This window comes from Streptomyces sp. NPDC017246, assembly GCF_044331325.1.
GTDB lineage: Bacteria > Actinomycetota > Actinomycetes > Streptomycetales > Streptomycetaceae > Streptomyces.
The window spans coordinates 1-114,134 of the sequence record NZ_JBIRMW010000013.1 but is presented as its reverse complement, the minus strand read 5'-3'; the positions used below and the strand labels follow the sequence as shown (position 1 = coordinate 114,134).

Annotated in this window: 96 protein-coding genes and 3 pseudogenes (1 of these 99 running past the window's edge); 39 read left to right on the top strand and 60 right to left on the bottom strand. The window is 72.4% G+C overall.

The features are described 5' to 3' along the window. Window positions 1-640: the 3' portion of a carbohydrate ABC transporter permease gene (locus ACH4MY_RS27450; protein WP_398006411.1), read on the top strand. It extends 236 nt beyond the left edge of the window; the window shows 640 of its 876 coding nt (coding positions 237-876); its start codon lies beyond the left edge, outside the window; the stop codon is at window positions 638-640. Between the two features lie 140 nt (window positions 641-780). Then, on the top strand, window positions 781-2,385 hold the full coding sequence (locus tag ACH4MY_RS27445) for a glycoside hydrolase family 13 protein (RefSeq protein ID WP_398006410.1): 1,605 nt from the start codon (window positions 781-783) through the stop codon (window positions 2,383-2,385). A gap of 91 nt (window positions 2,386-2,476) precedes the next feature. Here the strand turns inward: ACH4MY_RS27445 and ACH4MY_RS27440 are convergent, their stop codons facing one another. The 12 genes from ACH4MY_RS27440 to ACH4MY_RS27385 all read right to left on the bottom strand — a co-directional run bounded on the left by ACH4MY_RS27440 (window position 2,477) and on the right by ACH4MY_RS27385 (window position 15,655). Next, window positions 2,477-3,310 (bottom strand): NUDIX domain-containing protein, encoded by an 834-nt coding sequence (locus ACH4MY_RS27440; protein ID WP_398006409.1) that lies wholly within the window; start codon window positions 3,308-3,310, stop codon window positions 2,477-2,479. A gap of 184 nt (window positions 3,311-3,494) precedes the next feature. Next, complete coding sequence (locus ACH4MY_RS27435) at window positions 3,495-4,538, bottom strand: phosphotransferase enzyme family protein (protein WP_398006408.1); 1,044 nt, start codon at window positions 4,536-4,538, stop codon at window positions 3,495-3,497. 253 nt (window positions 4,539-4,791) lie between these two features. After that, entirely contained in the window at window positions 4,792-5,538 is a 747-nt protein-coding gene (locus ACH4MY_RS27430; RefSeq protein ID WP_398006407.1) for a phosphotransferase family protein, read from the bottom strand. A 147-nt stretch (window positions 5,539-5,685) separates the two neighbouring features. Beyond that, on the bottom strand, window positions 5,686-7,179 hold the full coding sequence (locus ACH4MY_RS27425; RefSeq protein WP_398006406.1) for a hypothetical protein: 1,494 nt from the start codon (window positions 7,177-7,179) through the stop codon (window positions 5,686-5,688). Window positions 7,180-7,299: 120 nt separating this feature from the next. Then, on the bottom strand, window positions 7,300-8,628 hold the full coding sequence (locus ACH4MY_RS27420; RefSeq protein ID WP_398006405.1) for an NADase-type glycan-binding domain-containing protein: 1,329 nt from the start codon (window positions 8,626-8,628) through the stop codon (window positions 7,300-7,302). Between the two features lie 154 nt (window positions 8,629-8,782). After that, entirely contained in the window at window positions 8,783-9,343 is a 561-nt protein-coding gene (locus tag ACH4MY_RS27415) for a phage tail protein (RefSeq protein WP_398006404.1), read from the bottom strand. Next, the gene (locus ACH4MY_RS27410) at window positions 9,340-11,328 is read right to left on the bottom strand and encodes a putative baseplate assembly protein (RefSeq protein WP_398006403.1); all 1,989 of its coding nucleotides are present in this window, start codon (window positions 11,326-11,328) and stop codon (window positions 9,340-9,342) included. The genes ACH4MY_RS27415 and ACH4MY_RS27410 overlap by 4 nt, the downstream gene beginning before the upstream one ends. 10 nt (window positions 11,329-11,338) lie before the next feature. Further along, a complete protein-coding gene (locus ACH4MY_RS27405) occupies window positions 11,339-11,737 on the bottom strand; it encodes a GPW/gp25 family protein (protein ID WP_398006402.1) in 399 nt (132 codons plus the stop codon). A gap of 49 nt (window positions 11,738-11,786) precedes the next feature. Next, a complete protein-coding gene (locus ACH4MY_RS27400; protein ID WP_398006401.1) occupies window positions 11,787-13,601 on the bottom strand; it encodes a VgrG-related protein in 1,815 nt (604 codons plus the stop codon). Further along, window positions 13,598-14,338 carry a LysM peptidoglycan-binding domain-containing protein gene (locus ACH4MY_RS27395; protein ID WP_398006400.1) on the bottom strand — a complete coding sequence of 247 codons (741 nt, stop codon included), beginning with the start codon at window positions 14,336-14,338 and terminating at the stop codon, window positions 13,598-13,600. Before ACH4MY_RS27395 ends, ACH4MY_RS27400 begins: the two co-directional genes overlap by 4 nt. A gap of 1 nt (window position 14,339) precedes the next feature. Further along, the gene (locus ACH4MY_RS27390) at window positions 14,340-14,777 is read right to left on the bottom strand and encodes a phage tail protein (RefSeq protein ID WP_398006399.1); all 438 of its coding nucleotides are present in this window, start codon (window positions 14,775-14,777) and stop codon (window positions 14,340-14,342) included. A gap of 113 nt (window positions 14,778-14,890) precedes the next feature. Next, complete coding sequence (locus ACH4MY_RS27385) at window positions 14,891-15,655, bottom strand: hypothetical protein (RefSeq protein WP_398006398.1); 765 nt, start codon at window positions 15,653-15,655, stop codon at window positions 14,891-14,893. Between the two features lie 598 nt (window positions 15,656-16,253). On the opposite strand from ACH4MY_RS27385, the gene ACH4MY_RS27380 reads away from it, so the two are divergent. Beyond that, window positions 16,254-17,195 (top strand): hypothetical protein, encoded by a 942-nt coding sequence (locus ACH4MY_RS27380; protein ID WP_398006397.1) that lies wholly within the window; start codon window positions 16,254-16,256, stop codon window positions 17,193-17,195. A gap of 758 nt (window positions 17,196-17,953) precedes the next feature. Here the strand turns inward: ACH4MY_RS27380 and ACH4MY_RS27375 are convergent. The 4 genes from ACH4MY_RS27375 to ACH4MY_RS27360 form a co-directional block, all read right to left on the bottom strand. After that, entirely contained in the window at window positions 17,954-18,106 is a 153-nt protein-coding gene (locus ACH4MY_RS27375; protein ID WP_329286508.1) for a DUF6760 family protein, read from the bottom strand. Further along, complete coding sequence (locus ACH4MY_RS27370; protein ID WP_398006396.1) at window positions 18,103-18,522, bottom strand: hypothetical protein; 420 nt, start codon at window positions 18,520-18,522, stop codon at window positions 18,103-18,105. The genes ACH4MY_RS27375 and ACH4MY_RS27370 overlap by 4 nt, the downstream gene beginning before the upstream one ends. After that, on the bottom strand, window positions 18,522-18,965 hold the full coding sequence (locus ACH4MY_RS27365) for a phage tail protein (protein ID WP_398006395.1): 444 nt from the start codon (window positions 18,963-18,965) through the stop codon (window positions 18,522-18,524). The genes ACH4MY_RS27370 and ACH4MY_RS27365 overlap by 1 nt, the downstream gene beginning before the upstream one ends. A 93-nt stretch (window positions 18,966-19,058) precedes the next feature. After that, on the bottom strand, window positions 19,059-20,642 hold the full coding sequence (locus tag ACH4MY_RS27360; protein ID WP_398006394.1) for a phage tail sheath family protein: 1,584 nt from the start codon (window positions 20,640-20,642) through the stop codon (window positions 19,059-19,061). A 432-nt stretch (window positions 20,643-21,074) separates the two neighbouring features. Between ACH4MY_RS27360 and ACH4MY_RS27355 the strand changes: the two genes are divergently transcribed. Then, window positions 21,075-22,715, top strand: coding sequence for a hydrolase (locus ACH4MY_RS27355; RefSeq protein WP_398006393.1), 1,641 nt, complete (start codon window positions 21,075-21,077; stop codon window positions 22,713-22,715). An 80-nt stretch (window positions 22,716-22,795) separates the two neighbouring features. Here ACH4MY_RS27355 and ACH4MY_RS27350 read toward each other — a convergent pair whose 3' ends face one another. The 4 genes from ACH4MY_RS27350 to ACH4MY_RS27335 form a co-directional block, all read right to left on the bottom strand. Next, entirely contained in the window at window positions 22,796-24,790 is a 1,995-nt protein-coding gene (locus ACH4MY_RS27350; protein WP_398006392.1) for an ATP-binding protein, read from the bottom strand. Further along, window positions 24,787-25,443, bottom strand: coding sequence for a DUF4255 domain-containing protein (locus tag ACH4MY_RS27345; RefSeq protein ID WP_398006391.1), 657 nt, complete (start codon window positions 25,441-25,443; stop codon window positions 24,787-24,789). Before ACH4MY_RS27345 ends, ACH4MY_RS27350 begins: the two co-directional genes overlap by 4 nt. After that, entirely contained in the window at window positions 25,443-26,093 is a 651-nt protein-coding gene (locus ACH4MY_RS27340; RefSeq protein ID WP_398006519.1) for a LuxR C-terminal-related transcriptional regulator, read from the bottom strand. Before ACH4MY_RS27340 ends, ACH4MY_RS27345 begins: the two co-directional genes overlap by 1 nt. A 273-nt stretch (window positions 26,094-26,366) precedes the next feature. Further along, complete coding sequence (locus ACH4MY_RS27335; RefSeq protein ID WP_398006390.1) at window positions 26,367-28,535, bottom strand: FUSC family protein; 2,169 nt, start codon at window positions 28,533-28,535, stop codon at window positions 26,367-26,369. 208 nt (window positions 28,536-28,743) lie between these two features. On the opposite strand from ACH4MY_RS27335, the gene ACH4MY_RS27330 reads away from it, so the two are divergent. Next, complete coding sequence (locus ACH4MY_RS27330) at window positions 28,744-29,181, top strand: DUF6234 family protein (protein WP_398006389.1); 438 nt, start codon at window positions 28,744-28,746, stop codon at window positions 29,179-29,181. A gap of 79 nt (window positions 29,182-29,260) precedes the next feature. Here ACH4MY_RS27330 and ACH4MY_RS27325 read toward each other — a convergent pair whose 3' ends face one another. Next, a complete protein-coding gene (locus ACH4MY_RS27325; protein ID WP_398006387.1) occupies window positions 29,261-30,415 on the bottom strand; it encodes an ArsR/SmtB family transcription factor in 1,155 nt (384 codons plus the stop codon). Between the two features lie 83 nt (window positions 30,416-30,498). Here ACH4MY_RS27325 and ACH4MY_RS27320 point away from each other — a divergent pair, with 83 nt between their 5' ends. Beyond that, entirely contained in the window at window positions 30,499-31,497 is a 999-nt protein-coding gene (locus tag ACH4MY_RS27320; protein ID WP_398006386.1) for a hypothetical protein, read from the top strand. Between the two features lie 49 nt (window positions 31,498-31,546). Here ACH4MY_RS27320 and ACH4MY_RS27315 read toward each other — a convergent pair whose 3' ends face one another. Genes ACH4MY_RS27315 through ACH4MY_RS27295 form a run of 5 tightly spaced genes read right to left on the bottom strand, consistent with a single transcriptional unit; the run spans window position 31,547 to window position 37,684 of the window. After that, window positions 31,547-32,977: a cellulose binding domain-containing protein gene (locus ACH4MY_RS27315; RefSeq protein ID WP_398006385.1), complete on the bottom strand. Its 1,431-nt coding sequence runs from the start codon at window positions 32,975-32,977 to the stop codon at window positions 31,547-31,549. Between the two features lie 47 nt (window positions 32,978-33,024). Continuing rightward, window positions 33,025-34,536, bottom strand: coding sequence for a beta-N-acetylhexosaminidase (locus ACH4MY_RS27310; RefSeq protein WP_398006384.1), 1,512 nt, complete (start codon window positions 34,534-34,536; stop codon window positions 33,025-33,027). 9 nt (window positions 34,537-34,545) lie between these two features. Then, window positions 34,546-35,379 (bottom strand): carbohydrate ABC transporter permease, encoded by an 834-nt coding sequence (locus ACH4MY_RS27305; RefSeq protein ID WP_398006383.1) that lies wholly within the window; start codon window positions 35,377-35,379, stop codon window positions 34,546-34,548. Beyond that, complete coding sequence (locus ACH4MY_RS27300; RefSeq protein ID WP_398006382.1) at window positions 35,376-36,365, bottom strand: carbohydrate ABC transporter permease; 990 nt, start codon at window positions 36,363-36,365, stop codon at window positions 35,376-35,378. The genes ACH4MY_RS27305 and ACH4MY_RS27300 overlap by 4 nt, the downstream gene beginning before the upstream one ends. Before the next feature lie 59 nt (window positions 36,366-36,424). After that, a complete protein-coding gene (locus ACH4MY_RS27295) occupies window positions 36,425-37,684 on the bottom strand; it encodes an extracellular solute-binding protein (protein ID WP_398006381.1) in 1,260 nt (419 codons plus the stop codon). A gap of 297 nt (window positions 37,685-37,981) precedes the next feature. On the opposite strand from ACH4MY_RS27295, the gene ACH4MY_RS27290 reads away from it, so the two are divergent. After that, complete coding sequence (locus ACH4MY_RS27290) at window positions 37,982-38,761, top strand: GntR family transcriptional regulator (protein ID WP_398006379.1); 780 nt, start codon at window positions 37,982-37,984, stop codon at window positions 38,759-38,761. Between the two features lie 34 nt (window positions 38,762-38,795). Continuing rightward, a complete protein-coding gene (locus tag ACH4MY_RS27285) occupies window positions 38,796-39,560 on the top strand; it encodes a GntR family transcriptional regulator (protein ID WP_398006378.1) in 765 nt (254 codons plus the stop codon). 35 nt (window positions 39,561-39,595) lie between these two features. On the opposite strand, the gene ACH4MY_RS27280 is transcribed toward ACH4MY_RS27285, so the two are convergent. Next, complete coding sequence (locus tag ACH4MY_RS27280) at window positions 39,596-39,793, bottom strand: hypothetical protein (RefSeq protein WP_398006377.1); 198 nt, start codon at window positions 39,791-39,793, stop codon at window positions 39,596-39,598. Between the two features lie 159 nt (window positions 39,794-39,952). Further along, window positions 39,953-40,195, bottom strand: a complete 243-nt coding sequence (locus ACH4MY_RS27275; RefSeq protein ID WP_398006376.1) for a hypothetical protein — start codon at window positions 40,193-40,195, stop codon at window positions 39,953-39,955. 175 nt (window positions 40,196-40,370) lie between these two features. Here ACH4MY_RS27275 and ACH4MY_RS27270 point away from each other — a divergent pair, with 175 nt between their 5' ends. Continuing rightward, window positions 40,371-40,646 carry a hypothetical protein gene (locus ACH4MY_RS27270; protein WP_398006375.1) on the top strand — a complete coding sequence of 92 codons (276 nt, stop codon included), beginning with the start codon at window positions 40,371-40,373 and terminating at the stop codon, window positions 40,644-40,646. A 37-nt stretch (window positions 40,647-40,683) separates the two neighbouring features. Here the strand turns inward: ACH4MY_RS27270 and ACH4MY_RS27265 are convergent, their stop codons facing one another. The 4 genes from ACH4MY_RS27265 to ACH4MY_RS27250 all read right to left on the bottom strand — a co-directional run bounded on the left by ACH4MY_RS27265 (window position 40,684) and on the right by ACH4MY_RS27250 (window position 42,550). Continuing rightward, entirely contained in the window at window positions 40,684-40,992 is a 309-nt protein-coding gene (locus ACH4MY_RS27265; protein WP_398006374.1) for a hypothetical protein, read from the bottom strand. A 119-nt stretch (window positions 40,993-41,111) separates the two neighbouring features. Then, window positions 41,112-41,303, bottom strand: a complete 192-nt coding sequence (locus ACH4MY_RS27260) for a hypothetical protein (RefSeq protein ID WP_398006373.1) — start codon at window positions 41,301-41,303, stop codon at window positions 41,112-41,114. 138 nt (window positions 41,304-41,441) lie between these two features. Continuing rightward, window positions 41,442-41,666, bottom strand: a complete 225-nt coding sequence (locus ACH4MY_RS27255) for a DUF6479 family protein (protein WP_398006372.1) — start codon at window positions 41,664-41,666, stop codon at window positions 41,442-41,444. Between the two features lie 116 nt (window positions 41,667-41,782). Further along, window positions 41,783-42,550 (bottom strand): SDR family NAD(P)-dependent oxidoreductase, encoded by a 768-nt coding sequence (locus ACH4MY_RS27250; RefSeq protein WP_398006371.1) that lies wholly within the window; start codon window positions 42,548-42,550, stop codon window positions 41,783-41,785. A gap of 190 nt (window positions 42,551-42,740) precedes the next feature. On the opposite strand from ACH4MY_RS27250, the gene ACH4MY_RS27245 reads away from it, so the two are divergent. After that, a complete protein-coding gene (locus ACH4MY_RS27245) occupies window positions 42,741-43,970 on the top strand; it encodes a cation:proton antiporter (protein WP_398006370.1) in 1,230 nt (409 codons plus the stop codon). A 236-nt stretch (window positions 43,971-44,206) separates the two neighbouring features. Here ACH4MY_RS27245 and ACH4MY_RS27240 read toward each other — a convergent pair whose 3' ends face one another. After that, a complete protein-coding gene (locus ACH4MY_RS27240) occupies window positions 44,207-45,490 on the bottom strand; it encodes an MFS transporter (RefSeq protein ID WP_398006369.1) in 1,284 nt (427 codons plus the stop codon). A gap of 153 nt (window positions 45,491-45,643) precedes the next feature. On the opposite strand from ACH4MY_RS27240, the gene ACH4MY_RS27235 reads away from it, so the two are divergent. The 6 genes from ACH4MY_RS27235 to ACH4MY_RS27210 all read left to right on the top strand — a co-directional run bounded on the left by ACH4MY_RS27235 (window position 45,644) and on the right by ACH4MY_RS27210 (window position 51,756). After that, complete coding sequence (locus ACH4MY_RS27235; RefSeq protein WP_398006368.1) at window positions 45,644-46,717, top strand: ABC transporter substrate-binding protein; 1,074 nt, start codon at window positions 45,644-45,646, stop codon at window positions 46,715-46,717. Then, entirely contained in the window at window positions 46,707-47,873 is a 1,167-nt protein-coding gene (locus ACH4MY_RS27230; RefSeq protein WP_398006367.1) for a FecCD family ABC transporter permease, read from the top strand. The genes ACH4MY_RS27235 and ACH4MY_RS27230 overlap by 11 nt, the downstream gene beginning before the upstream one ends. After that, window positions 47,870-48,688, top strand: coding sequence for an ABC transporter ATP-binding protein (locus ACH4MY_RS27225; protein WP_398006366.1), 819 nt, complete (start codon window positions 47,870-47,872; stop codon window positions 48,686-48,688). The genes ACH4MY_RS27230 and ACH4MY_RS27225 overlap by 4 nt, the downstream gene beginning before the upstream one ends. 35 nt (window positions 48,689-48,723) lie before the next feature. Further along, window positions 48,724-49,599, top strand: a complete 876-nt coding sequence (locus ACH4MY_RS27220) for a Rossmann-like domain-containing protein (RefSeq protein ID WP_398006365.1) — start codon at window positions 48,724-48,726, stop codon at window positions 49,597-49,599. 299 nt (window positions 49,600-49,898) lie between these two features. Continuing rightward, complete coding sequence (locus tag ACH4MY_RS27215; RefSeq protein ID WP_398006363.1) at window positions 49,899-50,819, top strand: GHMP kinase; 921 nt, start codon at window positions 49,899-49,901, stop codon at window positions 50,817-50,819. After that, a complete protein-coding gene (locus tag ACH4MY_RS27210; protein WP_398006362.1) occupies window positions 50,740-51,756 on the top strand; it encodes a pyridoxal-phosphate dependent enzyme in 1,017 nt (338 codons plus the stop codon). Before ACH4MY_RS27215 ends, ACH4MY_RS27210 begins: the two co-directional genes overlap by 80 nt. A gap of 187 nt (window positions 51,757-51,943) precedes the next feature. Here the strand turns inward: ACH4MY_RS27210 and ACH4MY_RS27205 are convergent, their stop codons facing one another. From ACH4MY_RS27205 to ACH4MY_RS27180, 6 genes are all read right to left on the bottom strand, one after another. Then, on the bottom strand, window positions 51,944-53,890 hold the full coding sequence (locus ACH4MY_RS27205; RefSeq protein WP_398006360.1) for a hypothetical protein: 1,947 nt from the start codon (window positions 53,888-53,890) through the stop codon (window positions 51,944-51,946). Beyond that, a complete protein-coding gene (locus ACH4MY_RS27200) occupies window positions 53,887-57,756 on the bottom strand; it encodes a DUF5682 family protein (RefSeq protein WP_398006359.1) in 3,870 nt (1,289 codons plus the stop codon). Before ACH4MY_RS27200 ends, ACH4MY_RS27205 begins: the two co-directional genes overlap by 4 nt. Next, window positions 57,753-58,907: an AAA family ATPase gene (locus ACH4MY_RS27195; RefSeq protein WP_398006358.1), complete on the bottom strand. Its 1,155-nt coding sequence runs from the start codon at window positions 58,905-58,907 to the stop codon at window positions 57,753-57,755. Before ACH4MY_RS27195 ends, ACH4MY_RS27200 begins: the two co-directional genes overlap by 4 nt. 268 nt (window positions 58,908-59,175) lie before the next feature. Then, entirely contained in the window at window positions 59,176-64,089 is a 4,914-nt protein-coding gene (locus tag ACH4MY_RS27190) for a DNA-binding protein (protein ID WP_398006357.1), read from the bottom strand. After that, window positions 64,086-64,991, bottom strand: a complete 906-nt coding sequence (locus ACH4MY_RS27185) for a DUF4132 domain-containing protein (protein WP_398006356.1) — start codon at window positions 64,989-64,991, stop codon at window positions 64,086-64,088. The genes ACH4MY_RS27190 and ACH4MY_RS27185 overlap by 4 nt, the downstream gene beginning before the upstream one ends. 302 nt (window positions 64,992-65,293) lie before the next feature. Continuing rightward, window positions 65,294-66,046 carry a D-Ala-D-Ala carboxypeptidase family metallohydrolase gene (locus ACH4MY_RS27180; protein ID WP_398006355.1) on the bottom strand — a complete coding sequence of 251 codons (753 nt, stop codon included), beginning with the start codon at window positions 66,044-66,046 and terminating at the stop codon, window positions 65,294-65,296. Between the two features lie 403 nt (window positions 66,047-66,449). On the opposite strand from ACH4MY_RS27180, the gene ACH4MY_RS27175 reads away from it, so the two are divergent. Then, window positions 66,450-67,904 carry a hypothetical protein gene (locus tag ACH4MY_RS27175; RefSeq protein WP_398006354.1) on the top strand — a complete coding sequence of 485 codons (1,455 nt, stop codon included), beginning with the start codon at window positions 66,450-66,452 and terminating at the stop codon, window positions 67,902-67,904. Between the two features lie 82 nt (window positions 67,905-67,986). Here ACH4MY_RS27175 and ACH4MY_RS27170 read toward each other — a convergent pair whose 3' ends face one another. From ACH4MY_RS27170 to ACH4MY_RS27135, 8 genes are all read right to left on the bottom strand, one after another. Next, the gene (locus ACH4MY_RS27170; RefSeq protein WP_398006353.1) at window positions 67,987-69,957 is read right to left on the bottom strand and encodes an MFS transporter; all 1,971 of its coding nucleotides are present in this window, start codon (window positions 69,955-69,957) and stop codon (window positions 67,987-67,989) included. Window positions 69,958-70,180: 223 nt separating this feature from the next. Continuing rightward, window positions 70,181-70,354 (bottom strand): hypothetical protein, encoded by a 174-nt coding sequence (locus tag ACH4MY_RS27165; protein ID WP_398006352.1) that lies wholly within the window; start codon window positions 70,352-70,354, stop codon window positions 70,181-70,183. A 137-nt stretch (window positions 70,355-70,491) separates the two neighbouring features. Then, the gene (locus ACH4MY_RS27160; protein ID WP_398006351.1) at window positions 70,492-75,114 is read right to left on the bottom strand and encodes a tetratricopeptide repeat protein; all 4,623 of its coding nucleotides are present in this window, start codon (window positions 75,112-75,114) and stop codon (window positions 70,492-70,494) included. Window positions 75,115-75,366: 252 nt separating this feature from the next. Continuing rightward, entirely contained in the window at window positions 75,367-76,635 is a 1,269-nt protein-coding gene (locus ACH4MY_RS27155) for an aromatic acid exporter family protein (protein WP_398006349.1), read from the bottom strand. A 192-nt stretch (window positions 76,636-76,827) separates the two neighbouring features. Then, window positions 76,828-79,533: a LuxR C-terminal-related transcriptional regulator gene (locus ACH4MY_RS27150; protein ID WP_398006348.1), complete on the bottom strand. Its 2,706-nt coding sequence runs from the start codon at window positions 79,531-79,533 to the stop codon at window positions 76,828-76,830. 115 nt (window positions 79,534-79,648) lie between these two features. Continuing rightward, on the bottom strand, window positions 79,649-80,545 hold the full coding sequence (locus ACH4MY_RS27145) for an alpha/beta hydrolase family protein (RefSeq protein ID WP_398006347.1): 897 nt from the start codon (window positions 80,543-80,545) through the stop codon (window positions 79,649-79,651). Window positions 80,546-80,822: 277 nt separating this feature from the next. Beyond that, the gene (locus ACH4MY_RS27140) at window positions 80,823-81,359 is read right to left on the bottom strand and encodes an NUDIX hydrolase family protein (RefSeq protein ID WP_398006346.1); all 537 of its coding nucleotides are present in this window, start codon (window positions 81,357-81,359) and stop codon (window positions 80,823-80,825) included. 253 nt (window positions 81,360-81,612) lie between these two features. Beyond that, complete coding sequence (locus ACH4MY_RS27135) at window positions 81,613-81,822, bottom strand: hypothetical protein (protein WP_398006345.1); 210 nt, start codon at window positions 81,820-81,822, stop codon at window positions 81,613-81,615. Between the two features lie 170 nt (window positions 81,823-81,992). On the opposite strand from ACH4MY_RS27135, the gene ACH4MY_RS27130 reads away from it, so the two are divergent. Further along, window positions 81,993-86,489, top strand: a complete 4,497-nt coding sequence (locus ACH4MY_RS27130; protein ID WP_398006528.1) for a hypothetical protein — start codon at window positions 81,993-81,995, stop codon at window positions 86,487-86,489. On the opposite strand, the gene ACH4MY_RS27125 is transcribed toward ACH4MY_RS27130, so the two are convergent. From ACH4MY_RS27125 to ACH4MY_RS27105, 5 genes are all read right to left on the bottom strand, one after another. After that, window positions 86,479-87,309: a glycoside hydrolase domain-containing protein gene (locus ACH4MY_RS27125; RefSeq protein ID WP_398006344.1), complete on the bottom strand. Its 831-nt coding sequence runs from the start codon at window positions 87,307-87,309 to the stop codon at window positions 86,479-86,481. The genes ACH4MY_RS27130 and ACH4MY_RS27125 overlap by 11 nt on opposite strands. A gap of 114 nt (window positions 87,310-87,423) precedes the next feature. Then, on the bottom strand, window positions 87,424-87,930 hold the full coding sequence (locus ACH4MY_RS27120; protein WP_398006343.1) for a DinB family protein: 507 nt from the start codon (window positions 87,928-87,930) through the stop codon (window positions 87,424-87,426). 152 nt (window positions 87,931-88,082) lie between these two features. Then, the gene (locus ACH4MY_RS27115; RefSeq protein ID WP_398006342.1) at window positions 88,083-88,499 is read right to left on the bottom strand and encodes a DUF2185 domain-containing protein; all 417 of its coding nucleotides are present in this window, start codon (window positions 88,497-88,499) and stop codon (window positions 88,083-88,085) included. Window positions 88,500-88,913: 414 nt separating this feature from the next. After that, a complete protein-coding gene (locus tag ACH4MY_RS27110) occupies window positions 88,914-89,420 on the bottom strand; it encodes a hypothetical protein (protein WP_398006341.1) in 507 nt (168 codons plus the stop codon). A gap of 150 nt (window positions 89,421-89,570) precedes the next feature. Continuing rightward, entirely contained in the window at window positions 89,571-89,996 is a 426-nt protein-coding gene (locus tag ACH4MY_RS27105) for a DUF3291 domain-containing protein (RefSeq protein ID WP_398006340.1), read from the bottom strand. 94 nt (window positions 89,997-90,090) lie between these two features. Between ACH4MY_RS27105 and ACH4MY_RS27100 the strand changes: the two genes are divergently transcribed. Continuing rightward, window positions 90,091-90,759: a MerR family transcriptional regulator gene (locus ACH4MY_RS27100; protein ID WP_398006339.1), complete on the top strand. Its 669-nt coding sequence runs from the start codon at window positions 90,091-90,093 to the stop codon at window positions 90,757-90,759. Between the two features lie 229 nt (window positions 90,760-90,988). Then, a complete protein-coding gene (locus tag ACH4MY_RS27095; protein ID WP_398006338.1) occupies window positions 90,989-91,738 on the top strand; it encodes an ATP-grasp domain-containing protein in 750 nt (249 codons plus the stop codon). A 66-nt stretch (window positions 91,739-91,804) separates the two neighbouring features. Here ACH4MY_RS27095 and ACH4MY_RS27090 read toward each other — a convergent pair whose 3' ends face one another. Continuing rightward, the gene (locus ACH4MY_RS27090) at window positions 91,805-91,972 is read right to left on the bottom strand and encodes a hypothetical protein (protein WP_398006337.1); all 168 of its coding nucleotides are present in this window, start codon (window positions 91,970-91,972) and stop codon (window positions 91,805-91,807) included. A gap of 160 nt (window positions 91,973-92,132) precedes the next feature. Further along, window positions 92,133-93,632, bottom strand: coding sequence for a DHA2 family efflux MFS transporter permease subunit (locus tag ACH4MY_RS27085; RefSeq protein ID WP_398006336.1), 1,500 nt, complete (start codon window positions 93,630-93,632; stop codon window positions 92,133-92,135). Window positions 93,633-94,079: 447 nt separating this feature from the next. Between ACH4MY_RS27085 and ACH4MY_RS27080 the strand changes: the two genes are divergently transcribed. Genes ACH4MY_RS27080 through ACH4MY_RS27055 form a run of 6 tightly spaced genes read left to right on the top strand, consistent with a single transcriptional unit; the run spans window position 94,080 to window position 99,569 of the window. Next, a complete protein-coding gene (locus ACH4MY_RS27080; RefSeq protein ID WP_398006335.1) occupies window positions 94,080-95,744 on the top strand; it encodes an ATP-binding protein in 1,665 nt (554 codons plus the stop codon). After that, on the top strand, window positions 95,744-96,145 hold the full coding sequence (locus ACH4MY_RS27075; protein WP_017236514.1) for a roadblock/LC7 domain-containing protein: 402 nt from the start codon (window positions 95,744-95,746) through the stop codon (window positions 96,143-96,145). Before ACH4MY_RS27080 ends, ACH4MY_RS27075 begins: the two co-directional genes overlap by 1 nt. Continuing rightward, window positions 96,142-96,495: a DUF742 domain-containing protein gene (locus tag ACH4MY_RS27070; RefSeq protein WP_398006334.1), complete on the top strand. Its 354-nt coding sequence runs from the start codon at window positions 96,142-96,144 to the stop codon at window positions 96,493-96,495. The genes ACH4MY_RS27075 and ACH4MY_RS27070 overlap by 4 nt, the downstream gene beginning before the upstream one ends. Then, a complete protein-coding gene (locus ACH4MY_RS27065; RefSeq protein WP_398006333.1) occupies window positions 96,476-97,105 on the top strand; it encodes a GTP-binding protein in 630 nt (209 codons plus the stop codon). The genes ACH4MY_RS27070 and ACH4MY_RS27065 overlap by 20 nt, the downstream gene beginning before the upstream one ends. Continuing rightward, window positions 97,102-98,331 carry a cytochrome P450 gene (locus ACH4MY_RS27060; protein WP_398006332.1) on the top strand — a complete coding sequence of 410 codons (1,230 nt, stop codon included), beginning with the start codon at window positions 97,102-97,104 and terminating at the stop codon, window positions 98,329-98,331. Before ACH4MY_RS27065 ends, ACH4MY_RS27060 begins: the two co-directional genes overlap by 4 nt. Next, window positions 98,328-99,569, top strand: a complete 1,242-nt coding sequence (locus ACH4MY_RS27055) for a cytochrome P450 (RefSeq protein ID WP_398006331.1) — start codon at window positions 98,328-98,330, stop codon at window positions 99,567-99,569. Before ACH4MY_RS27060 ends, ACH4MY_RS27055 begins: the two co-directional genes overlap by 4 nt. A 123-nt stretch (window positions 99,570-99,692) precedes the next feature. On the opposite strand, the pseudogene ACH4MY_RS27050 reads toward ACH4MY_RS27055, so the two are convergent. Further along, a pseudogene (locus ACH4MY_RS27050) lies at window positions 99,693-100,224 on the bottom strand (M15 family metallopeptidase). A 211-nt stretch (window positions 100,225-100,435) separates the two neighbouring features. Here ACH4MY_RS27050 and ACH4MY_RS27045 point away from each other — a divergent pair. Next, window positions 100,436-101,008 carry a GNAT family N-acetyltransferase gene (locus ACH4MY_RS27045; RefSeq protein WP_398006330.1) on the top strand — a complete coding sequence of 191 codons (573 nt, stop codon included), beginning with the start codon at window positions 100,436-100,438 and terminating at the stop codon, window positions 101,006-101,008. A 139-nt stretch (window positions 101,009-101,147) separates the two neighbouring features. On the opposite strand, the gene ACH4MY_RS27040 is transcribed toward ACH4MY_RS27045, so the two are convergent. Continuing rightward, complete coding sequence (locus ACH4MY_RS27040) at window positions 101,148-102,263, bottom strand: serine hydrolase domain-containing protein (RefSeq protein WP_398006329.1); 1,116 nt, start codon at window positions 102,261-102,263, stop codon at window positions 101,148-101,150. A gap of 227 nt (window positions 102,264-102,490) precedes the next feature. Between ACH4MY_RS27040 and ACH4MY_RS27035 the strand changes: the two genes are divergently transcribed. Further along, window positions 102,491-103,432 (top strand): GyrI-like domain-containing protein, encoded by a 942-nt coding sequence (locus tag ACH4MY_RS27035; RefSeq protein ID WP_398006328.1) that lies wholly within the window; start codon window positions 102,491-102,493, stop codon window positions 103,430-103,432. A 54-nt stretch (window positions 103,433-103,486) separates the two neighbouring features. Here the strand turns inward: ACH4MY_RS27035 and ACH4MY_RS27030 are convergent, their stop codons facing one another. Continuing rightward, entirely contained in the window at window positions 103,487-104,098 is a 612-nt protein-coding gene (locus ACH4MY_RS27030) for a DUF4291 domain-containing protein (protein WP_398006518.1), read from the bottom strand. Between the two features lie 221 nt (window positions 104,099-104,319). On the opposite strand from ACH4MY_RS27030, the gene ACH4MY_RS27025 reads away from it, so the two are divergent. Together ACH4MY_RS27025 and ACH4MY_RS27020 are read left to right on the top strand one after the other, a co-directional pair. Then, window positions 104,320-104,526, top strand: a complete 207-nt coding sequence (locus ACH4MY_RS27025; protein ID WP_398006327.1) for a hypothetical protein — start codon at window positions 104,320-104,322, stop codon at window positions 104,524-104,526. Next, on the top strand, window positions 104,519-104,779 hold the full coding sequence (locus tag ACH4MY_RS27020) for a hypothetical protein (RefSeq protein ID WP_398006326.1): 261 nt from the start codon (window positions 104,519-104,521) through the stop codon (window positions 104,777-104,779). The genes ACH4MY_RS27025 and ACH4MY_RS27020 overlap by 8 nt, the downstream gene beginning before the upstream one ends. A gap of 212 nt (window positions 104,780-104,991) precedes the next feature. Here the strand turns inward: ACH4MY_RS27020 and ACH4MY_RS27015 are convergent, their stop codons facing one another. Next, window positions 104,992-106,155, bottom strand: coding sequence for a hypothetical protein (locus ACH4MY_RS27015; protein ID WP_398006325.1), 1,164 nt, complete (start codon window positions 106,153-106,155; stop codon window positions 104,992-104,994). 204 nt (window positions 106,156-106,359) lie between these two features. On the opposite strand from ACH4MY_RS27015, the gene ACH4MY_RS27010 reads away from it, so the two are divergent. Beyond that, window positions 106,360-107,007, top strand: coding sequence for a hypothetical protein (locus ACH4MY_RS27010; protein WP_398006324.1), 648 nt, complete (start codon window positions 106,360-106,362; stop codon window positions 107,005-107,007). Between the two features lie 337 nt (window positions 107,008-107,344). On the opposite strand, the gene ACH4MY_RS27005 is transcribed toward ACH4MY_RS27010, so the two are convergent. After that, complete coding sequence (locus ACH4MY_RS27005) at window positions 107,345-108,307, bottom strand: LysR family transcriptional regulator (RefSeq protein ID WP_398006323.1); 963 nt, start codon at window positions 108,305-108,307, stop codon at window positions 107,345-107,347. A 184-nt stretch (window positions 108,308-108,491) separates the two neighbouring features. On the opposite strand from ACH4MY_RS27005, the pseudogene ACH4MY_RS27000 reads away from it, so the two are divergent. The 6 genes and pseudogenes from ACH4MY_RS27000 to ACH4MY_RS26975 all read left to right on the top strand — a co-directional run. Further along, window positions 108,492-108,689: pseudogene (locus ACH4MY_RS27000) on the top strand (dihydrolipoyl dehydrogenase); the annotation flags it as partial. Window positions 108,690-108,706: 17 nt separating this feature from the next. Beyond that, complete coding sequence (nadC, locus tag ACH4MY_RS26995) at window positions 108,707-109,600, top strand: carboxylating nicotinate-nucleotide diphosphorylase (protein WP_398006322.1); 894 nt, start codon at window positions 108,707-108,709, stop codon at window positions 109,598-109,600. After that, the gene (locus ACH4MY_RS26990) at window positions 109,588-110,106 is read left to right on the top strand and encodes a PhzF family phenazine biosynthesis protein (protein WP_398006321.1); all 519 of its coding nucleotides are present in this window, start codon (window positions 109,588-109,590) and stop codon (window positions 110,104-110,106) included. The genes nadC and ACH4MY_RS26990 overlap by 13 nt, the downstream gene beginning before the upstream one ends. A gap of 107 nt (window positions 110,107-110,213) precedes the next feature. Then, on the top strand, window positions 110,214-110,507 hold the full coding sequence (locus ACH4MY_RS26985) for a DUF1330 domain-containing protein (protein WP_398006320.1): 294 nt from the start codon (window positions 110,214-110,216) through the stop codon (window positions 110,505-110,507). A gap of 285 nt (window positions 110,508-110,792) precedes the next feature. Continuing rightward, entirely contained in the window at window positions 110,793-111,251 is a 459-nt protein-coding gene (locus ACH4MY_RS26980; RefSeq protein WP_398006319.1) for a MarR family winged helix-turn-helix transcriptional regulator, read from the top strand. Between the two features lie 26 nt (window positions 111,252-111,277). Further along, entirely contained in the window at window positions 111,278-112,720 is a 1,443-nt protein-coding gene (locus tag ACH4MY_RS26975; protein WP_398006318.1) for an MFS transporter, read from the top strand. A gap of 167 nt (window positions 112,721-112,887) precedes the next feature. On the opposite strand, the gene ACH4MY_RS26970 is transcribed toward ACH4MY_RS26975, so the two are convergent. After that, window positions 112,888-113,304 carry a hypothetical protein gene (locus ACH4MY_RS26970; RefSeq protein WP_398006316.1) on the bottom strand — a complete coding sequence of 139 codons (417 nt, stop codon included), beginning with the start codon at window positions 113,302-113,304 and terminating at the stop codon, window positions 112,888-112,890. Between ACH4MY_RS26970 and ACH4MY_RS26965 the strand changes: the two are divergent. After that, window positions 113,267-113,654 (top strand): annotated as a pseudogene (locus ACH4MY_RS26965) (transposase); the annotation flags it as partial. The gene ACH4MY_RS26970 and the pseudogene ACH4MY_RS26965 overlap by 38 nt on opposite strands. Then, complete coding sequence (locus tag ACH4MY_RS26960; RefSeq protein WP_398006527.1) at window positions 113,632-113,928, top strand: hypothetical protein; 297 nt, start codon at window positions 113,632-113,634, stop codon at window positions 113,926-113,928. The pseudogene ACH4MY_RS26965 and the gene ACH4MY_RS26960, both read left to right, overlap by 23 nt. Window positions 113,929-114,134 lie beyond the last annotated feature (206 nt).

The window sequence follows — 114,134 nt, the reverse complement described above, 5'->3', positions numbered from 1 at the left end:
CCTCGCCACGCTGCTCTTCAACACCCTGTACTACGCGCTCGGCGCCCTCGCCTTCCAGCTCGTCCTCGACGTGGCGGCCGCCTACTCGCTCTCCAAGCTCCGGCCCGTCCTCGGCAAGGCGATCCTCGGCCTGATGCTCGCGACCCTGATGATCCCGGCGACCGTCCTCGTCGTACCCCAGTACCTCACGGTCCTCGATGTGCCGGTCATCGAGCGCAATCTGCTGAACACACCCTGGGCGATCTGGCTGCCCTCCGTCACCAACGCCTTCAACATCTTCCTGCTCAAGCGCTTCTTCGACTCCATTCCGAAGGAGCTGCTCGACGCCGCGTCGATGGACGGGGCCTCCCCGGTCCGGATCCTCCGGTCGATCGTGCTCCCCATCTCACGGCCGATCCTCGGCGTGGTCTCCATCTTCGCCGTCGTGGGGGTCTGGAAGGACTTCCTCTGGCCGATGCTCACGCTCCCCGACCCCGCGATGCAGACGCTCAACGTCGGCATCTACTCGCTGTCCAACGGAGTGCCCGTGAACGTGCTGATCGCCGCGCTCACCATCGCCTCCGTGCCGACCCTGCTCATCTTCCTGGTCTTCCAGCGCAACATCATGAGCGGCCTCACGGCGGGCGGACTCAAGGGCTGACCGGCCGGCCACCCCGGCCACGGCAGTCGCCCCGCAACCGCCCCCGCACCCCGAAGCCTTCGTCGCCGGTCTGCCTTCCCATGCCCCGCAGCATCCGGGCCGGCGACGAAGAACCCCGACCTGCCCGAAAGGACCGTCACGTGGCAGCCCCTCACTCGCATCGCACCGACGACTGGTGGCGCGACGCCGTCATCTACCAGGTGTATCCGCGCAGTTTCGCCGACGGCGACGGCGACGGCACCGGGGACCTCGCGGGCGTCCGGGCGAGACTGCCCTACCTCGCCGAACTCGGCGTCGACGCCGTCTGGTTCACGCCCTGGTACCTCTCGCCGCTGGTGGACGGCGGCTACGACGTCGCCGACTACCGCACCATCGACCCCGCCTTCGGCACCCTCGCCGAGGCCGAGAAACTGATCTCCGAGGCCCGCGAACTGGGCATCAGGGTGATCGTCGACATCGTCCCCAACCACGTCTCCGACCAGCACGCCTGGTTCCGCGCCGCCCTGGCCGCCGGCCCCGGCAGCCCCGAGCGCGAACTGTTCCACTTCCGGCCCGGCCGGGGCGAGAACGGCGAACTCCCGCCCAACACCTGGCCCTCCCAGTTCTCCGGACCTACCTGGACCCGGGTCGAGGACGGCGAGTGGTACCTCCACCTCTTCACCCCCGAACAGCCCGACCTCAACTGGGCCCACCCCGCGGTCCGCAGCGAACACGAGGACGTCCTGCGCTTCTGGTTCGAACGAGGAGTCGCCGGCGTACGGATCGACTCCGCGGCACTCCTCGCCAAGGACCCCGCGCTCGCCGACTTCGTCGAGGGCGTCGACCCCCACCCGTACATCGACCAGGACGAGCTCCACGACGTCTACCGGTCCTGGCGCGCGATAGCGGACGAGTACGGGGCGGTCTTCGTCGGCGAGGTCTGGCTCCCCGACTCCGAACGCTTCGCCCGCTACCTCCGCCCGGACGAACTGCACACCGCCTTCAACTTCAGCTTCCTCTCCTGCCCCTGGGAGACGGACCGGCTGCGCCGCACCATCGACGACACCCTCGCCGAGCACGCCCCCGTCGGCGCCCCCGCGACCTGGGTGCTCTGCAACCACGACGTGACCCGCACGGTGACCCGGTACGGCCGCGAGGACACCGGCTTCGACTTCGCCACCAAGACCTTCGGCACCCCGACCGACCTCGGCCTCGGCACCCGCAGGGCCCGCGCGGCGGCCCTGCTGACCCTGGCCCTGCCGGGTTCCGTCTACGTCTACCAGGGCGAGGAACTGGGCCTGCCCGAGGCCGAGATCCCGCTCGACCGGATCGAGGACCCCATGCACGCCCGCTCCGGCGGCACCGACCCGGGACGCGACGGCTGCCGCGTACCGCTGCCGTGGTCGGCCGACGCGCCCTGGTACGGATTCGGCCCGGACTCCGAACCGTGGCTTCCCCAGCCCCGCGACTGGGCCGGCTACGCGGTCGACCGACAGCAGACCGACACGGCATCGATGCTGGCGCTGTACCGCGAGGCGCTCCTCCTGCGCCGAACGGTGGAGGGCTTCGGCGACGGCCCCCTGACCTGGCTGCCCGCCGCGGAGGGAGTGCTCGCGTTCGCCAGGACGGAGAGCCTGGTGTGCGTGGTCAACCTCTCCACGGACCCGGCCGAACTCCCGCCCCACGAGCGGCTGCTCCTGGCGAGCGGCCCGCTGGCCGCCGACGGCCGTCTGCCCGCCGACACGGCGGTGTGGCTGCGCACCTGACCCGGGCGGGGGGATGACGTGGGCGCTCCCGGTGCCGGGACCGGGAGCGCCCACTCCGCGATCCGGCGGCTCGACACGCTGTCACGTGTGCCTACGGGGTCGGCCGACGGGCTCCACGGGGCTGACCGGCCGCACCGCTCGCGCTTCGACCGGAGGCGTAACGGTGGAGTACCTGACGCAGATAGTCCGCGCCCGGGCCGAGACGGTCCGCCTCTGCGGGTGAGGACACGAACGCGAGCTCGTCGAGCTCGGGCCCGGCGCCCTGCCCGGTCTCCGCGGCCACGAGCTCGGCATGCCGACGGAGCACGAGGGCCCGTGCCACCGGCGGGGCGAGAAAGTGGAACCCGAGGCTGCCGAACCGGCGCCCCCGGGTGACCGCGAACAACCGCACCTCCTCCTCGGTGATCCGGACCCCGACCTCTTCGGCCAGCTCACGCACCGCGTCCAGCCGCAGGGCCCCCGCATCGAGGGGCCGGCCCTCCGCCGGCGGTTCCACCGAGCCCCCGGGGAGCGTCCAGCTGCCGGCGGCGGCGGTGGCCGGGGAGCCCCGGCCGACCACGAGACCGGCCTCGGTCGGCATCAGAACGGTGACGAACACCGAACCGGGCACGTCCTCGGGAGGCCGGAGCCGTCGCAGGGCCCGGTAGCGGTAGGTGATCCGCGCCCACCGTGCCACCAGCGCACCGGGCGAGGGGAGATCGACGCCCAGACTCGCGACCAGGGGGCCGTCGAAGGTGTCGGGGTGACGGGCCCGCGTACCCACCCACATCCGGTCCATCTCCCTCCGCTCCCTCGGCGACAACTCGGGCGGGGGGTGCTCGACGAAGGTGATCCGGCGGGCATCGAGAAACTCGACGGGCTCGATGGGGCCGTGCCGCGTGGCGGCCGGCCTGCGGTTGCCGTCGTGGGAAGGAAGGGGTGACACGGGCAGCACCTCATACGGGTCGGAGAGCGGGTGGCGCGGGCTGGACGGAAGGCGTGACGAAGTCCCGCCCGGCGAGGAGGCCGGGCCGGGCCAGGTCCACGCCGGGCCGGCCGCGGCGGTGAAGCCGGCGAGGAGGCCGGGCCGGGGCAGGTCCTCCCCGCGTCGGCCGCGGCCGTGGAGCCGGCTATCCGAGGTGCTCGCGGAGGACCTCCTCCGCCTCGTCGAGCCGATCGCGCAGTGCGACCGCGGCCCGGGCGCGGTTCCGGGCGTACGCCTCCAGGGCCGGTGTGACGGGTCCCAGCCCGTCGGCGACGGTGTTCAAGGGGTAGACCGCGCCCCCCAGGTACGCCGCCGTCAGCCGCACCACACTCACCAGCTCCCGCACCGGCAGCGCCGGGTGCAGCTCGTGATAAGCGGCGGTGAGCCGGGCGAGGCCTTCCGGCCAGTCCGGGTGGGTCAGTACCGTGCGCGGGTCGAGCGCGAGGCGCCCCAGCTCCCACATCGGGTTGCGCCGGCCCGGAGCATGGAAGTCGATCACGGCGGCGACGCGGTCGCCACGCAGCAGTACGTTCGGCCCCGACAGGTCCCCGTGCACGATCTGCGAGGTCGTCTCAGGCGGCGCCTTCTCCAGCAGCCGTTCCACGAGCGGCAGCGCGGCCAGCCGCTCCCTCGCGCAGCGTGACGCCCACTGCTCGAATCCGCTGCGCGGCGGCTCCGCCTCGTACCGGCGCACCAGGTCCATGAGTCGCACGCGAGCGCGCGCCGGGTCGAAGGACCGGTCCCGCGCGCCGAGCGTGGGCGGCCCCAGCGGGTGGCGGGCCAGGCCCCGGTGGAGACGTCCGACCGCCGCGCCGACCGCCTCCCATCTCCGCCCCGTGAGGCGTCCGTCGGCCGTGACCGCCCCGGCGACGTACGCCGTCACGGAGAGGGTCGTCCCCTTGTACGAGGCGACCAGCCGCTCCTGGTCGACGACCGTGCGGGCCCGCGCCACGGGTACGCCGCAGAGCCGGGCGTACTCGCTGAGCCGCGCGGCGCCCTCGGCCAGTGCGAGATCCGTCCCGGCCGGGTACGTCTTCACGAACCAGCGGTCGCCCGCGGACGTCTCCGCCACGTAGTTGCGGGTCGCGGTCCCCGCCGGCCCCTCGGCGAGGGAGGACGGAACGATGCCGAACTCGCCGGCGAGCAGAAGGGTCACCCGGTCGAGCCGCGAGCGGGAGCTGATGGTCACGACACAGCCTTCCCATTGCGCACGGCGATATCCGCCTCCGACGTCACCGAACCAGATGTAACGGCTGCTACAAGCACGGACGGGCCTTCGGCAGCTACGGCTTCTACAAATCCATCGGCTACACCCTCGGCCCGCTGCTCGGCGGCATCCTCGTACGGGCCTGTGGCCTGCGGGTCCTGTTCACCGTCATGGCGGTCCTCGCGCCCACCGCCGCTCTCGCCGGCGCGACCGCGGCCCTTTCCGTCGGCGTCGGCTACCTGTGGGACTTCAGCACGTCGACCTCGCAACCCGGTGCGAAGGGGTCGAAGCCGTGCTCGATCAGCCAGCGCACTGCCAGCAGGCTTCGCAACGACCACCACGCGCGGATCACGTCGAGGTCGATGCCGGTGCCGTAGCCCGCGAGGACGTCGGCGAGGTGCTCCTCGTGTCCGAGCGTGAAGGTGGCGAGGTCGTACAGAGCATCGCCCTGGCCCGCCTCGGACCAGTCGATGATGCCCGTCACCTCGTCGCCTTCGACGAAGACATGCGCGATCTGCAGGTCGCCGTGCGTGAACGCCGGAGTCCACGGCCGAAGCGCGGCCTGGGCCACCCGGCGGTTGTGGGTGACGAGGTCGGCGGGCAGCAGGCCCGTCGTCACGAGCAACTCGCACTCGTCGTCGAGTTCGGCCGCCAGCACGGCGATGCTCCGCCCGGCCCGGCCGTGCCGGGGCGGCAGCGGCGCGTCGTGCAGCTTCCGGAGGGCGGCGCCCGCCGCGGCCCACGCTGCCGACGACCCGCTCGACGGCCCGCCGAGGCGCCCGAGCGTCGTCCCCGGGAGCGCGGCGAGCGCGAGCACGGACGGCTTTCGCCACAGGACCTTCGGGGTCGGGACCGGCGCGCGGGACATCGCCTCGACCTCGACGTCGATACGCGCCTGATCGGCGTCCACCTTCAGGAACACGTCGCCGACGCGCAGGGTCGCGCGCTCGGAATGGGCAACGACGACCTCGACCTCATCCATGAGTGACGAGTGTCCCGGAGGTGACAGCCGACGTCGCGGACTTTTCGCACGCGATGACGCAGCCGACCGCGTCCCACTGCCCGGCAGCCTCGTGCGCGCGACACCGGCCCTTGACCAGGACAGGCCCACTTCACTGGTGCGGAGTCCCTAGAGGCGCGCCCCGTCCATGTTCACTCCCGTGCCCCGCAGTACCTCCATCACCGCACCCGACACCGCGTGCGTCCTCGGCTTCCGGAGGTCGAGGACCGGGGTCGGGTTCGAGACGGAGTGGGTGACGAGCAGGTTCATCAGGGGCCAGAGGGCCTCGGAGCGTCTCGGCAGGGAGATGCGCCGGCCGTCGGGAGTGATCACCTGGGCCGTCGTCACTCCGGCGAGGAGGTTGGTGCGGGCCCAGTCGACGACCTGCGAGCGGCCGTTCACGCCGACGCGGAGGACCACGTCCCTCGAATGGTGGAGGACCGTCAGGTAGTTCATCGGGACCGTGAGGCGACGGGAGACGTCGAACGAGGGAGTGCCGTCAGCCGGTCGGACACGCATCAGCGTGTCCAGGACCGGGCCGTCGGCCTGGAAGGTGGTCCTGCCGCGCATCTCCAGGAACCGGGCACGCACCAGATGCCCACCGCGCCGCGACCACCGTCGTCCCACCGAGCCGAAAGCTCCCGTCTCACCCGGCAGATGGTCCGCCAGAAGGCGGGACTCCTCGCCCGGCTCGGCCGCCGGCGCCCGCTCCTCCCCGGCGAACGCGCGGGCCACCGCGGCATACCGGGCGGCCGTGTCCGCGTCCATGAGCCGGAGGTCGATCAGGTCGCCGGCCATCACGATGCCTCCGACCGACAGGGAGATCCGCATCTGCTCCAGCTGGCGCCCGGCGCGGCGGGTCACATCGGTGAGCTGTCCTTCGAGGTCGATCACCCGGCAGGTCCTCGTCCCGGCGAGGAGGAGGCTGCGCGGCCAGAGGACGGTGACCTTCCGTGAAGCCGACGTGCCGGAGGGATCGACGAGGACCGCCAGACGGCCCGCCGAGACCGCCGACAGGCACAGGGGCGGTACCCGTACCTCCTCCGCGATCTCGAACCCGGCGAACCCGGCGGACCCCACTGACCCGGTGGACTCGGCTGATGCACTCGATCCACCTGGCTCATTCGACCCCGTAGGATCCACGGACCCGTTCCGAGTCCCGGTGTCGGCCGTCCCGTGGACCCGTAGCCGCATCCTGATCAGCGGCTTCACCTCCGCCGGATCGTGGTTGCCCGTGTACGTCGTGAACGTCGCCTCCGTGTCGGGGTCGTACCGCACGAACGACGCCTCCAGGACGTCCGCCCGTACCAGCCGCGCGTTCGCCGGCCCCGCTGCGGACCGCGGTGCCCACACCACGAGGGTGTCGTCCCCGTGCACCGGGCTCAGGCCCTCCATGTGGTCCCGACGTGTGATCCGAGGGAAACCCTGCCGCGCGGCCTTGACGGCCGAAACGGGGATCATGACCGTCCCGACCACCCCGATGCCGGACGAGAGCGCCACCCAGAACCATTCGGCACCCTCGACCCAGGTGGTGTACCCCACGACAAGGAAGACCGGGCCGGCCAGACCGCAGAAGGCGGCGAAGACCAGATTGCCGATGAGCACGCCGGTGTAACTGCGCATGGACCCTCCTCCATTCAGGCACTGATCATCGTTCTTCCTGGATCCGTGCTTGAGAAGGGGTTCCGGCCGCTCCGTTTCCGGTGGAGTCCTCCAGTACTCCACCGGTGCCCGGACGGGGCGTCAGGAGACGGACCTGCCGAAGAACTCCAGTTCCGCGACGGCGACCTGCTTCTGGGGGTCGGCACGCCACGCCGTGCGCAGCACCAGCTGCACCGTCAGGGCGTCGCGCACCCGTACGTCGACCCGCTGCGTCCCTCCGTCGTTGATGCGGTGCTGGGACACATGGGCCTCGCCCGAGGAGTCCTTGACCACGAGTTCGAAGGTGCGCGGAGTCGCCTGGCCGTCCGCCTGGGTGGTGTTCTTCGAGCTGCCGGGGGTGATCAGGATGCTCAGGAGATCGGTCGGCTCCGCGAACCGGGCCTCCAGGTACTGGCCCGCCGAGTCACCCGCGTACCCCGTGCCCCACCAGGTGTTGGAGTACCCGTCGCCCGCCAGCTTCGGGTCCTGCCTCGGTGCGGAGTGGGTGGCCGCCCAGGCGACGGGGTGCACCGGGACCCGGGTGGCGAAGTGGTCCTGGACCGCGCGGGCCGCGGGCGGGCCGCCGATGATGCCGCCGACCACCACGGTCACCACGGCCGCGGCGACGAGGGCGCGCACGATCCAGCGGCTCCGGTCGCGGCCGATTCCGGGGCGCCGGCCCGCGTACGGACCCTCGGCCGTGGAGAGCTGCTCGGGGACCATGGGGGTCGCGCAGAATCGGCAGAAGTGACGCCCCGGGGTGTTGGCGAGCGAGCAGGCCGGGCACGGGGTGCCGCCCTGGACGGGGGCGGGCCCCTCGGCGGCCCGGACGGTCGGCCGCGCGGCGTCCGGTCGCGCCGGGAGCACGGGCGCGGCGACGGCGGGCTCCACGGGGCGATTCCCGGGGACCGGGACGAGCAGCGACCGTACGAGCGTGTCGGAAGGCCCCTGGGACGCGGGCCGCGCCTCCGGTGCGACGGCGGGCAGCGGGGCCGTCGAGGACGGGTCGACGGCGGGCAGCGGGGCGGTGACCTCCTCCGGGGCGACGGCGGAGCCGTCGGCCGCCTCACGCGAGGCCGAGGAGGCCGAGGATGCCGAGGCGTCCGTGGCGACCGAAGTCGCGGTGGACGCCGAGTCCGAAGCGGGCGCCAAGGTCGGCTCGGGCCGCGCAAGAGCGCCGGGCACGGACTCGGCCGCGGCGACGGGCGCCGACTCGTCCCGGTCGGCGGCCTCGTCGGCCGAGGGTGTCCTCCCGGACACCGAGGCGGCCCGATCGGCCGCGGGCCCGGCCGGCGTATCGGTCGAGGTCGCCGCTCCGGCCGGGCTGTCCCAACGCAGAAACGCTCCGCAACTGTCGCAGAACGACTGGTCCGCCGCACGCACCGGGCTCGCGCAGTCCGGGCAGGGACGGGACTGGGGCGCGTCACTCATGAGGGTCAAGCTCCTTCGGGTGTACGGGAAGAGGTCGCCGAGGACGAACCGGCAGCGGTCGCCCGGGACGTGTGGAACAGACCGCCCGGGACGTACGGATCAGGTCGCCCGGGGCGCGCGGAACAGGTCGCCCGGGACATGTGGAACAAGTCGCCTAGGGCGTCGGGGAGGCGGTCACCGACACCGTGAACGGCAGGTGCGCGGGGCGGGCCGCCGCCACGACCGCGCGCAGCCGGTGCGCGTCCACGGTGGTCGGGTCGGCGACCCGGAGAACGACCCGCAGCCCGGCCGCCGGCGTCCCGGGGAACGGGCCGAGCGGCGCGGCGGACCAGCTGGCGCCCCCGCTCTCGGTGATCTCCGGCGGGACGCCGAAGGCCAGCCGGACCGCCGCCGCGAGACCCTGCCGGGTGCCGCGCACGCGGTGCAGCGCCACGGCCGAGGCGACCGCGTGCCGGCGCAGCGCGAGCGACTCGCTGCCGTCCACCTCCGCACCGACCCAGGTCGCGAGGTAGTCCACGAAGTCGGCGGGGGCGAGCGCGGGTGAGAAGTACGCCTCCAGCGAGTCCAGGACGTTGAACAGGGGAGCGAGGACGACGTCCAGGCCGGACACGAAGCGCTGCCCGAAGTCGTCCTCCGCGTAGACGGCGGGCAGCGCCGCCCCCAGCGGGTGCGGGGTCGCGAGCCCGGGAACCGTACCCCGCGCCGACCCGCTCACCGCGCCTCGATCACACGGACGCGGTGGTCGAACGGGAAGAGCAGCGCGGACGGCGCCAGTTCGATCCGGTCCGTCGTGTCGCCCCTGCGGCCGGTCAGCGGGTCGGCCGGGTGCAGCAGGACCTCGTCCACCAGCTCCACGCCCGGCACCCGCTGGAGCGCCGCGAAGACCTCTCCGGCGCGCAGCGGGCGCCCGAACGGCCACCCCTCGCCGTGCGCCCCGCCGGTCAGCGGGTCCAGGTAGGCGTACAGGGCGTCCAGGGCGTCGGCGCGTACGCGCTCCGCCTCGGCCGCCCGGAAGGAGTGCAGCGTCGCCACCACGGTCACCCCCTGGTAGAACGGCGGCCCCACGGCCAGCCGGGTGCCCAGCGGACGGCGCTCGTCGAGGAAGCCGGTCACCCGCGACAGCAGCTCCTCGCCCGGGACGAGCTGTTCGAAGCGCAGTCGGCCGCCGCGGTCGGGCACCGCCTGCGGCACGACCAGGACCCGGACCGCGTTGTCGCCCGCCTCGGCCGCGTCCGCCGCGAGGCAGGAGATCCGGGCGGCCTCGGGCGCCGCCCTGCGCGCCAGCTCCTCGTAGTCCCGGGCGGTGACCGCCCGCTCCTGCGCCCGGAGGCTGATCGGCGCGCGGGACTTGGCCTCCTCGACGGTCTCCCCGTCCACTCCTCCCCGTGCGGCCTCGCGGTTCTCCACGCGCGCGATGTACGGGATGGAGCTGCGCAGGACGGTGATCGTGGAGCGTGCCACGTTGCCCGCCCGGCCGCCCCCGGTGCCGTAACGGACCGCGCGGATCGCGGCGCCCTTGGGCGGCACGGCCCCGAACTGCTTGAGGGTGCCGTCCGGTTGGCGTACGCACGGGCCGAAGGCGATCTCGCCGGTGGTCGCGTCGAGCGTGAAGTGCCGGTCGCCGGGGCGCGAGGAGGCGAAGTCGCGGACGACGCTCCACTCCTGCCAGCCGGCCTCCGGGTCCTCCTCGTCCATGCCGCTGTCCGCGCGCTCGGCGACCTGGAGAAGCAGCGGCGGCCGGTCGACGACCGGCGCGTGCGTGAGCCGTACCCGCTGCGCGGGGACGCCCTCGGACGCGCCCAGCTGCTCGTTCAGCACCGCCTCGGCGTGTGCCGCGCGCACCGTCCCGCCGATGGTGAACGCGCCGGCCGCCCGTACGGTCGGTGATTCGCTGTACGACGGCAGGCCCTCGGCGGGCTCCACGACCCGGCAGCGCACCCAGCCCGCCTCGTGCCCCCCGAGCCGCGAGACCGCGTGCCCCGACGGCATGTGCAGCACCACCTCGCCCGGGCGGTTCAGCCCGCCCGTGGTGTCCTCGTCGACCTCGCACCCGACCCAGCCCTCGGTCCCGGTCCACGCCTCCCACACCAGCGGCGGCCGGCGCGGATCCACGCCGACGCCGTCCACGCGGCTGTCCAGGTCGAGGACCAGGACGCAGTCCGGCACGGCGGCGGAAAGGCCGAGCAGCAGCAGATCGCCGACGCGCGGCAGGGGGGAGAACGCCGGGACGTCCTCGCCGCCGAGCAGGTCCTGGGAGCGGTCCTCGGGGGTGCCCCCGGCCTCCTGGCGCAGGATGTGGGTCAGCGAGCAGGGCACGACGGTCAGATCGGCGCCGGTCGCGAAGACGACCGCCTCCTCGGTCTCCGTCCGCCCGGTGGACACCTCCGTGCCGGTGGGCAGCACCACCGGCTCCGGCTGCGGCGCGGAGAGCCGGAAGGTGATGTCGGCGCGGGCGGCGGCGGGCGGGAACAGTGTCACACCGAGCAGGTCGAGAAAGGCCAGATGGTTCTTCTCCGGGACCCGGTTGAGGCGGTAGACGAGCTGGTCCGCCATGTGCGCGACCGCCTCGACCAGGGTGACGCCCGGGTCCGAGACGTTGTGGTCGGTCCACTCGGGGCACGCCTGCTGGATGTAGCGCTTGGCGTCGTCGACGAACTGCTGGAAGCGGCGGTCGTCGAGATGGGGTGCGGGCAGGGCCATGGCGGCTCTTTCAGTCCTCGGAGGGGATGACGTAGAAGGGGAAGACGAGGTTGCGCGGGTTGTTGGCGCCGCGCACCCGGTAGCTGATGTCGATGTGGAGGGTGGTCGGCTCCCCGGGCGCGGGGGTGACCGTGACCTCCTCGACGTCGATACGCGGCTCCCAGCGGTCGAGCGAGGACATCACCTCGTACCGGACCCGTCCCATCGTCGAGTCGTTGACCGGCGCGAACACCAACTCATGGACGGCGCAGCCGAATTCGGGACGCATCGGCCGCTCGCCCGGCGCCGTGGCGAGCACCAGGCGCATCGACTCCTCGATCTCGCGGTCGCGCCGGACGAGCGCGATGGAGCCGCTCGGGCCGGTGCGCAGGGGGAAGGCCCACCCCGCGCCGACGAAGTGCTCACTCAAGGGAAGGTCCTCCTCTGGATTCCACGGGACGGGGCGGCGGGGGCGGTCATCAGAACGGCAGGTTCGCCACGACGGGATTGGGCATCGGGACGGTCGAGGTGACGAAGGCCGGTGCGTTGACGACGGCCTGCGTCAGCGCCGAGACCTTGAACTTCGCCCCGGCCTTGATGTCCACGCCCAGCCCCGCGTCGAGCTTGATCCGCCCCTTGGCGGAGAGCGTCAGATCCATCCCCGACTCGACCGTGACCCCCCGCGCCCCCGAGATGGTCACGGTGCCGTCGCTGTCGATGGTCAGGGTGGTGCGGGCCTCGTTCAGCTCGACGCTCAGGCCGCCCTTCGCGGTACGCAGCCGGATGCCGTGCGAGGTGCGGGTGCGGCCGCCCTCCTCGCGCAGCTCCACCGTGTGGCCGGTGCGTGAGGTCAGCGCCCGCCACTGGACCCGGCCGCTGGTCGGGTCGACGGGCGGCACCCGGTCGGTGGCCGGGGTGTGCTTGTCGACGCCGTTGTAGAGCCCCGCCAGGACGTACGGGTGCTCCAGCGACCCCCGGTCGAAGGCGCACAGCACCTCGTCGTCGACCTCGGGGAGCATGAGCCCGCCGCCACCGCGTCCGCCGAGCTGGGCGACCCGGCACCAGCCGCTCTCGTAGGTCGCCGAGAGCCACGGGAAACGCAGTCTGACCCGGCCGAGCGAGAGCGGGTCCTTGGTGTTGGTGACCAGTGCGACCGCGACACCGGGCATCGGCGGCGCCGCCTCCCCGCCGCCCGACGCCGTCCCGTACAGCGAACGGAACTGCCGGCCCGACACGGTCAGCCAGGTCGCGAACTGCCGCCCCGAGGCGAAGACATGACGGACGCCCGTGGCGGTGTAACGGCCCTCGAAGGGAAAGCCCGCGCCCTTCACGGCCACCGGCTGCCCCGGCTTCAGCGCCGGATTGCCGGTGACGGCGACCTCCACCTCCGCGAACGACCCGGTGACGTCGTCGGCGAGTGCGGCGGCCGCCTGCGTCACCTCCGACTGCGTCGTGAACGGCGTGTCGGTGGCGGCCAGTTCGGCCGGACCGAAGGGGGCGGAGAGCTGCGCCGGGGTGATGTCGGAGACGATCTCCCTGCTCGCCACGGCGGGCGTCGGTGAGGACAGCGCCTGCTTGGTACGGGGATCCCAGCCCCGCACGTCGACCTTGCCGACCTGACCGGCGGCCGTCACGGACACCCGGCTCTGCAGGGTGTTGCTCCCGAAGTCCAGCACGTACGGGCTGACCGCGGCCGGCGTGGTGTCGGCGGGCGCGGTGGAGGCCGGGGGCAGCGCCGCGAAGACGAGCCGGCCCGCCGTGTCCAGGGAGAGCCGGACGTCGTTCTCCCGCGCGAGCCGGGACAGGAAGTCCCAGTCGGTGATGTTGGGCTGGGTGGCCAGCTCGTACACGGTCGGCGTCGCGTCGATCCTGCCGAGCGGGATGCGGTTGAGCGAGGCGAGCTTCCGGACGATGTCGGACGCCGTCATGTTCGGGTAGCCCTCGACGCGCCGGCTGCGCAGCAGGCGATGGCCCGGGTCGTAACCGCGCACGATCAGGTACCGGCCGTGGCCGGGTGTCGCGTCCACCTCGACGGCGGTGACCTCACCGGTGAGCATCGGCTCGCCGAGCCTGCCGTCGGTGAAGGGGGACAGCACCGCCATGGCGCCGACCTTGAGGAACGGGAACTTCGTGGTGAGGGTGCCGTCCTTGTCGCTGAATGTCAGCTGGAAGGCGGACGGGACATTGACGCTGGCGTCCACCCACCCCTCGGTGAGACGGACCGCGAGCGGGTCCGGCAGCGGCGTGCCGTCGAGCTGCACGTGGAGGACGGTGGTGAAGGTCTTCTCGCTCATGAGGCGCCCTCGGTATCCGGCGTTTCGGTGGTGGACGGGAGCAGCAGTTCGGTGCCGGGCCGCAGTCGCATCGGATCGTCGATGCGGTTGGCCTCGGCGATGACCCGCCAGCGGGTCGCGTCGCCGTACTCGCGCCAGGCGAGCGAGGCGAGGGAGTCCCCGGCGACCGTGCGGTGCACCCGGCGGGCCGAGAGCGCGCCGGAGGTCGGGTTCTGTTTCTTGGTCGCGCCGGCGATCTCGGTGAGCGAGAGCGAGCAGGTGGCACGGATCGGGATGCCGCTGGGGCTGAAGAGGGTGTACGTCGCCGACACGGACGTCACGTACGCGACGAACCGCACGGTGGAGAACGACCCCCAGGAGAACTGCACCCACGGCGGCGAGGGGGCCTTCGCGCTGATGCTCTGCTGGGTCACCTCGCAACAGGAGAGCAGCAGTTCCACCTGTTGCTGCACGTCGTTGGACGAGGGGTCGGCCGAGCGGTCGAGGAAGACCTCCAGCTGGAGCTGGGCGGGCTTGCTGCCGGTGAACTTCGGCGGCGCGCCCCGGTCGTAGGCGACGGCCTGCTCGGTGAACCAGTGCGCGGACCGGCTGAGCTGGAGCTGGTCCGGATTGAACTCGAACTTGACCTCGCCGAGCTTGCCCCCGTACGAGTTCGAGAGGTCGGTCGGTGGCTGGTGGATGGCGAGCGAGGCGCGGGAGAGCCCGCTGGCGGCGAGCCCGGCGAAGGACGGGGCCATCTCAGGAGCCTCCCGCGTCGGTGAAGCCGTGGTGCGCGATCTCCAGGGTCTCGGTCGCGACGGCCGGGCTGGCCGGGTCGAGGGTCGGCCCCGTCCAGCGGACCGGCAGCACCTCGACCAGGCCCCACTGGGCGACGATCGATCCGTCGGCACGCAGGGCCGCGATCTGCGCGGTCGGACGGGTGATGCCGGTGGCGAGCGAGGAGATCCAGGCGGCCACGCGCGCGGTCTCGGGGGTGAGGGGGCGGGTGAGGCGGATGGTGGAGAAGGTGACGCGGGTGGGGAGCTGCCAGACGAAGCCGTTGTTGCCGCCCTCCCTGCGCTGTTCCACCTCCACCTCGGAGGAGAGACCGTCACAGCTGTTGAACACGCCGAGGTCCTCGCCGTCGATGGTGAGCTTGAAGAAGACGGTGGATGCGGGGTCCAGCTGCTGGGTCATGGTGGCGGGTCTCTCGGATCGTCGGGCGGTGCCGGTGTGGAGGGCGGGATCGGTGTCGGTCGGGCTCTGTCGAGGCTGCGGCTCCGGCGGCGGGCGGGGACCGGGGAGCTCGCTCAGCGGCCGTGGTCGCGGAGGCGGCCCACCCGTTCGCGGTCGGCACGGAGTTCCGCGCGCAGGAGACGTGAGAGCGGGGTGACCAGACGGCGGGCCAACTCGTCCAGTTGGGTGGGCGACTCGGAGCCGGCGGAGGGTGGGGCGGCGGGGGCCTGACCGTCGGCGCGTTGTACGGAGGTCGCGGCGGGTGCGGTCCTGGTCACCGTCGCCGCGCGCGGGGCGTGGGCAATCGGAACAGGTGCGGCCGAGGAACGCTGGAGCGGGGTCGGGGTCACCACGGGGACGGCCGGTGCGGGGGTGGCCGCCGGGGCGGCCTCGGGAGCGCTCCGGCGCTGGACGGCCACCGGCCGGGCGACGGGGCGCGCCGTGGAGGGCGGGGCGATGGCCACGACGGGGACATCGGGCCGAGGGGAACCGAGGGGCGGGGCGGTGGCGCCGGTGACTGCGGCGGAGGCGCGCTGGACGGCGGGGGCGGGGGAAGGGGAAGGGGAGGGGGCGGCGGCGGTCGGCTTGAAGAGGGGAACGGCGGCGGGGACGGCCGGCGTGCCTGAGGTGGCGAGGGGAGCGGCCGGCCGGTGGCCACCGGCCGCGGAGTCCGGGGCGGGGCTGCCGGAGGTCCGAACGGTCTCGGACGCGCCGGCGGCGCCCGGCGGATTCGCGGCACCGGGCAGGCTCGGGGTGAGCGGTCGCCTGCCGGCGAGCGGGAGGGTGGCCCTTCGCTGCACGGTGGGTGCGGTGGCCCAGGGGAGGTCGGTGACGGTCACCGCGGCGGGAACGGCGGGCGAGGGGACACGTACGGGGGTCCGCGCGGGAGTACTTGAGGCGGGCGCGGGCGCGGCGGCTGAGCTCCGGGGGAGCGGCGCGGCCGTGGCGCGCTGGACGACAGGTGGAGGCGTGACGGACGGCGAGGAGGACGTGGGTACGGATGTGGGTGAGAGCGACGAAGAGGGCGGACTGGTGGGGGCGGCGGGTGCACTCGCGGTGGGCATTCCGGGGACGCCCGGAACCTCGGGCCCGGAGGGGGTCCGAGGTGCTGCCGCTCGCTGGACGGGCGCCGCCCCGGCCGGGCTGGGGACCACCGCGGACCGCGGGGCGGCGGGTGTCACCGGAGGAGTGCTCGGGGCGGGTCCGCTCGGCCGGGCAGCGGGCGCCACGGGGCTGCCCGGGGCGGTCGCTGCCTGACGCGGGGCGGATGCCTCCGGGGGCGCGGACGGGCGGGTGAGGGGCGCCCCGATCGGGGACCGTCGGGGGGAGGGGCCCACATGCGGCGCGGGCGTTGCGGCCGTGGCGCGCTGGACGGGGGCACCGAGTCCCGGCCGGGCCGGGGGAGTCGAGGAGCTTGAGCTCGGCGGATCCGGCCGAGTGGGCGGGGCCGGGGGGACCACGGGCGAGGCGGCGGCCGCCGGGGCCGTCCGGGCCGCCGTCGTCGAAGGGGTCGCCGGTCGCGCGGGAGTCGTCGGCGTCGCCGGAGGTGTGGGCGCGGCGGCGGGGGCCGGAGCGATCACGGGAGCCGGGTGCGCCGAGGGCGCCGACGCGGCAGACCGCACCGGTGCGGCCGTGGGCGTCGGCGTGGCGACGGGCCCCGAGGATCCCCGAGGCGTGGAAGCCGCCGGGGGTACGGGCGTGGCGAGGGCGCTGCGAGCCACCTGTGTCGCGGGAGCCGACGGTGCGGCAGGCGTGGCGAGGTGTGCCGGAGCGGCGGTACGGGACTCGGCCTTCGGAGCCGCAGGGGAGGCGGGAGGCGTCACCGGGGCCGTCCGCGGAGGGCTCGCGGGGCTCGCCGGACTCGACTCGGGCTCCGGAGCCGCCGGGGCGGACGGGCTCACCGGCGGCGTGGACGCCGTCGTGTTCCAGTCGGCGCCGGGGGCGCGCCGCGAGCGCCGTACCGGAGGACGGCGCTGGACGGACGCGCTCGGCGCGCTGTCGGGAGTCCCGGGCCCCACGGGGGAAGAGAGGCCCGGGACGTTCTGGGGCCGCCCGGCAGCCGAGGGCTCCGGTGCGGCGGTGGGAGGAGCGGTCGTCGGGCTCGGTCCGCTCTCGGGCGTACGGGCAGGGGCCGCAGCCCGCTGGACGGCGGCCGTGCCGGGCGCCGCCGTCCCGGCGGGCCGTGCGGCACCGGCGGGTGCCAGTTGTCGCGGCGGCTGCACGGGCCGGGCGGAGACCAGCGGCGAGCGCCGGACGGACGAGGGCCGTACGGGTCGGGGAGGCGTGGCACCGGCGGACTGCGTCGCCGCGCGCGGCGTGTCCCCGGCGGCGGGGCCACCCGCCTCGGGCGGTGCGGACGTCCGCGCGGTCCGATCCTGACCACCGGCGGGCGTGGTGGCGCGCTGAACCGCCGGGACGGCGGACCCGGGCGCGGGCCGGGAGGCCGAACGGGACACGGAACCGGGCGCGCCCGAAGGCGCGTTCGTGTGCGGCGCGCTGTCACCCCGTACCGGAGCGGCCGCGCCCTCACCTCGAACGGGAGCGCCGGACTCCCCCCGTACGGGACGAGAGGCCGGTCCACTCCGGCCGACCGGCGGCTCGGCCGCGCGCTGAACGGCCGACGGCGTCGCGCCACGACGGCCCCCACGCGTGGACACCGTCCCGCCGCCGCCCGCAGCGGCGGCGGACGAGGAAGCCACGGCCGGTCCCGAAGCCGGCCTCGCGCCCGCCTCGGCCCCCGGCCCCGCTCCCGCCACCGGCAGCCGCAGTCCCGGAAGTACCGCCGGATCGGAGGGGGCCGCCGACTTCTGTACGGGTACGGCGCGCACCGCGTCGAGCATGACGCCCCCGGGCGCGTCCGGTACCGCACCATGGCCCAGGTCGCTCTGGAAGGAGGGGTTCCAGTGGGTCGCGAGCGACGACGCGAAGCCGTACTCGCCGACCGTGCGCGGTCCGCCGTCCAGCACTCGCCGCACGGGCGGCAGAGCGCGCCACGCGTCCCCGGGCGCCGTCGCGGGTGCGACGGGCGCCGAGCTCTCCTCGCGCGCACCGGATTCCGCGCCGCGCGAGGACCGCGCCGCCCGCCACTTCTCGAACATTCCCACTGTCTCCTCCAACCTCCCTTCCCTGCCCTGTCGTTACGCCTGTGACCGTTCCACCAGCGAGGCCACCTGGGCCACGTACCCGCGCCGGTCCGCGTGCTCCAGATCGAGGATGTCGTCCATGCCCCAGTGGAAATGGAAGGCGAGGTACGCGGTCTCCTCCTCGATCCGGTCGGCCGCGTACGTCACGATTCCCCCAGGCGGCTCCCGGCCAGCTCGACCTCGAAGGACTCCTCGCAGTGCGGGCAGGCGACGGCGGCCCTGGTGTGACCCTCCGCGTTGATCTGCCGGTAGAAGTCCTGGAGGAACGCCAGGTCGGAGGCGAACATGTTCTCCACCGTCCCGTCGTGGACCGACGGAAGCGTGCCCAGCCGGGTGATCACCCGGCCGAGCAGCACCACGGACAGGTACGCCGGGTTCTCACGGACCCGGATGTCCCGCAGCGGGAGCAGTTCGTCCCTGGCCGTGGCCAGCCGCATCGCCCCGTCGCGGTGCACGGTGCCCGCCTCGTCGACGAACCCGCGCGGCAGCTCGAACTCGAACTCCGTACGGAGCGGCTCCTGTCGGCGGCCCTGCTGCGCTCCCGCCGCTCCCTCGCGTCGCATCAGCCGAGCGTCAGCTCTTCGAAGGTGATGGTGACCTGCTCGGTCAACGCCGCGGCGTCGCCGGCCTTGGTGGCGCTCAGCTCCACCTTGGTGCACCAGGCGTTGCGGAGGTTGTACCGCTTCACCTCGGTGAGCTGGTAGTCGAGGAAGATGATGGACGCGTCCTTACGGGCCGAGCCCATGTCGCCGGCGATGGAGGACGAGATCCACTCGGTGAAGGCGGCGGACTGGGTGGCGCCGCGGGTCACCGTGCACTCACCGGCCTTCTTCACACCGGGGAGCTTCTTGATCATCGGCTTGCCGTCCGCCGAGACCTGCTGGAACTCGATGACGTCCTGCTCCATCGAGAGGCCGCTGATCTCCTGCAGGGTCTCGACCATGACGCCGTCGATCTGCAGGCCGAAATTGTGGGTGGTGAGGGCGTCACCGGTGTCGAGGGACATGGGGGTTCACTCCTGTTCAAGGGGTGGATCCGGACGCGGCAGGCGTACGGACCCGAGGTCGGGAGGCCGGGGGCGAAGAGTGGGCGGGGAGGACTACTCCTCCAGCTCGCCCCCACCGCCCTGGATCTGGGCGAGCCGGAAGACCACGAACTCGGCGGGCTTCACCGGGGCGATGCCGATCTCGCAGACCACGCGGCCGAGGTCGACGGACTCCGGCGGGTTGGTCTCGGCGTCGCACTTCACGTAGAAGGCGTCTTCGGCCCGCTGGCCGAACAGGGCCCCCTGACGCCACTCGTTGACGAGGAAGGCCGAGATGTTGCGGCGGATGCGGGCCCACAGCGACTGGTCGTTGGGCTCGAAGACGACCCACTGGGTACCGACGAGGATCGACTCCTCGAGGTAGTTGAAGTAGCGGCGGACGTTCAGGTAGCGCCACGCCGGGTCGGAGGCCAGCGTCCGCGCGCCCCACACCCGGATGCCGCGGCCCGGGAAGGCGCGGATGCAGTTCACGCCGATCGGGTTGAGCAGGTCCTGCTCGCCGCGGGTGATCTGGAGCTCCAGGTCGACCGCGCCGCGCACGATCTCGTTGGCGGGGGCCTTGTGGACACCGCGCTCGGCGTCGTTGCGCGCCCAGACTCCGGCCATGTGACCGGACGGCGGCACCACACGGGTCTGGCCGCTCGCCGGGTCGAAGGACTTGATCCACGGGTAGTAGAGGGCCGCGTACGGGGAGTCGTAACCGGCGAACTCCTGGCGCCACTTGCGGATGTCGCGGGCGTTGAGCGACGGCGGCGGGTCGAGGATCGCCATCCGGTCGCCCATCAGCTCGCAGTGCGCGACGAGACCGAGCTGGACGGCTTTGACCTGCTCCAGATCGATGAGCCCCTGCTGGTAGGCGGCCATCAGATCCGGTACGGCGACCATGTTGATCTCGTCGTACGCCTCGAGCCCGCCGAAGCCGGTCCGGTCGGCGGAGTCGCCGATGAACTGCTTGGACTCCAGCGCGGCGGCGGCATCGGCCTGCGCCGGGACCTGCGCCGGAATCTGCGCGGGCGGAGCGAGGGTCACGGACTGCGCGTCGGGCTTGGCGAGCTGCGCGCCGGCCGCCGCCTCTTCGAGGACGATGGTCCTGGAACGCTGCTTGACCTGCGCGACGACGTAGTTGCGGGCGCTCTTCTTGGCGGAGGCGTCGAAGCTCTCGACGACCTTCTCGCCGTCCTTGACGAGCAGCTTGAACCGCTCGGTCTCGCCCTCGACGTCCTGCACCTCGACGGTCAGCGCACCGCCGGCCTCGGAGCCGGCGGATATCGCGGCGACCCGGAAGGTGCCGAGCGCGACGGCCTCACCGGCGACGAGCTGCGGAGCTGCGGCGGAGGCGGCGGAGCCGACGGCCTTCGTGGCGCCCTGCGCGTCCCCACCGCCGACGCGCACGACGTACGCGGCGGTGCCACCGTTGTTGAAGAAGCCGTACACGGAGTGGGCGAGGTAGTACCCGTCCGTGAAGTCACCGAACGACGCGACGTACTGCGACCAGTTGGTGACGAGCACCGGCTCGTTGAGCGGCCCGACGGGCGCGAGCCCGACGAACGCGGCGACAGAGGTCCCGAGGCCCTCGATGGGGCGGGAGCCGCTGGCGACTTCCTCGACGTAGACGCCGGGGGACAGGTACGTGGGCATGGTGCGTGGTCTCCTCGGAGGGCGTGGTTCTGCGGAATGCGGTGGTCGTGCGGGGTCACGGCGAGGGGTGGCGGTGGCGAGCACGCGGCCCGTGGGCCTCCACTCCCGCCGACCGCCGCACCGCTGCCGCACCGGCGCCGCGAACGCCGCGCTCCCCGAGGCCCGCCGCGGCGCGGCCTGCCCTCGGCCGGGGGCAGCGGTCGAACACCACCGACTCTCGTCGAGCCCCGTCGTCCCGGCGAGGGAAGAAGGGGCGCTCACAAGGGCAGCGGCGATTGCCCTCGCGGACACCGGACCCGTGTACCCGGGCCCGCCGGGGGCGTGCGGCGGCCGGGGATGCCTGGACGGTACGTCGCGGGGGCACCCCGCGCTGCCCCGGAGCAGGGACTTTCGGGCAGCCGGAAGCCACCCCCGCGCCCTTAACGTTCGCCCATGACCATGTGGACCTCTCTGGACCCGGCCGAGGTGACCGTCGAGCCCGGAGCCCGGGCCGGCGCCCGACTGCGGGTGCGGAACACCGGCGACACCGTCGAGGAATACCGCCTCTCCCTCGTCGGCAAACCCTCGGGCTGGTCCCGGATCGAGCCGGACGTACTCCGTCTCTACCCGGGAAGCGAGGGAACCGCCGAGATATCCTTCGCCCCGCCCCGCTCCTCCGACGTGGAGGCCGGACCCCTCGCGTACGGCATCCGTGTCGACCCCCGGGAGAACTCCGGCGCCCGCGACGTGGTGGAGGGCCGGCTGACCATCACACCCTTCACCGAGACCCGCGCCGAACTGCTGCCCCCCGCGCTCCTCGGCCGCTTCCGCGGCCGCGCCCGTATCGCCGTGGACAACCTCGGCAACACCCCGCTGACCGCGTCCCTCGTGGCACGCGACGAGGCGAACCGGCTCACCTTCGACGTACGGCCGAACGCCGTGCAGATCGCCCCGGGCCGCGCCGCGTTCGGCGAACTCGTGGTGCGGCCGCAGGCCGTCCGATGGACCGGCGCCGAGGAGCAGCACCGGTTCACCGTGGCCGTACGCCGGGCGGGCGACGACAGTGCCCTCGACCTCGAAGCCACCTTCGACCAGCGCCCCGTCTTCGGGAACTGGCTCGTCGTGGTGGGCGGACTCGTGCTGACCGCCGTGATCGCCTTCGTCGTGCTCTGGTTCAACTTCTCCCCGAAGATCGTGAGCGCGGCGAAGGACATCAAGGCGACCAACGCGCCCAAGCCCGCTCCGCAGGGCACCGGGGACGAGCTTCCCGACGCGCCGCCGCCGCCCGGTTCGACCGGAGGACCCACGCCGGGCGGGAAGCCGCCGGGCGACCTCCCGCCCCTCACGGGCGGCGGCCCGCCCCCGGCCGGCGACGACGGGACCGGCGACAACACGGGCGGCGGGCCCACCGAGGGCGGCTCACCCGGTGGTGGCGGCGGTGGGGACGGCGGCGGACCGACCCAGGGCGGTACGGACCCCGGTGGCGGCGGAAACCAGCGGACCACGCCTCCGCCCGCCACTCCGGTGACCCTGCCGCCGTGGCGCGCCGGCTACCCGAAGGACGTGGTGGTCGAGTTCGCCCAGGAACGTCTCGCGGCGATGTCGGACTCCAACCCCTGCAAACTCCAGGCGGGTTGGACCAGGGGCGTGATCGACGCCCGGACCCGCTCCTCCCTCGCCTGCTACCAGCGCGCGGTCGTCCACGACGGTCAGGCGAACAAGAAGAACTCCGCCGCGATCTTCCTGACGGACAAGGAAGGTGAGCTCGGCCGCGCGACTCTCGTCTCGCTCTGGGCCCAGCGCATCACACCCGACACGGTGAAGGCCGGCTCCAACACCATGCAGAACACCCAGCTGGTGGCTGCCTTCTGGTGGGCCTACAACCGCCAGTCCAGCCCGAGCGACCTGGAGCAGGCGCGCTCCTACGCCCGGGCCGGCATCGACTACCTCCGCACGGACAAGCAGACGCTCACCAAGTACAGCGATACGACCAAGACGTACATCCGTGCCTACCAGACGGCCGTGGGCCTGGACCCGACCGGCACGGCCGACTGGAACACGATCCGCGCGATGGTCGGCGGCAGCGTCATGTGAGCCGAGGGCAGAGGACCCGGCAGTACGGCAGAGGGGGCCACCCGCACCGGGTGGCCCCCTCCTTCGTCTTCGCACCGCCGCTACGGAGCCCAGGGAGCCCCCGCGTCCAGGACCAGCCGCCCGGCCTTCCGGTACTCGCGCCGCGCGCCGGCCCGTACGTCCTCGCCGGTCACCGCCGAGCCACGGGCCGCGGCAAGGTATCCGGCCGTCACCGCGGCCGAGCGGATCGCGCCGCCCGCCAGCTCGAACTCCTTCGCACAGCGCGTGATCTCCTCGGCCACGCACTCCGCGGTGGGGGTGCCCGCGAGGCAGGCGTGCCAGAGCGAGACCCGCTGCTCGGGATCCGGGAAGGGGAAGTCCACGACCAGATCGAGCCGGCGCGTGAACGCGTCGTCGATGTTGGCCCTGAGGTTGGTGGTGAGCACCGCGATCCCGTCGAACGCCTCAAGACGCTGGAGCAGATAGGCGCTCTCCAGATTGGCGTACCGGTCGTGCGAGCTCTTCACCTCCGACCGCTTGCCGAAGACCGCGTCGGCCTCGTCGAAGAGCAGCACACAGTCCGTGCGGTCCACCTCGACGAAGATCCGCTCCAGGTTCTTCTCGGTCTCGCCGACGTACTTGTCGACCACCGCGGAGAGGTCCACCACATAGAGATCCAGGCCGAGTTCGCCCGCGACGACCTCGGCGCCGAGTGTCTTTCCGGTGCCCGACTCGCCCGCGAACAGTGCGACGACACCGCGCCCGCGTCCGCCGCCGGTCCGCAGTCTCCACTCGCCGAGCACCCGGTCCCGGTGACGGGCCCGGCCGGTCAACTCGCGCAGCAGCCCCAGCGGTTCCTCGGGGAGGACGATGTCGGCGAAGCCGACGGCCGGCCGGATCCGCCGCGCACGGCTGTCGAGCAGGGGAGCCGAGACCAGCCGAGCGCTGTGCTGCACCTGCGCCCGGGTCACGGCGGTGCCCTCGAACGCGGCGAGCGCCCGCGCGGTACGGGCCGCGCGGCGGACCTGGTCGCCGCTGAGGCGATACGGCGCCGTGGCCTCGTCCAGATCGAAGTCACCCTCCATCAGGCCGAGTTCGCGATGCCACAGATCGCCGGGACCCGTCCGGCCCGCCGGCGCGTCAAGGGTCAGGAGCTCCGCGTCGGGCGCCCACCCGGGGTCGGGTGCGTCGACTCCGGCGAGCACCACCGTCGTACCCGACGAGGCGAGTACGCGCACCAGCGGACCGGGCTGCGGCGGCAGCGGCTCGACGACCACGGCGGCGCCGCGCAGCCGGGCCTCGCGCAGCAGGGCCCGCGCCACCACCGTGTCGACGGACTCCGGCCGGTACCGCAGCACCGGCCGCCCCGCGCCGAGCAGCGCCGCCACCACGGCGTCGGTGGCGGCCCCGGGGACGCGCTCCCGCAGATGGACGGTGACGGGCCCCGCGGCGGCGACCCGGGCGCCCAGCGGAGTGGGCACCCCCTCCGTGTCCGCACCGGCGGCGGGCAGCAACTCCACACCCGCGCCCATCAGCCGGGCGTCCAACCGGCTGTCGTCGCCCAGCAGATGTGCCACGACCCGCTCCGGCACGCGCAGCGCCCTGCCGGGCAGCGGCCGGTCCTCGTCGTCGATGTCCAGCAGACCCCCGGAGCGCAGCGGTGCGGCCGGGTGGAAGCGGTCGCGGGCGGCCGCGTCGAACGGGTCGGCGGCCGCGAGGTCGAGGGTGAGCGCCATGGTGGCGCGCCGCCGCCCGACATCGTCGTTGAGGTACCCGTACAGCGCCTCGAAGCCCCGGTCCACATCGGGCGCGAGCGCCGCGAGGAGGATGTGCGCGTCGAGCGGGGACAGTCCGAAGGCCCCCGCCAGCACACCGAGCCGATCGCCCCGGCCGAGGTCCGGCAGCTCCTCGCCGGCAGTGTGGTCCCTGTCGTGCGCCGGCCCCTCGGCGATCCGGCGGGCGGTCTCCCCGGTGAGGAAGAGCCCGCGCATCGGATCACCGGCCGTCGGGTCGGTGGCGCTGCGGGCGTCCACGAGCGCGGCGACGCGCGTCCGCAGGCCGAGGATCAGCCCGGCCACGCCGTGAGCATCGCTCATGCCCCGCTCACACCCTTCCTGCCCTTGACGGTCCCCACGGTCTCCTTGATCCCCGGGCGCCGCATCGTCCGGGGCCTCGACTCGGCGGGCACGCCGTCGGTCCCGCGCACGACGATCTCTCCCTCGGTGACCGGCGGCGCCACCTCGTACACCGGGGTGACCGGGAACGGAGTGGTGATGACGACGTCCAGCGAGGGCTTGAGCTCGCCGCCGAGCGCCGACCAGATGTCCGCGAGCGAACGCGACTCGGCGGGCGGTACCGCGACGGAGAGCGGGAGGGACGCGGCGATCGGGCGCACGGACTCCGGCACGGCCGCGCCGGTCAGCATCTCGTGGGGGAGCAGCAGCGCCATCGCACCCGAGAGCAGCCGGTGCTCGTCCTCCGGCCGGGAGGTCCAGGCGGTCACCAGGTACGAGAGCCGGAACCAGCGCGGAGCCTGGCGCCTGCGGGTCACGATCCCCTGGGCGTCCCGCTCGGCGTAGGCACCGCGTTCCCGGCGCGCCACGTCCTCCCGGATGTCGTACAGATAGGCGTTCAGGGTCGGGGCGTTGCGGCGCGCCGCCCAGTCACGGGTCGGCGCGTCGAACGCGACCTCGCCGGTCACGGCGGGCGCGAGGAGCCCCCGCAGTGCCTCGTCGATCTCATGGATCATCAGATGTAGCCTTCGCGGAGCGCGTACGCGACGGCATGCGCCCGGTTCGTGAGCTGCAGACGCGTCATCAGCGCGTGCAGGATGTTCTTGACGGTGCGTTCGGAGTAGGCGAGCCGCTCGCTGATCTGCCGGGTGTCGAGACCCTCGGCGAGCAGCCGCAGGACGTCCACCTCGCGCGGCGCCATCCCGAAGAGCGGCGCCGCCCCGCCGGTCGCGGCTCCCGCAGTCGTCGCCCGCTGCAGCCGCCCCACCTGGTGCAGCAGGCGGCTGACCAGATCCGGCGGCAGCTCGCCCTCGCCGCGCGCGGCGCTGTGCACCGCGCTCAACAGCCGCTGCTCGGTGGCCTGATGGCGCCAGATGATGGCACGTACCCCGTACTCGACGACCGCGAGCAGGTCGGGCTCGCGCAGCTCGCGCGCGACGAGCACGACCCGCTGGTCCCGCCCGCGCAGCAGGCGCCGTAGTTCCGCCGTGGTGGGATCGTCGATCCGCTCCGCGAGCATCACGGCCACCGCCGGGCCGTCGCGGCTCCCGTCGTCCTGGTCAGGGACGACGTCGACCGTCGGCTGGTGCCGCAAGTGGCTGATGAGCCCGGCCCGACTGAGTGGATCGGATGCGTGGACGGTCACCGTCACCCGCTTGGTGAGCACTTCCGCTACCTGCTCTTTCTCACTCGCCTCGATCGTCCCGACGCGGCCGGTCGCCCGGCACGGCCGTACCGTCGTTCCCCGGCCGATGGTCGACACGCATGGTGAGGTCCCCGTGGTCTGCTGAACTGCTGGTCCGTGGCCGGCTCGCCGGCCACGGTGGTCCCTTCCAGGTTCCCGCGCGCCGCTCACGTCCCGCTGCCGTCGTGCTAACGCTTCGCTGTCGCACTTCGGAGCCCGGCCGTTCAGGCTCTGAACAGCCAATCCTCATGTGGTTCAGCTCACTTGCGGCCGTCCGCGATCCGCACCATGCCCGTCGGCCGCGATCCGCTCCACGTCCGTCATCAGCGCGTCCAGCCACTCCACGGCCGCGTAGTACGGCCGGGGGGCACCCGGTGGCTCGGCGGAGAAATCGCCGAAGGCGCGGGTGCCGAGGCCCACCGGGGTGCCGGGCGTGTCGCCGCTGGGATCCAGCCGGGCGGAGACCAGGAGCATGCCCGCGGCCACCCGGTCGCCGATCCGTGTGACCGCCTCGGCCGGTTCCCGGGCCAGGGGCGGGGCGGTGGCCGGCCCGGGTGGCACGAGCAGCCGGTCCGCACCCCACAGCGTGTGGTGGCCGGACAGCAGGGCGGCCTGCCAGTCCTGTGCGTCGTCCGGAGCGGCGAGCGCCTTCGGCTCGCTCCGGTACTGCGCGTACGCCGATTCCGCCATGATCAGGGCGTGCTGCAGCGACCGGTGCCCCGGCGCGGTGGCCACCGGCGTCCGATCCCCGCCCGCGGCGAGCTGCGCGGTCGTCGCCACCACCGTCTCCGCGGCGGTCCGCAGCATCGTCGCCACCGACCGCCGCAGCTCGTCGTGGGCGCCCCGGGGCCAGGCGAGCAGCCCGAACACCGCGCCGACGGCACTTCCCGCGATCACGTCGAGGAGACGGAACTCGGCGAGCCGCCAGGTCGCGGGGGCCAGCTGGGCGAAGACCAGGGCGATGACCATCGTGAACATCGCCTGCGCCCACCCCACCCCCTTCACCGGCCCCAGCGTGAAGGCGACCAGCATCAGCGGGGGCAGCGCGGCGGCGTACACCGCCGTGTCCGTCCCGACCAGCGCCAGCAGCGCGGCCACGACGAGCGCCCCCACCAGGGTCCCGGTGAGCGCCACCCGTACCGTGCTCCTGGTCTCCCGCGCCGTCGTACGGGTCAGGGTGAGGGTGGCGAGAAGCATCCAGAAGCCGTGCGGCAGCGTGTCGAGACCGGCGATCGTCCGCGCCGCCGCGAGGGCCAGAGCGATCCGCACCGCGTTCTGGAAGAAGACCGACCGCTGGCCCACGTGCCCCGAAAGGCGGCGCCACCAGAGCTGTGGCGCCCGCATCCGCGCGTACCAGAACCGTCCCGGCGCCGCGGCGGAGGCGGCCCTGCCCCGTACGGCGATCTCCGCCGCCGTGGACATCGCGAGGGCGGCGTCGGCCACTTCCAGGACCGCCGCGTGGCGGCGCAGCTCGCCGGGCGGGGCGTCACGCGGCTCGGGCCCCCTCGACAAGGCCTGACGGGCCTCCCGGAGCCGGGCCCGGGCGTCCCCGCCGCTCTCCCGGCCACGCAGTCGGGCCGCGGTCTCCGAGGACGCGTCCCGCACCGCGCGCAGCACCTCCGGGCCGGCCCGGTCCGCCGCGGGATCGCCGGAGAACGGCGGCAACGCCGCCAGCCGCCCCAACAGGGTGCGGGCGGCCAGACCGGTGTGCGCCAGGCCCCGGGCGCGGACGCCCGGCCCCGCGGGCCGTTCCGCCTCCGGCACCCGGGAGGACCGCAGTCCTCCGCTCAACTCCCGGGAAACCCGCCGCGCCGTGTCGTCGAGCGTGTACGGGGCCGAGACCAGCGCGTCGGCGCAGCGCCCCGCCCGGTCGGCGGCCCGGGCTGCCAGCTCGCGGTACGGGACGCCCCGCGCGCGATCGGGCAGGACGAACGCCTCGGCGACGATCAGCAGCGCCAGGCCGACCGTCGCCCCCACCAGCCGTTCGCCGAGCGATTCGGGGACGTAGGGCGGGAAGGACGGCAGGATGTACATCAGTTGCAGCCCCGGGGCCGCACCGGACGGCCGCGGTCCTCCCACGGCCATGAAGGCCAGGGTGAACCCGACGACCAGCATGCCGAGGACCGCGCTCCACGTCCGCACGGACAGATAGGTGCCGATGGCGATGAGCACCCAGCACGCGGGCACCACGGGCACCAGGGTCGCGGCGCGCTGCCGGCCGGTGCCGGGGATGTGCGACAGACCCGCCATCGCGACCGCGGCGAAGAGCGCGTACGTGGCGGCGACGGACGAGTCGAAGCCGTACAGGAAGAGGTAGAAACCCGCGGCTCCGGCGAGCGTGACCCGCGCCGACCGCCGAAGGGCCGCCGCGTAGGCGGGTGGGAGTCGCTTCTTCGACAGCCGCACCCCGGGAGTGCCACCCATACCCCCAGCATCCCCCGGGACGGTCCGCCCGGCACGCGGCGGCCGCCCGCCCCCACGCGGAGAGGCCGTGTGTCCCCGGGACCGGCGGAGGGCCGGGCCGGGACGCGGGACCGGCGGAGGGCCGGGCCGGGACGCGGGACGCACGCGGGCGGAGAACCTGAGTACCGCTACTCATGCGCTCGTCCGCCCGGGTCGGCATCGTGGCGCCATGACCCGACACTCCATGGGCTCCGACCGGACGGGTGACCACGCGGACCGGGGCGCCGACATCGGCGCCGGATGCGGCCTGCTGGTCCTGGAACTGGCACTCCTGGTGGTGATCTTCGGCGCATGGCTGCTCACCGGGGTGTCCTTGGACCCGGCCGTGCCGGGCAGGATCGACCCGTTGTCGGGCTATCTGCCCTGGGCGGGCGGGGTCGGCCTGCTCGCCTTCGGGGCGACGGTGATCGCGGCCAGGGCCAAGGCCGTGATCACGGTGATCAGCCAGGGCTTCATGGCCACGCTCGTCGCCGTCGTCATCGCCGGCGGGATGGCGGCGCAGCGGCACGAGGACGAGCGCGACCGTCCGGCCACGGAGCGGTCCGACACGGTCGTGGGCTGCCGCAGCGGCGGCGACAGCGCGGAATGCGCCCGGTCCGGAGGCTGAGCCGGCCGGGGCCCCGCACACCCGGGCGGCCCGCGGTCCCACGACCCTGCCCGGCGTCCTCACCGTGTGTCGTCGCCGTTCAGTCCCCGGCCAGCAGAGAGGCACCGAGCGGAGTGAGGCTGTGGAGCACCGAGGTGCCCGTCCGTACGGTGGCGACCAGACCCGCGCCCCGCAGGACCCCCGCGTGCTGACTGGCGGCCGCGAGCGAGACGGCGGCCCGCTCGGCGAGGGCCGTGGTGGTCGCCGGGGCACGCAGCAGCCCGAGCACCTGCGCCCGGGTGCGGCCGAGCAGCGCGGCCAGCGCCTCCGGCCGGTCGGCGGACCCGCCCGCCCGGCCCGCGCCGGCACCGTCGTCGTACATCGGATAGACCAGCACCGTCGCCGCCTCGGGGCGGTACATCACCATCGGACCGGTTGCGAACCACGAAGGGACGAGAAGCAGCCCGCGCCCGCACAGCGGGATGTCGTACGTCGATCCCGAGGGCAGGTGCAGCGTCGGGGGCTGCCAGTGCCAGGTCGTGCCCAGCGTCGTCAGGAGGGCGTCGACACCCCCGCGCAGCAGCATCTCCGCCCGCAGCGCCCGATCGGTCAGGGCGTCGGCGCGGATCCGTGGCCAGAGCGGCTCGACCGATGCGCGGAAGTAGCGGCGCGCGTCCTCGACGAGCGCGGTGGACGCGGCAGGGACGCCCTGGGCGAGGTCGTGGGCCCAGCGGCCGGGGCGGCCCAGACCGCCGTTCCAGCCGGCTACCGAGGGAATCCCCAGATCGAGGGCCAGCCGCTCGGCGGGCGTCGCGGCGGCCGACCCCAGGGCCTCCTCGAAGTCGTGGGCCGACGGCTGCAGCAGGAAGTCCGGGACGAAGCCGTCCTCGCCGACCAGCTCGGCCAGGACACCCGCCCCGGCGACCGCCCGGCCCCGAAGCGAGCGGTGCCACTCCAGAGCGGCGGGCCGCGCCCACCGCGTCCGCAGACCGCCGCCGCCGTGCCCTTCGCGCCCACCGCCCGTACGAGAACCGGGACGTGACTCCGAAAGACGCGACCCCGGACGTGGATCCGGAGGACGAGGGCCCGACCGCAGGTCCGCGCGGGGGCCCGTACCCAGGCCCGTACGCAGTCCCGTACCCAGGCCCGTACCCAGGCCGAGTCGGAGGCTCAGGGCGGTCTCCGAGAGCGCGTCGGCCGCCGGAGCGAGCGTGATCCTCCGCAGATCGTCGGCCGTGAAGTGAAGACGGATCATGCCGACCGATTATCGGCCCGGCGGACCCTTTCACCCAGGGGTGAAAGGCGATGCGTTCCGCACGAGGACGGAGCACGCTCCCCGTGTCCACCTCACCGAACCCCCAGCCGGAGGCCCCACCGATGCGCCGCGTCCCCGCCCGTACCGCCTGCCTCGCCGCCGCCGTCCTGCTCACCGCCCTCGCCGGGGCGCCCGGCCCCGCCGTCGCCCGGGACCTGCCCGACACCTATGTCGTCTCCCGGGCACCCGGGGTCCTCCCCGAGGGGATCACGGTCACCCCGGACGGCACCCTGTTCGTGTCCTCGGACGGCACGGGCGCCCTCTACCGGGGCCACATCGGGCGCCCGGAGCTCAGCCCCTTCCCCGCCCGCGGCCTGGAGGAGCGTCCCAGCACCCTGGGCGTCCACACCGACCGCCGCGGCCGGGTCTTCTCGGTGGGCGGGGCGACCCTCACCGTCCACGACCGGCACGGGCGACTGCTCGCCACCCGCACCGCCGAGGACGGACCGCTCGGCGGTCCCGATCTCAACGACCTCGTCGTGACCAAGGACGCGGTGTACGCGACCGACTGGGCCAACCCCGTCGTGCACCGGGCGACCATCCGCGGCGGCACCGTCGGCCCTCTCGAACCCTGGCTCGACATCCGTGCCGCCTTTCCCCGGTTCCCCGCTCAGTACTGGCTGCTGAACGGCATCGTGGCGAACGAGACGGGCACCACCCTGCTGGTCGCTTCCAACGGCACCGAAGCGGTCTGGCGGATCGGCACCTCCGACAAGGACGTCACCCGGCTCGCCCTCGGTGAGGAGTCCTTCGGCGCCGACGGCATGGTCCTGCACGGCCGGACCCTCTACGCCGTCCTCAACTACGGTGCGCCGCACGGCGTCTACATCGCCCGCCTCGACGAGGAGCTGCGCACGGGCACGGTGACCCATCGCCTCACGGGAGAGCCCTTCGACCTGCCGACCACCCTCGCCCGGCACGGCTGCCGCCTCTACGTGGTCAACAGCCAGCTGGACGAGCCGCCGGGCCGGCCCCCGTACACCGTGAGCGCCGTCGACGACCCGACCTGCCGCACCCCCTGACACCCGGCGGTGGGCCGCCGTCCCCCGGACGACGGCCCACCGGGACGGGCTACTGCGCGGCCGGCACGGTGTCCTCGAAGGCCTTGCCCGCCGAGCGGTACGCCCCGACCTTGGCGGCCACCTGCGCCGGCGTCAGGACCTGGTCCTTGACGTGCAGGACGTAGTCGACCTTCTGGTCGTAGGAGCGGGGCGTCGTCGAGGTCTGCCCGGCGAGGTCGATCAGCCACTGGTTGAAGTTGATCGACATCGGCCGCTCGGGGAGGTACCGGGCGTCGTGCCGGCCGAACTCCTGGCCGTCGACGTAGTAGACGATCGCGCTGTCGTCGACGGTCAGCACGAGGTCGTGCCAGCCGGCGTAGCTCGTCCGGGACTCGGAGTGCTGGTTGACGGCCTCCCAGGGGTCGGGCCGGTAGGTCTCCCACGAGGTGGTGTAGAGGATGTTCGCGGGCTCGCCCCAGCCGCCGTTGGGGAGGTACTCGAAGTCGTACTCGGCGTAGTCGTCGGCCATCGGCGCCTTGAGGTCGTTGATGGTGAAGAAGGTCTGCACGACGCGGTCGCCGTCCGGGCCCGACACCGGGGCGTCGGAGAAGCGCACACGCGCCGCGTACGTGCCGTTCTTGAACTTCGTGGCCTGCGTGAGGATCTCGGTGTGCCGGGTGGACTCACCGGTTCCTGCGGTGGAGCTCCGCAGGTTCATGATCGAGTTCGTACCCTCCTTGGCGAAGGTGACGTTCTCGGGGGCCCAGGTGGCTCCCGGCACCCCGGGGCCGCCGGAGTTGGAGCGCACGTTCCAGCCGTGGGCGTTGATCGCAGGGTCCGTGTGGCCGGTGTAGTCGAAGTCGTCGAAGAGCGCGGCCCCGGTGGGCGGCGGGGTCGTCGGGCCGGTCGGCGTGGGCGTCGGGGTCGGCTCGTTGCCCGCGGGGGCGGTGCCCCAGACCGGGGTGCCGCCCACGGTGGCCGTGACCTTGGACCAGTTGGCGTACGTCGTCTGCGTCGGCCCGAAGGAGTAGTCGTCGCTCTGGTTCAGCGGCTGCCAGTTGGAGCGGTGGAAGCGCAGCTGCATGTCGCCGGTGTCGGCGCCCGGCGCGAGCGAACCGGCACCGCCGGTGAAGCCGATCTCGAGGTAGCGGTCGGCGGTCGCGGTGGGGTTCGCCAGGGTGCCGAAGGTGCCGGTGAGGTTCGCGCAGCCCTTCACCGCCCACGAGCAGGCATAGGTGTACGAGGCTCCCGCGTCGGCCTTGAAGTAGTAGCGCACCTTGACCTGGCTCAGCGGGACGCTCGACGTGCCGGTGTTGACCACCTTGAGCCAGGGCTCGACCTGGTCGCTGCCGGTGGCGCTCTGCCGGTACTGGACGGTGACGGCCTCACCGGCGGCCGCGGCCGGAAGGGCCGTGAGCGCGGTGGCGCCGAGCCCGGTCACCGCGGCGACGGCGAGCGCGGCACGGATCCGCAGGTTCCTGCTGCTTGTGCGGTGGTTCATGGTGGTTCCTCTCCTTGGGTGGGGTGGTTCCGGACGTACGGGCGGGGTCATGGAGCGGGGACGGGGACGGGGAGGGGCCCCGGGGCGGGGGCCGGACGGCGCGGCACCCCGAGGACGTCGAGCCGTGTCCTGTGGTGGTGCAGCCGCTCCTGGAAGCCCGGCCAGTCGTGGCGGCCGGTCCAGACGACCTCGGCGAGGGCGCAGAGCCGCGGGAAGGTCAGGTATTCGGCGTGCGTCGTGGTGGGCACGTACTCGGTCCACAGCTGGACCTGGGAGCCGAGGACCCGGGCGGCCTCCTCGGGGCTCCAGTCCGCCGGTGCCGGATCGTTGCCGTGGACGGTGCGCAGGTCGACGACCTCGCCGGCCTGGCCGGGCGGCTCGGTGGGGCTGGCGGACTGGGGGTAGTCGAGGTAGGTGGTGCGGTGCGGCGCCATGATGACGGGGTGTCCGCGGCGGACCGCGGTGCGGCCGTGGTCGGCGTCGCGCCAGGGCATGACGGTGAAGTACGGCGGGAGGTCGGCGCCGTTCTCGGTCCAGCTCAGCGGCCGGCGGCCGGCGTCGAGGAGGTGGCGTCCGACCTGCTCCATGAACCAGCCGTGCAGGGCCGAGGGCCCCGGCAGCCCCTCTTCGGCGGCCCGTCGGCGCGCGGCGGGGGATGCGTGCCACTCGGTGGTGGGGCACTCCTCTCCGCCGATGTGGACGTACGGGGACGGGAAGACGTCCATCACCTCGTCCAGGACGGTCCGGCAGAAGTCGAGGGCCTTGTCGTGGACGCCGAGGATCGTGTCGCACACGCCCCACCGGTCCCACACGTCATAGGTGCGGCCCGGGTGGTTGCCCAGCTCGGGATAGGCGGCGAGGGCGGCACGGACATGGCCCGGCATCTCGATCTCGGGCACGACGGTGACGCCGCGCTCCGCCGCGTACGTCACCAGGCCGGTGAGCTCGGCCCGGGTGTAGGCGCCGCCGTGCGGTACGCCTCCGACCTCGGTGAGCCGGGGGAGCGCGGCGACCGGCATCCGCCAGCCCTGGTCGTCGGTGAGATGGAGGTGGAGGACGTTGAGTTTGTGGAGGGCGAGGAGGTCGACGTAGCGCCGGAGGTAGGAGACCGGCTGGAAGCGGCGGGCGACGTCGAGCATGGAGCCGCGCCAGGGGAACCGCGGGGTGTCGGTGATCTGTACGCAGGGGACGGACCACGCGACGCCGGCGACGGGCCCGGAGGCGAGGGCTTCGACGGGCAGGAGCTGACGGAGGGTCTGGATTCCGGCGAGGAGCCCCTGGGGGCGGGCGGCCCGCAGCAGCACCCCTTCGGGGCCGACGGTCAGGCCGTAGCCCTCCTCGCCCAGCCCGGTGAGGGCGTGGTCGAGGGCCAGGACGACGGAGCCGTCCGGGCGCGCGGGCAGCGGCAGACCGGTGGCCGGCCCGAGCAGGGTGCGCAGCAGCCGGGCCGCGCCTTCGGCGCCGGGCGAGACCCTGAGCGCGGTCGCGCCGTCGAAGGCGAACCTGTCGGCCAGAAGCTGGAGATGGGTGGGTTCGGGTACGAGTCGGGGGTGGGGCATCGTGGTGCGTTATCCCTTCACGGCTCCGCCGGTCATTCCGGCGGCGACCCGGCCCTGCAGGACCAGGAAGAGGACGAGGACGGGCAGGGCGAAGAGGGTGGAGGCGGCCATGGTGGCGCCCCAGTCGGTGCCGAAGACATTGGAGAAGGAGGAGAGCCACACGGGCAGCGTGCGGTCGTCCTGGTTCTTGATGATCAGCATGTTGGCGAAGGCGAACTCGTTCCAGGCGGTGATGAACCCGAACAGCGAGGTCGCGAGCAGCCCGGGGGTGAGCAGGGGGAGCGTCACCCGGCGGAAGGCGGCGGCGCGGGTGCAGCCGTCGACCTGCGCGGCCTCCTCGAGCTCGGCCGGGACGGCGGCCAGGAACGAACGGAGGGTGACGATGGTGAAGGGCAGCGTGATCATGAAGTAGACGAGGCTGAGGGTCGCGAGCCGGTCGAGCAGGTCGGCGTCCCGGGCGATCACGTACATCGGGATCAACAGCGCCTCCCAGGGCGCCATTTGGGCGAGGAAGACCATCAGGATGAAGCCCCGCCGGCCGCGCCATCGCATCCGGGCGACGGCGAACGCGGCCGCGAGCGCCACCACGAGCGCGAGCAGGACGCAGCCGGCGGTCACCAGCAGACTGTTGCGCCAGAAGATCCAGAAGCCGTCGGCGGCCACGGCGTTCCGGAAGTGCTCCAGGGTGACGGACCCGGGCAGGAACCGCGGCGTCTCCGACTGGATGTCCCGGGTCGGCCGGAAGGCCGTGAGGACCATCCAGTACACCGGGAAGACGGCCAGGACGAAGACGAGCGCCGCCGCGGTGTTCAGGGGGAGTCGGCGCAGGGCGCGCGGTGTCACCGGTCGGCCTCCTGTCGGAGCATCTGGCGGAAGTAGGCGATGAGTACGGCCACGAGGAGCAGGACGGTGAGGGTGGAGACGGCCGCCCCCAGGTCGTAGCGGTGCAGCGACTGGGCCACCCGGTAGGCGTAGACGGGCAGGGTGGTCGTCGCCTCGCCGGGCCCGCCCTTGGTCACGGCCCAGATCTGGGCGAAGCAGCGGAAGACCCAGATGACCTCCAGACAGAGGACGAGTCCGAAGATCGGCCGCAGCAGGGGCAGCGTCACCGAGCGGAAGATCCGCCAGCCTCCGGCGCCGTCGAGCCGGGCCGACTCGTACAGCTCGGCGGGGACGGTCAGCAGCGCGGAATGCAGGGTGATGGCGGCGAAGGGCACCGACTGCCAGACCACCAGCAGGACCAGGACCGTGAAGGCGGCGGGGCCGTCGGCCAGCCAGGAGTAGCCCTCGAAGGACTCGAACCCGAGCCGGACGAGCACCCAGTTGACCACTCCCAGGCGGGAGGCGAAGAGCCACTGGAAGACGGTCGTGGTCGCGATGACCGGGCTGGCCCACGCGAGCACGAGGCCGGTCGTCACCAGGATCCGCATCCGGCGGCCGAGCCGCTGCGTCATCAGGGCGACCAGAGTGCCGATCACCATGATCAGTACGACGTTGACCAGGGTCCACCAGAAGGTGCGGCGGACGACCTCCCAGAACTCGGGGTCGGCCAGCACGGTCCGGTAGTTCCGGAACCCCACGAACCCGGCGTCGCCGCGGATGAGCTCGCCCATGCCGTACTCCTGGAAGGAGATCAGCAGATTGCGGACGAGCGGGTATCCGAGGAGGAGCACACCGCCGAGGACGCTGGGGGCGACCAGGAGGTAGGGCCAGAGCGCCGCGCGCCGCGGGCGGCCCGGGCGGCCGGGCCCGCTCGGCCGGTCCACCGGACCGCTCGGCCGTCCCGCCCGCCCGTCCGGTCCTCCCGCCGGCCTCTTCGGTCGTCTCATCAGCGCGTTCGACCGGCTCACGAGCTTGTCCGGCTGCCTCGTCGGCGCGTTCGGCCGGTTCACGAGCCGAGGGTCTTGGTGATGCTCTGCGACGCGCTCGCGGCCGCCCGCGCGGCGTCGGTCCCGGTGAGCACGGCCGTCATGTACTGCTTGATCGGGTTGGTGGCCTCGACGGCCGCCCACTGCGGCGAGTTCGGCGTCGCCCGGCCCTGCGCCGCACCGGCGGCCATGGCGGCCGTTCCCTCGTCGTCCTGGATGACCCGGGCGAGGGACGTGCGGTTGGGGACGTAGCTCATCGTTCTCGCCATGTCCGTCTGCCACTTGTCGCCCGCCAGCGCCTTGACGACCTCGTAGGCGGCATCGGGATGGGTCGAGGCCTCCGGCACGATGAAGTCGGAGCCGCCGGTGAAGACCGCACCCGGCTTCTCCGCCGTCCTGCCGGGCACGGGGAAGAAGCCGAGCTTGCCCTTGAGCGCGGGGTTGATCTCCTCGACGATCCTCGCGCCGCCGGGTACGGCGATGATCTGCGCGATGTCTCCCTTGGCGAAGGCCTCGGCCTGCGGGGGCTTCGCCTCGTCGGCGTCCTTCGGTCCCTTGCCGAGGGCCTGGAGCCGGCGGTAGTAGTCCATGCCGGCGAGGGCCTGCGGGGTGTCGAGCGACCCCTTCCACCCCGCTCCGTCCTTCACCGCGAGGTCGCCGCCCGCCTCCCAGACGAAGCCGGACAGGGTGAACCAGTTCTGGCCGGGCAGATAGATGCCCTGGGTCGCGCCCCGGTTGAGCTTCGCGGTGACGGCGAGCCACTCGGCCTGCGTCTTCGGGGGAGCGGTGACGCCGGCGCGGGCGAAGAGGTCCTTGTGGTAGATCACGACGCGGTTGGCCGCGTACCAGGGAATGCCGTACTGCTTGCCGTCGACCTTCCCGGGCTCCGCGAGCCCGGGAAGCCAGTCGGCGCCCTTCAGTTCCGCCGTCTTCGCGCTGAGGTCCCGGACGCCGCCGCTCGCCGCGTACTGCGCGACCTGGGTGTTGCCGACCTCGATGACGTCAGGGGCGTCCTTGCTGGCGAGGGCGGCCGTGACCTTCTCGCCGATGCCGTCCCACTCCTGGATCTGGATGTCGAGGTCGATGTCCTTGTGCTCCGCCTCGAAACCGGTGCGGAAGCGGGTGAGGAAGGCGTCGGTGACGCTGTCCTTCATGATCCAGACAGTGACCTTCTCCGGCCCGCCGGAGGCTGCCGGGTCGCCCGCTCCGCCGCATGCCGTGGCGGTGAGGGCGACGGTCGCCGCGAGGGCGACGGGGCCGGCGAGGGAACGAGTCTTCACGGGCACCTCAAAGGGTGGTTGACCAATTGGTCAAGTGGTCAGGTGTGTGACCAGAAGGTGGCACGGACAGCTGTGGCCGTCAATCCCTTGAAAAACATGGGTTGTTCATCGAGCAGTAGGCCAAGTGATCCGGCTAGTATCGGATTTACCAGTTGACCAGTCAGGGAGACTGGCATGCAGGACGGGGCATGCGCGACGAGGAATGCGCGCCGAGGCACGCAGGAGTGGACAGCAGGACGAGGCATGAAGGACATGAGATGAGGGACGTGGGATGACGGACGGCATGAAGGGCGAGGCATGAAGGACGGCACGAAGGGCGGCTCCTCCAGCGGAGTACTGAAGCGCGAGCGGGTACGGGAACATCTGCTGGGCCTGATCGACGCCGGCGGCCCGGGCGACCCGATCCCGTCCGAGCGCACCCTCTGCGCCACCCTCGGCGTCTCCCGCCCCACCCTGCGCGCCGCCGTCGACGAACTCGTCGCCACCGGCGCCCTGGTGAGGGAACACGGCCGCGGCATGTTCGTCGCACCCGCCAAGATCACCCAGCGGCTCGCCCCGGACAACGCGGCCTTCACCGTCCCCCGCGCCTCCGGCACGTGGTCCAGCACCGTCCTGGAGTCCGCCACGATCCGGGCCGGAGCCCGCATCGGCCGCAGGCTCCGCCTCTCACCCGCCGCCGAACTCCTCTACGTGGCCCGCCTCCGCCTCGTCGACGGCTCGCCCATGGCCATCGAGCACCTGCACATCCCGGCGGACCTGGTGGGCGCCGCGCTCACCCCCGAGGAACTCGAGGCGGGCGACCTCTACGACCACCTGCGGGAGCACCACCGCGTCCACGTCCAGGAGGCCACGCAGTCGATCGAACCCACCGTCGTCAGCGAGGACGAGGCGGCCCTCCTGGACGTCCCCGTCCTCTCGCCCGCCCTGCTGATCGAACGCCTCACCCTCGACACCGGGGGCCGCCCCGTCGAGTACGTCCACTCCGTCTACCGCGGCGACCGCTACCGCATCGTCTCCCGCCTGGACTTCACCCGCGACGGCCTCGTGACCTCCTCCACCGAGGGAGATGCATACTGACCCGCAGCGGTCGGCACGGCGGGGAGGGCACAGGATGGAGCTCAAGCGGGAGCGGGTACGGGAGCACCTGCTCGGCGTGATCGACGGCCGGCGGCCCGGCGACGCCATTCCGTCCGAGCGCACCCTCTGCGCCACCCTCGGCGTGTCCCGCCCCACCCTGCGCGCCGCCGTCGACGAACTCGTCGCCACGGGCCTGCTGGTACGGGAGCACGGCCGCGGCATGTTCGTCGCACCCGAAAAGATCACCCAGGAACTGGTCGCCGAGCACCGGACGGCCGGTGCGCCGCGGAGCCGGGGGCGCTGGACGAGCACGGTGCTCGAACTCCGTACCGTACGGGCCGGTGCGCGGATCGGCCGCCGACTCGCGGTCTCCCCGGCGGCGGAACTGGTGCACGTGACCCGTCTGCGGCACGTCGACGGTGCCCCGATCGCCCTGGAGCACCTCCACATCCCGGCCGACCTGGTCCCCGGACTCACCGCCGCCGACATGGAGGGCGGCTTCTACGCCCACCTGCGCGAGCAACACGGTATCCGGACGGCGCACGCGGTCCAGTCGATCGAGCCGACCGTCCTGAGCGAGGAGGAGGCGGCCCTGCTGGACGTCCCCGTCCTGTCGCCCGCGCTGCTCTTCGACCGGACGACATCGGACACGAACGGCAGGCCGGTCGAATACGTCCGCTCCCTCTACCGGGGCGACCGCTACCGCATCGTCTCCCGCCTCGCCCTGGGCGAGGGCGCGACGAGTGATCCGGCGGCCGACGAGGGACGGGGCGGGGCGTGGTGGGGGACGGTGGAGTGACCGCCGTCGGCCCGGGGCCGAGGGGCTGACGGACCTCATCCGGCGCGCTTGGAGAAGAGGACCCTCGTGAGCAGGTCACGGGCGAGCGCGAGGTGGGACTCCTCGGGATGAGTGGTGAGGCGGATCTTCACCCAGGCTTCGTCGAGGCTCATTCCCGTGACCCTGGAGAGCCGTCTGGCCTGCCAGGAGGTGATGGGCGACCAGATCCAACGACGTTCTCCGAGCTGCTTCATGCGCTGATCAACGAGGGGAGGGCGTGGACGGCATGGAGCGAACCAGGTGATAGCGGATCGACTGGACGAGGAGGGCATCGATTGAGTCCGCCGGGCCCGCGGGGGAGCGGACCTCGGGCGTGCAGGGTGCGTGCGGGTCCGGGTGCGGGAGAGGCGGACTCAGGCGCGTGAGGTGCGGGCGCTGCCCATCCGCCTGCACCGGGTGGACCATGTGCCGACCGGCTCCACCCGCAACCCGCCCGCCGTGACGACGACGAGCGTGTCGCCGTCGAAGCGGATCCGGTCGCCGGCGGCCAGGAAGAGCGGGCGCAGCGGCTCGAAGGCGTAGCCGTCGTCGGTCTCGAGTTCGTCCCCCAGCACCAGACGTGAGACGGGAGTGCTGCCGTCGGCGAGGATGCGCATCCCGGGGATGCTGGCACGGAACCCCGGACAACTCCAACTGATGCGGCCCGCGGCCGGGGCCGTGGGCCGCGATGTGAGGATGAGGCCATGCGCGATGTGTACGACCCCGCCCCCCTCACCCCTGCCTCCCTCGCCGCCTGCCTGGCGCGAGGAGGTCACGGCAGCCCTGCACGCCGTGACCCGCGGCTTCGAGGAGAGGTACGGCTATGGCCCGGGGGAGAACGCGATCCACCCGCCAGAGGCGGGCGACCGGGCCGCCGCGAGCCGGCTCGCGGCGGAAAGCGCGGCCTTCGCCGATCTCGCTGTCTACTACGGTGAGATCGGCGCCGTGAACATGAGCGACGTCGGCAACGCCTACTTCCTGCACTCCGGAGCCCAGGCGCTTGACAGTCGTGACCCGTTGCACGGGATCGCCCGGGTATGCCCTGGGGGCGGCTTCGAAGTCGCCTGATGAGGGCCCGGTTTCCGCTTCCGTCGAGCCGGCGGGCCTACTCCGACGTGCGCGGGTGCCGACGTCCTCGCCTCCCGGAATCCTCACGGGCCGTGGCAGCCGCGGAGACGATGTCGCGGTTCTCCAGGACGTGGCGGGAGAAGCCGTGGCGGGCGAGGTGCAGTGCGACATGGCCGAGCTCCGAGGTGCTGGTCATGAGGACGGGCGAGAGCCGGAGCAGACGGAGCGGCGGGGCGACCAGGCCGGCGACGGCGCTGCCCCATCGGTGGGCCGGCGTCTTGGAGCGTGTGCCGCAGGAGGAGTACACGAAACCGGGGCGCAGCGCGTACCCGTTGGTCAGGTCCATGCCGCCTCGGGGCGGAGTCGATGCGAGCGCACGACACGGGCCACGACCGCGTGGCGGTGCGCTGAAACACCCCTCCCGGCACCGTACGCCGACTCGGAGGACCTGGCCGAGGAGTCGGTTCACCGTTCCTCGGTCTGCTCCTCCCGGCCCACTCCGGGGCGCTGACGCTTGGCGCGGTGCCCGTCCGCGCCCTCCACATCCGTGTCGCCCGCGCGGGCCGGTACGGGCTTGTGGGTGCCGTTCCGCGCCTCGCGGTCGTCGCTCTCGCCCTCGGCACCTGCCCTGCGGTGCCTTCGCTCGTGCTCGTTCATCGTGCGCTCCTTCCCTCGCGGTCCACGGGGTGCGACGCCCTCAGTGGACGATCTTGTGTACGTTCGCCGGGCCGCCGCAGTCCGAGTCGGCGTCGTACTTCCTAGTCTCACGACTCATGTCGCGGGGCGGGTGGGCACTCAGCGATCCGGCCGGTCCTCCGGCGTCGACCACGAATCCCGCCGTACCTCGGCCGCCGGTGGCTGTGTGACCGCGGCGGACGATCGTCTGCGGGCCACACGCCGGGATCCCCACCAGAAGGCGGCGATGAGCAGGACGGCGACCACCACCCCGATCAGAGTCAGCAGAAGTGCGGGAGACCCCTCGGCGGCCAGCTCGGAGGCGACTGCGGTCGGGATGCGCATGACGCGGCCCTCCTGTCGGGAAATCGAGCGAAACTGTCTGTTTTCCCCGGCTACCCCTCCCTCCGCGAAACAACCACCCCGCTCTCAGGCGACGCCCCTCCCGGTGGCCGTCGCGGTCAGCTACGGAGGTGCGATGCTCCGTTGAGGTCGAGGATCGTTCCGGACGACCACTCCGCGGCCGGCGACGCGAGCCACACGACGGCCGCCGCGATCTCGGCGGGCTCGGCCACCCGGTCGAAGGGGCTCTGGGCGCGGATCGCGGCTCCCTCGGAGCCCTCCAGGCGGGACGCGACCCGTTCCGTGGCGAAGAACCCGGGCGCCACCGAGGCGACGGCGATGCCGTACGGGGCCAGAGAGACCGCGAGCGACTGGCCGAGGGCGTGGACGGCGGCCTTGGTGGCGCCGTACGCCGGGTGGTCGGGCTCGCCGCGAAAGGCGCCACGGGAGCCGATGTTCACGATGCGGCCGCCCGTACCCTGATCGATCATCCGTCGGGCCGCCAGATGGCTCAGATGGGCGGTGGCGAGCAGGTTCACGGACACGTGCTGCTGCCAGACCGCCACCCACTCCTCGTACGGGGTCTCGGGGAGGGGGTGGCGTAGGTTCACCGCCGCGTTGTTGACCAGTACGTCGATCCCGCCGAGCGCCTCCGCCGCCGTGTCGACCACGGTCACTGCCCCCGACGGGTCCGCGAGGTCGCCTCCGACCAGTGTGTGGCCCGTTCCGTCGAGGGATTCCAGGGTGGCGCGGGCGTCGTCGCCACGCGAGGCGAAGTGGACGGCGACCCGGTCGCCGTTGGCCGCGAACGCCTGGGCGACCGCCCGGCCCAGGCCCCGGGAGGCCCCGCTGACGAGGACGCGACGGCCAGAAGCGGGCAGGTTCATGAGGGTGCCTTCCGGGTGGGGACGTACCGCCTGTCATTCGCCGGTCATTCTGCCCGGCGTGCTCACACGCGTCGGCGTGGCATTCGCCTTACGCTGCGTCTCCCCGAGCCTCTCCGAAGCTCCCCGAGCCTCCCCGGGCCCCTCCGGGCTTCTCCGGACCGCCCCGGGCCTCTCCGAAAGCGCCGAAGTCTTGCTTGCCGTCACCGTCATCGCGGGCATTCTGTTCACCTGGTGCGTCCTCTCGCGCAGGCTCGCGCTGTGGAGCATCACCGCACCGATCGCCATGATGGTGGCGGGCATCGCCCTCACCAGCGGATCGGACCCGCCGCTCGTCTTCGATTTCGGCGACATGGCCGGCTTCGAGCGCGTGGTGGAGGTCGTCCTCGCCCTGCTGCTCTTCGTCGACGCGACCGAGGTTCCCGCGGGAGCCATCCGACGGGAGCGGCGCCTCGTCGCCCGTCTCCTGGGCGCCGCGCTGCCACTGACCCTCGGGGCCGCTTTTCTCGCCGCGCTCGCCTTCTTCCCCGACCAGCCCGGATGGGTCCTGGCGGCGCTGGCGACGGTCGTCGTCCCGCTCGATCTGGCGCCCGCCGCGGCCGTCGTGCGGGACAAACGCATTCCGGCGCGCCTCCGGGAGGTGCTCACCGTCGAGGGCGGCCTCAGCGACGGGATCGTCTCGCCGGTGTTCCTGATCTGCGTCGCCGCCGCCGCCGAGTACCACACGGCCGGCGACGACTACGCCGCGGCCCTCCTCGACGCCGTCGGCGCGGCGGGCTGGGCCGTCGCGGCCGGATCGCTCGTCGGCTACGGGGCCGGACGGCTGCTGCGCCTGTCCTGGGCGAAGGGCTGGACCCTGCCTTCCGCGGCGAGGCTCGCGGTGCTGAGCGTGCCCATCGCCGCGTACTCCCTGTCCGTCGCCCTGGGCGGCAACGGCTTCGTCGCCTCGTTCGTCGCCGGTGTCTGCGTCGCCCCGGCGATGCGGCATCTCCCCGAGGGCACCGTGAAGATGACGGACGACCTGGTCACGCTGGCGACGCTCGCCCTGTGGTTCCTCTTCGGCCAGTTGGTCAGCGACGAGTTCTGGGACGGCTTCCACCTCTCCGTCATCCTGTACGCCGTCCTCGCCTGCACCCTGGTGCGCGTGGTGCCCGTGATACTCGCGCTCATCGGTACGGAGCTGTCCCTGTCCGACCGGCTGTTCCTGGGCTGGATGGGGCCCCGAGGCGTCGCCTCGGTGGTCTTCGGACTCCTCGCCGCGATCGAACTGCCCGCCGCCGGTGGTGGTGACTTCATCTCCCGGGTGATGGTGATCACCGTCATGGTCAGCATCGTGCTGCACGGTCTGAGCACCGAGCCCATCGGTCGCCGCTACGCCCGGGGGCGTGCACCCGCCAGGCCGGAGCCTCGGGGCGCGGGGTGAGGTGTGCGGCGGCGGCGACGCGGGACGCGATGGCCCGCAGGATCTCGTCCCGGTTCTTGGAGCGTTGGATCCATGCCGGAAGGCGGGCCACCAGGGTCATCTTCTGCCACCACGCCGCCCTCGGCGACCGCCGCCAACTCTTGTACCGCTTGACGACCACGAAGGAGCAGCCCGCCTCCAGGGACAGAGAGCCAGGCCCGCCTCCAGGGGGAGTGCCCCTGGCCCGCGCCCCGGCGTCAGTCCGTCGGCGCCGGGGCCCTCCGTGCGAAATGGCGGGCCGTGGGGACGAGGGCCGCCGCGGCCGGTACGAGGAAGCAGGCGGCCGCACACGCGGCGAGGACGGGGGTGACTCCGAAGAAGTCGATGGCCGGTGCGATCAGGGCGAGGCCGACGGGCGCGAGACCGTAGGACACCAGGAAGTCCATTGAGGAGACCCGGGCCAGTTTGTCCGGGGCGACCTCGCGCTGAGTCGCCGTGAACCAGGGCACGTTGAACAGCTCGATGCCGATCCCGGCGACGGCGTACGCGGCGACGACCACGCCCGGGTGCACCGGCAGCATCAGGCTCAGCGGTGCGAAGCCGTACGCGCCGAGTCCGGCGAACGCGGCCCACCCCTGGGAGCGGGGTCGCCAGCGGGCGATGACCAGGGCCCCGCCGAGTGCGCCGACGGTGTACGCGGTCATCGCCGCGGCCAGTACCCACTCGGTGCCGTAGCGGTCCCGGCTGATCAGGGGCAGCGCGACGCTGGTGGCGGAATAGCCGAGTGCGATGACGGCGACGAGGGCACCGAGTCCGGCGAGGAACCAGGGGTGGCGACGGGCCTCGCGTATGCCCTCCAGGAATTCGGCGCGGAACCCGGCGGGGCGCGGGGCGGTGGGTTCGGCGTCGCCTGCCGTGTCCCCGGCCGTACCGACGGCCGCGCCGCCGCCCGGGACCAACGCCGCGATCAGCCACAGCACCCCGATGCCGAGCAACAGCGTCCGGACGTCGAGAAAGGCCGCGAGGAGTGCGGTCAGGGCGGGGCCGCCGAGTGTGGAGCCGCGGACCGCCATGGTCATGGCGGCGTTGGCCTGCTGGCGGCGCCCCGGGTCGACGGTCTCGGCGGTGAGCGCCTGGAACGCCGGACGGCAGGCGCCCTGCCCGGCGCCGGCGAGGGCGGCGGCGGCCGTCATCAGTACGAGCGAGCGCCCGAGGCCCGCGGCGAGCAGGGGCGCGGCGGCACCGGCCGCGAGGGCCGACCAGAAGACGACCGCGCGGCGGGAGTGGCGGTCGGCGAGCACGCCCCCGACGGCGACGGCGGCGAGGAAGCCGGCGGTGCGGGCGGCGAGGACCAGGCCGAGGCCGACGGCGCCGAGGTCGCGGTGGAGTACGGCGAGGCCGAGGACGAAGGGCAGGGCCCAGGTCGCCAGGCCCGAGGCGGTGGTGCCCGCCCACAGTCGCAGGAACGCGGGGTCGCGGAGGACCGAACGCGGGCGCGAGGCAGGGGACTTGAGTGTGGTCGGTGGGGGTGTGGTGGACACGGTGAGGTGGCTCCTCGGACGTGGGGAGCGGGTCGGTGAACCGCCCCCGGGGTCGTTAATGAAAATGATTGCCATTACAGTACCCTTCGAACGCGGCACTCCTGCCCGGTGCACGACAACACCCATGCCCGCCCCTCCCAGACCGGAGAACCCATGCGCCACCCCGTCCGACTCGGCATCGCCCTGACCCTCGCCCTCGCCGCCGCGGGCTGTTCCACCACGGCCGGCGGAGGCTCCGGCGACGACGCCGGTCCCGCCACCGGCTCCCGCGTCGGCCCCGGCGAAAGCTCCACCGTCGGCCCCGGCGCCGCGAAGGCCGTCTCCGTCACCAGCTGCGGCCGCGAGCTCTCCGTCTCCGAGCCCCCGAAGCGGACCGTCGCCCTGGACCAGACCTCGACCGAGACCCTGCTCGAACTCGGCTTGCAGGACCGGATGGCAGGCACGGCCAACCTCAAGACGAAGATCCCCGCCGCGTACGAGGCCGCCTACGCCACCGTCCCTGTCATCGCCCCGAAGATCGCCACCGGCGAGCAACTTCGCTCCGCCACACCCGACTTCGTCGTCGCCGGCTCCACCGACCTCTACACCGAGGACCGCGCCGGCACCCGCGAGGAACTGGACGCCCTCAAGGTCCCCACCTTCGTCAGCGCCGTGGACTGCCCCGAGCAGAACCCGCCCGGCACGACCCCCTTCGAGCTGCTCTTCTCCGACTACGAGAACCTGGGCAAGCTCTTCGGCGCCGAGGAGCGGGCCGCCAAGCTCGCGGCCGACCAGCGCGCCGCCGTCGCGAGCGCGGGAAAGAACGCCCCCAAGGTGCCCCGGGGCGCCGACCGGCCGACCGTCGTCTACCTCTACTCCGTCTTCAACGGCATGCCGTACGTGGCCGGCGGGACGAGCCTCCCCAGCGAGATGAGCCGGATCGTCGGCGCGAAGAACGCCTTCGACGACGTCGCCGAGGACTGGCCGGAGGTCTCGTGGGAGGAAGTCGCCCGGCGCGACCCCGACTTCATCGTCGTCGGCGACCTGTCCGAGCGCGGCCGGCCCGGCGACAGCGCCGCCGAGAAGCGGGCCACGATGACCGGCCACCCGGTGATCTCCCGGCTGGCCGCCGTCCGCGACGACAAGATCCTCCAGGTGCCGGGCATCGAACTCGACCCCTCGGTCCGCTCCGTACACACCCTCGGGCTCCTCGCCCAGGGAATGAAGGACCTCGGTCATGTCCGCTGACCCACTGACCGGGAGGCAGCCGGCGGACCTCCTGCTCCCGTCGGCCCGTGGACGCGCGCCGGTGGTGGAGGAACCCCTCGTCGCCGCCCGGCCCGTGACGGCGAATGGTGTGGGGGAGCCCTTCGCGGCGACCCGGCCCGTGGTGGCGGGGCCGTCCCGCCGACCCCTCCTGCTCCTCACCGCGGCCGCCCTCGCGGCCTCCCTTGCCGCGGCCGTACGCATCGGCACCGCCGACATCGGCTGGACCGACCTGGCCCGCGCCCTCGGCACCCGGCTCGGCCTGGACGTGGAGCCGCTCCCCCCGCTGCTGGACTCGCTCATCTGGGACCTGCGGCTGCCGCGCGTCCTGATGGCCGCGCTGGTCGGCGCCTCGCTCGCCGTGTGCGGAGCGGTGCTCCAGGCGGTCACCCGGAACGCGCTCGCCGACCCCTATCTGCTGGGCGTCTCCTCCGGCGCGTCGACCGGGGCCGTCACCGTCGTCGTCCTCGGGATCGGCGCGAGCGCGCTCGGGGTCACCGGCGGTGCGCTCGTCGGCGCGCTGCTCGCCTTCGCTCTCCTCCTCCTCCTGCTGCGGCGCACCGGCCTCGACTCCGTCCGGATCGTCCTCACCGGCGTGGTCGTGGGCCAGCTCCTCACCGCGCTGACCTCACTGGTCCTGATGGCCTCGGCGGACGCGGACACCACGCGGGCCGTCACCCACTGGCTGCTCGGCTCGATGGCACCGGCCCGCTGGGACACCGTCATGGTCTGCGCGATCGTGACCCCGCTGGGGCTGGCGGTGGCATGGCTGTGCTCGAATGCCCTCGACGGACTCGCGTTCGGCGGCGACACCGCCGCCTCCCTCGGCATCGCGGTACGGCACACCAGGACGCTGCTGCTCGTGGTGACCGCCGCGCTGACGGCGGTCGCCGTGGCCACCGTCGGCGCCATCGGCTTCGTCGGGCTGATCGTCCCCCACGGGGTGCGGTTCCTCGTCGGCCCCCTGCACCGGGTGCTGCTGCCGTACGCGGCACTCGCGGGCGCGGTGTTCCTCGTGTGGACGGACGCGCTGGCGCGGGTCGCCTTCGCGCCCCGCGAGGTTCCCGTCGGAGTGATCACGGCCCTGCTCGGCGTACCCCTGTTCCTCCTGGTCCTGCGCAAGCGGGGTGAGCTGTGAGGATCACCGCGGAGAACCTGAGCTGGTCGGTGGCGGGCACCCCGGTCGTACGGGAGGTCAGCGCGGCGATCGCCCCCGGCGAGACGGTCGGACTGCTCGGCCCCAACGGCTCCGGGAAGTCGTCCCTGCTCCGCTGCCTGGCCGGCCTCCGCGCCCCCGACACGGGCACCGTCCGGTACGACGACGCGTCCGTACGGGGCTGGAGCGCGCGCCGGATCGCCCGTCACGTCGCCTTCGTCGCACAGGACTCGGGCGCCGACAGCGATCTGCGGGTCGCCGATGTCGTGGGCCTGGGACGTACCCCCTTCCGGGACCGCTGGCGCGGGCCCGACACCACGGACCGGGCGGTGATCGCCGCGGCCCTCGACGTCGTCGGCCTCACCGCGCTCGCCGACCGGTCCTGGAAGGCGCTGTCGGGCGGCGAGCGTCAGCGCGCCCACATCGCTCGGGCGCTCGCACAGCAGCCGTACGCCCTGCTGCTCGACGAACCCACCAACCACCTCGACGTCAAACACCAGCTGGAACTGATGGAGCTGCTGACCGGCACCGACCGGACGGTCCTGGTCGCCCTGCACGACCTCGCGCTCGCGGCCCGGTACTGCGACCGGCTGCTGCTCCTGCACCACGGCCGCCTCGTCGCCTCCGGCACCCCCGCCGCCGTTCTGACCGCCGAGCGGCTCGCGGAGGTGTTCGAGGTGGAGGCCGAGCTCACCACCGACACGCTGGGACGTCCGACGGTCACCTGCCGCGGGCCGCTCGGCACCCGGTTCCGAACACCGTCGCCGAACCCGATGCCCCGACCCACCGCTTCGTGACACGCGCCCCCAAGCCCCGGACGAACAGGAATCCGATGCCTCGGACCACTCCGACCACCTCGACCACCCCCACGACCCCGGCCACTACTTCCGCAGCCTCCGTCGACAGTCTCGTCGCGGCGGTCCTGGCGGGCGAACACGGCCCGCTCCCCTCCGAACTCGTCGCGACCAGCGTCTTCTGGATCCACCACGGCACCCGTCTCGCCGGCGGCGACACCACCTACCTCAACCAGTACATCCTGGTCCGTCTCGGCGGCTCCTTCGGCGGCTGTGCCTTCGAAGCCGGCGAGCTCGACCCGTCGATCTGCCGGGACTTCTCCGGAGCGCCGCTCGACCTCCTGCTGCGCGACGCCCCGCGTCCCCTGCGGATCGCGGCGCTCGATGCCTATCTCTCCCACACCCGCCCGCACCGGGTGGCCGCCGACGAGGGCGACGCCGAGCCCGTCACCCTGCCCACCGGCACGCCGGAGGTCCGGGCGAGGGCCCGCGATGCCGCCATCGCCGGTCTGCTCGACCTTACGGACGGCGCGAAGGTCGGCCTCATCGGCGTGGTCAACCCGCTCGTCGCGGCGATCCGCGACCGGGGCGGCGAACCCCTGCCCTGCGATCTCAACCTCAAGACCACGCAGTGGGGCGATCCCGTCACCGACGACATGCACGAGGTCCTCGACCGGGCCGAGGCGGTCGTCGCGACGGGAATGACCCTGAGCAACGGCTCGTTCGACACAATCCTGGAGCGCTGCCGCGCGCGTGGCATCCCGCTGATCGTCTACGCGCAGACCGGCAGCGCCGTCGCCCGCGCGTTCCTCGGCTCCGGCGTGACCGCCCTGTCCGCGGAACCATTCCCCTTCTCCCAGTTCAGCGCCGACGAGACGGTCCTGTACCGCTACCGCACGGCGGACGGCGCATGACCCGCACCACGCACCCGACCCGACTCGCCACCCACCGATCCGCCCCCGTACCCGACCCCGCATCCACACCCACGCCTGTATTCGCCTCCGCATCCACACCCACGCCTGCATTCGCCCCCGGACCCGCACCCACGACTGCACCCGCACCTGGTCGCGCACCCGCTCCGCGCGGCGAAGCCGACCCGGGTGCCGGCGGAGGCACCGGAACCGGGCACGCCCCCTGCCACCACGGTGAACTCCTCCAAGGCGTCTTCCTCGACGCCGACGGGCGCCGCTGCGCGGGCCTGGTCACCCTGCCCATGGCCGGCCCCGGCAGCCGCGCCGAGTTCGTCCGACGGCCCGGCACACCGGCCGACGCGGTCACCGTCGTTCCCGCCGACCGTACGAAGGCCGCGCACGCCGCGGCCCTGGCGGGCGTGGAGTGCGCGCGCCGCGCCGGACTGCCCTCCTGCGGAGGTGAGGTGAGGCTGGACGGTGACGTACCGGTGGGACTGGGCATGGGCAGCTCGACCAGCGACGTGATCGCGACCGTCCGCGCGGTCGCCGACTCGTACGGGCTGCGCCTGGCCCCCGACACCGTCGCCCGGCTCGCCGTCCGGGCGGAACGGGCCAGCGATCCGCTGATGCTCGACGCCCGCCCGGTCCTGTTCGCCCAGCGGGAGGGCCGGATCCTGGAAGTGCTCGGCCCGGCTCTGCCGCCTCTCGTCGTCGTGGGCTGCACCCTCGGCGGCGGAGCACCCGTCGACACCCTGGCCCTGCCCGTACAGGAGGTCTCCGACGCCGACCTCCGGGACTTCGAGCGCCTTCGCACCCTGCTGCGCCGCGCGACGGAGACCGGTGATGCTCGGCTCCTGGGCAAGGTGGCCACGGCCAGCGCCCGGCGCGGCCAACGAAGCCTGAACCACCCGGAGTTCGCCGACCTCATCACGGTCGCCCGGCGTTGCGGAGCGGCGGGCGTCCAGATCGCGCACAGCGGAGCCGTGGCGGGCGTCCTGTTCGACCCTGCGGCGCCGGGGGATCTGCGTCGTCGCGTACGGGGGTGCAGGCACGCCCTGAGGGCCCATGGCATCCCCACCACCCGCACCTTCACGACCTTCACGGGCCGCACGACTCTCGCCCCCACCAGCAAGGAGCTCCTCGATGGACCAGCACATCGCCGAGGCGATCGGCAGGCCCGACCTGATACGCCTCGACGAACGGCTCGTCTGCCTGCGCTTTGAGACGATGAAGGTGGTCTCCGCGCTCGCCGCCGTACGGCATCTCCTCGACACCGGGGTCGTACGGCGAGGGGACACCCTCCTCGACAGCTCCAGCGGCATCTACGCGTACGCCCTCGCCCTGGCCTGCCACCGGCACGGCATGCACTGCCACATCGTCGGCTCGACCACGGTCGACCACACCCTGCGCACCCAGCTCGCCGTACTCGGGGCCACGCTCGAACAGATGGAACCCTGCGACGACCTCAAACTCGACCAGAAGCGACGGGTCGAGCGCGTCCACGACATCCTCACCGCGCATCCCGACTACCACTGGATGCGCCAGTACCACGACGACATCCACTACCTCGGCTACCGTGCGATCGCCGACCGCGTCCGCGCGGAGACGGGCACGGACCGGCTCACCGTCGTCGGCGGAGTCGGCTCCGGCGCCTCCACCGGCGCGCTCACCCGCTATCTGCGCGCGACGGGCGACGGCCACGCCGACGTCGAACTCGTCGGCGTCCAGCCCTACGGCAGTCTCACCTTCGGCGCCCAGCACACCTCCGACCCCGACATCATCATCGCCGGCATCGGCAGCTCCATCCCCTTCGGGAACGTCTGCCACGAGCTGTACGACACCCTGCACTGGATCTCCTTCGACGCCGCCCTGTCCGGCACCGTCGACCTCCTGCGCCGCCACGCCGTCTTCGCGGGCCTGTCGACCGGCGCCTCCTACCTCGCCGCCCGCCACGAACACGGGCGCACGCCCGAACGGACCGTCCTCTTCATCGCGCCCGACACCGGCCATCGCTACATCGACACCGTGTACGCCCGCCACCGCGAAGCCCGACCCCTCACCCACCTCACACCCCGGGAGATCACCGACCAGACCGACCTGGCCCTCCCGTGGTCCCGGATGCCGTGGAACCGCACACCCGCTCCGCCCCGCAGCCCCTGAAGAACCGCCCCTGAAGGACCCGTGACACCAGCAGCCGCCCGCCTTGCGATCGCAGGGCAGGGCGGCGGCTGGTGTGCGACCCCGTTGTTCTTCATGGGTCTACGCATCCTGCGGGCACCGGTCCGGGGCCCGCCGGGTCAGCAGATGCCGGCCTGCGTGCGCGCAGGCAGGCCCCGTCCACTTCGCATCAGGACCAGGAGGCCACCACCAACGACCTTTCCGCGGCCGCGAGATGGACCGCCGAGGCCAGCCACGCGCGGGCGTAGCCGTCGGCCGAGGCGTCCGTGAGGCGGCCGAAGGCGTCGCGGGGGCGGCGGTCCGCCTCCGCGGTCAGCGCCTCCGCCAGCTGCGCGGCTCCGCCGAGCCCCGCGCGGCGCAGTGGCGCGACGAGGGCGGCCGTGTCCGTCCCGCGGCCCGACTCGGCCACGGCACGTCGCCCACCCGCGACCCCCGTCTCCAGAAGCCGCCGCACCCGCCACAGCGGCGCGTCCGCCAGCGGATCGGGTCCGGCACCCACCGGCCCAGCCGGTCCGGCGCCCACCGGCCGACCTGCTTCGTCGCCCACCGGCTCACCCGGGGCGGTGCGCGCCGGCCCGGTCGGGAAGTGGCTGCCCTGGAGACGGTCGTACCCCAGGTCTGCCCGCCCCAGCCACTCCTCCGGCAGCCGCAGCGTGTCGGACGCCCCCGGCACCGCGCCGACCGCGAGCGGCCGGAGGGTCGCCGCCCGCTCCAGATCAGGACGGCCCAGGACCCGCAGCATGAGTCCCGGGTACCGTGCGATCCTGCCGAGGCTGGCGGCGTGAGGCAGCTCCGGATGCGGATGGGCGGGGCGCAGCCGCAGCACCGGTCCGTCCCCGGCGACACGGACCACGAGGCACTCCCCGGCCGCGCCGATCACCTCCACGTCGCAGCCCAGCAGCGGCGCCTCCGTCCCGCCGGTTTCCTGAGGGCCGCCGTCGAGCACCGCGGCCATCGCCTCGTGCACCGGTCTGGCGAACAGCGCGGCCGCAGGCTCGTCGGACCAGTCCACGCCGCGCAGCGGGGTGGCGCTCACGCCCTTGCCCGCTCCCAGCCGTCCTTCGGAGGAGACGGTGGCGCCGACGATCCGCAGACCCCCGCGCGCCAGCCCGGCGTGGTCGAGGACGGCCCCGCCGAGCGCCACGGACGCGGTCCCCGCACCCTTGGCTCGGGCCAGTCCGCCGGGTCGTACGTCGGACACGGTGTAGAAGGAGCCGTCGGGCCCCAGCAGGTGCGTGGCCACACCCCCGTAACCCGTGGCAGACAGCACCGGCTCCCGGCACAGGCCGTACACCCGCAGGCTGCCGCCCTGTTCGTACGCCCGGCGTGTGGTGCCGGCCGAGCCCGGACCGGACGATCCGGAGGCGAGCAGGGCGGCACTGCCGAGCAGGTCACGGAAGGCGCCGGTGAGATCGCCGAGGCGCTGCCCCTGGCTTCGCTCCCGCGCGGCACGGAGACCCCGTACGACGCGCAGCGCGGCAGCCTCGGCGCGGGGCAGCCCGGCCAGCCGCGCGGTATGCGCGGCGCGCAGCAACTCGGCCTGGACCACCGCCCCGCCTGCCGTGACACCCGCGGACAGGGCCTCGGCGGCCGCCTCCCACAGCGCGGTCGCGGCCCGGACCTGAGCGGCGGTGAGCGCGGGCGCGGGGCCTTCGGAGACTTCGACGCCGATGCCGGCCGTGTCGTGCGCCTCCCCGGGCCCCGCGGCCGGTGCGGCTGCGGTGCCCTTCGGGCCGCCGTCCTCCGATCCGGAAGAGACGGAGAGAGGTACGGACAGCGGTGCGGAACCCGCTTCGGGCGACGTTTCGTCGGGCATCCCAGCGTCCGCGATCGGTGAGGCGCCCAGCACCGCGGCCCGGTGGAGACAGCGCGGGGCCAGCAGACACGTACAGGCCGCCTGGCCGGCGCCGGCCACCACCCCCGAGGCGTCGGGGCGCAGGGTGACCACCGCGTCCTCGCCGAAGCGCACGGACACCGACCCGTCGGCGGCCGGCTCGGCAAGTGCGCCGAACTCCGCGATGGCCGCGTCGAGCTTCTTGCGCAGCCGTGCGCTGAGCTGCTCCACGGCCTCGGCGAGGACATCGGGGGCGACGGGAGGCAGGACTTCGGTGCTCAACGGGGTTCTCCACGGAGGCGGTCGCCCACCCAGCGGGCGAGGGCGAGCGGACTGAGAGCGGCCACCGGCATACCGGCGGCGACGAGTTGCCGCGCCACCGGCACCGAGTAGCGAGGTGTGCCGGCATCGTCGAGCGCCGCACAGCCCAGCAGATGCGCGCCGGAGGAGGCGAGGGCACGCACCTCTCCCAGCAGCCCGCCGAGCGGTGCGCCCTCCTCGAAGTCGCTGACCACGACGACGAGGGTGCGGCTCGGCACGGTGATCAGGGACCGGGCGTGCGCGAGGCCCGCCGCGATGTGCGTACCGCCGCCGACCCGCACTTCCAGGAGCAGCGACAGGGGGTCCTCCACCCGGTCGGTCAGGTCCACCACCTGGGTGGAGAAGGCGAGGAAGTGCGTGGACAGGGTCGGCACGCCGCCCAGGACCGCCGCGGTGAGCGCCGACCAGATCACCGAGGCCTCCATCGAGCCGGAGACGTCGACCACCAGGATCAGCCGCCAGTCCGACTCCCTGCTCGCCCGAGTGCTGAACACCGGACGCTCCGGTACGACCACGACCCGGCCGTCGTCCGTGCGCCGCGTGTGGGCGAGGTTGGCGCGCAGGGTACGGGCGAGGTCGAGGCGACCGCCGGGACGCCGGGTGGGGCGCGGGGTGGCCAGTCCGGAGAGGGCCGGCCGCAGGCGGGTCGCCAGCTCCCGGGCCAGCTCGTCGACGAGCCGCTTCACCAGCGGCCGGAGCCGCGCGAGCTGCGCCTCGGGCATACCCCCGGCCAGGGACAGCACCGAACTCAGGAGCTCGACCGACGGACGAACCGCCGCCGGGTCCAGCTGAGCGAGTACGTCGGAGCGCCCCGCGTCCGCCGCCTCGGCGAGGACCTCCTCGCGCACGTCCGCGCCGAAGAGGGACTCCAGCTCCTGCGACCACTCCCGGGCGGTGGGGAAGGAGGGATCCTGCCCTCCGCCCCCACCGGATCCGCCGTCGAGGGCGTCGGCTCCCTCGCCGCGACCTCCGCCGTACAGCTCGTCCAGGGCGTGGGCGTAGCGGCGGGCGTCGGCGCTGAGCCGCTCCTTGTGGCGGCCGAGGAGAAGCCGCCACCGGTCGGCGTGGCCGATCCGCAGGTCGGACGACCCGGACGAGAACGCGTCCGTCGGCACGGTGCCGCTCGGCTCACCGACGCCCCGATCGGTCGGGGCGATGTCCGCGTCGGTCGCGACGGCGTCTGCCTCGACGGCGTCGGTGCCGGTTGCCTCGGTACGGGCGGGCTCGGTTCTGGCGGCTCCGATGCCGGGAGACCCGGACACGGGCCGCGCCTCTCGGGACGCGTCCGGGCCCGGCAGCGCCAGGGTCTTCAGCGCGGCGAGCCCGGCCGCGTCGGCCGCCGCCCACAGGGCGAGCAGCTCGGGCGGCGCGTCGAGCGAGAGGTCGAGCCGGTCGCCGAGCCGCTCGGTCACCGTGGCGAGCAGCCGGTCGCGGGCGGCGGGTGCCAGCACGTCGAAACCGCCCCGCAGGGCGGGCAGCCGGTCGAGGAACTCCTGGTCGGCCAGGGATTCGATCCGCTCGAGGAGAGGGGTGAGCGCCTCCGGGGACGCCTGGAGCAGCGGACCGGCGGCGGTGAGCAGCCCCGCGAGGCGCTTCGTCAGCGCCCGTCGCGCAGGGGGAGCGGTCGCTCCGTCGATCCAGCCGGCCACCCGCTCGCCGAGCCCGACGGCAGGGTCGACGTCGAGCATCACCTGTACGGCGAGGGCCGCACCCTGCATCAAGGGCGAGGCCTCGGAGGCGAGTTCGGCAAGTGCCTGATCCAGCCGGAGGCCCAGGTGCCGGGCGGCCGTCCGGTCCGCCAGTGCCACCAGCGCTCTCGCGTCCGTGGCACTGTCGCTCCCCGCCAGACCCGGCAGCGAGCGGACGGCGGCCTCCAGGAGTTCGCCCGAGAGCGCGTCGGCCATCGCGCGGGCGTCCTGCGTGGTGCCCGGGTGATGGCCACGCCGCACGCCCTCCAGGAGATCCAGCGCTTCGAGGAGTTCGGGGAGCTCGGCGGTGCCGGGCAGTACCGCGCCGGCCTCCTGGAGCCGTGCGTCGACCAGCTCGGGCAGGTCGCAGCGGACGGCGGCGGTGAGCCCGGCCAGGATCTGCGCCGGGGTGGGACCGCCCTCGGCCGCCTCACGCCGGGCCGTCTCGCCCAGGGTGCCGGCGGCGGCCTGGGCCGCGGTGACCCCGCGGACCCCGGCGAGGTCGAGCCGCGCGGACACGGAAGGCGTCCACTTGAGGCGCCACTTGGTGCCGAGCGCCGTACCGTCGCCGGTGGCGGAGACCGCGACGGGCTCGCCGTAGGACGCGCCGATGACCAGCAGACGGTTGAGCAGGACCTCGCGGCGGCCGTCGAGCGGGGAACGGAGCGGATCCAGACGCGTCTCCCGGGGCTCGGGGTCGCCCTCGCCGGGCAGCCGCAGCCGGGTGAGCTCGTCCTCGACGGAGGGGCCCAGACCGGAACGGGGCGCGCGCGGGCTGATCCGGCCGCGCGCGGTGCCGACGAACACGGCTTCCAGTGCGCGGGCCAGCGCGCGGCCACGGCCCAGGGGTTCGCCCTGCCCGAGGACGGTGGTGACCGCTTCGAGGAGTTCACCGCGCCCGGGCGCGGGCAGTCCGCGCAAGGTGGCGAGGTCACAGGCCAGCCGCAGTGTCTCGGCGGCCTCGCCGGTACCGGCGGTGTGTCCCGCGCTCCGCATCTCCCGGCACACACCGGTCACCGAGGCGGCGGCAGCCTCCCGGATCCGGTCGGCGTCGCCGGCCGCGGTGAGGACGGCCTGCTGCCAGAGCGGGTCGCGGATTCCGGCCGGATAGCCGGACCGGGAGTCGAGCAGGTCGAAGGAGTAGGGGACGAGGGAGGTCACGGCGTCGGCCGCGCCCGTGCCGGGGCCGCTGCCCGGGCCCGTACCCGACCCCGCGGGCGTGGGCACGCCCGCGCCCGGGCCGGTACCTGCACCTGTACCCGAGCCGGTACCTGCGCCCGAGCCCTGACCCGTACTCGACCCGGCAGCCGTGCCCGATCCGATATCCGTCCCCGTGGAGGTGAGCAGGCCGGGTGCGTGAAAGGCGCCGATCACGGCGGCGACCCGGCGTCCGCCGGCCGAAGCCGCCGCGACCACGTCCCGCATCCGGGCCTCGCGGGCCAGGTCGGTGGCGGGCACGGCGGCGTCGGAACGCAGGGCCCAGCCCACACCCAGGGCCGCCCTGCGCACCGCGTCGGGGGAGCATCCGGGAGCGAGCACCTCCACGGCGCGGTCCCACATGTCCTCACGGTCCCGGCCGGTCCCGGCGGCGGAGAGTGCCCGGGCGAAGGAACCCTGCCGGCCCCTCGCCTCGTCGTCGAGGTCCGGACCGGTCCGACCCTGACTCTCCTCGGTGTGGGAGCCGGGTCCCGCGGGGCCCGCGTCTGCGGGGTCCGTGTCGGTGGGTCCCGTGTCCGGGAGGACGACTCCGGCAGGACCCGTGTCGGGCAGCGACCAACCGGAGTCGCACAGCGGCAGGTCGCAGCAGACGACCTCCACTCCACGCGCCCGCGCCCATCGCACCGCCGCGAGTTCCGGCGAGAAGTCCGCGAAGGGGTAGAACGACAGCCGGCCGTCCACGCCCGCCCCGGCCAACGCGACCGGGGCGACGGTCTCGGGGTCCCCAAGGTGTTCCAGCCACGGCTGGAAGTCGGCGGGAAGCTCCACGCAGACCACCTCGGCGCCCGCCTCCTCCAGGAGGGCCGGCACCACGGCGGCCAACGCCGGACTGTGGTGGCGCACCCCCAGGAGGTACGGTGCGCGCGACGCGGCCAGCGCGTCCACGGCCGCCCTGGGGTCGAGTGGTTCGACGGTCGTCACCGGAGGCTCCCGCGCAGGTCCCAGAGCCGACGCCACATCGCGGAGCCGCTCTCGGCCCGGCGGCGGACCGGGCCGTCCCAGTAGCCGAGCAGTCGGGCGTGGTCGGCCGGGTCGTCCTTGCGGACGACGCCGAGGAGATGGCCCGGCAGCAGGTCCAGCACGTCGCCACCCGGCAGGTACGCGGCCGCGACCCCCAGCGACGCCGCGACCTGCACGGCCTCGGCGGTGGACATGACCGTGCCCGGCCGTTCCACGTCCCAGCCCTCGGTGGAGCGCCCGGAGCGCAGGTCCCGGAAGACCGTGACGAGCGCGTCGAGGACGGCGTCGTCGACCGCGAAGGAGGCACCCGCCCGCTGCACCACCGCGACGGCCTGGCGGCGGATCAGGACGGCCTCGGCGTCGGCGTCGGCGATCGGGCCCACCGTCTCGAAGTTGAACCGGCGCTTCAGCGCTGCGGACATCTCGGAGACTCCGCGGTCCCGGAGGTTGGCGGTGGCGATCACGGTGAAGCCGGGGGCCGCGCCCACCACCGCGTCCTCGGTGGCGGTCAGTTCCGGCACGGTGATCCGGCGGTCGGACAGGATCGAGACCAGGGCGTCCTGCACCTCCGGGAGACAGCGGGTGATCTCCTCGACCCGCACCACGCGCCCGGTGCGCATGGCGGAGAGCACGGGGGAGTCGACGAGGGCCCCCGGGGTGGGGCCCTGGGCGAGGAGCAGCGCGTAGTTCCAGCCGTAGCGGAACGCGTCCTCGGTCGTGCCCGCCGTGCCCTGCACGGTCAGGGCGCTGGTACCGCTGACGGCGGCCGCGAGCAGCTCCGACAGCATCGACTTGGCGGTACCGGGCTCACCGGTGAGCAGCAGCCCGCGCTCTCCGGCGAGGGTGACCACACAGCGTTCGACCAGGGCGCGCTCACCGACGAACTTCGGGGCGATCTCCAGCTTCGACGGCAGCCCGGCGCGGCGCTTGGGCAGGGCCAGCTCCACGCCGTCGCTGCCGCAGACGAACGTGACGACCGCGCGCGGGGTCAGCGCCCAGCCGGGCGGACGCGGGCCGGGGTCCTGGGCGGCGAGGAAGGCGAGCTCGGCGGCGTGCCGCTCCTCGGCGGGCTGGACCTGCCGGGCGGGGGCGGCCTGTTCGGTGACGGTCATACGGGGATTCCTTCGGGGCGGTACGGATGAGAGGCAGGTGTAGGGGTGGGCGGCGCGGCGCATCCGTGAGGGGATGCGCCGCGCCGTACGGGAAACGGCGGGGCCGGCAGGCGACTGCCCGGGCGACCAGGCGGACCAGGTCGACCAGGTCGACCGGGCCGACCATGTCGATCGGGCCGACCATGTCGACCGGGCCGACCGCGACGGCAGCCACGACGGCCAGGACGGCCGACGGCTGAGGGGACGACCGGTGAACCCCGGCCTCCGCTCAGCGGCGGCGCCTGGTGCGCCGCACCTTCAGTTCCTCGAAGCGCGGGACGTCACCGTCGAGGATCCGCTGCCAAGCACGGGCGAAGAGCTCCGCCGCGGGCTCGGTCGGCACCAGCGTGCCCAGGACCGGACGCGTGCCCGCCATCGGCCCGTACATCGGCAGCTTCCACTGCTCGACCGGCAGAACCGGGGCCGACTGCTCGGCCCAGGCGCCGGGCAGGAAGAGCGAGCGCCCGGCCCGGGCCCGTACGGCCGTCACCACCAGGTCGCCGGCCGCCAGTTCCGCGCGGGCCGCCTTGAGCCGGGCCGGCTTCCACCCGGTCCACCGCGCGGTGTTGCGGTCGGTCGGGTCGGGCATGGCCAGCAGCATCAGGTAGAGCGTCGCCGCGTCGGCACCCAGACCATGGGTCCCGGCGACCTCCGCCACCAGCGCGGGCACCGAGCGGGACGGATCCTGCGGCCACCAGGTGCCCTCCTGGTCCGTCTCGCCCGCCACCGGCGCGCCCGGGTCGGCCAGCAGCCGCGCGAACACCGGATCGTGCGCACGGCGCAGCGCCGCCTCGACCGCGGTCGGATGCTGGTCCGGGCCGCGCAGCGCCACCAGGTACGGGTCGGACCCGGTGGAGTCCAGCAGGGCGGGCCGCAGCGCCGGCTGGGGCTGGCCGTCGTGCGTCGCCATGAGGACGGCGCCGTACCGCTCGTGCCCCGGTACCGTCTCGGTCGGGGCGCCCGCCACCTTGCGGAAGTCCGCCAGGCTCGTGAAGTGGCCCACGGACAGCAGCAGCTCGGGCGCGGCCAGCCGTTGGCGTACGGCGGTGAGCGCACTGGGCAGCGTCGCCCGCACGGGATCGCCGGCGGGCAGCCGGTGGGCCAGCCAGGCCGTCAGGCTCATCGTGCCCGCCAGCACCGACACGTCGAACGGGGTATCGGTCGGGGTCACGGTCGACGGCCGGTCGCCCTCGATGTGCCATGGCACGTCGACGCCGAGCTCCGGGGACGACGCCGGGTCGAGGAGCGCCGGGAGGGCCCGGTGAACGGCCCAGCCGCTGCGCGCGGCGCGCGCGGCCTCCGCGGTCAGCCAGTCGGGCACCTGCGCGCGCCGGCCCACCCGCGCGTTCCACACGGCCGCGGCCGATGCCGCATCGGGACCCTCGCTCCACAACCGCGCCGGGTCCTCGGGCAGGAGCGCCGCGATCACGGCCCTCCGCACCTCGATGGAGAGTGCCCGCAGCTCCTGGCGGGCGTGCCCCGCCTCGGCCACCTTCAGACCGAGGGTCTTGCGCAGCTCCGAGGGCAGGAAGTTGTTCTCCCAGCTGTCGATCTCGGGCATGCCCACGAGGACGAGCCGGGCGAGCGCCCCGGAGACCCCGGTGAGCCGGCTGAACTCCTCGGCCGCCTCCGGCAGGAAGGGGACCTCCCCACGGGAGTTCGCCTCCCGCAGGAAGGAGGTCAGCCAGTCGGCGCCGCGTGTCCGGTCGCCCACCGGAGCGTCACCGCGCACCGTGTAGGGGCCGGGCACCTCGAAGCGGCCGCTCGGGTCGTGGAGCAGCGCCCCGAACTCCCGCCCGTCGGGGACGTTCTCGTTGTGCTCGGTGATGCCGAGCGCCGCACCGCCGCCCAGCGGCAGGACGGAGCGGTGCCAGGAACTGTGCTCCAGGCCGTCCGGGGTGCGCAGATGCGACGCGCCGAGGTGGACCAGGACCCGGCGCCAGTGGCCGGCCGAACCGGCCGTCGAGGCCAGCCCCAGCGCGTCGACCTGGCCGAGTACGCCGAGGAGCGCCGCCCGGTGGTCGGCCGTGCTGCCGGGCGCGACGGCTCGGTAGGCGACCGCGGCGGGCTCGTCCAGGAGCGAGGTGAAGGGGAGCCCCGAGTACGGCAGCGACGGCAGATCGAAGTGCACCCGGCCCGGCAGCGACTCCCCGCCGGCGTCGGCCCGTACGGTCGCCAGCCCGTCCAGGAAGCGATGGGCCACGTCCTCGTCGGCGCCCGACCGGTAGTACCCGGAGCCGGCGATCCCGTTCAGCGCAGTGGCGAGCAGACGGTCGGCCGGTCCCTGGGCGCGTTCCTCGGCGGGTTCGGCAGCCGGGTCGAGCCGTGCGGCGACGGCGTCGAGGGACTCCTGCTGCCGTACGGCGAAGCGCAGCACCCGTACCACTCCCGCGATCAGTTCCGGCGAAGAGATCCCCGGCAGCAGGGTGCTCACCAGCTCGGGAAGATCCGCCGCCCGCTCCGCGAGGACGGCCGCCTTCAGCAGGGCACCGGCCGACTCCGCGTCGGCGGCGCGCAGCACGGCCGAACCCTCCGGGTCCCGCGCGCGCAGGGCGTAAAGATAGGACGACGGCGGCAGGGTCGTACTCGCGGTGCCGTACAGCTCGTTCCGGTCGCCGTCGGCCGTCGTCGTGACGACGCCGTCCGGGTCGGTGAGCGACAGCTCCCGCCACGCGTGGGTCAGCGCCCGGGGCCGGTCGTCGCCGGGGAACGTCAACGCCGCGAGCGGCATCGACGAGTCCTTCGGCAGGGTGACGACGCGCCCCGCGGTGTCCTCGGCATGCCAGGCGTCGCCGGGCAGCCGTACGACGCGCCAGCCCAGCAGACCGTCCACGGACGTGCCCAGCACCGAGCCGTCCACCGCGGGCGCGGGCCGCAGCCACGACGAGCGCGCGACCAGCTCGGCCCCGGCGCCGTGCGGGCGCAGCGCGTCGGCGAGGAAACCGGGCTGGGAGCGCCGCCCGTAGGCGCCCGCGGCGGGGTCGTACTCGGCCCAGCCGCCGTCGGCCTGCCCCTCACCCGCTTCCCACACCCAGTACGAGGTGCCGTCGGACAGCAGCGGACGTTCCTTGGGCAGCTTCGTGTCGCCGTGGTGCAGGACCCCGCCGCCTGTGGTGCGCCCGCCTCCGGGCAGCGGCAGGCTGAGGTACTCCGAGCGGAGCGACCAGTAGTCGGCTCCACCGTCCAGGGTGAACACCTTGTCGGGCGCGGTGTGCCAGTAGGCCTGCGCCTCGCTGCCGCGGCCGTAGGTGCTCCAGAACACCAGCAGGGCGCCGTCCACGTAGTGGAACCCGTACCGGTACGAGTGCCCCGACGGCACGCGCAGATCGTGTGTGAGCACCGTGGAGTCGGCGTCGATGACCCGCACCTGAACGGCACTGGCCACGATCAGGTACGGCCAGGCCTCGACGACGGTCAGTCCGTCGACCTTGTCGCGCCCCGGAGCCAGCTCCGTGAGCGCCTCCTCCCACGCCGGCCACCGGAGCTCCTCCCACAGGCCACCGCGCAGGGTGCGTGCGAGGGTCGCGCCGAGGTCGGCGCCGGCGGCGGCGGCGACCTCCTCCGGCGCGAGAGCGAGTGCCTCCGAAGGCAGCCACGACAGGCGCGCGATCGCGCTCGGCAGTCCGGGCAGCCCGGCGGCCACCGAGTCGCGGGCGACCTCGCGCATCCACTCCGCGAGCATCGGGCGACCACCGGCCGAGTCGGCGAGCCGCCGCATGACATCGGTCCCCGACGAAGCACTGGAGTAACTGTTCGCGCCGTTGCGGAAGGCGGGGCGGAAGCGCGGGTCGGCGGCGAGCGCGGCCAGGTCCCGGGGCTGCTCCCCGCGCGCCCAGTCCGACAGGTTCAGGGCGTCGTGGCGCCTGTTGCGGCGGTTCGCCGTCGGGTCGGCGACCGCGATCTCCAGCGAGAGCAGCAGGTCCAGCAGGTTGGCGTCCTCGACGCCGATCCGCAGGAAGCCCTCGCCCTCGCGCCGTGCCGCCAGGTCGCTGCGCAGCGTTCCGGCCGCGCGCTCCACGAGGCCCAGCAGGGCCGGCGGGGTGGGACGCGGGCCCCAGCCCCGGTGGCGCGCGGTGTGGAAGCGTTCGAGCCAGCCGGCGGCGCCGTCGGCGCACCGCTCCTCCGCCGGCAGCCCGGCGTCGGCCAGCCCGGCGTCCGCCCCGGAATCCGCCAGAATCCCCAGCCACGTCTCGCTGAACTCGCCGTTGTCACCGGGCGGCGTCATCGACAGCAGCGTGCCCCGCACGGACGGTACGCGGCGGGCCAGCGCGATGAGGGCGGCACGGTGCGACTTCCACCAGCCGTCGGCCGCCCGCAGGGTGGCGGGCAGCGGCAGGAGCTCGGCGAGGTAGTCCTGCTCCGCCTCGCTCCCGGACAGACCCGCCGCGCGGGCCAGGCGCCGCAGCTCGACGGCCGCCTGGGCGGACGGCGCGAGCCCGCCGGCGGTCCGGCGCACGCACAGCCGGCGGAAGCGCTCGTAGGCCTCGGCGGGGGCGAGCCGGGCGGCGAGCTCCTTGCCGTAGCCGGTCAGGACCTTCACCGGCAGCGCGCCGGCCAGGGCGAACTCCAGGAAGACGGCGTCGAGCCGGTCCTCGTCGACCGGAAGGCCGTGCTGGGCCTCGCTGGTGCGGGCACGGCCGAACAACTGGGCCGCGTACGTGGTGTTCTCGACTCCGAGGAAGACCCGCGCGGCCTGCTCGTAGAAGACGGGCAGGAAGTGCGGGACGGACGAGCCGAGGCGCCCGGCCAGTTCGTGGCAGGCGTCCAGGGCGGCCTTGGGCTTGGTCTTCGCCTGCCGTGCCAGCCGGTCCAGCTCCGGCACGACCGCCAGCGCGTGATGGCCGTCCTCCGGGTGGTGCACGAGGACCCACTCCGGGAAGCCCAGCTCCTGTCGCTGTCCGAGACCCACCACGACCGGTTCCCCGTGGGGTTCGAGTCCGAGGAATCCGGCGGCGAGGTCCTCGGCGGGGCCGAGTTCGGCGGCGGCGAGCCGGATCACGACCCGCTCCTCGCCGAGCACCGGATGGCGGTAGCTTCGCGCGGTCAGTTCGACCGCCGAGGCGCCCGCGCCCTCGGCGTCGGCCGGGAGTACCGCTCCGGCCTTGATCAGCTCCGCATTGGCGGAAGCGGTCGTGCTGGTCACTTGTCCCCACCCTCTTCGATCGTGCGGCCGGCGTACAGAGCCGCGGCCATGCGCATTCCCTCGGACCAGGCCACCGGCCCGACCTCGCTCAGCCGTACCGCGCGGCCGTCCTCGTCGTGCCAGCCGAGCGCCCCGGTCTCCGACTCCCCGTCCCAGTACGGTTCGCCGATCCACACGGACGCCTCCGTGCCGCGGCCGGCGTCGCGGACCTTGCATGTGGCGTAGCCACCGGACACCCGGTATCCGAGCCCCGTGGCCCGCGCGGCCAGACCGAAGCGCGAGGCGAACTTCCCGCCGGCGTAGTCCCGTACTTCCGTCGCGGTCGCGGTCGCGGTCGCGGTGGTTGTGGCGGTGGCTGTCGCTGTCGCCGTCGCGGGGGGCCCGAAGGCCGGCTTGGCCCAGGTGGCCCGGTGGATCTGCTCCACGCGCTGGGTGATGCCGAGTTCGGCGGCGAAGTCCCGTACGTCGTCCAGGTCCGGCAGGAGGACGGGGTGCGGGAGGGTCACGGTGCGCGGGGACAGCCGGACGGTCTCGCCGTCGAGATCGACCACCTTCAGCTCACCGTCGGCGGTGGCGTCCCGCAGGAAGCCGACCTCGTCCGGGTCGTCGCCCACCACGGCCATGTCACGCAGGGCGGACTGCCATGCCTCGTCCGGCCACACCCGGGCGATGAGCTCGGTGGGCACCGGGAGCGAGGACACCATCCAGGTGTCCACCTGGGCCACGCACGAGGCCGCGTGCCGGTCGAGCCACTCGGCGAGCCGCCGCAGCCGATCGGCCTCGGGATGGTCGCGCAACGCCTTCGGCAGGGTCTTCAACTGCCGTCCCCCGGCGCGCCGTGCCACCACACGCCCGTCCTCGAGGGAGATCTCGTATCCCTCACCCGCTGCCAGCCATGCCATCAGCCGCACCCCTCCGCCTGTCCCGTCAGAATCCGCGCAGCTCGAACCAAGGGGCCGATGCCCCTGAGCTGCGGTATGCGGGGAGACTATCCAGAGCCACTGACAACGGGTGTACGGGCATCCGCACGGCGGCGGACGAAGGGTCAGGGCAGGGGTTCCGCGCGCTGGATGACGGGTCGGCGCGAGCGCGAGAGCGCCGTGGAGCGAGGCCCGCGAGACGGTATCGGCAGAGGGAACCGGTACGGCTCGTGACCGGGACCCGCGGCGGCCCGCCCGGCGGGAGGGGGCGGGCCGCCGAGGTGTCAGATGCCGCAGCCGGAAGCGGACCAGTAGCGGCTGTCGCGGTGGTCGAGGTGGGTGTGGTCGCTGTGCCCGGGGTAGCCCGGGCCGAGGATCCCGTTGAAACCGTGGTTACGGGCCTGCTGGGCCAGCAGACACAGCGAATGCGGACTGACGCCGAGGTCGGCCGCGTCACCGTACAGATGGCGGCTCGACGCGGCGCCGCCGACGGCGTCGTTGCAGGTGTGACTGCGGAAGCCACTGGTGACCCGGATGCTCTGGTCACCGAGGGCGTGCCGCAGGGCCTCCAGCTTCCACATGGTGCGCAGGGCGTTGGACTTGGCCCTGGCCGCGCTCACCGCACCTCCGGCCCAGGTGGAGTTGCAGTTGTTCAGCTCGGCGTACGAGAAGTGGACGGGGGTGCAGTCGTCGTCCTGGAGCGCGTAGATCTTGCTGAACGTCGCCGGGCCCGCCACACCGTCGGCGGCCAATCCGTAGGCGGCCTGGAAGCGCTTGACGGCCGCCGCCGTTCCGGGACCGTAGGCCCCGTCGATGGCGAGCACCCCTCCGTAGCCGGGGTAGCCGGCCACCCGGATCTGCAAGGCGGTGACATCGGCGCCGGAGGCACCTTGGGAGAGGGTGCGCGACCAGGTGTAGCAGCCGTCGGCCTGGGCGGTGCCGGCGGTGACCACCACCCCGGTCAACGAAGCGGTCGCGATCATGAGAATCGACAGGAGAAGGCGAAAGGGCAGCGAACGGTGGGTGCGTCTGGACATCGAACCTCCATGGCCTCACGAGTTCAAGGGTGACCCAGGGACAAGGGTCCCCCCGAGGTTGACGCCCCGGTCGACGCGCGTCAACCACGCCAGAACGAGCGCCATTTGTCGGCCCAATGACGCTTGGGTGACCGCCGACCGACGCCCTTCCCGGCTGTGCCCCTGATCCGTGGGCGACCGATCCGTGGGCGACCGATCCGTGGGCGACGCGCGGCCGGACCGGAACCGGCCCCGAGAGAAGTGTCGGTCCGCAGGTGGACACGCAGGTCCGATTGCGCCCTGTCATGCGGCGGAACCTCAGGCCAGACAGGCAGATTTCTGTTTGACCAGGATTCCGGTTCAGGTGATAGTGACGCTCGCGGTCGCGTTCGTTCGACCTGCTGCACACCAGGGGTGGGGACTCTTGAACGACAACAAGGACAACGTGCGTGACGACGTACGAGGGCGGGTCGATGCGCTCGTCGCCGCGGGCCGGCCGGCCGACGCGCGAGCCGCGGGGCGGAGCGCGCTCGACGCGGACGGGCCTGACGCCGGGATCCTCCTCGCACTGGCCCGCGCCCACATGGCCGAGGACGACGACGACCACGACGACGCCGCCGAGCGGGTCTTCCGCGAGGGCCTGGACACCTTCCCGGACGACATAGGCCTGCTTGCCGGGTACGCGGAGCTCTGCGCCCGCACCGACGCTCTGGACCGGCCGGGGCGACACGCCCGCGGCCCCGTGCTCCTGGCCCGATTGCGAGAACTCGCCCCGCTTTCGCCGGAGTTGATGCGAGCCGAGGCCTCGGGGACCTCCGTTTCCACGAGCGCCAAGAACAGTGTCTCGGTGCGCCGGGTGCAGTCGTTCGACGCGGCCCGTGCCTTCGCCGACGCGCCCACGCCTCAGGCCGCCGCCGCCCAGGCCGCGCAGTGGGCCGCCGAGGCCCCGCACGATCTGCGGCTCGCCGTGCTCGCCGAGACGACCGGCGCGCTCGCCGCCGCCGGCGGGGCCTGGCCGCGCCTGCTGCTGCGCCGCGGCCTCGAATACCGCTTCGCCGTCGGCGTGGTCGTCGCTGTGCTGGTGGTCCTGCGCCTCACGGTCCTGCCGGCGGTGCCGTACGGCGTGGCGACGGGGGTGGGCCTGTTGCTGGGGCTGCCGTTCCTCAGTCTTCGCAAGCAGCTGCGGACCGCCCGTGAGCGGGCTGCCGAGCGGATGGCCGCGACCGTCACCGAGGCTGTACCCGGTGACGAGGCAGGTGCCGGGGGCGACGGGTCCGGGGCGCCGGAGCTGCCGCCGGTGCCGCGAGCGACTCCTCGTGAGTACGCGTTCGCCGGAGCCGGACTCGCGCTCCTGCTGGTCATCGGCATCACGGCGTACGCCGCCTCCCTCACGTACCCCCGCTACGACATCGTCTCCCATGACACCTTCCGGGGTCTGCAAGGCTTCGATCTGCGTGAGGAGTTCGACCCCTTCGGCGCCCTCCCCGACAGCGAGAAGGAGGAGTGGAGCGCCCGGGTGTACGTCGCCCAGGACGCCGGTCCGGACGCCGCCGCCGAGTACCTGGTGGCCGTGGCGACCGGGGACTTCCACGAGATGCGGGAGTCGTACGTGTACGACGGCGGGCTCCTCCCCGAAGAGACCGAGCAGTTCGGCATCGTCCATGACACCTGGCGGGCCGGGGCCGGCCCGCACGGCTCCTGGATGCGATGCCTCCGGTACACCGAGGTGGCCGGCGGCACGCTGCGGGCGATGTGCGTGTGGGGCGACAAGGGCAGCATCGGCATGGTCCTGTTCACGGCTGCGGACAAGAACCGCGACGCGGTCGAGGACACGGCCCGGTCCGTCGGCGCCGACTTCCTCCGGCCGGCTCGGGACTGACCGGACACGACAGGAACGGAGCGCCGAAACAGCCGACGCCCCGTCCCCCGCACACAAGCGCCTGCCCCTTCATGGACGAGTCCTAGCGGTAGTGCTGTCCCGAGGCCGAGAGCAGAGCGACGGTGCCGACGTTGACCAGGGCCGTCGCGAGGAAGTACCCGATGTGTGCCTGGGCTTTGACGCCGGACGGTGACGCCAGGGGGTCGGTCGTTCTGGTCTGCCACCACACGAAGGCGGCGACGAGGATGCCTGCGGTCGGAAGCAGCATGACCTCGCCCGTGAAGTGCGGAACAGCACCGCTCATTCCGAGGATCCCGGCAGCGCCGAGCAGCACCCCACGCCCGTCGAAGGGCACGCCGACGCGACCCGGGCGGTCGTGCACCAGGGTTGCCACTCCGATGACGGCGACCAGGGCGAAGGGGATTCCCGCGAACAGGCACCCCCGCCAGTCCAGGCTCATGAGGAGCAGCCAGGACGCCAGCAGTCCGAGCGCCGGGCCGCCGCCCGCGATCGCGACGTAGATTCCGAAAGCCTTTCGGCGTTCCCTCGGGTCGGTGAAGGAGGTGGCCACCAGGACCGGCGCGGACGACGAGACCAGCGCGGCGAAGGCGCCCTGCAGGGCGCGCCCCGCGGTCAGCATGCCGGAAGAGGCCGCCATACCGCCGAGGGCGGCGGCCGCCGCGAAGCCCACCAGGCCGAACACCAGCATCCTCTTACGTCCCATGAGGCCCGCGATGCGGGCGCCGAACAGCAGCACTCCGACGAAGGCCAGGACAAAGACGACGGGCGTCACGTCGAGGTAGACGGTGGACGTCACCTTCAGGCCGCCCAGGGTAAGCCCCAGGTCCCTCTCGGCGTCGCCCCGGATCAACGCCATGTTGGAGAACGTCGCATCGGTCAGCACGACCAGTTGAGCCAGCGCGAGCGCCAGAAGGCCCCACCAGCGCCGGGGGAGAGGAACCTCCGGGTCCGGGAGGCGGGCTGGAGACGTGGGCGCGCCCCGGAGTCCGGGCGGTGTGGTCGAGGGTGCCCCGAAGCCCGGGGCGGCGCCGGAGTGGGCGGGGGCCGTCGGGACGTACGCGGCGGGCGTGGGCGTCGGCCGGGCGGAGGGGACGTGGGGGGCCGGCCGCGCGGCGACGGCATCGGCGGGCGCGGCGGGGGCGTAGTCCAGCAGATGTGCGGCGCGGCGTCCGAGCTGGGCCAGTACCGTCCCCGGCAGCCACTCACCCGCCTGTTCGGTCGCCGTGCGCGAGGCCACCTCGTGAGGGGTGGGGCGTTCGGCAGGGTCCTTCCGCAGACACGCGCCCACGAGATCGACGAGCGAATCCGGAACGCCCGTCAGGTCCGCCTCCTCCTCGGCGATCCGGAACAGGTGGGCGTTCAGACCGGTGTCCGTGGCGCCGAAGAGGAGACGTCCGGTGGCGGCGTAGACAAGGAGCGCGCCCAGACAGAACACGTCCGAGGCAGGGGTGAGTTCGAGGCCACGCACCTGCTCCGGCGACATGAAGCCGGGTGAGCCGATCAGCATGCCGGTGCGCGTGTGCAGACTGTCCCCGGCCAGGCTGTCCATCGCCCGCGCGATGCCGAAGTCGATGACACGGGGCCCGTCCACGGTCACCAGGACATTGGACGGCTTGAGGTCACGATGGATCAGGCCCGCCTCGTGCACGGCCTGCAGCGCGAGGGCGAGGCGGTTGGCGAGGGTGCGCACCGACTCCTCGGGCAGGGGCCCGAAGTCCTGGGCCACGACGGTGGTCAGGTCGGGCCCCGGTATGTACTGGGTCGCCACCCACGGCACGGCGGCCTCGGTGTCGGCGTCCAGGACGTCGGCGGTCCAGGCTCCGCCCACGCGCCGGGCCGCGGCCACCTCGCGTGAGAACCGCCTGCGGAACTCGGTGTGCTGGGCGTGTTCGGCCTGGACGACCTTGACCGCGACCGTACGTCCCAGGTCGGAGCGGCCCAGGTAGACCAGCCCCATCCCACCCGCGCCGAGGCGGGCGATCAGACGGTACGGGCCGATGTACGCGGGGTCCTCGCCAGTCAGCTGTTCCACGGTGGACGTCAGCCCTTCGGGTTCAGGTCGTCCAAGCCGCGCCGTGTGGCGCGTGCGGCGGAGGCGATCGGTACCTCGGAGAGGAGTTCGTCGTGGCCCATGCGGTGATCCCCCTGGAGTCGCTGCGGAGATCTCACGGTAGAACAAAGTCGAAGGCACCGAGATGGATTGCCGGCGAGAGGCCGGATCCTCGGAGTGCGACGACCGGCGGGAAACGCCGTGCTCAGGCCGCCGTGACGAATTCCTCCACGGCGTTCGCCCGCACCCACAGGTCGAGCAGACGCCGGTACTCCACCGCGCGCCGGTCGCTGTCCGGCTGACCCATGAGGTGTCGGATACGTTCGTTGACCCACTCCGCCGAGGGGGAGGGGGTCTGAGGCGATGGGCGGGAAGACATGACCACTACCGTACGGGTCGGGTCTGACAAGCCGACACCATTCCCACCGCGCCTGGCCCGAAGCGGACCGCACACGTCTCGTCGGCGACGCGATCCCCGGGGCCGGGATGGCGGTGGGCCATGGAGGGTGGGGGAGGTCACGGCAGTGCCCTGCTGCTCCCGCAGCAGTGCTTGAACTTGCGGCCGGCCCGCATCATGCAGGGGCAGGGACTGTTCCTGCGGGGGCGTACCACTGTCAGCGGCACGGTGGCGCCGACCGCCTGCCCCAGGATCAGGGCGCGCAGAAGGTAGGAGACGTCGTCGGCCGCCAAACCCTGCAGGTTCCTGCCGAAGACGATGATCAAGGATCCGTCCAGGGCCTTCCGGTACCAGTGGGGGTAGAAGTTCAGAGGCGTCGGCGACAGCAGCTCCTGACCACGAGGCCCGGTGATGGAGAGTCTGTTGCCCTCCAGGCGTGCCTCGACGCCGCCGCCCTCGACAGCCGGAGTGTTCCGGAAGTCCAGCGGCCGGCCTTCCTCGAGGTCGAGCATGCTCCTCAGGTTGGTGAAGCCCCCTTCGGTGAAGCTTCGAAGGATGAGGTCCTCGACGGTGTCGCCGTCGTCGGGCAGGCCCCAGCCGCCGTAGCAGTCGGCGATGACGCCGGCACGGTCCTGGCCGAAGAGGATGCACTCGATCTCGGTGTTCATCTCCGGCTGGGTGGGCAGGGGATCGTCCAGGTGGAGCACCTGTGAGCGGGCGCAGTGGGGGTGCGTCAGGCGGAGGGGGACGTGCTTCATCCCCGGGTGGTGAAGCAGCAGGAGTTCGGCTTCACCCGTCTCGTCGATGAGGAGGTTGCAGGCGGCACAGCGCTGCCGGGAGTTTCCGAGCCGGTGGATGACCGCTCTGACATCGAGCCGTGCCAGTGCGTCCCGCACCGTGGCGGCGACATGGATCCTCCTGCCCCCGGTCGTGGACCCGCTCGTGTCGACGCCGGGTTCCGCGGGGGCTTCCTCCGTTGCTCGGGGGACACGGGCGTGGAGCGATTGGATGACACGGTCGTCGACGTGCCGACCGTCGCCGAGGAGTTCCGCGAAGGTCGGCAGGTCGAGTGTCCCGGTCGTCTCCTGATGCAGTGCGCCGAGGTGGAGCAGTGCATCACCGGCCTCGGGCCAGTTGCCGAGTTCGTGGTGGAGCGCGAAGGACTGGCGTCCGTACGCGCGGGAGCCGTCGGTGTCGCCGAGGGCGCCGACGGCGCGGGCCAGGTTGAGGAGGCACGTGGCCCGCAAGGGTTTGTTGTCGAGCTGCTCGGCGAGTGACAGGGCGTTGCGGAACTCGTCTGCCGCGGTGTCGTACGCACGAAGGCGGGCGTAATGAGTTCCCAGGTTGCCGTGCAGCGCAGCCCCGGCCGTTCCCATGCCCCATCGCGCCGTCAGGGGGATCAGCTCGGTGATCATGGAAATGGCCTTGTCCGTCTCGCCGGTGTTGAGCAGGCAGACGGCGGCCTGGCTGCGGGCGGTGAGGGACACGTGAACGTCCGAGCGCCGCTGGGCGAGTTCGGCAGCCCTGCCGTACTCGTCGAGCGCCGCGGACCACTCCCCGTTCCTCGCGTGCACACTGCCCAGCGCCATACGGCACTGCAGGACCCCCGAGGTGTCACCGGCCTTGTCGCACCGCTCCAGGGCCTCCGTCGCGGCGGTCATCGCTTCCGTGTGAAGTCCGCGCAGCGAGTACAGGACGGCCAGCCCACGGGCGGCACGCGCTTTGGTGGACGGTGACGCGTGAGGAGACAGATCCGAGGTGACGGAGTGCAGCTCCTTCGCTCCTTCGCGCCAACGCCCGGCGGCGATCAGAGCCTCCCCCAGACTCGCCTTGATCTGCGCCTGTGCCTTTCGCTCCTCGGTGGTCTCCAGATGGCGGGCCGCCTCGGTCAGATGGTCGACGGCTTCACCGATGCGACCGAGATGCCAGAGGTACTCGGCCCTCTTCTGCAGTGTGAGGGCGAGGACGCCCGGATTGCCGACGTGGCGAGCCATCTCCAGCGCGTCGGCGAAGTACGTCTCCGCCTCGTCCGATCTCCCGATCCCGCCGTGGTACGACGCCAGATAGACCGATGAGCGTGCTCCGTGCTCGAAGTCCCCGATCCGGGCCGCGAGGACGGCGCACTCTCCGAGGAACCGGGCCGCCAGATGAACGTCCGCCCGGTCCGCCGCCCGGTCGCCGAGCCGGAACAGCGCCCGGACCTGCCCCTGGGCGTCACCGGTGTCCCGGTAGATGGCCAGTGCCTCCTCCAGGGGCCGCGCGGGGGCCGACACCGGTCGTTCCTCGACGGGCGTCTCCGCGAGCTCCATGAGGGCCTTGGCCTCCCATTCCCGGCTCCCCACCGCACGGGCCCGGGCGATGTCCTGCGAGGCGTCCTGGGCGGCTTGTGCCATGCGCCCCGTCCTCCGAAGGAGCGCGGAGATGGCGCCACGGTTCGAGAGGTCGGCGGGACTGCCGTCCCGGGACAGGTTCCGGCTGGCGCGGAGGTACTCCTCGGCGCGGTGCAGGCGACCGATCGCCATGTGGGCGAGGCCCAGGTTCCCCAGCGCCTGTGCCAGGATCTGGCGCTCTTCGACGACACGCCAGAACCGCAGACCGTCACGGAGGATCGGGATCGCCTCCCGGCCGCGGCCGAGGTTGATGAGCAGCGACCCCAGCGCCAGCTCGGCCAGGTACATCTGGTGGGGATCGTCCGCCCGGTGCGCCATCTCCGCACTCGACCGGTACAGGTCGACGGAGCGTCGACTCTCGCCCAGATGACTGGCGACCATGGCCAGATTGTGGTGGGCCGTGGCGGTCCAGCCGGGGTTCTCCGACCGGGCGCCGGCCTCGGCCACACTCCTGTAGACGCGCTCCAGATCGATCCAGTGACTCCCGTGCCACAGGAAGGCCGTGATGTCCGAGGCGAGGAGCACCAATGGTTCCCACTGCCCGTACTGCCGTGCCATCTCGGTCACGGCGACAGCACCCGGGCGGTCCGCGTTCAGGATGTGCAGGGCGTCCGCGTTGCTCAGGGCGGGAACCGTCGCCTCCGGATCCGTGAAGCCGATCGACTCCGTGGCGGCACGCGCCCGGACGGCCAGCATGAGACAGGCCTGCCGGACGACGGTCTCACGGGCTTCCGCAGGGCGGGCGGCGGACTTCAGCCGTGCGAAGCGATGCAGAATCTCATGCAGGACGTAGCGGTCCTCGTCGATCTGCTCGATGAGACTGAGCTCGAACAGGGAGTCCAGCAGATCCGACACCCGGTCCATGTGCTCGTCGTCGAGCTCGCCCGGACGGGCACTGACCGCGGCGACGACATCCGTCGTCAGCGACATATGAGGCAGGACACCGAGCGCCGCGAAGAGCTCCGCCTGCTCTCGGCCGAGGTCCGCGAAGCTTCGTTCGAGCACGGGCACCAGCGCGGTCTGCCCGGCCTTGAGAGCCTGCACCCCGCGGTCGGGGTCGGTGATGTCGCCGAGGAACCGGTCGACGTCGACCTTGGGGCGGCGCGCCAGATAGGCGCCTGCGATGTGCAGCGCCAGGGGATGCCCGGCGCACGCCTCCGCCAGCGAGGTGACCTGTCCGTCCGTGAGCCGATCGACGCCGGCGACCTCCCGGACCATCTCCTCGCTGTGCCGCGTGGACAAGGGAGCCAGGTCGATCACGGGGACGAGGCCGGCGAGCCCACTGAGCTTCGCGCGGCTCGTACACAGGACAGCGAAGGGACCGTCGATGCGCAGCACTTCGAGGAGGGAGTCCTCCGATGTGACGTCGTCGACCAGTAAGAGGACTCGGCTCTCGGAGAGTGCGCTGCTCAGCAGTGCCAATTGCTGTGCCCGGCCTTCGGGGAACTGGTCCCCGCCCGGACGCAGGGTGTGCAGGAGTGACGCCACCAGGTCCACGGGCTCACCCTCGCCCGCGGACAGCGCGAGGTCGATGTGGAACTGCCCGTCCGGGTATGCGTCGGAGACGAGGTGTGCCAGGCCCAGGGCGACAGCACTCTTTCCGATACCCGGTGGCCCGGTCACCACGACCGCCCGGATCCCCTCCTCGCCGGACCGCTCGAGCAGCCTCCGCCCTTTCGCGATCTCCGCCTCGCGCCCGAACAACGCCCGGAGCCTTCTGGGCAGGTTCCTTCCTGGCAGCTGCGGAGCAGTCTCCGGCGCGGGGGCCGACCGGGCCGTCTCCGCCTGCTTGACGTGCTCGTACAGCAAGGCCAGTACGTCCCCGGGCAGCACCGCGTCGGCGTTGGCATGCCGGATGTCCCGGCTGTCGTCCAGGAGCCGGCACATCGTGGAGTAGTGCCAGACGACCCAGCCCTTGAGCGGAAGTGCGAGCTCCCGAACCCGCTCACTCACGGCGCGGTGGACGCGATCGATACCCCCGCTGCCGGGTACGGAGGAGAGGGCCACGTTGCTGGCGATGAGCAGGTACTCGGGCACGCGTCCCTTGCGGACACGATTCGAGTCCGGCCTGGCCCACGCCTTCAGCTCCGAGTCGATCTGCCTGATGAGCCAGTCGGCGTCCTTGCCCGCACCCTCCGGACGCCCGCGGAACTTGGCCTGCAGGATCCCGTAGCCCGTCCAGGGATCCTCGGGTGTCGGATACCGACGCAGGCCCTCGAAGGAGGCCTCGCGCCCGCCGTCGGGACCCTCGCCGAAGATCTCCACGGACGGCCCGAGCACCTTGAGGGCCAAGGCTTGGGACAGCTCTTCGAACCGCTGGGGCCCGAGCCGGGTGAGGGCGTAGTCAGTCACAGCCCCATGGTCGTGCACGACACTGACAACGGACCTTCCACCGGCGATCGGCTGGTGGACCGCCGGGCCTGATCGGGCATCGAGTGCCGCGCTCAACGTGCTGGGAGGGCCGAGCCGGCCGCGTGCTGCAACGGCAGAGGGGACCTCGCGACACGCGGCCACGCCCGCTACCTCTTCCGGGAGCGGCCCGGACGCTTCCGGCCGCACGGCGGTCCGGCGGACATCCACCGCCTCGCTCCGCCCGGGCGGTGCTCACGACGTGCGACGTGACCGGCGGGCGAGGGCGGTGACGCGGCGGCGGCGTTCCTCGCGGGCCTGGGTGTGGCGGTCCAGTTCCTCCATGAGCCGGCGCCCCCGGTGGTCCGGGTCGAGTTCGTCGAGGATGCGGTCGATCTCGGCCAGCAGTGCCCCGTGCAGCTGCCAGTGGCCGGGATCGTCCGCGGCCTTGTTCCTCAGCAGCCCGGCGGCGCGGTCGCGGGCGGTACGGGCCGCCGCGAGTTCGTCGCCGAGGTTGTCCTCCGCCCGCTCGGCGCCGCTGCTCGAGTGGGAGGTGACGAGGACGGCGAAGCACACGAGGACGTCCCCGAGGTGCCGGACGGTCTCCTGGAGGGCCTGGGCCGTCTCCCCGCGGAACAGGACCGTGCCGCGCCGTTCCTTGGAGAGGTCCCGCAGCGTACGGGTGAGGACGCGCAGCACGACGGCGCAGATCTCCAGGGTGTCGAGCCCGGTGCGCAGCACGATGCGGTGCAGGAGCCCTTCCTTGACGCGTGGGTTCATCCGGAGGCTGTCCTCCGCCTGGCGCAGGGCCGCGTCGACGTCGGCGACGTCGTTGTCGAGGACCCTTGCCTCGTGGAGACGGGCAACGGCCCGTTCCACCGAGGCCGCCGAGGCGGCCGCCTCAGCGGTACGGGCGGGTTCCGGTCGGTCGTGGGGATCGGCGAGCTCCTCGCCGATGTCGAGCAGTAGTCTCCGCATCCTCCGGGACAGGTCCACGATCGAGTCGCCGGCGGTGTCCACCCAGACCGGCGGGACGAGCACGACATTGAAGAGCAGACCGACGACCGCGCCGATCAGCGTCTCCAGGACGCGGTCCCACGCCCGGTCGGCGACCTGGGTGACGCCGAGGACCAGCATCGCGCTGATGGCCACTTCGGGGATGAACTCCCCGACGCGGACGAACCGGCCCACGACCAGCGACGCGAGGATGACCAGGCCGAGGCTCCACCACGTCAGCCCGACGAGCGCGCTGAAAGCGATGGCGATGAGGACGCCGACGACGACGGAGGTGACCCGTCGCATGCTCGTCGTCAACGTCGAGTAGAGCGTCACCTGGACGACGAGCAGCGCGGTCAGAGGAGCCGTCAGAGGCGCGGGCTCGGCGCTGAGATTGAGGGCGACGACATAGGACAGCGTCGCCGCCGCCGTGGAACGCACGGTCTGGACCATGAAGGGGTCCCGCCGCCACCGCTGCCACCACTGCCACCGGCGGGGGTGGGCGAACAGATCGGAGGGGTGCGGCATGCGTACTCCTTCTCCGGCGGGCATCGGAACGTGCCGGATGCGCCTGCCCGCCCCGACACCGTCGAATCGCGATGGTTCGTGGTGCCGCCCGCGGGCGCGCGCCGACACGCCGACGGCCGGTCGCCGATTCATCAGGTCTCCGGATGTATCCACCGACCGGCGGACGCGCCCGGTCATCCACGGGCCGTCTGCCTACCCGGGCGTGTCCCACTGCCCGACCACACCCGAGAGTTCGACGCGGGACCGGATGCCCAGCCGGGCGAAGACGCTCCGGAGATGGTGATCGACCGTGCGGGGACTCAGGGCGAGACGGTCGGCGATCTCCCGGTTGGTGGCACCCTGTGCGACAAGGCGGGCGATCCGCTGCTGCTGCGGGGTCAGTCGTGCCCACGCACCGGGGGATACGACGCCGCCGGTCGCGCCGCCGGTGGCGCGCAGCTCCGACCGGGCGTGCTCGGCCCAGCCGTCCGCCGCGGCCCGTTCGAAGGTGACGAGCGCGTCGCGCAGCGGCCCGCGCGCGTCCCCGGGGCGTCGACGGCGTCTCAGCCACGTGCCGTAGGCGAGCAGGGTGCGGGCGCGTTCGAAGTCGTTGCCGCAGTTGTCGTGGTGGCGGACGGCCTCGTCGAACCAGTACGCCGGTTCCTCGCCCTTCGCGAGCAGGGCCCGGCAGCGGGCCAGGTGCGCCGGGGCCGCGCTGTCGACGCCCTGGACGGCCCAGACGGCGTACTCGTCGGCCGCCGCTCGGGCCTCGGCCCTCCGGTCGCCGGCGACGGCCGCCTCCACGAAGCAGGGCACGACCAGCATCCGCAGCGCGAAGTGACCGCCCCGCGGGCCGACGCGGACGAGCGGAACGAGCCGCGCCGCCGCCTGTGCGGCCAGTCCCCGGCCCAGTTCGCTCCGGGCCAGCGCCCACTCGGCGAGTGTCGCGGCCTGCGCGAGGCCGTGGGGGCGCGCCGTCTCCAGCGCCCGCCCGGCGTGCTCCGTCACCGCCCCCTCGTCGCCGACCACCGAGGCCACCAGAGCGAGGACGGCGTGCTGGTGGGCGGCGACGTTGCGCTGCCCGGTCAGCTCCGCCGCCCGCAGCCCCTCCCGGGCGGTGCGCGCGGCCCGGCTGTACCGGCCGGCCCGGAGTTCGGCGTACGCCAGGTGTTCGAGGACACGGGGCAGCAGGGAGGTACGGCGCTCCGCGCGGGCGCGGGCGAGCGCGCGGGCGTGAACCCGGGCCGCCGCCGTGGTGTCGCCGAGGACGAGCGCGGCCGAACCGGCCCGCAGCAGCAGCCTCGGATCGTCCTCGCAACCGTCCCGCGCGACCACACGCGCCAGCGAGGGCCGGGCATGGTCCAGCCGTACGCTCAGGGCGGCGCTCAGGCCCTCGGCGAAATCACGCTCGGAGCCCCGGGCGTCCCTGCCGCCGTCGAGGGCCGTCAGACAGGCGGGAACATCACCGCCCGCCCAGGCGGCCTCCATCGCGAGGAACCGGGCGTCGGACGCCTCGGCCGGCGCCCGGTCGCGCAACAGCTCCGCCGCCTGGAGAAGCGACTCGTACGCGTCCATGACAGGGCCGCCCGCGAGGGCGGCCAGCCCGCGGACGAGCTGGGAACGGCCGCGTACCACCGGCGCGAGGACCCGTCCGGCGGGGAAGGAGCCGAGGCGGTCGGCGCGGTGCTCCTCGCTCCACGTGAGCAATGCGCTCGTCGGCCCGGCCCCGGCCCCGGCCCCGGTGGTACGCGCCGGATCGGACCCGGTGGCCTCCTGGACACACGGGTGCCAGGCCTCCGGCGCAGAGGCACGGGCGGCCCGCGCGAGGAAGGCGTCCTCGAACCGGAGGAGGTCCCCCCTGCGGCACAGCAGTCCGTCCGCGAGAAGACCGTCGAGGGCTTCGACATGGGTACGGGTGGCCCGGGCGGCGGCGAGGACGGCGCCGATGTCCACCTCGTACGCGGCACTCGCACCGGCACCCCCGGTACGGTCCGCCAGAGCCACCAGGGAGAGCAGCCGACGGGAGTCCGCGGGAAGGTGGCCCAGCAGCCCGCCGTACACCTCGGCGAGGACGGCGCCGTCGGCCACCGGCCGTGGCAGGGGTGCGCCTCCGGCGAGTTGGGCGGCTGTGAGGCGCCGTGCCACCGAGGCGAGGAGCCCGGGGTGGCCTGCGATGTCGTCGAGCAACCGCCCCGCGACCGCGGGCGCCGGGGGCACGGCGCACAGCTCGCCCAGCAGGGCCCGTGCTCCGTCCGGCGTCAACCGCCCCAGGCGTACGGTCTCCGCCCCGGGCACCTCGGGAAGCCGGTGGTGTCGCGCGGCCGATACGACCCAACCGGTTCGTCCCTGCCTGCTCAGCTCGGACCGACCGGCCTCGGACCGGCCGCCTTCGTGACGACCTGCACCGTCGTGACGACCGGCGTCGTGGCGACCGGCCTTCTGGCGACCTGCGTCCTGCCAGGCCGCGGTGAGCGCGGCGCGCGAATGGGCGTCCCAGAGGTGCAGGTCGTCGAGACAGATCAGCGCCGGACGGCCGCCGAGGAGCTCGGCCACCGCCGCGGCGAGGCCGCTCTCGCCACGCGCCAGCCGCAGGGCCCGGCGTGCGGCCGACGGCGTGGGTGCGAGGGCGGCGAACAGGGCCCGGGCTCCGCTCCACGGCCCTCGGTGTTCCGGTGCGCCGACCAGATGGCCGGTGCTGCCGGGCCATGTGCCTGATGCCCCGGGGGATCCCGTACGGGCGAAGTCGTCGGCCGCGCGCGAGAGAACCGCGGTACGCCCCTCGCCCGGGTCGCCGGTGAAGAACAGCACACCGCCGAGTCCGGCCTCGATGCGGGCCGACAGACGGTCCACGGCGGCGAGTTCGGCTGTCCGGTCGTACAACCGCCGACGCGGGGCCACGGTGTGCATCGCTCCGCTCACGCCGCCAAGCTACCGACCCGTAAGGGACGGCGGAAGGCTCCCGGGTCCGGGCGGAGCCCGGGTCTGGACTGTGGCCCAGACCCGGGCTCCGTGCTCTGTGACGGTGCACAGGGCGTCAGGAACCGAGCGGGCAGCTGCCCCGGTACTCCGCGATCGTCAGGCTGGGCCGGGGAATCGGGCAGAGGAACTGCTCGTAGCGGGTGTCGTCGTCGATGAAGCGCTTCAGCCACGCGATGCTGTACTTCGCGATCGTCGTGTTCGAGGCGTTGGGGGTGAAGTGCGTGGCGCCGTTGAGCTCCAAGTACGCCTTGTCGAGCGAGGCGGGCAGGGTCTCGTAGAAGGGCTCGGAGTGGGTGGCGACGGGCGCGACCGTGTCGCCGTCGGCGCCGATGACGAGGGTGGGCGTGGTGATCTCGGGCCAGGTCTTGTCCGTGTTCCACGCGGTGAGGGGAACGGCGGCCTTGAGGGAGGGCCGGCTCTTCGCGGCTTCCAGGGTTCCGCCACCGCCCATGGAGTGCCCCATGACACCGAGCCGGGTCGCGTCCACACGGCCCCGCACGGTGCTGCGCTGGGTCAGATAGTCCAGTGCGGCGAGGAGCTGCCGTCCGCGACTGTCGGGCTGGTCGAGGGTGGTGTTCGTATCGATGGTGAACACCACGAAGCCCTGCGAGGCGAGCCGCGGCCCCAGCCAGGCGATGGAGGACTGCAGGGCGGTGAACCCGGGGGAGATGACCACGGCGCCGAACGTGCCGTCGCTCGTGGACGTGGGGTAGTAGATGGTGCCGCCGCCGAAGCCCGTGACGGCGAGGGAGGAGACGGAGGTCTCGGAGACGGCGTACGGGCCGCGGAGCGCCTCGATGCTCGCCGTGCTCGGCGCGGGACCGCGCTCGTACGGATTGGCCGCGGCGGCGGCGTCGACGGCGGATGTCCGGGCGTCGGCGGCGTGGACGCCGGGGGCGAGGAGCAGGGCGAGGCATGCGGCGGCGGAGACTGCGACAAGGTGTCGTTTCACGACTGAGTCGTCCTCTCGTGTCGTGGGGGCGACCGCCCGCCGGAGGAACAGGCCGGCGGTCGCACTGAGCTGGCCCGGCCACTGTCGGGCCGCCACGACACACAGACATCGGCAGAATCACCGGCCACGGAGACGGAGCCGTAGTCCCGCACCGAGACATGCACGGCCCCACACCTCGTCAGGGGTACGCCGGGACGCACCTCGTCAGGGGTACGCCCGGACCGGCGGACCGGCGGACCGTACCGGCCGCTCGTCGGCCGTACGCGAGAGGCCGAGCTCAGTAGGTGTACCCCACGTGCGCGATGGCCTGCTTCAGCAGAGCCCCGTGGCCGCCCGGCATCTCCCCCTGTACGGCCTGGGAGGCCGCTTCCCTCGGGCTGAACCAGACGAGGTCCAGCGCGTCCTGCCGCGGGCGGCAGTCACCGCTCACCGGCACGATGTACGCCAGGGACACCGCGTGCTGGCGAGGGTCGTGGAACGGGGTGATGCCGGCCGTGGGGAAGTACTCGGCGACGGTGAAGGGCTGCAGGGCAGGAGGGACACGGGGGAGGGCCACGGGACCGAGGTCCTTCTCCAGATGGCGCAGCAGTGCGTCGCGGACCCGCTCGTGGTGCATGACACGGCCGGAGACCAGCGTGCGGCTGATCGTTCCCTCCGCGCCGATCCGCAGGAGCAGCCCGATGCTCGTGACTTCGCCGCTGTCGTCCACGCGCACGGGCACGGCCTCGACGTACAGGATCGGCATCTGGGCCCTGGCCGCGTTCAGTTCGTCCGTGGTCAGCCAGCCGGGCGTGGTCTCAGTCATGTCAGACATCGCTTGATCATACTTTCCAGGCCGTGCCTTGGCCCAGATGGCGTGTCTGCCACCCGGGTGGGAAACGGGTGGACCCGCCGAGGGCCGCGCAAAGGCGCGTCCCGCCCCGGTCCCCGGCCGCACCAGGACGGCGGGGCGGCGATGCCGAGCCTCTCCGGGCGAAGGCCACCCGCCCGCCCGGACCTCCGCACCTTCTCGCCGAGCGCTCGTAGGGGGCGGCCTCTACGGCGAGGCCGCCCCCTACAGCCGAATCTCACCCCCTACGGCGCCGGCCCCGGCGCGAGCGGTGCATGGCCGCGAAGGCCAGGGCCCGTTCACGCGGGGTGCAGCCCCGGGTCATCCACAGCAGCGTGCCGTAGCGGACGAGTTCCCGGGCGAGGCGCAGGCCCTGGCTGACGCCCATCCACGGGGCGGCGGTGTCCGCCCACTCCGCCGCGTGGTCGAACAGCTCTTCGAGGTTCATCGTTCCTCCTGGTCGTGTCGGTCGTGTCGGACACGAACGAGGCTTCTCGACGCGGGAGTTGTTCAGAAGGGAGCCGATCGACGCCCGCGGCTCGCGCACTTCACGTACGCTGTCGACCTGGTCGAATAACGGTGTGTGGTTGTTTTTCAGTTGTGCCGAGGGATGAAGAATTGGCCGGTGAAGAAGAGCGTTGGCACCCCGCGGGTACGGGCCGGCGAGTCGGGTGGCCCGAGGACACGGCGGACTGGAGCAAGGACCGCCTGTGGGTCCTCGAGGCCGTGCGGCACTGGATGACGAGCGTCACCCACGGCTACGACGGGCGCCGCATGCGTACGGGGGAACTGGCCACGTGGTGTGAGGTGACCCCCGGGACCATCTCGACCTGGATCGGCAAGGGCGGGGTCTGGGCCGAGGCGGGCCTGGGGTACTGCGAGGTGGCGCGGGCGCGAACGGACTGCTCGCCCGCGTGCGGCAGCGGCTACGGAGACCTCGCCGAGCTGCGCCATCGTTACGCGGCGGCCCTGCGGGGGAGTGACGAGCAGCGGAAAGCGGCCCGGCTGCAGTCCCTGCGACAAGCGGCGATCCCCGCCGGGTACGTCCTCACCCCGAAAGAGGTCGACCGAAGGCTGCCGGCCCTGGTGCGGGCCCAGGAGGGGGCGCTGCGGTCCCTCGACGCGGTGACCGTGAACGACTTCGGGCCGGCCGTCGACCGAGTGACGCTGGCCGAGGTCCGTGTCGAACGGACCGCCGAGGCGCAGGTGCTCAAGCACATCGGCCGTCAACTGGCCGGCGCGGCACCGGGACAGGCCGCGGCCCTCGTCGGTGACCCCGGCGTCGGCAAGAGCTGCTCGCTGTGGGGGGTGCACCGAGCTCTGGCCGGACGCGAGGACGTCTGCCTGGTCCTGCTGTCCGCGACCTCGCTCCTCGACGCGGGCGGAGGCGCGGACCTCCGTACGCGCGAGCTGCCCGCGCTGCTGGAGGCGCACCGCAAGCGGACCTCTCGCGGTGCCGGCGGCGCCACGCGCCGGATCGTCCTGCTCCTCGACACCGCCGATCTGCTGCTCCACCGGCCAGAGACCGTGAACGACTTCGTCGAACTCATCACCGTCCTGCGATCCAGGCAGACCGCCGTGGCCCTGGCGTGTCGTGCCGGCGAGGCCGGGCTGCTGAAGGAGCGCCGGGACAAGGAGCGCGAGTCCGGCGCCTACACGTCGATCCTCGCGGACATCCGCCTCGGCGAGTACGACGACGGCCCCGCGGGCGACCACCGGCACGGCTGGGCGCCCGGCTCCGAACTCGCCCGAGCGATCGACGCCTACGCCCGCGCGTACGCACCGTCCCGCAACGATCGCGAGGGCAGCCTCCCGGATATGAGGCAGGCCCTGGCCGACGCCGCCGCCCGCGGACTGTCTCTCGGCACGCTCATCCGCCACCCCCTCCACCTGCGCATGGTCTTCGACCTCTACGCCCCCACGGGGCCGAGCGGATTCGACCTCGATGCGGCAGGCCTCTTCCACGACTACTGGCGATGGCGCGTCGACCGCGACAAGCGGCACGCCGTGGCGGCCCCCGGCACGGACCCGGAGGACCAGACCGAACCGCTGGGCCCGGTCGCCGCCGAACTCGGCCTGGCCACCCTGCTCGAAGGCACCATCGAACTCCGCCGGGACACCGCCCGCGACCTCGTGGCGTCCCGCCTCGCCGTGTCCGGGGCCAAGGCGGCCCATTGGATCGGACTCCTGCTGCGCCGGGGCGTCCTCAGCGAACCCTTCGCGGGCCGGCTGCGTTTCCACCACCAGGCGATCGGCGAGCACGCGGCAGGCAGAGGTCTCGCCGAAGCCCCCGCGGGACTCGAGGCGGCGGTGGGCCGCATCGCCGAGCACCCCCAGGATCTGTACCTCGCCGAGGCGACCCGACACGCCTTCCACCACAGCGACCGGGCGCACGCCCACAGGTCGAGCCGTAGATACTCCCTGCTGGCTCCCCTGGCCAAGGCTTCTTCCCCGGTCGCGCGGGAGACGTTCGTCCGCATCCTGGCCGGCCTGCGCAACGCCCCCACCCAGGCCCTCACCGACATCGTCCCCCTCCTGGAGGAGCCGGACAACGGCCGGGTGTTCGCCGAGCGGTACCTGGAGGTACTCGACGCCACCTGCGAGCCGGCCGAGGGCATCTGGCCCCCATTGCTGCGGACGATCTGGGACGCGGCCGACGGAACTCGGCGCCGGGAGGTCCTTCGGTCGCTGACGGTGCGCATCCGGCAGCAGCGCCCCACCGCCGCGGCAGTCCTCTGCGCCCTGCCCGCCGAGGACCTGCCGCGGCACGGTCTCGTATTCCACCTGACCACCCTGATGCGTCATCTGCACGAGGAAGGCGAAGCGGTCTCGAACACTCGACGGAAGGGTCGGGAACGAGGTGACGGGTGGGACGGACAGAGCGGGAGGGATGGACGGGAAGGGCGGGACGGACGGCAGCGTACGGCCGTCACGCTCATGAACGAGATGCTCGACGGCGCCTTGCGGCAACGCGGCGCATCCCTGGAACACGCCCTCGCCACGCTCGCCGATCTGGCCGCCGAATGGCCCGACTCGTACGGCGACATCTGTCGCGAGCTCCCCGAACGCCTCGCCGGGGTACCGGGGAAGGTCCCCAAGGACATCGACAGGATCGTCGCCTCGGCCGCGGCCTGCTGGGCCGCCGCACAGGCCCATGAGCGCACGGCCGACACCTTCCGGGCCCTCCGGACCTGCCTGGACGAACTGGCGCGGGGCGACCTGCCCGTCGCCACGCACCACGTCGTACTCCACGGTGTGGCCACCACCCTGTGCCGTCCCGGCATCCGTGTCGCAGCCCCGACGCTGCGCGGGGAGTTGGATGCGGCCGCGGCCTCGGCACCGAGCGACAACACACGGAAGAGCATCGCCCGCTACTTCCTCCGTCCCCTGCTCATGGCCGACGACCCACCTGCCGGCCGTACGGCACGGGAGTGGTGCCGCGCCAGGACGACCGTCGACCAGGTGCGACGGGATCCGCAGCCGCCCGGCACGGCGCTGGCCCTGACCGCCCTGGGAGTGGTCGGAGGCCAGAGACTCCCCGCCCGGGTGATCGCCGCGTCACTGCCCGACACGACCCGGTCGGTCACACCACGGGCCGCCACCCTCCAGCCGTGGACCACGGCCCCCTGGGACACCGACCTGACCATCGCCGCAGCGGCCGGCGGCCACCACCTCGCGACGCACGCCCTCGAACGACTCGTCGGCCTCGTCCCCGAGAACGACGGTGCGGCTCCGGAGACAGCGGAGCATGCGCGGAGCGAGCAGAGCTCCGACGAGAACCCGCAGGGGAGGAACTCGGACGTATGCGGGCAGAACGCGGACGTCGACACTCAGAGCCCGCACGCCGAAGCGCAGGACGAGGACACGGGCGCGGACGCGGACAGGCAGGACGAGGACCCGGACGCCACGAAGGTCACCGGAAAGCGCCGCCGCAGAGGACGCCAGCTGCGCAAGCGGCTCCCCGCGCCCCGCGAGGAGGTCATCGCCCGCGTACCCGAAGCCCCGGGACTGCTCCTGCCCTGGCTGCTCCATGACGCGCAACGCCGCCAGGACACCGATGCACTGATCGGCTTCGCCCGGGCCGGTGAGAGGTCCCTGCCCGACGACCAGGCCGAACAACTGCACCTCATCGCCGCTCACCTCGGGGGACAGCCGACCAAGGAGGCGACAGCGGCCGCGAACCGGCTGACCGCCCGAATGATCAGCCGCGGCCTCACTCCTCCGGGCACCCCACACAGCCTGCGGGCACAACTGGAGGCACTGCGCTCGAGTGCCATCGCCCAGACGGAGCTGCTGGAGGCAGTGACCCAGGCCCTCACCGCCAACCCCACCCTCTGGGACCTGAACACCGCGCGTACGGTCCTGACCCCCGTCCTCGACGAACTGGTCGAACGGGCCGCGACCATGGCCGCCACCATCACCCGGCCCCAGCAGGGGCAGGAGGCCTATATGCGGACCGGGAACGCCGCGCACCTCCTGAGGGTCCGGCTCGCCGTCCTCGACGCACGCGGCAGGCTCGCCTCAGGCGCCCAGGACATCGGCCTCGCGGACGTCCACGCGCTGGCCTTCGAACCGGGAGACCTCTGCGTACCCGGCGGCCACAGCCTCGCGCAGCCGGGCAACGTGTGGCCGCACCGGTTCGAGTCCATGCCCCGCCTCTGCGTCGACCTCCACGAGGCGGGCCGCCCCGGGGACGCGGAAGAACTCCTGGAGGCGGCCGTCACCGCCGCGACCTCCGCATCCGGCCCGTCCGCCCGATGGCGGAGCCTCGCCTGGAACCCCTGGCGCCCCTACCTGCGCCTCCTGGTCAGCGAGCGTTCCCACCTGTACGACCTGCTCATCGGCTACGGCCCCCGTGACCACCAGCTGGCCCGGCACCTGCTGGAGGTCGCGGGGCAGACCATCAGCAACATCTCGGAGGAACTGCACCGGCTCCTGGCGGACCCGGCATGGCCCGCCGAACTCCGCGAGGCGGCCCGCCGCACCGCCTCCTGGGCGGGCCGTGACGGCGCCAATCTGAGCTGGGAGACGGTCTACGAAGACATCGAAGAAGGAGCGGCCGCGGGGCGTGACCTCAGCGTGGAAGGATCACGGCCGGATGCCGTCAGCCGATGATGGCGACGGGGGCGTCCCAGGCGTTGCGGTCGACGGTGATGGTGTAGCCGCCCCGCGTCTCCCTGCTGTTGGCCTTGTACTGGTGGGCGCGGCTGTGGTCGGTGTACAGCTTCGGATCCCACGGCCAGTCCTTGGTGGTGGTCTCCTGGCCGTTCCACAGGGCGTACCAGAGGTTGCCCGGGAGGTCCTTGCGGTCCTTGGCCGTGGCGATCGCCTTGGCGCTCGAGCTGCTGAAGCCGTAGAGGCCGGCCCGGTAGGTCTTGGCGCGCAGGGTCTTGGTGAAGGAACGCACATAGGTCAGGGTCGCGTCGTTGCACGCCTTGTCGGCGATGTCGTACGACTCCATGTTGAGGTAGATCGGGCTGCCGGCCTTCATGCCGAGTGCCGAGGCCTTGGCGACCGCGTCGTTGGCGTTGCTCACCCCGACCGACGCCGCGGTGGCGGTGCTGAAACGCTCCTTGTTCCCGCTCTTCTGGCAGGGCGGCTGGGCGCCGACGTAGAGCGGGACGACTCGCCAGCCGAGCGTGTCGACCGACTTCACCCAGGGCTTCGTCAGATTGGGCTGGGCGCAGCCGCGGTTCCTGCCGCCGATGTAGACAGCCACCCCGCTGTAGTAGCCGTCCTTCTTCCACGCCTTCATCGCGGTGAGCGAGGGCGCCGTGCAGGCGTCGAACGCCCTGCCCGAAAAGGTCTTCTGCGCCGGCCACGCCGTGGCCGCCATCGAGGTCTGCGCCGCGACCCCGGCACCGGCCACGACGACGACACCGGTTGTCGCCAAGGCTATGTAGCGGCCTCTTCGGGACAGTCTGTGCTTCGCCATTCCCCACCCATCCGAATTTCGTGCCCCGGACCTCCGGAACCCGTCCACCCTAACCGGCGGCATCGCGTCGTGATCAGTCACCGGAGACCCTCTCCTCGGCCTCGCGGACGGCTGCTAGTCGCCGGTCGTGCCGTCGAGCAGCTCGCGCAGGATGTCCAGGTGGCCGTTGTGGCGGGCCGTCTCCTCGGTGAGGTGGAGGAGGATCCAGCGCAGGTCGACGTGGAGGCCGTTGCGGACGGCCCGCTTCGCCTTGTCGTCCAGGTCGTTCGCCGCGACCAGCTCGCGGTAGCGGGCGCTCTGCGCGGCGTACTCGTCGAGCAGCTGCGCGAGCGGGAAGTCCACGGCGATGCGCATCTCGCGGTCGGGGTCCTCGTCGGTCCAGGGGCCCTGGTCCTCCTCACCGAGGAAGACCACCTGGAACCAGTAGTACTCGACCCAGCGGAGGTGGTTGATCAGTCCGCTCAGGGTCATCAGCGGCGAGCCCGGCAGGAGTGCCCTGCGCGCGTTCTCCGCGGAGACGCCGTCGCACTTGGCGCGGGCGGTGTCACGGGTGTAGTCGAGGAACGTGGTGAGCTGGCTGCGCTCGTCCCACGCGGTCGGCGTGTCGTCGATTCTTGTCATCGCGCGAAGCGTCCCCGATCCCCGCGACCCGTGTCGAGGCAATTATCGACGGACTCGACGCTGGTGGTCACCGGTGCGGGTGCGGGCGCGGGTGCCGGTACGGGGCCGGGTCCTGGTTCGGCTCCGGGTTCAGTGAGGGTCCGGAGAGGGGGCTACTGCTCCGCCGATGGCTGCTGATCGTCGTGGGCGTCCGACTGTGTCGGCCGAGCCGCCCGGCCCGGGACGTAGTACGCGCTCTGCGGGACCTCACGGCCCGACACCGCGTCGAGGATCCGAAGTCCCGCCCCGTCCTTCACGATCTGCAGGTCCGACCCGACCGGGAAGTCGTAGACGGCGATGAGGGCCGGCTCGATCGCACACAGCTCGTTGAAGTCGGTGACGGCCCAATTCCCCGCGTCCGAGAGGTACTCACTCGAATCGACATCGCTCATGACACGCCATCCGTTGTCGGCCGCGTGCCGCGACGGCTTGCGGTGCGCCCACCGGATCCGACCCGCGCCCGAGAGCACGCTCCGTGTGGCCAGACTCGCGCCGGCACCCTGGATGAACTCAGGGTAGGAACGGGACATGCGGATACCTCCGGCAGGTCGACTGCGTGTGGGGGAGTCTTCCACACCGCCCGGACACCGGTACCGGTATGGACCGGATGCGGGAACGGCGGGCGTCGCACCTCGCGGCAGCGCGGGTCAGTACCCTGACCCGGTTTCCGCGAGACGGAACATCTACCCTCGATGCCCGGGCGGTGCCGCTGGTTCGCCCGACACATCCAGCAGCACGGGCAGGGCCGGCTGCCCGACCGCGCCCTCGCGACACCTGCCCTGGACGCGTCCCCCGTCGAAAGCTGCCTTCTGGCGGTCGGCCCCGACCAGGTGGGCCGCTTCCGTGCTCCCTGAGTACCACTCGTAGCCATGTGCGTTGTGGAGTGAAGCCGAAGCCGCGTCGGCCGAGGAGGTCCTGTCCGGGGCCGACGGGTCGCGGACGCCTCAGACAGGAGCCACGTCGGCCCGGCGGGCAGTCGTCGTGCGTGCCGGGTCGTAGGCCCACAGGGCGACGCCGATGAAGACCACCTGCTCGGGGATCCTGAACCACAGAGGCGTGGCAGGCTCCCCGTCGAACGGGAGCTGCTCGACGGCCGCGTAGATGTTGGCCGGGAGCATCAGGACGAACAGTGCGGCGAGGCCGAGCCCGGCCGTCGGCCGGGTGGCCTCCCGGACGAGTCCGGCGGCGCCGAGGAGTTCCAGGACACCCGTCGCGTAGACCGCGAGGCTGGGGAACGGCACGAACGGCGGGACCATCGCGACCAGGTCGTGCCGTCCGGGTATCGGGCCGAGGGCGGACGGGAGGAAGTGGGCACTCGCCGTGAAGGCCAGCATGACCGCGAGGCCGTGCAGGACGGACACCCGCCAGGTCGCGAACCGTCCGACGCCGAACGCGCCGAGCAGCCGGAACAGCACGGTGGGAACGGCGATGAGCATGAGTGTGCCGAACATGAGCGGATCCTTTCGGTAGGTCGTGCGCCCCGGCGGGCGGGACACGAAGAAGCCGTCCGACTCGGCCGACTCGCCGTCCTCGACGACCTGCGACGCGCTGGGACCGGTTTCATCGGTGCATGGGCCCTGCGGTGTCGGGCATCACGGGTATCAGGCGGGTCGGTCGTCAGGGCCGGCGGCTTCGGACCTCGCCTTCTCGGCGAGGCGGCGTTCGGCCTCTTCCCAGGTGATCGGCAGGTGCTCGGCGTCGGTTTCCCAGAAGACGAAGGTCGAGGGTCGCATCCGGGGCCGCATGGCACGCATGGCATCGCCGTGCGGGTCGGAACGGGCGTACGCGGAGAGCGCGGCGCGGTCCTGCCAGGCGGAGAGGGTGTAGAAGACCCTCCCGAGAGGTCGGGCGATCAGCGAGGCGCCGTACGCGCCGGGTGCGGTCCTGACCTGGCGCCAGGACGCCGTGGAAAGCAACAGGAAGCGGGGGACGTCTCTGAGGGACCGCAGTTCGAAACGGGACGCCATGACGAGCACCGGCGCCTGCGGCGGCGCGGGGTTGAGGGTGTTCCAACCTAATGTGGGCACGGCGGAGAGCCCCTTCCAGAGGGTTGTGTGGATGGGCGCGGCTACAGAATGGATAATAGCGCTATCCGCTATCCATTGCAGAGAGAGTGAGTGGATGAAGGTCTCCGAGCTCAGTCGACGCACGGGCGTGCAAGTGCCGCTGATCAAGCACTACTTGCGCGAAGGGCTGCTGCCTCCTGGGCGGGCCACCGCGTCCAACCAGGCCGAATACGGCGAAGACCACGTGCACCGCCTCCGGTTCATCCGCACTCTGATCGGGACCCGAGGTCTGTCGACCGGCGCGACGAAGGAGATCCTGGACGCGATCACCGCCGAACAGGAGGACCTGCACCAGGTCTTCGGGATCGTGCTGGGTGTGCGACCGGCCGGGAACGAGGAGAACGCCGACGCCGAAGAGCCCCTGAAGGAGCCGGAGCAGCCAGGCCTGACCGACGCGCGCATGCTGATCTCCGAGATGGGCTGGGACGTGTCCCGCGGCAACCCGGCCGCACACACCCTGGCGGAGGTCCTCACCGCCCTCGCGGGCCTCGGCGCGGACATCGACTGGCGCGACCTGCTGCCCTACGCCCGACTCGCCGACGGCATCGCGGACGTGGACATGCGGCAGATGGGCGGCGATCGCGACCTGCTGGCCCAGGCCGAACGGGCCGTGCTGATCACGGTCCTCCTCGAACCCGCCCTACTGGCCCTTCGCCGACTCGCCCAGGAGGGCAAGTCGGCCCGGCACTTCGGCAGCCCCGGCCCCGGCGAATCGACGCCATGACCGTATGAGCGCTCGCACCCACATCGCGATGGCTGCTCGGTGGATCGGTTCGGTGTTCATGCGGCCTCTGGCGGCGGGCCGAGCGGACGGCTCGGGCCTGCGCCCCCGGGCAGCCCTGCCGCCCTGAACCGAAGGCGGACGGGAAGGGGGCGGGGTTAGCCTGGAGGCTTCGCACGTCGCGAAGGGGAGGGTTGCGGTGCTTGTCATGCCTGGGCGGCGGACGTCGACGATGGAGCTTCTGGCCGTCGAGGCGGCGGGGCGGGGGATGGAGGTCCTGGCCGCGGAGGCGGCCTCTGCGACGGCTGGACCGGCGTACTGGTACGGGGGCCCGGTGGCAGGCGCACGGTTGGCGGGACAGCTGGGCTTCGCGTTGCTCGAACCGGCGGACGACTGGCTTGCCGGTCTGCCGGAGGAGTTCACCGGGCGGGAGGTCCGTGCGGCAACCGTCCTGGACGCATGGGCGATCGAGCGGCCGACGTTCGTCAAGCCGCCGCGGGACAAGTCCTTCCCGGCTGACATCTACACGGACGGTTCCCGGCTGCCCGCGGATCTGGACCCGGCGACGCCGGTGCTGCTCTCCGATGTGGTGACCTTCGCTGCCGAGTACCGGCTGTTCCTGCTCGACGGACAGATCGCCGCAGGCAGTCGATACGCGGTGTTCGGCCGGCTCGACCCGCACCCGCTCGACAGGCACGGGCCCATCGCCGCGGAGATCGCCGAATTCGTCGGCCGCCTGATCGCCGCAGCCGGGCCCGCACTGCCGAGCGCCGTCGTGGTGGATGTCGGGCAGCTGCTCGACACCTGCCGCCCGGGTCACCGGTGGGCCGTGGTGGAAGCCAATATGGCGTGGTTCTCCCACGCGTACGCCGCGGACCCGGCTCGGGTGCTGGACGTAGTGCTGCAAGCAGCGGGGCCGCGCGAGCACGTGAAACCGGCGGATCTGCCGTTCGTGCGGCACTGGATCTCTCCGGCCTCGTGAGTCCCGTCCCTCCGGGGTCCCGTACGGCCGACACCAGCCGACCGACCCGCCGGAGTCGACGGGCTGCTACACCGTGTTGAAGAGAAGCCGGGCCGCGGCCTTGGCGGCTTCCGCAGCTTCGAGCACGTGTGCGGGGAAGTCCGTAGTGGCCTTCAGCTCTGCCCGGAGCTGCTGCAGTGCCGTGAGCAGGGCGTCCTGGGCCTCGCTGGACATGTGCATCTGGCTGCGTCGCATGTCTCGAGCGTAGGGCGGCGACCACGGAGCGGCGCAGTGAGCGGGTCCGGGCGGGGGACAGGACCAGCGACCAGAGGCCGGTCCCGCCACGTGGGAAGGTCGGGCCACCCGCCACTCCCGCCGTACGGGAGCGACGGGCGGGTGGCCTCGTGTGCAGGTGTCAGGTGACTGTGGGGGCGGCCTTGCTCGTCGTGGTGCCGCCTTCGTCCTGAGTCTCCGGCGCTGCCGGCCGCGGCGGAACAGGCGGGGTACGGACCAGCAGCGCGACCAGCACCGCCAGGGTGCCGATCACGGCGCCGACGCCGAATCCCCATCGGATGCCCGTGGCCAGGGCGCCGGTCGCGTCGGCGCCGTCCATTGCCGCCGTGGCGGCGTGTCCCGACATGACACTGATGATCAGTGCGGTGCCTGCGGCGGCCGCGACCTGCTGGAGCGAGCCGAGGATGGCCGAGCCGTGGGGGTAGAGGTGCGGTGGCAGCACGGACAGACCGGAAGTGAACACGGGGGTGAACACGAACGCCATCCCGGCGCTCAGGGCCACGTGAAGGGCGAGCACCAGCCACGGTGAGGTCTGTTCGCCCGTGAAGGCGAACAGCGCGAGGCAGAGCGCCGTGAGGGCGGCTCCGGGTACGACCAGGCGCGGTGCACCGAGTCGGTCGTAGAGCTTGCCGACCTGTGGCCCGAGCAGACCCATGGTCAAACCGCCCGGGATGAGGAGCAGCCCGGTCTGCAATGACGAGAGACCACGTACCTCCTGCAGATAGATCGGCAGCAGGATGAACGCGCCCATGAGCGCCATGAAGGACAGGCACATCAGGCCGAGTGCCACGGAGAAGTGACGGAACGCCAGGGCGCGCAGGTCCAGGAGCGGCGTGGACGAGCGCTGAAGCGCCAGCTGACGCCATACGAACAGACCGACCAGCACGGCGCCGGCCAGGGTCATGGCCGCCGGGGGGACGGGGGCGTGGCTCGCGTTCCCGGCTCCGAGCTCGCTCAGGCCGTAGATCAGGGAGCCGAAGCCCGCTGCGGCCAGGGGGACGGACAACCAGTCGATCGGGCCGGCCTGCGGCTCGCCGATGTTGACCAGTTTGCTCCGGCCGAAGAGGGTCATCGCTCCGGCGATCGGCAGCACGGCCAAGAAGAGCAGGCGCCACGTCCCCAACTGCAGGAGTACACCGGAGACCGCGGGACCGAGCGCGGGTGCGACGGAGATGACGAGGGTGATGTTGCCCATCACACGTCCGCGTTCGTGCGGGGGTACGAGGGTCATCAGCGTCGTCATGAGCAGCGGCATCATGACGGCGGTGCCGCTGGCCTGGATGACGCGGGCGGCCAGCAGTACGGGGAACGCGGGCGCGGCCGCGGCCAGCGTCGTACCGGCCAGGAACAGTGCCATGGCCAGGCTGAACGCCGTCCGGGTCGTCACGCGCTGCAGGAACCAGCCCGTCACCGGGATGACGACGGCCATGGTGAGCATGAAGGCCGTGGACAGCCATCCTGCGGCGGCCGCGGTGACCTCGAACTCGCGCATGAGCCGCGGGATCGCGTTGACCATGATCGTCTCGTTGAGGAGGACGACGAACGTGGACAGTACGAGAATCCGCAGCACGGCGGTGACGTGGGCGGGCGGGAGGGTGGGAGTCGTGTGTGGTGCGGGCATGGCGCCTTCCGTCATGTGAGTGTCCTCCGCACGTGGCGGCTCACGCAGACAGACGGCGGCGCCGGGAAGAACTCATCGGTGCTCCCGATCCTGACGGCGGCGCCACCCGAGCACAAACCAATTTTCCGACCCGGCCGGAACGCGGGCTCGGCGACCGCTGGATCCGCAGGCGATCCGCCTCACGATCCATCGGCTCAAGACCCAATCTCCGCCCCGTCGCAGCGAGTAGGCCGGAGCATGGAACCGAGGGAATCTCAGGAAGCGCTTACCCCACGGTGCTTCCTGCGGGGTCAACAAGTTCGGACCTTCTTGGGCGCAGTACCGGAAAAGTCTTCCCTTCAACGAATGCCGATCCGATCACAAGAGTTCCGAACTGATCAACAACGCATCTATAGTGCCGTCGTTACGACTCCCTTCCCCGCGTGCCCGCTCCCGAGAGTCTGGTTGATGTCGGCGTCACCCACCCCCTTCCGTCCTGCCCTGACCGCCTCGCTGCTGACCGCCGCCGCGGGCGGCGCCCTCGCCGTCGCCGCCGTGGCCGCGGCACCGGGCGAAGTCCGCGCCCCGCTCGGCTGGTTCGCCGCCTGTGGCGTCCTGCTGCTCTCGGCCGCGGCCTTCGCCGTGACCTGGTACGGGCGGACCTCGCGCGTACTCGCCCGGCGGGCCGAGACCCTCGCCGCCGAAGTCGCCTCCAAGGACGCGTACGTCGCCCGGTTCGCGGCCACCGCCGAGCGCGAGACGACCACCCTCCGGGACCGCCAGGAGGCGGAGACCGCCGCCGCCCGAGCGGCCCACGCGGCCCAGACCGAGGAACTCGTCCGGTCCCACGCGGCCGAGATCGCCGAACTGGGCCGGGAACGCGCCGCCGAGACCGCGCGGCTCCAGACCCGTCTGCGCCGCGCCGAGTCCGGCCGGTCCGCCGCCATGGCCGCCGCGGCCAACGCCGCCGGCCGTATGCAGGCCCTCGCGACGAGCATGCTCGCCGACCTCCGGGAAATGGAGAACCGGCACGCCGACGAGGACGTCCTGACCGACCTGCTCCACCTCGACCACCGCACCGCGCAGGCGGGCCGGCTCGCCGACTCCGTCGCGGTGCTCAGCGGGGCCAGGTCCGGCCGGCGCTGGGCCCGCCCCATCGTCATGGAGTCGATACTCCGCGGCGCCATGGGCCGTATCAGCGGATACCAGCGGGTGCGGCTGCACTCCAGCAGCGGCGCGGCCGTCGCCGGCCACGCGGCCGAGGGCGTCATGCACGCCCTGGCCGAACTCATGGACAACGCGGCGAACTTCTCGCCGCCCACCGCCGAGGTGCATGTCTACGTCGAGGAGGTCCCGGCCGGCGTCATCATCGTCATCGAGGACAGCGGCCTCGTGATGAGCGACGTGCAGCAGCGCCGCGCGGAGGCCGCCGTCGGCTCCGCACCGCAGGACCTGGCCGGCCTCTCGGGCACCCGCCTCGGCCTCGCGGTCGTCGGCCGACTGGCCCGTAAGCACGGACTCACCGTGTCGTTCCGCCCCTCCGCGCGCGGCGGCACCGGCGCCCTGCTGATGCTGCCGCAGGAGCTGATCAGCCACGCACCCGCGGAGCCGGCGGCCTCGCCCGCCGACACCCTGCCGCCGGTCTCGGGCCGCGGTCTGTCCGTGCCCGCCGCGCCCGCCACGACCGGCACCCCGGCCGCTGCCCCGGCCCCCGAGCCCGAGACCGTGCACGAGAGCGTGGCCGAGACCACCGGCGAGCACGCGCGGTTCGGCGAGAGCGGCCTGCCCCAGCGCCGCCGCGGCCGGGCCATGGCCGCCGCCCACCCCGAGGGGCCGCAAGCCGCCGGGAAGACGCCCGCCGAAGGGCCGCGCACCGGTGCGGCCGCCGGTGCGGCGAACCGCTTCGGCACGTTCCGCCGCGCGGTCCGCGGCACCACCGCCCTGCCGGACGGCGAGCCCGAGGGCGGCTCCGCCCCGGAGACCGTGTCCGCCCCCGCCGCGTCCGCCGACGACGACCGTCCCGGCTCCCCCTCCGTACCCACCGATCCGGCCGGCCCGACGTCCGCTCCGCAGACGCAGACGCAGGCGCCGTCGCCGACCTCGAACCCCCCGTACCCGGAAGGCACCTCGTAATGACCGGCTCCACCACCGACGAGAAGCTCAGCTGGCTCCTGGAGGGCCTGCTGGAACGCACCCCGGGCACCCGGCACGCCCTGGTGCTCTCCCGTGACGGCCTCAAGCTCTGCCGCACCCCCGAGCTCTCCGTCGACCAGGCCGACCAGCTCGCCGCGATCGCCGCCGGCATCCAGAGCCTGTCGCACGGTGCCTCCGTGGAGTTCGGCGACGGCACCGGCGGGGTCCGCTCCGCGATCGCCGAGTTCTACGGCGGCATCCTCTTCATCGTGGAGGCCGGCGAGGGTGCCCACCTCGCGGTCGTCGCCGACGAGGACGCCGACGCCGGCCTCGTGGGCCACAACATGTCGGAGCTGGTGGAACAGTTGGGCGAGCACCTGGTCGCGAGGCCCCGGGGATGAGTCGCGGCAGGCCGGGCCGGGACGATTCCCCCGACCGGCTCTACACCCTGACCGGCGGCCGCAGCCGCGCCGGGTCCGACGCCTTCGACCTGGTGACCCTGGTGGTCTCCGAGAGCGACCCGGCCCCCGGCATGCAGTCCGAGCACGCCGCGATCCTGCGCATGTGCCGGTACCCCACCGCGGTGGTGGAGGTCGCGGCCGGGCTCGGTCTGCCGGTGTCGATCGCCCGGATCCTCCTGGCCGACCTCCACGACACCGGCCGGATCAGCGCCCGGCACCCCCGTGCGTCGTACCGCCTTCCCGATCACGACATCCTGGAGCAGGTGCTCGTTGGACTCCGTAACCTCTGAACAGCGCCAGACCCTGCACAGCACCGCCGACAACGGACTGAAGATCGTCGTCGTCGGCGGATTCGGAGTCGGCAAGACCACCCTCGTCCGCTCGGTCAGCGAGATCCGTCCGCTGAACACCGAGGAGACGATGACGCAGGCGGGCGAGGGCGTCGACGACACCGCCGGGGTCGCCGCCAAGTCGGCCACCACGGTGGCCTTCGACTTCGGCCGGATCTCGCTCGACACCCACAACGTCCTGTACCTGTTCGGGGCGCCCGGCCAGGAGCGGTTCTGGTTCCTGTGGGACCGGCTGTTCTCCGGGACGCTCGGCGCGGTCGTGCTCGTCGACACCCGCCGGCTCGCCGACTCCTGGTACGCCATCGACCGCCTGGAGCACCACGGGACGCCGTTCGTCGTCGCCTGCAACGACTTCGGCGGCCCCGCCCACACCCCCGCCCAGATCCGCGGGGCCCTCGACCTCGCCGACGAGGTTCCGCTGGTCTTCTGCGACGCCCGGTCGCGCGAGTCCAGCAAGCAGGTCCTCATCTCGCTCGTCGAGCACCTGCGGACCGTCGTCGCCCCGGCCACGCCGCCGGTCCCGCAGCCGATCCCGGAGCACGCCCCGTGACCCTCCCCGAGCACCCGCCCGTCCCCCTGAGCGGGCCGCGCTTCCAGACCGACCCCACCGAGCTGTACCGGCAGATCCGGCGCGACCACGGGGCCGTCGCCCCCGTCGTGCTGGACGGCGACGTACCGGCCTGGCTGGTACTCGGCTACCGCGAACTCCACCAGGTCACCAGCGACCCCGGCCTCTTCTCCCGCGACTCCGAGCTGTGGAACCAGTGGGACGCCATCCCGGCGGACTGGCCGCTGCTGCCGATGATCGGCCGCAAGCAGCCGTCCATCCTCTACACCGTCGGGGAGCGGCACCGCGAGCGCGCGAACGTCATCTCCACGGCCCTGGAGGGGATCGACCCCTTCGTGCTGAAGGAGCGGGCCGAGCGCTTCGCCGACGAGCTGATCGACGCCCTGTGCGGCAAGGGGTCCTGCGACATCATCGCCGAGTACGCGATGCTGCTGCCGGTACGCGTCCTCGCCAGCGTCTACGGCTTCTCCGAAGAACAGGGACCAGGGCTCGTCACCGCCCTGAACGACATGATCAACGGCCAGGAGGGCGCGCTGGAGGGCCAGCGCCACCTGGCGGAGTCCATGGTCGCCCTGCTCACCGCCAAGGCGGAGGAGCCGGGCGACGACGTCGCCTCCCGGATGCTGGGCAACACCGCCGGCTTCACGGTCGAGGAGGTCGCCCAGGACCTCATGGTGATGCTGGCCGCCGGCCATCAGCCCACCGCCGACTGGATCGGCAACTCGCTGCGGCTGATGCTCACCGACGACCGGTTCGCCGCCTCGCTGTCCGGCGGCAGGCACAGCGTCGGCGAGGCGATGAACGAGGTCCTGTGGGAGGACACCCCCACCCAGAACGTCGCCGGCCGCTGGGCCTCGCGCGACACCCACCTCGGTGGGCGCCGGATCGGCCGCGGAGACCTGCTGCTGCTCGGCCTGGCCGCCGCCAACTCCGACCCGCACGTGCGCGCCGACGCCGGCCGGCTCACCGGCGGCAACAACGCCTACCTCTCCTTCGGCCACGGCGAGCACCGCTGCCCCTTCCCCGCGCAGGAGGTCGCCGAGACCATCGCCCGCACCGGGATCGAGGTACTGCTCGACCGGCTGCCGGACGTCGACCTCGCCGTCCCCGCGGCCGACCTCGCCCGCCGCCCCTCACCCTGGCTGCGCGGACTCACCGCGCTCCCCGTGACCTTCACCCCGACCCCCGCCCTTGGAGCCCTCGGATGACCTGCCCGCACGCCCACGCCGCGTCCGCCGCCGACGCCATCGCCCTGGACCCCTTCGTCGCCGACCTCGACGGCGAGAGCGCCCGGCTGCGGGCCGCCGGCCCGCTGGCCCGTGTCGTCCTGCCCGGCGGGGTGGCCTGCTGGGCTGTCACCCACCACGCCGAGGCACGCCGACTGCTCACCGACGCCCGCCTGGTCAAGGACATCGACGTCTGGGGGGCCTGGCAGCGCGGCGAGATACCCATGGACTGGCCGCTGATCGGCCTCGCCAACCCCGGCAAGTCGATGCTGACCGTCGACGGCGACGAGCACCGGCGGCTGCGCACACTGGTCGCGCAGGCGCTGACCGCGCGCCGGGTGGAGCGGCTGCGCGAGGGCATCGAGGCCCTGACCACGGGCATGCTGGACCGGCTCGCGGAGCGTCCGGCGGGTGAGACCGTCGACCTGAAGGCGGAGTTCGCCTACCCGCTGCCGATGAACGTGGTCAGCGACCTCATGGGCGTCGACCCGGTCGACCACCCGCGGATGAAGGCCCTGTTCGAGAAGTTCTTCTCGACGCAGACACCGCCCGAGGAGGTGCCGCAGATGATGGCGGACCTGGGCACGCTGTTCGCGGGGATCGTGGCGGGCAAGGTCGAGAAGCCCGGTGACGACCTGACGAGCGCGCTGATCGAGGCGTCGGAGGGCGGCGACCGCCTCACCACGGAGGAGATCACCAACACCCTCCAGCTGATGGTGGCGGCCGGGCACGAGACGACGATCAGCCTCATCGTGAACGCCGTCGTGGCCCTGGAGACCCACCCCGAGCAGCGTGCCCTGGTCCTCTCCGGGGAGGTGCCGTGGGCGAACGTCATCGAGGAGACCCTGCGCTGGTCGACGCCGACCTCGCACGTCCTCATCCGCTTCGCCACCGAGGACATCGAGGTGGGCGACCGCATCCTGCCCAAGGGCGAGGCCCTGATCGTCTCGTTCGGCGCGATCGGCCGCGACGAGGAGCAGTACGGCCCGACGGCGGGCTCGTTCGACGTGACCCGCACGCCGAACCGCCACATCTCCTTCGGTCACGGCCCGCACGTCTGCCCGGGCGCCGCTCTCTCCCGTCTGGAGGCGTCGGTGGCCCTGCCCGCCCTGTACGCGCGCTTCCCTGAGCTGCGTCTCGCCGTCGCGCCCGAGGAGCTGCGGAACAAGCCGGTCGTTACGCAGAACGACCTGTTCGACCTCCCGGTCGTACTGGCCTGACGAACACACCGAGGGGAGGGAGCCCGGCGCAGGGTTCCCTCCCCTCGGTGCGGGCCGATCTCTCCGGCTTCGGCCTGTGACCGAGCGACTGCCCATGGCCCGCGGCCTTCGCGAGGCCTGTGGTCAGTCGAGTTCCCTGGGACCGTAGTGAGCGACGGCTGCGCCTGCCCGCAGAGCCCAGTAGCGGTCTCCGTACGACCAGTGCCACCACTCTGTGGGGTAGTTGACCAGGCCGGCAGCGGTCAGCGCAGTACTGAGGACGTCCCGATGGGACCTCGCCTCGTCGCTGATGTTGTCGGCCTGCGTGTAGCAAGGGCCCGCGCTCTCCTCGGGAGAAGCGTTCATACGAGTTCCCATGTCGAGCTCGCGCCCGTCGTCGTCGGCGAGCGTCAGGTCGACAGCCGCGCCGGCGCTGTGCGGTGCGATCTCGGGCGGAGACACATAGCGGCTGGCTGCCGACCGGACTTGCTCAGCAGCCCATTCCGGATGCTCGGCCCGCAGTTGGGCCGCGTACTCGTCGAAGTAGCGACGTTGCAGCCACTTGCGCTCGTCGACCAGCGGGGGACTGCCTTGTCGCACATCCACGAGCCGCTCACCGCACACCCGCAGGCACGGCTGCGACCTTCGCGTCGGACATCAGAACGATCTCATTCATGAAGTGATCATCTCCTGGCCCGAGCCCGTCCCGCCGGGCCGAAGGACGGCACTGGTGAGGGCTCCGCGCCGCGCACCCCCACTCACCGGTAGACCGCCCCGTCACCTCGTCCACTGCGCGGCCGGCCGGGCGGGCGTACGGTCGTCCAGACGGCCCCTGCGGGGTGAGCTGTTGAGCAGCGCCGCCCTGTACGCCGTGACATCGTGGCGCCATGACCATCGCAGTTCGCCCGGCTTCCGTGTTCGAGGATGTCCGCACCCTGGTCGGTCCGAAGTCGCCGGAGGCCAACGTCTGCTGGTGCCTGAGCTACCGGATCCCGTCCAAGCTCAACAACGAGCTCCGTGGACCGGACCGCGGTGAGTACGTGGCCGAGCTGTGCCGGTCGGAACCCCCTCCGGGGGTGCTCGCCTACGACGGTGACGAGCCGATCGGATGGGCCGCCGTGGCACCGCGCTCGGACACCTCCTTCGCGCGGAGCCGTAAGATCCCGCATGTCGACGACCTGCCGGTCTGGTCGCTGTGGTGCATCCGCGTACGCCCCGGTCATCGCAAGAGGGGGATCTCGCACGCCCTCATCACCGGTGCGGTCGAGTTCGCCCGCGCCCACGGCGCACCGGCGATCGAGGCGTACCCGCTCGACAGCGGTGACGCCAAGGTCGACATCACGATGGCATACGCAGGGATCCGGAAGAACTTCGAACGCGCCGGGTTCACCCACGCCGCCGACACCACTTCGGTGCTGGCCGGTCATCCCCGGGTCCTGATGCGGCTCGACCTGCGCTGACAGAACCGGCCTGAGGCCCCTACGGCCAACAGGGACAGTGGCCAGTGATCGAACGCGGCCGGCGACCGCGGTTCCAGTGCGGCGGACTTGTGGTTCCGGGAGGCGGGCAGGATCGTGCCCGGACTGCCTGTTGTCGCCGTCAGTGCAGTCCGCTGTAGGCGGCCATCACGATCTCCATGCCGCGGTTGTCCTCCTGCTGGTCCCGGTCGATCATCTGGTTCATGACATAGGCCACCGTCATGCGTGAGCCGGGATCACTGACGACGAGCGAACCGCCCCAGCCGCCCCAGCCGAAGGCGTTGCCGAACCTGCCGAAGCCCATCGTCCAGGACATCGGCGTCCGCAGGACCCGATCGTCGCCGCGGAACGCCTCCTGCCACGCGGGCTCGCAACCCTCGGGGGACAGCAGTCGTACGCCGCCGGCGATGCCCCGGTTGGCCAGTGCCGACTGGACACGGGCGACGGACCGGGCGTTCCCGAAGCCGTTCACCGCAGGGATATGCGCACGGCGCCAGTCCACGGAGTTGGTGTCCTTGACCCGTATCGCGGCACCGGTGTGCTCTCGGCGTACACCATCCGGTCCGAGCGGCGCGTCCGCGGCGTACTCGTCGGTCAGCGACGGCGGCGGGATGAGCGGTACGACCCGGTGGTCGTGCTCGGCGGCGAGCCCGATGTGGAAGTCCGCGCCCAGCGGCTCGGCCACCTCCTCGGCGAAGAACTCGCCGAGGCTGCGGCCGGTGACGCGGCGGACGATCTCACCGACAAGGAACCCGAAGGTGAGCGCGTGATAGCCCGCGGCCGTGCCGGGTTCCCATTCGGGCGCCTGCGCGGCCAGCCCCGCCGTCATGCTCTCCCAGTCGTAGAGGTCCTCGACCGCTGTCAGCCCGGACAGGTCGGGCAGCCCCGCGGTGTGCGACAGCACGTGCCGCACCAGCACGCCTTCCTTGCCGGCGGAGGCGAACCCGGGCCAGTAGGCGGCGACCGGCGCGGACAGGTCGAGCAGACCCCGGTCGGCCAGGATCAGCGCGCACAGAGCGGTCATGTTCTTGGTCGTCGAGTTCACGCCGGCGAGGGTGTCGCGCTCCCAGTCGGTGGAACGGTCCGCGTCGGCGTACCCGCCCCAGATGTCGACCACCGGCTCGCCGTCGAGGTAGACGGCCGCCGAGGCGCCCACGTCGTCCTTGCCGAGCGAAGCCGCGAGTGCCTCGCGGACAGCGCCAAACCGAGGCTCACAAAATCCCTTAATATCGGTCATAGGTGTAATCCTTGGTAATGCCAGAGCCTCCGGCCCAACAATTCCCGCACTGGTTTTGTCGGGCGGCGCGCGATCGAATTCTCTCTACTCGAGCGAGGCGGCTGACGGCTGCGGGGCCGTCCCGTCGGCCGACCGACTCCGGCTTGGGCCCGGGCGCCGATCGCTGTGGCTGGTCGGCAGGGTGGGCGTTCCCGCAGTGCAGGCGCAGGAAGAAAGGACCGATCCGCGTGTTGGAGCGGATGAATCAGGCGTTGGACCACCTGGAGGCCTCCCTCGACCAGGAGGTCGACATCGCCGAGGCGGCCCGGATCGCCGCGGTGTCGGAGTACCACTTCCGACGGCTGTTCTCCGCGCTCGCCGGAATGCCGCTCCCGGTCTATGTGCGGCGTCGGCGCATGACGCTCGCAGGGGCCGAGGTGCTGGCCGGGGAGATGACCCTGCTCGATGTCGCGGTGCGGTACGGGTACGGCTCGGGCGAGGCGTTCGCCCGAGCGTTCCGGTCGGTGCACGGCATCGGGCCGGGCGAGGCACGGCGCACGGGTGCGGTGCTCACGGCGCAGCCACGCATGTCCTTCCGTGTCGTCGTCGAAGGAAATACGACCATGCGGTATCGGATCGTGGAGAAGGAGCCGTTTCGGGTCGTCGGCAGGAAGGCCCGGGTCCCGCTTGTGCACGAGGGGACCAACGCGGCCGCCGAGGCGCACCTGGCGAGCCTGGACAAGCAGGCGATCGTCCGGATGAAGGAGCTGGGCGACCGGGAGCCGGAGGGGGTCCTGTCGGCGGTGGTGCACCTGACCGACAGTCGGGAGGAGGGCGCCGAGGTGGAGTACTGGATCGGCGTGGCGACGGGAAGGGAGGTGACGGGTCCCGAGGCGACCGGTCCTGAGACGGCCGGTACCGAGGCGACTGATCCTGAGGTGGCCACCGAAGAGCTGGACGCCCTCGACGTGCCGGCCGGGACCTGGGCGGTCTTCGACAACCGCGGGCCCTATCCGGGTGCCCTGCAGGAGCTGTGGCGAGACGTGTTCACGCACTGGTTCCCCTCGAACCCGTACACGAGCAGGCCAGGCCCGGAGCTCCTGCTGACGCGACCGGTGGAGATCGGAGCGGAGACCGACTCCCAGCTGTGGATCCCGGTCGAACGGGTCAGCGGGAGCGCCGGGGCGTGAACACACCAGTACCGGTATGGGGTGGCCGTGGGCGGCCTCCGAACCAGTTCCCCGTCATCTACCTGAAGAAACGACGCCTTCCAGCATCTGCGGAATTGGGTAGGTGCGCTCGACAGGAAACAGCCGATGTGCCTTGGTGGCGTGCCCCGTCCGTATCAGTGTCGCGGCTTTGCGGACCTGGGGGGTGAGGTCGGTGAGACTGACGATCCAGTCGTCGGTGAACGTGCGGATCAGGTGGCGACCGATGCCGACCTGAATGCTGTAGTGATTCAGCGCCGCTCCGCGCGGTGAGCGCTCCGGGTCCCACTGGATATGCACGGCTGCCTGGGCCACCGCCACCGGGTCGGCAGTCGTCAACACGGCCTGGGACAGCGCCTCTTCCCAGCCCTCCCGGGTGATCCGCACCGCGAGAACACGTTCCTGGCCGGGCTTGCGGGCCCAGTCGCTGCGGTGCATCAGCCACATGAACGACGGCTTGATCCATGTCATCCGGTGGAACGAGAACGGCGCGACGAATCGGCCCGCCCGCAGTGCCACGTCAGCGATCGCAGGCGAGTACGCCTGATAGACCACGATCGTGCGAGCGTCGTAGTCGGCACGGATCTGATACTGGGGCGTCGTTGGCGACGACGTACGGACAAGGACCGGAGCCGCACCCCTCCGCAGGGCACTCGCCGAGCACGAGGAGCCCGGACGTGTCCCGAGGCCGTCGTCGCCTGCGCTGCTGTGCTCTGTGCGCGCACACAGTCAGCGGGGTGGTGCGAGGGCCGGGCGGCGCAGCCGTAGGCCTCCGAGGCTTCCTGATTTGATCTGACCTGATCCGACCGCACCGTGCGGATGTGGTTGCTGCGCTAGCCTCGGGCTGTACCCGACCACCGGAGGATCCGATGGCCCACCTCACCTTCGACGGAGCCGAGCAGCGCGAGCTGCGCGAGGCCGCGCGCGCGGAGTTCCTGGGGAACCCGGCTCTCGCCTACGTCCTGGAGTCCCTGGCCGCCGAGGGCATCGACCTCGACTCGTGCCGGGACTGGGACGACATCCGGGCCGACAAGGGGCTGCCCGAGAAGAGCGACGAGGCGCCGCACGTTGCCTAGGCACTCCCGCAACGGCCGACGGCCCCGGATCGTGTTCATCGAGCCGGCCGAGACCCAGGTCAGTGTGCTGGCCGTCGAGCAGACCGTACGCCTGGACTCGGCGTTGAACACGATCGCCGTCGACCCCACCGGCGTGAAGGCCCACGCGACGGCCTCCGCGCTGCGGGACTACCACCAGGACCGCGTCCGCGTGATCTTCTACGCCACCGCGCTCGGGAGCATCCTGATCGTCACGTACGTAGAAGTGGACTGACGCAGGCGCGCTCATGGGGGAGGGCCAGTCTCGGCAGAGTGTTCGAACAACCCTCCACTCCACCAGAGACGCATTGCACCTGGCCGTCGGTCAACCCGACGGCCCTGCAACCTGCAACCTCCTAGCCCTACGACCAGCCCCATGACCCGACCGTCCGGCGCGGCGTCGGCGCGGCGTGTGTGACGCGAGCGCCGCTCCGTGCCGACATGTGCCTACGCGGCGTCCTCGGCGAGGCCGCCTTCGAGGCCTTCGTCGGGGAAGTCGCCCTCACCGAGGCCGTCGTCCTGCGTCATGGCGCCGAAGAAGCCGCCCATGAGCTCCTCCAGATCCAGCTCGGTGGCTCCGGCAGGGGCCGTGGGCTTGGTGCCCCCGCTCATCTTCAGCACCAGACCGAACTTGGTGACCTTCGCGTTCTCGGTCAGCTTGGCGAGATCGACGTAGACCTCGGTCAGCTCACCGTTCTTCAGGGTGAAGTCGGCCGTGGCCTTGGTGTCGGGGGCGTCCTTCAGATCCTTGTCCGACGGCAGGTCCATACCGGGCGGCAGGTCCTTGGCGAGGGGACGGATCTCGCCGATCAGCTCCGTGACCAGGGTGCGGAAGGGGGCCGTGGCGGTGATGTGCTCGGTACCGTCCTCGCCACCGGCGGTCTTGAAGTCGACCTCACGGGCGATGACCTTGCGGAGGGCGTCCGTGAGCTTCTTCTGCGTCTTGGCGTCCAAGGAGGGCTCCGGCGACGGCTTGGCGTCGGGCTCCTGGCCCATGTCCCGGCCGGCCTTCTCCAGCTCCTTGGTGTTGAACTTGACCCACTCGCCCTCCAGCGCCTTCTTGATGCCCTTGGCCTCCTCGGGCAGTTCGTCGGCGCGCGGCAGGGGAATGTCTATCGACTTGGTGAGGGTGGCGATGTCGGACCGGACGTAGGTGTAGTCGCCGACCATCCGGTACTCGAAGAGGTCTCCGTCGGGGGTGCTGACCTTCATGGCCATCCCGACGAAGTCCTTCTCGTCGGACTCGTCGATCGGCTTCTTCGACTCCACGGTGACGCTGATCTTCGCGCCGCTGATCAGCTTCGCCGCGTCGTCGGGGATCTCCTCGCCCGGCTCCGGTTCCGACTCGGCGTCCAGCAGCTTGAGAGTCTTGGTGTCGACGTCCAGGTCGAGCTCGAAGGAGATCGACTTCTCCTTGCCCAGCTTCTCGAATGCCTGGTCCAGCTTCTTCCCGGCGGACAGCTGCTCAACGGTGCCGCAGGCGGCCGAACCCACCAGGACGGCGCCGACGACTGCGGTGGCGGTGAGGGTCTTGCGTATGGCGGTGATGGTCTTCTCCTCGTAGATGCGATCACTGTGTGACCGATCAGGAGACTCGCGACCCCCGTGCATGGTTGCCCTGCTCCGCCGAATTCGCTGTCATCCCCTCGAACAGCCGGCGGAACCGACTGACGCGCCGTCGCACTCCGACCGGCGCCACCGTGAGTCACGAAGGGGTCGGCCCACCTGTGGCGCCGTCCCGTGTTCCCTTCCCGGTCGCTCGGATCCGGTCCCGTTGGGGCCACCTGTGTCAGTGTCTGGTGACAGGGTTACGGAGTGCTGATCAAGGGATACGACGACAACCCGCTGATTGCGGGGGAGCCACTGCTGCGCCGCCCCGGCTTCTGGTCGAACCACCTCATGGCGATGTGTGGCGACGGTGCTGGGCGGCCGGTTCCCGAGTGGTTCGGTGATGACGGAGCCGATGTCGATGCGCTGTCCGAGGCGCTCTTCGACCCGGGACACTGGCCGGTGTTCCGGATACCCGCAGCCGCAGGCCACGGGGTCGCGGTGGTGTACCGCAACCTGCCCGGCGACTACGGCATCGACTACCCCCTCACCGCTCCAGTCCGGAGCTGCGCAGACCAGACCGCCAGGTGGGAGGGAGACCTCGCGGGGAACGGGCTGACGTGGCTCGAACTGGTGCGCATCGCGGACGACCTCGTACCCACGGCCGATGGCACCGAGGATCCGGCCGTTCGTCTCCTGCTGCTCCTTCCCCTGCTGAACGACCTGGACGTCCCAGAGGCGGCACCAGCGCGGGTCAGTGCAGCACTGGCGGCGACAGGAGCTCCGCAAGACACGGCCACGACCACGGCGGAGCGCTTGCTCACCCACCTGATGGGCCGATCGCGACACGATCCCACCTGGGGTTCGCCACTGAGCGGCGGCCAAGGCTTGTCGCGTATAGGGGCTGATCGATGACGAGAAGGTCGCCATACACATCACCACCGGATCGGATCGGTGTCTGATCGTCGAGGCGTCGGAGCCACAGGCCGGCTACGACATGGGCGACTCGGGCCTCACTGCAATGCAAGCGATAGGCGACAGGGCGCCGTTCGCAGCCCACATGGGGCAGACCATTCTCGCGGCGCGGGAGGACCACGAACCGGCGACCGGGCGCAGCGCCCTGGAGCTCTCCTCCTCCACTGGCCGGGTCTGTTGCGAGAGCTGGGCTGGGGACCTTCGCCTGACCGTGGTGCATTGATCACTCGAGGGTGCCGGTCGTGAGGTTCGGCGACGACGGCCGGCGGATGACCGTCTACCAGGCCGAGCCCGGCGGCGCCGACCAGGCAGCGCTCGGGAAGCTCACCGTGCGCTGACCGGGTCCACTGATGCCGCCGTCATCGGATGGCCGGCCGCCCAAGCGAGCCAACAACCCGGCCCAGGGGCTGTCGCCGAGAGTGACCAGGACGAAGCGTTCGCGCGGAGGGTCGGACACGAACGGTCGCCATGCCATCCCGCCATCCGCCGCGACGGCGCTCCGGGCTCGCAGGGTGACCAGGTTCTGGCTGTTGCGCAGGTGGTGGCGGTACAGGGCCCGACTGTGCGCGTCGACGGTACGTAGCCGGGGCGACCAACCGTGGCCGGCGAGGTGGGCCAGGACCCCTTCGGCGAAGTGCGGGTAGCGCTCGGCCGGGAACCACAGCAGTTCCTGGCCCTCGAGGTCGGCACAGGACAGAGCCGCGTGGTCGGCCAGCGGGTGGTCGGGGCGGAGCAGCACGCCGAGCGGCTCGTCGGCCAGGGTCAGCGTGGCCAGGTCGTTGATGTCGTGGAAGACGCGCATCACCCCGAAGGCCAGGGTGCCGGTCCGCAACAGGTCGAGCTGCTGCCGGGAGTCGGCCTCGGCGAACTCGACGTCCGGGGATCCGTCTTCGGCCAGGACCCGTTCGACCCGCGCCAGCAGGTGCTCCGGAACGGTGCCGCAGACCCCGACGTGCACCGGGCTGCGCGCGTCGCGCGCCTGCACCAGCGACGACTCGATCTCGGCCAGGGTACGACTGGCGCTCGCGTACAGGATCCGGCCGCCCTCGGTCAGCTCCATCCCCTTGGGCCTGCGGTGGAACAGCTTGGCCCCGACTCGGCGTTCCAGGGCGCTGATCTGCTGGCTCAGGCTGGGCTGCGCGATCCGCAGCACCCGTGCGGCCTCCGTCATCGTGCCCTCCTGGGCGACGGTGACGAAGTAGCGGAGATGACGAAGTTCGACGCCTTGGTGGTCGTGCATGTCCGCTCCTTGCTCCCGCGATAGGTCCGAGCCTATGGGGAGGTCCTGTGGGGCTATTGGCGTGGCCCGGATCGAGGGGGTTTTGATGGGGCCGAACCATCGATCCGGTGCTGTTGAACGGAGCGACACGTCATGGAGGATGCCATCTCCCGCGCTGGCGTCGGGTTCGTTGCCGCCGCTCGGCGACGCCGAGCGCGGTGAGTTGCCGGGCGCCCATCTGATCGGGCCGGAGGTCACCGGGCTCCTGCCCGAGCTGACACCGGCACGGAGGCGGGAGCTCACAGCGCACGAGATCGCCAGGAACATCCCTGCCCACCCGATGCTCGGGGAAGCCGTGAAGGAAGCAGTCCACGGCCTCGTCGGCCCGATGCTCGATCTCTGAGAGCCGAGGAATCATCCATGAAGATCGCAGATTTCCCCGCGTCGGCAGCGCGGGCCAGTGTGGCCGCCGCCTTGACGGCGGACAGGGCCGTCGACGAGATCACCACCTTGTGGAGCGTCCCGGCCGATCTGATCGCCACTGCCGAGATCAGCACCCGCCGGCCCGGTGTCGTCGCCGGAATCCCCGTGGTCCACGAAGTCTTCGCCCAGACCGCCCCGGAGGTCGAGGTCGAGACTCTGGTCGCGGACGGCGAGCGGGTGCAGGCCGGGGACGTCCTGGTGCGGCTGACCGGATCGGCTCGCAGCCTGATCACCGCCGAGCGTACGGTGCTGAACTTCCTGCAGCGCCTGTGCGGCATCGCCACTGTCACCGACGGCTTCGTCCAAGCCGTGGCCGGAACCCCGGCGCGGATCCTGGACACCCGCAAGACCGCCCCGGGGCTTCGGGCCCTGGACAAGTACGCCGTCACGGCCGGCGGCGGCAGCAACCACCGGCTCACTCTGGCGGCGATGGCCCTGCTGAAGGAGAACCACATCACCGCGGCGGGCGGGGTGATCGCCGCGATTCATGCGGTCCGGAAGGGAATGGTCGATTCCGGGACGAGTCTGCCGATCGACGTCGAAGTGCAGACGGTCGCTCAGGCCCGCGAAGCCGTGGAAGCGGGAGCTGGCTGGCTCATGCTCGACAACATGGAGGTGGCCGACGTCGAAGAAGTGGTGCGAATGAGGACCGGGCGTTCCGGCGGTTCGGAGATCCTCCTGGAGGTCTCCGGCAACGTCACCCTGGACCGGGTTCGCGCCCTTGCCGATGCCGGCGTCGACCTCATCTCGATCGGCGCTCTGACACACAGCGCACCCGCGCTCGACCTGACGATGCTGATCACGATGGACGCGGCGCCATGCCCGAGGTGACGATCGTCGACGCGTGCCGGCGGCAGGGCCGGGGCGGCAGTCCGACCGCCGTTCTCGACGACGCGCCCTTCACCGATGCCGAGCGACGGCGCATTCCCGCTGAGACAGGCACCTCGCACGCGGTCTTCATCGCTGCGGTGGACGGCGAGGATCAGGCTCGACCGTCCTATCGACTCCGGTTCTTCACCGGCGAAGGCGAGTTGCCCGCCTGCGGTCACGGCACAGTCGCCGCACTGGCGCTGCTCGCTCAGCGCAACAGCGGCGACGCCGACTACCGGGCCACGTTGCACACCACAAGTCGCGTATTCGAAGGCTGGGCGACGCGAGAACACGACGTCCTGACGGCCACTTTCGACCCGGGCCCGATCAGCTCGCGGGACACCGGGGAATCCGAACTCCGGTCCACGATCATCGCCAACGCACAACGCGGCGCGTCCGGCACCTTGATCCGCCTGGGCGGCGCCGCAGAAATCGCGCGCGCCGTCCGCCTTCCCCGGCTCGGCTGACACGAAGGCGACTCGCGGTGGTCAGCAGACCGACAAAGGACCGGCCGCCGATCGCGTCCGAGACCAACCCGTAAGTCAGAAGCACTCATCCCCACTCTGGAGGTTCCATGCCCAAGGGCTACTGGGTCAGCGTCTACCGCACCATTTCAGACCCTCAGAAACTGGCCGCCTACAACAAGCTGGCGGGTCCGGCCGTCAAGGCCGGGGGCGGTCGGGTCCTCGTCCGTGGCAGTCGGGTCGTGGCACATGACGCCGGGATCGCCGAGCGCACCGTCCTGATCGAGTTCGACAGCTTCGAGCAGGCGGTCGCTGCGCACGGGAGTGCGGCCTACCAGGAGGCGCTGGTCGTCCTCTCCGACGCCGTCGAGCGCGACTTCCGCATCGTGGAAGGCATCGACTGACTGAGGCCCGGTCGGATCTTCGCTGAATCAGCAGGATTCGGGGGGTATCCCGGACCGCCCCCCGCGAAGGGCGTCACCAGCCAGTTCCCTCACGGCTCAGGCGGCCTGGCCGAGACCGGCGGCGAGCAGGTCCTACTCGCGCAGCGGGGTGAAGTCGACGCCGAGTTTCGGGTCGTACGCCTCGGGCCGGATGCCGAGTTCGTAGGTGCTGTACTCGCCAAGCCCTCGCCGACCGGTGGCACGGGAATGCATAAAGGATTCATATAAAGTTGCTATGCTTCAGACATGAGTCGCCGAGACGCCGCGCACGGCGCTTCCGATGCCATCGGGTCAGCCCTCTACGGTCTGGCCACCAGGGCCGTGAGGCGCCTTCCCCGTGACATGAGCCTGACGTCCGCCGCCACCTTGGCCACCCTGGACAAGACCGGCCCGCGACGGATCACCGATCTGGCGGTGGCCGAGGGCGTCACCCAGCCCGCGATGACCGTCCTGGTCCGGGTCATGGAGAAATCCGGGCTGGTCGAGCGGAAGGGCGATCCCTCCGACAAGCGGGTCACGCTGGTGTGCCTGACCGAGGCCGGCGCGTCGTACGTCCGGACGCGACGCCAGGCAGGCGTCGACGCGTACGCGCGGTTGATCGACGAACTCACCGATGACGAGGTCGAGGCCCTGGCAGCAGCCCTTCCGGCGCTGCTGCATCTGGCGGAGCTCGAAAGCCACGCCCGAGAGGAGTCGGAACGGTGACCGCGTCCCAGGCTCATGACCAACCCATGAGCACTGCCCTGAGAAGTTCCGAGGCACGTCTGCTGGTCCCCGCCCTGACGTTCATCGCCCTGGTCGTGGCGGCGGTCGCCAGCCTCGGGACGCCGCTCATCACCAGCGTGGCGACCACGTTCCACGTCTCCCTCGACAGCGCGCAGTGGACGCTGACCATCGCCCTGCTCAGCGGCGCCGTCGCCACACCCGTCCTCGGCCGGCTCGGAGCCGGTCCGCACCGGCGGGCCACGATCCTCGCCACGCTGGCGGTCGTCGTCGTCGGCAGCGCGCTCACCGTGCTGCCGCTGCCGTTCGCCTGGCTACTCGTGGGCAGAGCCGCCCAAGGCGTCGGACTCGGTCTTACGGCGCTGATGATGGGCGTGGCCCGCGACCATCTTCCCGAGGAGCGCAGCACGGCCACGATCGCCCTGATCTCCGTGGTCTCCATCATCGGAGCCGGCGTCGGCTACCCGCTGGCCGCGCTGCTCGCCGAGTTCGGCGGACTGCGGGCCGCCTACGGCCTCGGCCTCCTCGTCACCACCATCGCCTTCGTGACCGCGTGGCGCTCCATGCCCGCCGCTCCCGAAGGCCGCTCCGCTCATGTGAACGTGGCCGGTGCGCTCGTCCTGGCAGGTGGACTGCTCCTCGTCCTGCTCCTGGCCGGCGAGCGGAGCCTGTGGAGCCGACACCTCGCCGTGGCGGCGACCCTCGCCGTCGCCGCCGTACTCCTGCTCTGCGCCTGGGCCGTTTCCGAACTGCGAACCAAGACGCCCCTGGTCGATGTCCGGGCGGTACGGCACCCGGCGGTCGCCGGGGCGAACATCGCCATGTTCGTCGGCGGGAGCGGCATGTACCTCCTGCTCACGCTCATCACCCGCTACGCGCAGACACCGCACAGCGCCGGCTACGGCTTCGGACTGACCACCTTCGTGGCGGGGCTGGTCCTCATCCCGTTCTCCGTGCTGGGTTTCGTCGCCGGCAAGCTCACGCCGCGAGTCCGCGAACGGATCGACGGCCCCATGCTCCTGGCCGGCAGCGCCGCCATCGTCGGCGGCGGGTTCGTCCTGTTCGCCACCGCCCGGTCCAACCTGGCCGAACTGCTCGCGGCCATGGGAGTGCTGGGCTTCGGCGTCGGCAGCTTCTCGGCCGCCATGCCCGGCGTCATCCTGGCCGTCACCCCCAAGAGCGAGACGTCGAGCGCCATGAGCTTCAACTACGTCGTCCGCAGCGTCGGGTACTCCCTGGGCAGCGCCATCGGCGGTCTGGTCCTGGCCGCCGGCACCGCCACGGGCCGCCTCTTCCCGAACGAAGACGCCTACACGACCGCGGCGCTGGTCGGCGTCGCCGCGATGGCGATCACGACGATGGCCAGCCTCACCCTCGCCCGCCGACGCTCACCCAAGACCCATGCCGGGTCGTCCCACACGACGCCAGAATCGCCGAGAGCACCGTCCTGATCGAGTGCGACAGCCTCGAACAGGAGGACGCCGCACATGCGAGTGCGGCCTACCAGGAGGCGCTGGCCGCACTTGCTGACGGTGTCGAACGCGACTTCCGCCTCATCGAAGGCCTCGACTGACGATCGAGGCTGCGTCGGCGACGAACACGAAGCCAACTGCGGGGATCACCCCGACTCGTCAGCGCGGGGGCACGGACGTCGACCTCGATGGCGGCGGGGGTGCGGTCGACGAGGTTCCAGCGGCCGATGTGGGCGGTACCGGTCGGTGATGGGAGCGTGCAGGAGGTAGTCGTCGAAGTGGTGGCCCCACGTGCCGGGGACGCCTCCGGGCTGATCGCGCAGGACGTACTCGATGATCTCGAAGTCGCCGGCCCGGCCGCGAGCCTGCTCACGGCTCAGCTGGACCATGCCGCCGGCGTCGGCGAACGTCTCGGCCAGCGGTGCCGTGGCCGCCGTGACGGTGTCCTGACGGGCCGTGGCGAACGCGGCGGGGAGTCGGCGGAGGGCGAAGTCGTAGAAGTAGCGGAGTGCGGTCGGCGCCAGCGATCGCAAAGTGCTGGCCGCGACTATCTCCGTGGCCACGACAGGCTGTACATGGCGGCAGTTGCCGCAGGTTTTTGGATCGTCGGGGTCGACCGCACACCGGCGCTTCACTGAGTGGAGCACTGCCCGGGTCGGGGTCAAGTAGCACCGCGTCATCCTCGACGAACTGCGCCCGCGCGGCGGCCTGGACTGGTCGGGCTGCGCTGTCGACTCGGTGCACATGCGGGCCCTGAAAGGGGGAGCTGGCAGGTCCGAATCCTGTCGACCGGGGCAAGAAAGGCTCGACGATCCACTTGATCACCGAGCGGACGGGTCTGCCCATTTCCGTCGGGATGTCCGGCGCGAACCTTCACGACAGTCAGCCCTTTGAGCCGCTGGTACCCGGCGTTTGAAGACGTGAACGCGGGCCCACACATTAGCTGCGGCAACATGGTTCGGGTGAGCGAATCATCTGAACAGGCGCAGAACGCCGCCCGTCTCTGGCACGAACACCGCCATGCGTCATTCCCTGCCACCCTACGACGCGCCGAGTTCGGGGGAACAGACATGGTGTTGATCGACGCGGACACCGCCGGCTGCGTCCTTACACGGCTCAACAACGACGGCACCCTCGACCCCAAGCGCACCCGCATCTTGCAAACCTGCTTCGAGGACATGGACTGAGTCATCCCTGAGCGCACCGAACCCGCAGCAACCCAGCACTGCCAGCACTTGCGCCAGCTTGCCGTACTCGCATCGAGGACCCTCTCGAGCGCCAAATAGGACGATATCTAACCTCGCGCTTTCATGAAGCGGGCTGTCCGACGGGTGGTCAGGTAAGCGAAAAGTGCCTCTGACCAGCAAGAATGAGGATTGTCGAGGTCCTTGTT

What these genes read in the sequence shown, in the direction of transcription:
- ACH4MY_RS27120 (WP_398006343.1), bottom strand. Translation starts at nt 87,930, where the DNA reads ATGACAAGAATCGACGACACGCCGACCGCGTGGGACGAGCGCAGCCAG.
- ACH4MY_RS26975 (WP_398006318.1), top strand. Translation starts at nt 111,278, where the DNA reads ATGAGCACTGCCCTGAGAAGTTCCGAGGCACGTCTGCTGGTCCCCGCC.
- ACH4MY_RS27325 (WP_398006387.1), bottom strand. Translation starts at nt 30,415, where the DNA reads ATGATCCGTCTTCACTTCACGGCCGACGATCTGCGGAGGATCACGCTC.
- nadC (WP_398006322.1), top strand. Translation starts at nt 108,707, where the DNA reads ATGAAGATCGCAGATTTCCCCGCGTCGGCAGCGCGGGCCAGTGTGGCC.
- ACH4MY_RS27180 (WP_398006355.1), bottom strand. Translation starts at nt 66,046, where the DNA reads ATGTCCAGACGCACCCACCGTTCGCTGCCCTTTCGCCTTCTCCTGTCG.
- ACH4MY_RS27095 (WP_398006338.1), top strand. Translation starts at nt 90,989, where the DNA reads ATGGAGCTTCTGGCCGTCGAGGCGGCGGGGCGGGGGATGGAGGTCCTG.
- ACH4MY_RS27370 (WP_398006396.1), bottom strand. Translation starts at nt 18,522, where the DNA reads ATGCGACGCGAGGGAGCGGCGGGAGCGCAGCAGGGCCGCCGACAGGAG.
- ACH4MY_RS27390 (WP_398006399.1), bottom strand. Translation starts at nt 14,777, where the DNA reads ATGACCCAGCAGCTGGACCCCGCATCCACCGTCTTCTTCAAGCTCACC.
- ACH4MY_RS27005 (WP_398006323.1), bottom strand. Translation starts at nt 108,307, where the DNA reads ATGCACGACCACCAAGGCGTCGAACTTCGTCATCTCCGCTACTTCGTC.
- ACH4MY_RS27395 (WP_398006400.1), bottom strand. Translation starts at nt 14,338, where the DNA reads ATGGCCCCGTCCTTCGCCGGGCTCGCCGCCAGCGGGCTCTCCCGCGCC.
- ACH4MY_RS27345 (WP_398006391.1), bottom strand. Translation starts at nt 25,443, where the DNA reads ATGATCCATGAGATCGACGAGGCACTGCGGGGGCTCCTCGCGCCCGCC.
- ACH4MY_RS27255 (WP_398006372.1), bottom strand. Translation starts at nt 41,666, where the DNA reads ATGCGCATCCCGACCGCAGTCGCCTCCGAGCTGGCCGCCGAGGGGTCT.
- ACH4MY_RS27195 (WP_398006358.1), bottom strand. Translation starts at nt 58,907, where the DNA reads ATGACCGTCACCGAACAGGCCGCCCCCGCCCGGCAGGTCCAGCCCGCC.
- ACH4MY_RS27135 (WP_398006345.1), bottom strand. Translation starts at nt 81,822, where the DNA reads ATGAACCTCGAAGAGCTGTTCGACCACGCGGCGGAGTGGGCGGACACC.
- ACH4MY_RS27310 (WP_398006384.1), bottom strand. Translation starts at nt 34,536, where the DNA reads ATGCCCCACCCCCGACTCGTACCCGAACCCACCCATCTCCAGCTTCTG.
- ACH4MY_RS27185 (WP_398006356.1), bottom strand. Translation starts at nt 64,991, where the DNA reads ATGGCATGGCTGGCAGCGGGTGAGGGATACGAGATCTCCCTCGAGGAC.
- ACH4MY_RS27220 (WP_398006365.1), top strand. Translation starts at nt 48,724, where the DNA reads ATGCCTCGGACCACTCCGACCACCTCGACCACCCCCACGACCCCGGCC.
- ACH4MY_RS27125 (WP_398006344.1), bottom strand. Translation starts at nt 87,309, where the DNA reads ATGGCGAAGCACAGACTGTCCCGAAGAGGCCGCTACATAGCCTTGGCG.
- ACH4MY_RS26985 (WP_398006320.1), top strand. Translation starts at nt 110,214, where the DNA reads ATGCCCAAGGGCTACTGGGTCAGCGTCTACCGCACCATTTCAGACCCT.
- ACH4MY_RS27215 (WP_398006363.1), top strand. Translation starts at nt 49,899, where the DNA reads ATGGCCGGCCCCGGCAGCCGCGCCGAGTTCGTCCGACGGCCCGGCACA.
- ACH4MY_RS27040 (WP_398006329.1), bottom strand. Translation starts at nt 102,263, where the DNA reads ATGACCGATATTAAGGGATTTTGTGAGCCTCGGTTTGGCGCTGTCCGC.
- ACH4MY_RS27070 (WP_398006334.1), top strand. Translation starts at nt 96,142, where the DNA reads ATGAGTCGCGGCAGGCCGGGCCGGGACGATTCCCCCGACCGGCTCTAC.
- ACH4MY_RS27425 (WP_398006406.1), bottom strand. Translation starts at nt 7,179, where the DNA reads ATGCGCAGTTACACCGGCGTGCTCATCGGCAATCTGGTCTTCGCCGCC.
- ACH4MY_RS27275 (WP_398006376.1), bottom strand. Translation starts at nt 40,195, where the DNA reads ATGCGCATCCTCGCCGACGGCAGCACTCCCGTCTCACGTCTGGTGCTG.
- ACH4MY_RS27015 (WP_398006325.1), bottom strand. Translation starts at nt 106,155, where the DNA reads ATGCACGGGGGTCGCGAGTCTCCTGATCGGTCACACAGTGATCGCATC.
- ACH4MY_RS27230 (WP_398006367.1), top strand. Translation starts at nt 46,707, where the DNA reads ATGTCCGCTGACCCACTGACCGGGAGGCAGCCGGCGGACCTCCTGCTC.
- ACH4MY_RS27260 (WP_398006373.1), bottom strand. Translation starts at nt 41,303, where the DNA reads ATGAACGAGCACGAGCGAAGGCACCGCAGGGCAGGTGCCGAGGGCGAG.
- ACH4MY_RS27155 (WP_398006349.1), bottom strand. Translation starts at nt 76,635, where the DNA reads ATGCCGCACCCCTCCGATCTGTTCGCCCACCCCCGCCGGTGGCAGTGG.
- ACH4MY_RS27235 (WP_398006368.1), top strand. Translation starts at nt 45,644, where the DNA reads ATGCGCCACCCCGTCCGACTCGGCATCGCCCTGACCCTCGCCCTCGCC.
- ACH4MY_RS27365 (WP_398006395.1), bottom strand. Translation starts at nt 18,965, where the DNA reads ATGTCCCTCGACACCGGTGACGCCCTCACCACCCACAATTTCGGCCTG.
- ACH4MY_RS27360 (WP_398006394.1), bottom strand. Translation starts at nt 20,642, where the DNA reads ATGCCCACGTACCTGTCCCCCGGCGTCTACGTCGAGGAAGTCGCCAGC.
- ACH4MY_RS27410 (WP_398006403.1), bottom strand. Translation starts at nt 11,328, where the DNA reads ATGGCCCTGCCCGCACCCCATCTCGACGACCGCCGCTTCCAGCAGTTC.
- ACH4MY_RS27265 (WP_398006374.1), bottom strand. Translation starts at nt 40,992, where the DNA reads ATGGACCTGACCAACGGGTACGCGCTGCGCCCCGGTTTCGTGTACTCC.
- ACH4MY_RS27250 (WP_398006371.1), bottom strand. Translation starts at nt 42,550, where the DNA reads ATGAACCTGCCCGCTTCTGGCCGTCGCGTCCTCGTCAGCGGGGCCTCC.
- ACH4MY_RS27210 (WP_398006362.1), top strand. Translation starts at nt 50,740, where the DNA reads ATGGACCAGCACATCGCCGAGGCGATCGGCAGGCCCGACCTGATACGC.
- ACH4MY_RS27085 (WP_398006336.1), bottom strand. Translation starts at nt 93,632, where the DNA reads ATGCCCGCACCACACACGACTCCCACCCTCCCGCCCGCCCACGTCACC.
- ACH4MY_RS27315 (WP_398006385.1), bottom strand. Translation starts at nt 32,977, where the DNA reads ATGAACCACCGCACAAGCAGCAGGAACCTGCGGATCCGTGCCGCGCTC.
- ACH4MY_RS27055 (WP_398006331.1), top strand. Translation starts at nt 98,328, where the DNA reads ATGACCTGCCCGCACGCCCACGCCGCGTCCGCCGCCGACGCCATCGCC.
- ACH4MY_RS27110 (WP_398006341.1), bottom strand. Translation starts at nt 89,420, where the DNA reads ATGTTCGGCACACTCATGCTCATCGCCGTTCCCACCGTGCTGTTCCGG.
- ACH4MY_RS27300 (WP_398006382.1), bottom strand. Translation starts at nt 36,365, where the DNA reads ATGAGACGACCGAAGAGGCCGGCGGGAGGACCGGACGGGCGGGCGGGA.
- ACH4MY_RS27075 (WP_017236514.1), top strand. Translation starts at nt 95,744, where the DNA reads ATGACCGGCTCCACCACCGACGAGAAGCTCAGCTGGCTCCTGGAGGGC.
- ACH4MY_RS27025 (WP_398006327.1), top strand. Translation starts at nt 104,320, where the DNA reads ATGGCCCACCTCACCTTCGACGGAGCCGAGCAGCGCGAGCTGCGCGAG.
- ACH4MY_RS26990 (WP_398006321.1), top strand. Translation starts at nt 109,588, where the DNA reads ATGCCCGAGGTGACGATCGTCGACGCGTGCCGGCGGCAGGGCCGGGGC.
- ACH4MY_RS27140 (WP_398006346.1), bottom strand. Translation starts at nt 81,359, where the DNA reads ATGTCTGACATGACTGAGACCACGCCCGGCTGGCTGACCACGGACGAA.
- ACH4MY_RS27330 (WP_398006389.1), top strand. Translation starts at nt 28,744, where the DNA reads ATGACCCGACACTCCATGGGCTCCGACCGGACGGGTGACCACGCGGAC.
- ACH4MY_RS27290 (WP_398006379.1), top strand. Translation starts at nt 37,982, where the DNA reads ATGAAGGACGGCACGAAGGGCGGCTCCTCCAGCGGAGTACTGAAGCGC.
- ACH4MY_RS27280 (WP_398006377.1), bottom strand. Translation starts at nt 39,793, where the DNA reads ATGAAGCAGCTCGGAGAACGTCGTTGGATCTGGTCGCCCATCACCTCC.
- ACH4MY_RS27090 (WP_398006337.1), bottom strand. Translation starts at nt 91,972, where the DNA reads ATGCGACGCAGCCAGATGCACATGTCCAGCGAGGCCCAGGACGCCCTG.
- ACH4MY_RS27115 (WP_398006342.1), bottom strand. Translation starts at nt 88,499, where the DNA reads ATGTCCCGTTCCTACCCTGAGTTCATCCAGGGTGCCGGCGCGAGTCTG.
- ACH4MY_RS27400 (WP_398006401.1), bottom strand. Translation starts at nt 13,601, where the DNA reads ATGAGCGAGAAGACCTTCACCACCGTCCTCCACGTGCAGCTCGACGGC.
- ACH4MY_RS27285 (WP_398006378.1), top strand. Translation starts at nt 38,796, where the DNA reads ATGGAGCTCAAGCGGGAGCGGGTACGGGAGCACCTGCTCGGCGTGATC.
- ACH4MY_RS27100 (WP_398006339.1), top strand. Translation starts at nt 90,091, where the DNA reads ATGAAGGTCTCCGAGCTCAGTCGACGCACGGGCGTGCAAGTGCCGCTG.
- ACH4MY_RS27080 (WP_398006335.1), top strand. Translation starts at nt 94,080, where the DNA reads ATGTCGGCGTCACCCACCCCCTTCCGTCCTGCCCTGACCGCCTCGCTG.
- ACH4MY_RS27350 (WP_398006392.1), bottom strand. Translation starts at nt 24,790, where the DNA reads ATGAGCGATGCTCACGGCGTGGCCGGGCTGATCCTCGGCCTGCGGACG.
- ACH4MY_RS26980 (WP_398006319.1), top strand. Translation starts at nt 110,793, where the DNA reads ATGAGTCGCCGAGACGCCGCGCACGGCGCTTCCGATGCCATCGGGTCA.
- ACH4MY_RS27430 (WP_398006407.1), bottom strand. Translation starts at nt 5,538, where the DNA reads ATGGATGAGGTCGAGGTCGTCGTTGCCCATTCCGAGCGCGCGACCCTG.
- ACH4MY_RS27045 (WP_398006330.1), top strand. Translation starts at nt 100,436, where the DNA reads ATGACCATCGCAGTTCGCCCGGCTTCCGTGTTCGAGGATGTCCGCACC.
- ACH4MY_RS27335 (WP_398006390.1), bottom strand. Translation starts at nt 28,535, where the DNA reads ATGGGTGGCACTCCCGGGGTGCGGCTGTCGAAGAAGCGACTCCCACCC.
- ACH4MY_RS27420 (WP_398006405.1), bottom strand. Translation starts at nt 8,628, where the DNA reads ATGAGTGACGCGCCCCAGTCCCGTCCCTGCCCGGACTGCGCGAGCCCG.
- ACH4MY_RS27355 (WP_398006393.1), top strand. Translation starts at nt 21,075, where the DNA reads ATGACCATGTGGACCTCTCTGGACCCGGCCGAGGTGACCGTCGAGCCC.
- ACH4MY_RS27165 (WP_398006352.1), bottom strand. Translation starts at nt 70,354, where the DNA reads ATGTCTTCCCGCCCATCGCCTCAGACCCCCTCCCCCTCGGCGGAGTGG.